General features: G+C 38.5%; 100 protein-coding genes, 2 tRNA genes and 2 pseudogenes (2 of these 104 running past the window's edge). 44 read left to right on the top strand and 60 right to left on the bottom strand.

All coding sequences use genetic code 11. The features are described 5' to 3' along the window. The 4 genes from BST86_RS01755 to BST86_RS01740 form a co-directional block, all read right to left on the bottom strand. Nucleotides 1-502, bottom strand: partial view of an RHS repeat-associated core domain-containing protein gene (locus BST86_RS01755; RefSeq protein WP_172443296.1) — the 5' portion only. It extends 4130 nt beyond the left edge of the window; the window shows 502 of its 4632 coding nt (coding positions 1-502); its start codon is at nucleotides 500-502; its stop codon lies off the left edge, out of view. A gap of 63 nt (nucleotides 503-565) precedes the next feature. Further along, the gene (locus tag BST86_RS01750) at nucleotides 566-5947 is read right to left on the bottom strand and encodes an RHS repeat domain-containing protein (RefSeq protein WP_146126688.1); all 5382 of its coding nucleotides are present in this window, start codon (nucleotides 5945-5947) and stop codon (nucleotides 566-568) included. Next, nucleotides 5944-6276 (bottom strand): hypothetical protein, encoded by a 333-nt coding sequence (locus BST86_RS15010; protein WP_242446438.1) that lies wholly within the window; start codon nucleotides 6274-6276, stop codon nucleotides 5944-5946. The genes BST86_RS01750 and BST86_RS15010 overlap by 4 nt, the downstream gene beginning before the upstream one ends. 287 nt (nucleotides 6277-6563) lie before the next feature. Continuing rightward, nucleotides 6564-7013: an OmpH/Skp family outer membrane protein gene (locus BST86_RS01740; RefSeq protein WP_242446437.1), complete on the bottom strand. Its 450-nt coding sequence runs from the start codon at nucleotides 7011-7013 to the stop codon at nucleotides 6564-6566. A 318-nt stretch (nucleotides 7014-7331) separates the two neighbouring features. Between BST86_RS01740 and BST86_RS01735 the strand changes: the two genes are divergently transcribed. From BST86_RS01735 to BST86_RS01710, 5 genes are all read left to right on the top strand, one after another. Beyond that, entirely contained in the window at nucleotides 7332-7757 is a 426-nt protein-coding gene (locus BST86_RS01735) for a general secretion pathway protein GspG (RefSeq protein ID WP_105981754.1), read from the top strand. Nucleotides 7758-8233: 476 nt separating this feature from the next. Then, nucleotides 8234-9643, top strand: a complete 1410-nt coding sequence (locus BST86_RS01725) for a GspE/PulE family protein (RefSeq protein ID WP_105981752.1) — start codon at nucleotides 8234-8236, stop codon at nucleotides 9641-9643. Between the two features lie 6 nt (nucleotides 9644-9649). Beyond that, entirely contained in the window at nucleotides 9650-11806 is a 2157-nt protein-coding gene (locus BST86_RS01720) for a type II secretion system protein GspD (protein ID WP_105981751.1), read from the top strand. Continuing rightward, nucleotides 11803-13017, top strand: a complete 1215-nt coding sequence (locus BST86_RS01715) for a hypothetical protein (protein WP_105981750.1) — start codon at nucleotides 11803-11805, stop codon at nucleotides 13015-13017. Before BST86_RS01720 ends, BST86_RS01715 begins: the two co-directional genes overlap by 4 nt. Beyond that, complete coding sequence (locus BST86_RS01710) at nucleotides 13004-13525, top strand: hypothetical protein (RefSeq protein WP_105981749.1); 522 nt, start codon at nucleotides 13004-13006, stop codon at nucleotides 13523-13525. Before BST86_RS01715 ends, BST86_RS01710 begins: the two co-directional genes overlap by 14 nt. A gap of 113 nt (nucleotides 13526-13638) precedes the next feature. On the opposite strand, the gene BST86_RS01705 is transcribed toward BST86_RS01710, so the two are convergent. From BST86_RS01705 to BST86_RS01625, 15 genes are all read right to left on the bottom strand, one after another. Continuing rightward, nucleotides 13639-14769, bottom strand: a complete 1131-nt coding sequence (locus tag BST86_RS01705; protein WP_105981748.1) for a type II secretion system F family protein — start codon at nucleotides 14767-14769, stop codon at nucleotides 13639-13641. Then, nucleotides 14769-15230, bottom strand: a complete 462-nt coding sequence (locus BST86_RS01700) for a hypothetical protein (protein WP_146126687.1) — start codon at nucleotides 15228-15230, stop codon at nucleotides 14769-14771. Before BST86_RS01700 ends, BST86_RS01705 begins: the two co-directional genes overlap by 1 nt. Continuing rightward, a complete protein-coding gene (locus tag BST86_RS01695) occupies nucleotides 15214-15516 on the bottom strand; it encodes a hypothetical protein (RefSeq protein WP_146126686.1) in 303 nt (100 codons plus the stop codon). Before BST86_RS01695 ends, BST86_RS01700 begins: the two co-directional genes overlap by 17 nt. A gap of 23 nt (nucleotides 15517-15539) precedes the next feature. Beyond that, the gene (locus tag BST86_RS01690) at nucleotides 15540-16814 is read right to left on the bottom strand and encodes a hypothetical protein (RefSeq protein WP_105981745.1); all 1275 of its coding nucleotides are present in this window, start codon (nucleotides 16812-16814) and stop codon (nucleotides 15540-15542) included. Beyond that, nucleotides 16798-17292: a hypothetical protein gene (locus BST86_RS01685; protein ID WP_105981744.1), complete on the bottom strand. Its 495-nt coding sequence runs from the start codon at nucleotides 17290-17292 to the stop codon at nucleotides 16798-16800. Before BST86_RS01685 ends, BST86_RS01690 begins: the two co-directional genes overlap by 17 nt. Then, nucleotides 17279-17632, bottom strand: coding sequence for a hypothetical protein (locus tag BST86_RS01680; RefSeq protein ID WP_105981743.1), 354 nt, complete (start codon nucleotides 17630-17632; stop codon nucleotides 17279-17281). The genes BST86_RS01685 and BST86_RS01680 overlap by 14 nt, the downstream gene beginning before the upstream one ends. A 2-nt stretch (nucleotides 17633-17634) precedes the next feature. After that, nucleotides 17635-18375, bottom strand: a complete 741-nt coding sequence (locus tag BST86_RS01675; protein ID WP_105981742.1) for a hypothetical protein — start codon at nucleotides 18373-18375, stop codon at nucleotides 17635-17637. A gap of 777 nt (nucleotides 18376-19152) precedes the next feature. Continuing rightward, nucleotides 19153-23808, bottom strand: coding sequence for an RHS repeat-associated core domain-containing protein (locus BST86_RS01665; RefSeq protein WP_172443295.1), 4656 nt, complete (start codon nucleotides 23806-23808; stop codon nucleotides 19153-19155). A gap of 99 nt (nucleotides 23809-23907) precedes the next feature. Beyond that, on the bottom strand, nucleotides 23908-28758 hold the full coding sequence (locus BST86_RS01660; RefSeq protein ID WP_146126685.1) for a hypothetical protein: 4851 nt from the start codon (nucleotides 28756-28758) through the stop codon (nucleotides 23908-23910). 587 nt (nucleotides 28759-29345) lie between these two features. Further along, a complete protein-coding gene (locus BST86_RS15005; protein ID WP_242446438.1) occupies nucleotides 29346-29678 on the bottom strand; it encodes a hypothetical protein in 333 nt (110 codons plus the stop codon). Between the two features lie 287 nt (nucleotides 29679-29965). Beyond that, the gene (locus BST86_RS01650) at nucleotides 29966-30415 is read right to left on the bottom strand and encodes an OmpH/Skp family outer membrane protein (protein ID WP_242446437.1); all 450 of its coding nucleotides are present in this window, start codon (nucleotides 30413-30415) and stop codon (nucleotides 29966-29968) included. Between the two features lie 1598 nt (nucleotides 30416-32013). After that, a complete protein-coding gene (locus BST86_RS01640; RefSeq protein ID WP_105981736.1) occupies nucleotides 32014-34206 on the bottom strand; it encodes a hypothetical protein in 2193 nt (730 codons plus the stop codon). After that, on the bottom strand, nucleotides 34188-36464 hold the full coding sequence (locus BST86_RS01635) for an ATP-binding protein (RefSeq protein WP_105981735.1): 2277 nt from the start codon (nucleotides 36462-36464) through the stop codon (nucleotides 34188-34190). The genes BST86_RS01640 and BST86_RS01635 overlap by 19 nt, the downstream gene beginning before the upstream one ends. An 87-nt stretch (nucleotides 36465-36551) precedes the next feature. Then, a complete protein-coding gene (locus tag BST86_RS01630) occupies nucleotides 36552-36767 on the bottom strand; it encodes a hypothetical protein (protein ID WP_105981734.1) in 216 nt (71 codons plus the stop codon). A 47-nt stretch (nucleotides 36768-36814) separates the two neighbouring features. Then, nucleotides 36815-37144, bottom strand: a complete 330-nt coding sequence (locus BST86_RS01625; protein ID WP_105981733.1) for a hypothetical protein — start codon at nucleotides 37142-37144, stop codon at nucleotides 36815-36817. 170 nt (nucleotides 37145-37314) lie between these two features. Here BST86_RS01625 and BST86_RS01620 point away from each other — a divergent pair, with 170 nt between their 5' ends. The 5 genes and pseudogenes from BST86_RS01620 to BST86_RS01595 all read left to right on the top strand — a co-directional run bounded on the left by BST86_RS01620 (nucleotide 37315) and on the right by BST86_RS01595 (nucleotide 44786). Beyond that, nucleotides 37315-38223: a helix-turn-helix transcriptional regulator gene (locus BST86_RS01620; protein WP_105981732.1), complete on the top strand. Its 909-nt coding sequence runs from the start codon at nucleotides 37315-37317 to the stop codon at nucleotides 38221-38223. Further along, nucleotides 38216-39678 (top strand): annotated as a pseudogene (locus tag BST86_RS15160) (DUF3375 domain-containing protein). The gene BST86_RS01620 and the pseudogene BST86_RS15160 overlap by 8 nt, the downstream one beginning before the upstream one ends. Then, the gene (locus BST86_RS01605) at nucleotides 39675-40256 is read left to right on the top strand and encodes a DUF4194 domain-containing protein (protein ID WP_105981729.1); all 582 of its coding nucleotides are present in this window, start codon (nucleotides 39675-39677) and stop codon (nucleotides 40254-40256) included. The pseudogene BST86_RS15160 and the gene BST86_RS01605 overlap by 4 nt, the downstream one beginning before the upstream one ends. 37 nt (nucleotides 40257-40293) lie before the next feature. After that, on the top strand, nucleotides 40294-43641 hold the full coding sequence (locus tag BST86_RS01600) for an ATP-binding protein (RefSeq protein ID WP_172443292.1): 3348 nt from the start codon (nucleotides 40294-40296) through the stop codon (nucleotides 43639-43641). Continuing rightward, the gene (locus BST86_RS01595) at nucleotides 43638-44786 is read left to right on the top strand and encodes a Wadjet anti-phage system protein JetD domain-containing protein (RefSeq protein WP_105981727.1); all 1149 of its coding nucleotides are present in this window, start codon (nucleotides 43638-43640) and stop codon (nucleotides 44784-44786) included. Before BST86_RS01600 ends, BST86_RS01595 begins: the two co-directional genes overlap by 4 nt. Here BST86_RS01595 and BST86_RS01590 read toward each other — a convergent pair. The 4 genes from BST86_RS01590 to BST86_RS01565 all read right to left on the bottom strand — a co-directional run bounded on the left by BST86_RS01590 (nucleotide 44756) and on the right by BST86_RS01565 (nucleotide 47218). Further along, nucleotides 44756-45271, bottom strand: coding sequence for a D-Ala-D-Ala carboxypeptidase family metallohydrolase (locus BST86_RS01590; RefSeq protein ID WP_242446436.1), 516 nt, complete (start codon nucleotides 45269-45271; stop codon nucleotides 44756-44758). The two genes, BST86_RS01595 and BST86_RS01590, sit on opposite strands and share 31 nt — an antisense overlap. A 417-nt stretch (nucleotides 45272-45688) precedes the next feature. Next, nucleotides 45689-45934, bottom strand: coding sequence for a hypothetical protein (locus BST86_RS01575; protein ID WP_197709215.1), 246 nt, complete (start codon nucleotides 45932-45934; stop codon nucleotides 45689-45691). A 102-nt stretch (nucleotides 45935-46036) separates the two neighbouring features. After that, nucleotides 46037-46984 carry a hypothetical protein gene (locus BST86_RS01570; RefSeq protein WP_105981725.1) on the bottom strand — a complete coding sequence of 316 codons (948 nt, stop codon included), beginning with the start codon at nucleotides 46982-46984 and terminating at the stop codon, nucleotides 46037-46039. 36 nt (nucleotides 46985-47020) lie between these two features. Beyond that, a complete protein-coding gene (locus BST86_RS01565; RefSeq protein ID WP_242446435.1) occupies nucleotides 47021-47218 on the bottom strand; it encodes a hypothetical protein in 198 nt (65 codons plus the stop codon). A 278-nt stretch (nucleotides 47219-47496) separates the two neighbouring features. On the opposite strand from BST86_RS01565, the gene BST86_RS01560 reads away from it, so the two are divergent. The 3 genes from BST86_RS01560 to BST86_RS01550 are packed head-to-tail and all read left to right on the top strand — an operon-like array spanning nucleotide 47497 to nucleotide 50245. Continuing rightward, entirely contained in the window at nucleotides 47497-48222 is a 726-nt protein-coding gene (locus tag BST86_RS01560) for a DUF6088 family protein (protein WP_105981724.1), read from the top strand. Further along, complete coding sequence (locus BST86_RS01555; RefSeq protein ID WP_105981723.1) at nucleotides 48222-49202, top strand: nucleotidyl transferase AbiEii/AbiGii toxin family protein; 981 nt, start codon at nucleotides 48222-48224, stop codon at nucleotides 49200-49202. The genes BST86_RS01560 and BST86_RS01555 overlap by 1 nt, the downstream gene beginning before the upstream one ends. A gap of 44 nt (nucleotides 49203-49246) precedes the next feature. Beyond that, on the top strand, nucleotides 49247-50245 hold the full coding sequence (locus tag BST86_RS01550) for a hypothetical protein (protein ID WP_105981722.1): 999 nt from the start codon (nucleotides 49247-49249) through the stop codon (nucleotides 50243-50245). 2 nt (nucleotides 50246-50247) lie between these two features. On the opposite strand, the pseudogene BST86_RS01545 reads toward BST86_RS01550, so the two are convergent. From BST86_RS01545 to BST86_RS14995, 4 genes and pseudogenes are all read right to left on the bottom strand, one after another. Then, a pseudogene (locus tag BST86_RS01545) lies at nucleotides 50248-50778 on the bottom strand (zonular occludens toxin domain-containing protein); the annotation flags it as partial. Beyond that, nucleotides 50723-50971, bottom strand: a complete 249-nt coding sequence (locus tag BST86_RS14845) for a hypothetical protein (RefSeq protein WP_172443278.1) — start codon at nucleotides 50969-50971, stop codon at nucleotides 50723-50725. The pseudogene BST86_RS01545 and the gene BST86_RS14845, both read right to left, overlap by 56 nt. A 111-nt stretch (nucleotides 50972-51082) precedes the next feature. Next, the gene (locus BST86_RS15000; protein ID WP_242446434.1) at nucleotides 51083-51289 is read right to left on the bottom strand and encodes a hypothetical protein; all 207 of its coding nucleotides are present in this window, start codon (nucleotides 51287-51289) and stop codon (nucleotides 51083-51085) included. An 84-nt stretch (nucleotides 51290-51373) separates the two neighbouring features. Then, entirely contained in the window at nucleotides 51374-51535 is a 162-nt protein-coding gene (locus BST86_RS14995; RefSeq protein ID WP_242446433.1) for a hypothetical protein, read from the bottom strand. A gap of 137 nt (nucleotides 51536-51672) precedes the next feature. On the opposite strand from BST86_RS14995, the gene BST86_RS01535 reads away from it, so the two are divergent. The 4 genes from BST86_RS01535 (at nucleotide 51673) to BST86_RS01520 (ending at nucleotide 56862) form a co-directional block, all read left to right on the top strand. Continuing rightward, entirely contained in the window at nucleotides 51673-53094 is a 1422-nt protein-coding gene (locus BST86_RS01535; RefSeq protein ID WP_105981721.1) for a hypothetical protein, read from the top strand. Between the two features lie 133 nt (nucleotides 53095-53227). Next, entirely contained in the window at nucleotides 53228-53443 is a 216-nt protein-coding gene (locus BST86_RS01530) for a hypothetical protein (RefSeq protein ID WP_105981720.1), read from the top strand. Nucleotides 53444-53687: 244 nt separating this feature from the next. After that, nucleotides 53688-54422 (top strand): hypothetical protein, encoded by a 735-nt coding sequence (locus tag BST86_RS01525; protein WP_105981719.1) that lies wholly within the window; start codon nucleotides 53688-53690, stop codon nucleotides 54420-54422. A 10-nt stretch (nucleotides 54423-54432) separates the two neighbouring features. After that, nucleotides 54433-56862, top strand: coding sequence for a S8 family peptidase (locus BST86_RS01520; protein ID WP_105981718.1), 2430 nt, complete (start codon nucleotides 54433-54435; stop codon nucleotides 56860-56862). Here the strand turns inward: BST86_RS01520 and BST86_RS01515 are convergent. The 7 genes from BST86_RS01515 to BST86_RS01485 form a co-directional block, all read right to left on the bottom strand. Next, a complete protein-coding gene (locus BST86_RS01515; RefSeq protein WP_105981717.1) occupies nucleotides 56859-57884 on the bottom strand; it encodes an AAA family ATPase in 1026 nt (341 codons plus the stop codon). The genes BST86_RS01520 and BST86_RS01515 overlap by 4 nt on opposite strands. Before the next feature lie 148 nt (nucleotides 57885-58032). Then, nucleotides 58033-58521: a hypothetical protein gene (locus tag BST86_RS01510; protein ID WP_105981716.1), complete on the bottom strand. Its 489-nt coding sequence runs from the start codon at nucleotides 58519-58521 to the stop codon at nucleotides 58033-58035. Nucleotides 58522-58523: 2 nt separating this feature from the next. Beyond that, on the bottom strand, nucleotides 58524-58769 hold the full coding sequence (locus tag BST86_RS01505; RefSeq protein ID WP_105981715.1) for a hypothetical protein: 246 nt from the start codon (nucleotides 58767-58769) through the stop codon (nucleotides 58524-58526). A 2-nt stretch (nucleotides 58770-58771) separates the two neighbouring features. Continuing rightward, nucleotides 58772-59332, bottom strand: a complete 561-nt coding sequence (locus BST86_RS01500; RefSeq protein WP_105981714.1) for a hypothetical protein — start codon at nucleotides 59330-59332, stop codon at nucleotides 58772-58774. A 9-nt stretch (nucleotides 59333-59341) separates the two neighbouring features. Further along, a complete protein-coding gene (locus tag BST86_RS14960) occupies nucleotides 59342-59878 on the bottom strand; it encodes a hypothetical protein (protein WP_197709258.1) in 537 nt (178 codons plus the stop codon). A gap of 2 nt (nucleotides 59879-59880) precedes the next feature. Next, on the bottom strand, nucleotides 59881-60207 hold the full coding sequence (locus BST86_RS01490) for a hypothetical protein (RefSeq protein WP_105981713.1): 327 nt from the start codon (nucleotides 60205-60207) through the stop codon (nucleotides 59881-59883). Further along, complete coding sequence (locus BST86_RS01485) at nucleotides 60207-61214, bottom strand: DUF7192 family protein (RefSeq protein ID WP_105981712.1); 1008 nt, start codon at nucleotides 61212-61214, stop codon at nucleotides 60207-60209. The genes BST86_RS01490 and BST86_RS01485 overlap by 1 nt, the downstream gene beginning before the upstream one ends. Before the next feature lie 123 nt (nucleotides 61215-61337). Between BST86_RS01485 and BST86_RS01480 the strand changes: the two genes are divergently transcribed. The 3 genes from BST86_RS01480 (at nucleotide 61338) to BST86_RS01470 (ending at nucleotide 63074) form a co-directional block, all read left to right on the top strand. Further along, on the top strand, nucleotides 61338-61748 hold the full coding sequence (locus tag BST86_RS01480; protein WP_105981711.1) for a protein NO VEIN domain-containing protein: 411 nt from the start codon (nucleotides 61338-61340) through the stop codon (nucleotides 61746-61748). A 6-nt stretch (nucleotides 61749-61754) separates the two neighbouring features. Further along, a complete protein-coding gene (locus tag BST86_RS01475) occupies nucleotides 61755-62384 on the top strand; it encodes a hypothetical protein (protein ID WP_105981710.1) in 630 nt (209 codons plus the stop codon). A 126-nt stretch (nucleotides 62385-62510) separates the two neighbouring features. Next, the gene (locus tag BST86_RS01470) at nucleotides 62511-63074 is read left to right on the top strand and encodes a hypothetical protein (RefSeq protein WP_105981709.1); all 564 of its coding nucleotides are present in this window, start codon (nucleotides 62511-62513) and stop codon (nucleotides 63072-63074) included. On the opposite strand, the gene BST86_RS14990 is transcribed toward BST86_RS01470, so the two are convergent. Next, the gene (locus BST86_RS14990) at nucleotides 63075-63332 is read right to left on the bottom strand and encodes a hypothetical protein (RefSeq protein WP_242446432.1); all 258 of its coding nucleotides are present in this window, start codon (nucleotides 63330-63332) and stop codon (nucleotides 63075-63077) included. Between the two features lie 21 nt (nucleotides 63333-63353). Further along, complete coding sequence (locus tag BST86_RS14985; protein ID WP_242446431.1) at nucleotides 63354-63566, bottom strand: hypothetical protein; 213 nt, start codon at nucleotides 63564-63566, stop codon at nucleotides 63354-63356. Nucleotides 63567-65603: 2037 nt separating this feature from the next. Between BST86_RS14985 and BST86_RS01460 the strand changes: the two genes are divergently transcribed. Beyond that, entirely contained in the window at nucleotides 65604-66218 is a 615-nt protein-coding gene (locus BST86_RS01460; protein WP_105981708.1) for a hypothetical protein, read from the top strand. Between the two features lie 1047 nt (nucleotides 66219-67265). Here the strand turns inward: BST86_RS01460 and BST86_RS01455 are convergent. The 6 genes from BST86_RS01455 to BST86_RS01430 form a co-directional block, all read right to left on the bottom strand. Next, nucleotides 67266-67754, bottom strand: a complete 489-nt coding sequence (locus BST86_RS01455; protein WP_105981707.1) for a hypothetical protein — start codon at nucleotides 67752-67754, stop codon at nucleotides 67266-67268. A gap of 3 nt (nucleotides 67755-67757) precedes the next feature. Further along, complete coding sequence (locus BST86_RS01450) at nucleotides 67758-70109, bottom strand: relaxase/mobilization nuclease domain-containing protein (RefSeq protein ID WP_105981706.1); 2352 nt, start codon at nucleotides 70107-70109, stop codon at nucleotides 67758-67760. Continuing rightward, a complete protein-coding gene (locus tag BST86_RS15155; protein ID WP_105981705.1) occupies nucleotides 70093-70440 on the bottom strand; it encodes a plasmid mobilization protein in 348 nt (115 codons plus the stop codon). The genes BST86_RS01450 and BST86_RS15155 overlap by 17 nt, the downstream gene beginning before the upstream one ends. A gap of 51 nt (nucleotides 70441-70491) precedes the next feature. After that, nucleotides 70492-70797 (bottom strand): helix-turn-helix domain-containing protein, encoded by a 306-nt coding sequence (locus BST86_RS01440; protein ID WP_105981704.1) that lies wholly within the window; start codon nucleotides 70795-70797, stop codon nucleotides 70492-70494. 102 nt (nucleotides 70798-70899) lie between these two features. Next, complete coding sequence (locus BST86_RS01435) at nucleotides 70900-71997, bottom strand: hypothetical protein (RefSeq protein ID WP_105981703.1); 1098 nt, start codon at nucleotides 71995-71997, stop codon at nucleotides 70900-70902. A gap of 2 nt (nucleotides 71998-71999) precedes the next feature. Beyond that, the gene (locus tag BST86_RS01430) at nucleotides 72000-73250 is read right to left on the bottom strand and encodes a tyrosine-type recombinase/integrase (protein WP_105981702.1); all 1251 of its coding nucleotides are present in this window, start codon (nucleotides 73248-73250) and stop codon (nucleotides 72000-72002) included. Between the two features lie 365 nt (nucleotides 73251-73615). Here BST86_RS01430 and BST86_RS14840 point away from each other — a divergent pair, with 365 nt between their 5' ends. After that, complete coding sequence (locus BST86_RS14840; protein ID WP_172443291.1) at nucleotides 73616-73756, top strand: hypothetical protein; 141 nt, start codon at nucleotides 73616-73618, stop codon at nucleotides 73754-73756. Between the two features lie 335 nt (nucleotides 73757-74091). Here BST86_RS14840 and BST86_RS01425 read toward each other — a convergent pair whose 3' ends face one another. Next, nucleotides 74092-74580 (bottom strand): nucleoside deaminase, encoded by a 489-nt coding sequence (locus BST86_RS01425; protein WP_105981701.1) that lies wholly within the window; start codon nucleotides 74578-74580, stop codon nucleotides 74092-74094. 387 nt (nucleotides 74581-74967) lie between these two features. On the opposite strand from BST86_RS01425, the gene BST86_RS01420 reads away from it, so the two are divergent. The 6 genes from BST86_RS01420 to BST86_RS01395 all read left to right on the top strand — a co-directional run bounded on the left by BST86_RS01420 (nucleotide 74968) and on the right by BST86_RS01395 (nucleotide 82470). After that, nucleotides 74968-76056, top strand: a complete 1089-nt coding sequence (locus BST86_RS01420; protein ID WP_105981700.1) for a PAS domain-containing sensor histidine kinase — start codon at nucleotides 74968-74970, stop codon at nucleotides 76054-76056. A 200-nt stretch (nucleotides 76057-76256) separates the two neighbouring features. Then, nucleotides 76257-77888 (top strand): ABC-F family ATP-binding cassette domain-containing protein, encoded by a 1632-nt coding sequence (locus BST86_RS01415; RefSeq protein WP_105981699.1) that lies wholly within the window; start codon nucleotides 76257-76259, stop codon nucleotides 77886-77888. A gap of 334 nt (nucleotides 77889-78222) precedes the next feature. Then, the gene (locus BST86_RS01410; protein WP_105981698.1) at nucleotides 78223-80610 is read left to right on the top strand and encodes a PAS domain-containing protein; all 2388 of its coding nucleotides are present in this window, start codon (nucleotides 78223-78225) and stop codon (nucleotides 80608-80610) included. A gap of 1 nt (nucleotide 80611) precedes the next feature. Further along, nucleotides 80612-81052: a response regulator gene (locus BST86_RS01405; RefSeq protein WP_105981697.1), complete on the top strand. Its 441-nt coding sequence runs from the start codon at nucleotides 80612-80614 to the stop codon at nucleotides 81050-81052. A 3-nt stretch (nucleotides 81053-81055) separates the two neighbouring features. Further along, nucleotides 81056-82078 (top strand): response regulator, encoded by a 1023-nt coding sequence (locus BST86_RS01400; protein ID WP_105981696.1) that lies wholly within the window; start codon nucleotides 81056-81058, stop codon nucleotides 82076-82078. Further along, complete coding sequence (locus BST86_RS01395; RefSeq protein ID WP_105981695.1) at nucleotides 82075-82470, top strand: response regulator; 396 nt, start codon at nucleotides 82075-82077, stop codon at nucleotides 82468-82470. Before BST86_RS01400 ends, BST86_RS01395 begins: the two co-directional genes overlap by 4 nt. Nucleotides 82471-82631: 161 nt before the next feature. Here BST86_RS01395 and BST86_RS01390 read toward each other — a convergent pair whose 3' ends face one another. Further along, nucleotides 82632-83219, bottom strand: a complete 588-nt coding sequence (locus tag BST86_RS01390) for a DUF6642 family protein (RefSeq protein WP_105981694.1) — start codon at nucleotides 83217-83219, stop codon at nucleotides 82632-82634. A 202-nt stretch (nucleotides 83220-83421) separates the two neighbouring features. Between BST86_RS01390 and BST86_RS01385 the strand changes: the two genes are divergently transcribed. Together BST86_RS01385 and BST86_RS01380 are read left to right on the top strand one after the other, a co-directional pair. After that, complete coding sequence (locus tag BST86_RS01385; RefSeq protein ID WP_105981693.1) at nucleotides 83422-84876, top strand: S41 family peptidase; 1455 nt, start codon at nucleotides 83422-83424, stop codon at nucleotides 84874-84876. Between the two features lie 41 nt (nucleotides 84877-84917). Then, complete coding sequence (locus tag BST86_RS01380; RefSeq protein WP_105981692.1) at nucleotides 84918-86366, top strand: S41 family peptidase; 1449 nt, start codon at nucleotides 84918-84920, stop codon at nucleotides 86364-86366. Here BST86_RS01380 and BST86_RS14835 read toward each other — a convergent pair. Then, nucleotides 86363-86521 carry a hypothetical protein gene (locus tag BST86_RS14835; protein WP_172443290.1) on the bottom strand — a complete coding sequence of 53 codons (159 nt, stop codon included), beginning with the start codon at nucleotides 86519-86521 and terminating at the stop codon, nucleotides 86363-86365. The two genes, BST86_RS01380 and BST86_RS14835, sit on opposite strands and share 4 nt — an antisense overlap. Before the next feature lie 6 nt (nucleotides 86522-86527). Between BST86_RS14835 and BST86_RS01375 the strand changes: the two genes are divergently transcribed. Both BST86_RS01375 and BST86_RS01370 read left to right on the top strand, forming a co-directional pair. Further along, nucleotides 86528-87991 carry a hypothetical protein gene (locus tag BST86_RS01375; RefSeq protein WP_105981691.1) on the top strand — a complete coding sequence of 488 codons (1464 nt, stop codon included), beginning with the start codon at nucleotides 86528-86530 and terminating at the stop codon, nucleotides 87989-87991. 213 nt (nucleotides 87992-88204) lie between these two features. Further along, complete coding sequence (locus BST86_RS01370; RefSeq protein ID WP_082438563.1) at nucleotides 88205-88618, top strand: BLUF domain-containing protein; 414 nt, start codon at nucleotides 88205-88207, stop codon at nucleotides 88616-88618. 16 nt (nucleotides 88619-88634) lie between these two features. Here BST86_RS01370 and BST86_RS01365 read toward each other — a convergent pair whose 3' ends face one another. The 3 genes from BST86_RS01365 to BST86_RS01355 are packed head-to-tail and all read right to left on the bottom strand — an operon-like array spanning nucleotide 88635 to nucleotide 91520. After that, nucleotides 88635-89537 (bottom strand): Brp/Blh family beta-carotene 15,15'-dioxygenase, encoded by a 903-nt coding sequence (locus BST86_RS01365; protein WP_146126684.1) that lies wholly within the window; start codon nucleotides 89535-89537, stop codon nucleotides 88635-88637. A gap of 11 nt (nucleotides 89538-89548) precedes the next feature. Beyond that, on the bottom strand, nucleotides 89549-90658 hold the full coding sequence (locus tag BST86_RS01360) for a DUF2254 domain-containing protein (RefSeq protein WP_262497930.1): 1110 nt from the start codon (nucleotides 90656-90658) through the stop codon (nucleotides 89549-89551). 43 nt (nucleotides 90659-90701) lie between these two features. Next, entirely contained in the window at nucleotides 90702-91520 is an 819-nt protein-coding gene (locus tag BST86_RS01355) for a bacteriorhodopsin (RefSeq protein WP_105981688.1), read from the bottom strand. Nucleotides 91521-91815: 295 nt separating this feature from the next. Here BST86_RS01355 and glgA point away from each other — a divergent pair, with 295 nt between their 5' ends. After that, a complete protein-coding gene (gene glgA, locus BST86_RS01350; RefSeq protein WP_105981687.1) occupies nucleotides 91816-93021 on the top strand; it encodes a glycogen synthase in 1206 nt (401 codons plus the stop codon). A 4-nt stretch (nucleotides 93022-93025) separates the two neighbouring features. After that, nucleotides 93026-94291 carry a glucose-1-phosphate adenylyltransferase gene (locus BST86_RS01345; protein ID WP_105981686.1) on the top strand — a complete coding sequence of 422 codons (1266 nt, stop codon included), beginning with the start codon at nucleotides 93026-93028 and terminating at the stop codon, nucleotides 94289-94291. 44 nt (nucleotides 94292-94335) lie between these two features. On the opposite strand, the gene BST86_RS01340 is transcribed toward BST86_RS01345, so the two are convergent. Continuing rightward, the gene (locus BST86_RS01340) at nucleotides 94336-94743 is read right to left on the bottom strand and encodes a BLUF domain-containing protein (protein ID WP_105981685.1); all 408 of its coding nucleotides are present in this window, start codon (nucleotides 94741-94743) and stop codon (nucleotides 94336-94338) included. Nucleotides 94744-95130: 387 nt separating this feature from the next. On the opposite strand from BST86_RS01340, the gene BST86_RS01335 reads away from it, so the two are divergent. Then, nucleotides 95131-95970, top strand: coding sequence for a bacteriorhodopsin (locus tag BST86_RS01335; RefSeq protein ID WP_105981684.1), 840 nt, complete (start codon nucleotides 95131-95133; stop codon nucleotides 95968-95970). Between the two features lie 125 nt (nucleotides 95971-96095). On the opposite strand, the gene BST86_RS01330 is transcribed toward BST86_RS01335, so the two are convergent. The 3 genes from BST86_RS01330 to BST86_RS01320 all read right to left on the bottom strand — a co-directional run bounded on the left by BST86_RS01330 (nucleotide 96096) and on the right by BST86_RS01320 (nucleotide 99336). Further along, the gene (locus BST86_RS01330) at nucleotides 96096-96773 is read right to left on the bottom strand and encodes a response regulator (RefSeq protein ID WP_105981683.1); all 678 of its coding nucleotides are present in this window, start codon (nucleotides 96771-96773) and stop codon (nucleotides 96096-96098) included. A gap of 2 nt (nucleotides 96774-96775) precedes the next feature. Continuing rightward, complete coding sequence (locus BST86_RS01325) at nucleotides 96776-98521, bottom strand: sensor histidine kinase (RefSeq protein ID WP_172443288.1); 1746 nt, start codon at nucleotides 98519-98521, stop codon at nucleotides 96776-96778. 341 nt (nucleotides 98522-98862) lie between these two features. Next, nucleotides 98863-99336, bottom strand: coding sequence for a ferritin-like domain-containing protein (locus BST86_RS01320; RefSeq protein ID WP_105981681.1), 474 nt, complete (start codon nucleotides 99334-99336; stop codon nucleotides 98863-98865). Nucleotides 99337-99490: 154 nt separating this feature from the next. Between BST86_RS01320 and BST86_RS01315 the strand changes: the two genes are divergently transcribed. Next, complete coding sequence (locus tag BST86_RS01315) at nucleotides 99491-100891, top strand: exonuclease domain-containing protein (protein WP_105981680.1); 1401 nt, start codon at nucleotides 99491-99493, stop codon at nucleotides 100889-100891. Here BST86_RS01315 and BST86_RS01310 read toward each other — a convergent pair. The 6 genes from BST86_RS01310 to tgt form a co-directional block, all read right to left on the bottom strand. Then, complete coding sequence (locus BST86_RS01310; protein WP_105981679.1) at nucleotides 100888-102126, bottom strand: asparagine synthetase B; 1239 nt, start codon at nucleotides 102124-102126, stop codon at nucleotides 100888-100890. The two genes, BST86_RS01315 and BST86_RS01310, sit on opposite strands and share 4 nt — an antisense overlap. Before the next feature lie 177 nt (nucleotides 102127-102303). Continuing rightward, nucleotides 102304-103848, bottom strand: a complete 1545-nt coding sequence (gene dnaB, locus BST86_RS01305; protein ID WP_105981678.1) for a replicative DNA helicase — start codon at nucleotides 103846-103848, stop codon at nucleotides 102304-102306. 257 nt (nucleotides 103849-104105) lie between these two features. Then, on the bottom strand, nucleotides 104106-105059 hold the full coding sequence (locus tag BST86_RS01300) for an acetyl-CoA carboxylase carboxyltransferase subunit alpha (RefSeq protein ID WP_105981677.1): 954 nt from the start codon (nucleotides 105057-105059) through the stop codon (nucleotides 104106-104108). A 139-nt stretch (nucleotides 105060-105198) separates the two neighbouring features. After that, a complete protein-coding gene (locus BST86_RS01295) occupies nucleotides 105199-106125 on the bottom strand; it encodes a DMT family transporter (RefSeq protein ID WP_105981676.1) in 927 nt (308 codons plus the stop codon). Then, nucleotides 106112-107182, bottom strand: coding sequence for an LptF/LptG family permease (locus BST86_RS01290; RefSeq protein ID WP_105981675.1), 1071 nt, complete (start codon nucleotides 107180-107182; stop codon nucleotides 106112-106114). Before BST86_RS01290 ends, BST86_RS01295 begins: the two co-directional genes overlap by 14 nt. Further along, nucleotides 107182-108312: a tRNA guanosine(34) transglycosylase Tgt gene (gene tgt / locus BST86_RS01285; protein ID WP_055413696.1), complete on the bottom strand. Its 1131-nt coding sequence runs from the start codon at nucleotides 108310-108312 to the stop codon at nucleotides 107182-107184. The genes BST86_RS01290 and tgt overlap by 1 nt, the downstream gene beginning before the upstream one ends. A gap of 377 nt (nucleotides 108313-108689) precedes the next feature. Between tgt and BST86_RS01280 the strand changes: the two genes are divergently transcribed. Then, the gene (locus tag BST86_RS01280; protein WP_105981674.1) at nucleotides 108690-109535 is read left to right on the top strand and encodes a transketolase; all 846 of its coding nucleotides are present in this window, start codon (nucleotides 108690-108692) and stop codon (nucleotides 109533-109535) included. A 33-nt stretch (nucleotides 109536-109568) separates the two neighbouring features. Further along, nucleotides 109569-110525: a transketolase family protein gene (locus BST86_RS01275; RefSeq protein ID WP_105981673.1), complete on the top strand. Its 957-nt coding sequence runs from the start codon at nucleotides 109569-109571 to the stop codon at nucleotides 110523-110525. Between the two features lie 101 nt (nucleotides 110526-110626). Here the strand turns inward: BST86_RS01275 and BST86_RS01270 are convergent, their stop codons facing one another. Next, entirely contained in the window at nucleotides 110627-111574 is a 948-nt protein-coding gene (locus tag BST86_RS01270) for an FKBP-type peptidyl-prolyl cis-trans isomerase (RefSeq protein ID WP_105981672.1), read from the bottom strand. A gap of 75 nt (nucleotides 111575-111649) precedes the next feature. On the opposite strand from BST86_RS01270, the gene BST86_RS01265 reads away from it, so the two are divergent. Together BST86_RS01265 and BST86_RS01260 are read left to right on the top strand one after the other, a co-directional pair. Next, nucleotides 111650-112030, top strand: a complete 381-nt coding sequence (locus BST86_RS01265) for an RNA-binding S4 domain-containing protein (RefSeq protein WP_055412133.1) — start codon at nucleotides 111650-111652, stop codon at nucleotides 112028-112030. 86 nt (nucleotides 112031-112116) lie between these two features. Next, nucleotides 112117-112605: a phosphoribosyltransferase domain-containing protein gene (locus BST86_RS01260; protein ID WP_105981671.1), complete on the top strand. Its 489-nt coding sequence runs from the start codon at nucleotides 112117-112119 to the stop codon at nucleotides 112603-112605. On the opposite strand, the gene BST86_RS01255 is transcribed toward BST86_RS01260, so the two are convergent. Then, entirely contained in the window at nucleotides 112597-113139 is a 543-nt protein-coding gene (locus BST86_RS01255; RefSeq protein ID WP_242446430.1) for a shikimate kinase, read from the bottom strand. The genes BST86_RS01260 and BST86_RS01255 overlap by 9 nt on opposite strands. 88 nt (nucleotides 113140-113227) lie before the next feature. On the opposite strand from BST86_RS01255, the gene BST86_RS01250 reads away from it, so the two are divergent. From BST86_RS01250 to BST86_RS01235, 4 genes are all read left to right on the top strand, one after another. Then, a tRNA-Lys gene (locus BST86_RS01250) sits at nucleotides 113228-113300 on the top strand. A gap of 50 nt (nucleotides 113301-113350) precedes the next feature. Then, nucleotides 113351-113432 (top strand) — tRNA-Leu (locus BST86_RS01245). Nucleotides 113433-113638: 206 nt separating this feature from the next. Then, a complete protein-coding gene (locus tag BST86_RS01240) occupies nucleotides 113639-114544 on the top strand; it encodes a MerR family transcriptional regulator (protein WP_105981670.1) in 906 nt (301 codons plus the stop codon). Further along, nucleotides 114541-115343, top strand: partial view of a phytoene desaturase family protein gene (locus tag BST86_RS01235; RefSeq protein WP_105981669.1) — the 5' portion only. The gene runs 664 nt beyond the window's last position; the window shows 803 of its 1467 coding nt (coding positions 1-803); the start codon lies at nucleotides 114541-114543; the stop codon falls past the right edge of the window. The genes BST86_RS01240 and BST86_RS01235 overlap by 4 nt, the downstream gene beginning before the upstream one ends.

Here is a 115343-nt window from a genome sequence, read left to right as displayed (position 1 = left end):
AATCCCCCTTGCCATCATCATCCGTATCGGCATACCAGATCCTTGGACCAGTGACGCTAGCAAGGTTGTCATTGCAGTCATTGTTGGTTAATGACCAATTGGGACCTGGTTGCATACAAGAGCGCTGGGAAAGCCCGCCAGAGCCCCCTACACCATCTTCATCATTGTCGTAGTACCACGTCTGTGCAATGCCTAATGTATTATTATTATCATCACAGTCTAGATTGTTGGTCACATAGCCACTATAGGTTTGGTTTGCACACAAGCGCAAAGGAATCATATCCTGACGATCTCCGTACCCATCACCATCGGCATCACGATAGTGATCAGCCATCTCCCAGCTCTCGCAGTCCCCCAGACCTCCTCCACCGCCAAATCCTGGATCTAAGATCGGTATTTGGGAGTATCCCAGCGTGCAGCTCAGTAGCAACACAAAAAAGAGGTAGTGGTTATTTTTGCTTTTCATGGTGTCGGTTTTTTGGTTGGCTCCGTATTGATTCATACGGGTCATTAATACTTATCGTTATTATGTTATGACATTTTATAAATCAGTTTATACTCATTTCTAATTAAACCTATCTACAGGGGATTCAAAACCAGGATTACTAGGATCGCCTCCATCAGGTATTAACACTGGACCGCCACCTCCTGGGTCTGTTGGGGGGCAGCCATCATTGTTGAAGTAGCTGCCCGACCACTCTTTGGTTACTCCTGTATCTACATTACGGATCGCTACCTTATAGAAGGTACTCTTGCAGGACTGGATGTTGAGCTGCAGGCACAAATCGGTCGTCCAGTTGCCGTAAACTAGATTAGAAGGATTACTGCTCTGAGCCCACTTGTACTGGTAGTTAGCAGTCTGTCCGCCACCGGTTAGAGGGGCTTCAACGCAGGCGTTGACTATACCTGACGGCTCTTTGACAGCCCTCAAAGGATTTCTCGGTGCTGGAGGACCCGTAAAGGTCATGCTGGCCTTGTAGCGGTAGTCCATCTCCTTGGCCAGCTTGAAGCCTCCAGCAACGGTACCATTGTCCGCCGTCTCCACATAGGTCCGCACCAGTCTTCCCGCATCATCATACTCATAGTGCGTCGCCATGTTATTCGCTCCCAAGATATAGCTCAGCTCTCCCCATTCGTTATACACATAGCTGCTCATGCTGGACCCCACCGGGTGCAGGCGGAAGTCGTCAAAATAGACCGTACCACTGGCCGATCTGACAAAAACCTCTGTCTGCCCTGAAAGATCAAAGTAGTGGTTCAGCTGTACCCAATCTCCTGCAAAGACCTTTTCTCCACTGAACTGGGTCAAGTTGCCACCCACGGATATACGTGCGTTCCCATGATTAGCCTTATGGGCCCAAACAGAGACACGGAAGCGCTTACTGGATTCAGTAGCCTTGAGTACCGGTCTCGGGTAACTCCGAAAGTTTTTGCTTCCCGTTCCCGCATTCTCCGAATACTTGCCCGTGTGCGCCTGGGCATCCTGGTGGTACCAGATATTCATATGACCGCCTACAAGGCCATTCGCCTCATCCTCGGCACCCGAGTAGTACTGCTCCGTATAGGCCGCATTGACCGTTGAGATCACCTTCTCGTAATTTTTATCGTACTTCGTCGAGGCATGGTTGCCATTAATGTCCCTGGCCTCCAATGGTGCCGAAAAATGGTTGTAAAGGGTCGTCTCCGAGGCCAGCTTCCAGTTGGAACCAGCCCCATGGGTGATCGCATGCACCGTATTGCCCTTACCATCGGTGGTATAGCCACCTAGTCCCCAGTTGAACCCGTCGTACTCTCCGGTAAAGTTCACGTAAGTTCCATAAGCATCATCTGTATCATCTGTGTTCAGTTGTCCGTCCCAGACATAACTCTTGTGCTTCCTCCAGATCTTCTGAGCAGGATCCGTAGGCTGCTCATAGCTCGCATTGGGGTTACTTACAGGATACCTCCAATTATTGTTCCAGGTCGTGATATCCGCAGAGGTCAGCTTCCACGTACCGCCCACATCCAGATACGTCTTGCTCATCGCCTGCTGGCTCAACATATTCTTGTTCGTGATATCATCCACCTTGCTACCCATACCATAACCGCCCACCGGGTTATACTCAGCTATCTTATACGCAGGTACAGACTCCGTCTTGAACCTATTGCCACGGCTGTCTACAGTCTCCGTCTCTAATACTAAACCAGTGTTAAAGTCATATTTTGTGTTATAGGATAAACTACTGTAATTATTTGTAGAACTTTCAATAGACTTTAGCTTGGAAGGAATCCGGGTTTTTGAGGTGATTCCCAAGTAAAAATTAGCAAACTTTGTACCTGAATTGGGGGATTGAACTTCAGATATATCAATACTGTAGGAATTAAAAGATTCCTTACTTAATCCAATTTCGTTAACATCAACCCCATAGTTATAAATAGATTTTTCTAGTATTTGATTTTCACTATTGATTGAAGATTGCTCCAGTAATGAACCTAACATATGAAAATTGTCGAAAATTTCCAATTTGGACGTATAAACCTGATTCGGACTAGTGTCATAATTTGGAATATTGGGAACAGAATAATTGTTATCATAATTTATTGTTAGAAAACCCTCAATTTCTTCTAAGGCATAGCCTGGAGTCGATCTGCTTGCGGGAACTGATTGACCTATTTTATAATCTAGAGGCTTGAATGTGTTGAACTTATAAGCCATTTTGTTTAAAAAATCATTGTTAGAAGCAATTTGACTAACCTCAACATTCTTATAGATAACACCTGGCCCTGGAACTAAACTAGCGAAACTTGGGAATCTTAAGTAAGGGGTATAAGTTGTAACACCAGAACTAACTTCAGTTCCTGGAAAATTGTAATCAAAAAGAGTACTTATTCTATCGGTTCCATTTATAATATTGATACTTTTCACGCGCAAGCCTCCACGAGAATCGTTGCACTTTCCAATTTGTTGATTCGTGTTACAATCGGGAATAATTAAATCAACTACATATCCTGAACTACCATTACGATATACATTATTGTAAAAGTTGGTGTTATAATGACTATCTAATGTGATTGGTAAATCCACAACAATTTTACTTTCAGATCTATTTATAGATTTTAAACTTCCTGTTACATTCAAATCTGGATAGTTTGATTTTTTTAAAACCAAAGTAATTGATTGATTGATTTTCATACAAGAATAAAACTCATCGATTTCAATACATGGATTTGTATTTCGTATATCTAGCTCAACTTTACTTCCTGAATTTAAAAACTTTAACGATGTAGGGACGGGAGTCAGATCATTTATTTTATTTTCCGCAAATAAAATATTGTGAAAATCATCTCGTTCATATTCAATATCAACAATATCACCTAAAGGTGATTCGATTGTTCTCAAACTATATACTTTTGGGTCAGTCTTGTAAAATCCCCATAAATCATAATCCTTGTGATCATAAAGTCGATTTTCCGAATAGTAGCTAAAATGATATGGAGGAACCACAGAGGTCGTATTCTTACTTAGAGTGGTAAGTTTTTCAAGTGTAAGTTTGGCTGTTGATTGATCCACTCTTCTAGCTAGAGAATAATCATAGTTAAATAAAAAGCCTTTTAACATATGATTGCTCTCGAAGTTGGCTGGCATATTTTTGCTTAAATAAACATTGTTTTCGATTGTTCCCGATTTCCAATTACGGTCATGGTTTATTTTATGGTAAGTTCCAAGATGTTGCCCCGCTGCATTAAATCTTTCACTATAAGTATTGATTTTAACGTAATTATCAACTGAATTAATCGGTTCCATAATGTGGTTCAACGCAACTAAGCTTGCATGCTCGTTTTTAATTAATAATATCTTATCTAATTTCAAGGTTGGTACTGCGGTCAACAAAGTTTCTATATTGTACTCAATATCTTCAAAATAAATTCCCGTTGCAATTGATGCATCGTCGTCAACTAAAGTTTTGTTTACGTCATCATATGTTTCATTTCGTGAATCCGAAGCGCCAATATTATCTAGCCTTTTACTCTTAATAAATAAAGCAGAGTGGTCTCTCGTTACTATGGAATTTAGATAATATAATTCCTTGATACCTTGTATTTTAACAGCGTTCTTCCTTTCCTCATCAAATCTTTTTACAGTAGTTCTAGTGTACCTTTCTTTTACTGAAATTAATTCCTCGTATAAAAAACTATTACACCATTTTCCGTAATTAAAATTGACCCAATATCCGAAATCACCCTTATCTAAAATACCATTTCCATTAGCATCTATATAATCAGGCCCAGTTATTGAAGTTAATAACCAATGTGTTGCATACGGCTTAAGATTTTTAACTTCGGCAAACTCCTCGAATTCCCCTTTGTTTAAGTCATAAGATTTTCGGAAATATTCATAATGGTAAACAGGAAGGGAGTAATGGTAAGTTTTACCATCAACCGACGTTATTTTAAAAGCTCCAATTCCTTCTGGAGGATATTTCGGTTTCTGACTGGAATTCACGAGAGCGGAGCGATTAAAATTTGTAGCTTCAATGATTAGGCTACCATTATTTATTATCTGATCATTTGTATAAGATTCGATAAACTCTCCAGACCTTCTTCTTCCTTGATCGGACTCTCCGTTATTGAAATTGCTTACCGTTTCAATATGAGATGCAGGCATTGTATCTAAAATATCATTTAGACTATTATGAACCAACCAATCATCAGAAGAAACTTTTAAATAAGATGAGGCAAATTCGGTATTGTAAAAAAATAAATTTTTATTGGTATCTGAAAAACTTTTGGTGAAAGGAAGAGTTTGATAAGCATTATCCTTTCCGTATTGGTAACTAGTTTCTTGAACTCCGTTTAAGGCTCCAAATTCATAATATCTCGGCTGAATCGACATCATATTTCCCTGACCCGAAACCCTGTAATTATCGTAACTTAAGCTCTGAGGGTTCCCATAAACTATTTCTTCTGAGCTACTTTTGGTTCCACCAACTTTTGCGCCAGAAACATCCATAAACCGATCCTTAGAAGCTAAGTTGATATTTTGATTACTCCCGTTACTCAGAATCATTGCATCCTTACTATATAGTGATCCATAGAACGATCTTTCTTGATTGTCAAATAATGAAACCCGTGTTTTGGCATAGGTTAACTTCAATGTTAGAAATTTGTAAGGAATAATAATACTAAAGCCTTTTGACCTTACTGAATAATCATTTTTTTGGATTGAATTTGTAATTGACATACTTACACCAACTCCCCCAATTGCGGTACTTGTTCCATTACTACCAGTACTCAAAGATGATTCTGTGGAACTATGAGAAATTGACAATCTCAAGTAAGGTTTGTTGTTTAAGATATCATAACCCAAATTGGCACTTGCACCCAAACCACTGTTACCTAAAGATCCGCTTAAGGACATTAAGTTAATCCCTAAGGAGTTTTGACCAGCATATTGCCCGTAACCCACAGAATATCTTCCAAATTGACTACTCATAGATACCATTCCACCCATACCTTTACCATCTACAAATGTGTAATCAATAGCTGCTGAACCAAGGCCTTTAATTCCTGCACCGAGTCCAACTGTTATATTTTCAGTTTCACCCAAATCTGCATAGACAATGTTAATTTCCTTTCCTCCCTTCCAATCATCAGGCTTCCCATTTACCGATCTATTAATAGCACCTGGATTTATATTCCACCCCAAGCCTACCCAGCTTGCTTCCTGATCCATAGCTATTCCCGCGTGATAAGACAAAGCAATAGGGTAGCCTCCTTCCGGAGAGGGAACGTTCAGAAGAGGCAACACATAGGAGAGGTCACCTGTAACTAAATTGACCATATCAGTAGCATCTACTGGCTCAAAACTTGCCGCTTCCGGTGCATTGGGGCCCTGTGCCATCGCGGTTGTGGTCATCGTTGCTATTAATAGAATTGTCGCTAATACCTTTTGTAATACTCCTCTCATCTAAATGATAGTTTTGGTTGGTTCTTGATTTTTACGGTCTCCATCTTGAAGCGTACCTCGCCTGTATACAGGTCCAGGTCCTCCACCGTGAAGTTGATCTCTTCGGTTTTTTCTATGGCCTCTCGTGGATACACAAACATGATATCGGTCGAGCGACTCATCCCGTACATCCGTGGATAGATAAAGTCGGTCATCTCTATGGTATCCCTTTCCTTGGTGAACAGGTGTACCTTGTCTCCCATCCCGAAGGCAAGCTGATTGACCATTTCTCCGAAGCGGCTGCGGTCTCCCGCCATGCTACTCAATAGCTCCTTGTCATTGGCTGACATGCTTAGATTGAAATATAGGTATGCCCCATATTTGCTTCTTAGGGAGTCTACTTTTTTGGGGTCTTTGTTTTCTCCTAGCTCCTGCTCCACCAACAGGTCCGTGGGTCGGTAGCGTAGGGAAAAATCGTAGCCCTTGACGTTCTTGCTCTGCAAATAGCCATTCTGCTCATCACTGATATATTCCGCCATTGCCTCTGGTGTATCAAAGGTGTTCGAGGTGCAGCCCACTAGGTAGGTACACAGGGTTATCGATAAAAGGCGAAAGGTAGTTGTATTCATGCGTGCGACTATTCCGTCTTGCTTCCCTCAAAGTCAGCATTAAGACCGACCAAAACTTCTTCGGTCAGGTCGGCAGCCTCATCTGCATACATGATATTACCACTGCCACTGGCTCCTAAAATGATGCGATAGCCATTGTCCTTGCCGTACTGCTTTACATAGTCATTGATATCGTTGATCACCGTCTGGGTGGCCTTCTGGTCCTCTTCCTGGATCTGCTTCTGGACGGCCTGTTGGTAGCTGTTGATCTGCTGCTGTTTATTGCCCAATAGCTCTTGTTTGAGCTCCAGTTCCTTGGCACTCATGGAAGAGCGTTCTTTCTCATAGACCTTGAGCTCCTTCTGCCAGTCGGCTACCAAGCTGTCTACATTAGCATTTAGAGTCTTGGCCTTGGCCTCAAAATCGGCACGAACCACCTTGGTGCGCTTATAGCCATCAAGCAGCTTATTAACATCCACAAAGACTTGCTCGGATGTGCTGAAAGGGTAAAAAAAGGAGACAATGGAAAGAATCAGCGCCAAAATGGCGAGCGGTAAGGTAATCTTGTTCATAAAATTGGTTAGTGGTATAAACTCTTAAAAGTTGCCAATATCACTCACAATAATCTTTAAACAAAATTTTAAGAGGGAATTAATGATTTGTTAACATTGGAAAATCTTTAATCTTTTAGTCGATTTGAAATAGAACTTCCATACCTCAGATTTGAATAAAAATTAAAAAATCGTTAACATTGTCATCGATCTAATTAACTTTATCGCGGCGGAAAAATTCAAAAAATGAAGAAAAAATCCTTTTTAAAACAAATAGCCAAAAAAGTACCTGCAAACAATCTTCAAGAAGTGCTAATTGTTCTAGTCATTATAGGTATCCTGCTTTTACTAGCGTTGCCAAACTTAATGCCTCTCATTGCTAAGGCTAAAAGTATTGAGGCACAAAGTCAATTGAAATACATTTACAACTCTCAAACAACCCATAAGTATATGTATTCAAAGTACTCTTTTGATTTGAATGAGATCAATTTTGAAGCGCCCAAAACCATAAAAGAAAATGGTACCTCAAATTATAATTATGAATTAATTGAATCAACTGCAAATCATTTTCTGGCTAGAGCAACTGCAGTGACAGATTTTGATGGAGACGGAATTATGAATGTTTGGGAAATCAATGAGGATGGTGTACCAAGACAAATCGTCCCAGACTAGATGCTTTTTATAAAAGCATTAATCTTAATTGCTCTATTTGCTATCTTCCTCCAAGATATTCGGGACAGAGAAGTTTATTGGATACTTTTCCCTTTTGTAGCCTTACTTGCAGGAACTATATTTTTTTACAATACTACTTTTGATCATTTTTTGATTTCTATTACACTTAATCTCTTGCTCATTACGTCAATTCTTTGCGTGATATTTTTATATATCAAATTAAAAATGAGAACGTCAATTGATCAATCGCTTGGCCTCGGCGACGTACTTTCTCTATACGCTTTATGTTTTACATTTTCAACGGTTTCATTTATAATAATATTCGTAATTGGCTTGTTCCTTAGCCTACTGATGCATCTAATTTTACAAAAATCATCTAAATATGAAACGGTTCCCCTTGCCGGCAACTTATCTCTTATTTTTGGTTTGAGCTACCTAGCCTATTTTGCAAATCTTACACCATATAATTTTTCAATATGACTGATAGCTCATGGCGTATTGAGACCAATCTCAAGCAGGTGATTTCCAGTGATCAGGCAAATCACTACCGTATCATCCCTGATCACATTGATCATGAAACAATTGTTTTTAAAACAGATCAAACCAATAAAGATCTAGAGAGAGAATTGTCCGTCGTTTTGAATCAACCCATTAGACTCATAGATGAAGATTCTACCACTGTAGATAAATTTCTTAGCGTCAATTACCGGCAGGCCAGTGATAATGCCATTAAACAATTTCATTTCAATGATGATTTTGTGGAAAAAATAATTCAATCTGCTAGAAGTCTCGAAAGCAGTGATATTCATCTCGAGCCTTATGAAAATAGATGCAGAATTAGATTTAGAATTGATGGTAAACTAAATGAACAATACATAGTAGACGTCAAAGAGTTTCCGATTATCATTAACAAACTTAAGATCAGAGCAGGACTGGATATTTCTGAAAAACGTCTTCCACAGGATGGAAGAATCACTATGAAACTTTATAGTAATGAGTTTGATATAAGAGTTTCTTCGTTACCAACACTTTATGGAGAAAAAATGGTTTTGAGGATTCTTAAAAAGGATGTGGATGATGTCTCTATTGATTCCTTGGGCTTCGGTGAAAATCAGTTGGTGCTTTACAAAGAGGCCATAAGAAAGCCCAATGGGATCGTACTGATTTCTGGACCTACAGGATCTGGAAAAACCACGACTTTGTACGCAACTCTAAAATTGTTAAACACGGGTCAGAATAATATTCTTACCATTGAGGACCCCATAGAATATACTCTAGCAGGTGTTAATCAGGTTCAACTAAAAGAAAATATAGGTTTAGATTTTAGCAGTACTATGAGAACATTTCTGAGACAAGATCCGGATATTATAATGGTTGGTGAAATTCGAGATCGTGAAACAGCAAATATGGCCATCAGGGCAGCATTAACTGGACACTTGGTACTTTCTACAATACACACAAATGACTCTTGGGCAACTATTTCCCGTTTAATTGATATGGGGGTTCCTGCTTTTTTAATTGCTAGCGTTCTCAACATAAGTGTGGCTCAAAGGCTCGTACGAAAATTATGTCCCTACTGCTGCAGAAAAATGCCTATTGAAGCCAATCTATTCCCAAAGAGTTTTGAAATACCTAAAGATCTGATCATTCATTACACAGCTCAGGGCTGTGACAGATGTCACCATACCGGATACACGGGAAGACAAGCTCTATATGAAGTTCTTGCTGTTTCAAAAGAGTTGACCGAAAAAATAAAATTGAATGAGCTTAACATACTTCAATATCTTGAGAAAAACTCTATTCCGACGTTAAAGGAAAATGCTGTTCGTTTGATTAAAAACGGAGTCACGTCGATTGAAGAAGCATATCCATTATTAATTGATTAGCGAGTCATGAAAGAAAGGTTTTTCTTAGTAATACTATTTATAAGTGCTTTTGGGTATTCTCAAGTTGAAAACATTGATAGAATAAATGCCATCGAGCAAAAATTAATCGCACTATCCTCGGAGGTTCCAGGACTTAATGAAAAAGTTAAAACCGATTTTGCAGTTAGGAATGTTTCGTTGGATAACTTTCTGCTGGCAGTAGCTGAAATAAACAATATCAACATCAATGTTTCCCAAGAACTAAGCAATTTATTTATAATCAACAATTTTAATGATGTAAATGCTTTGGACTTGATCGTATTTCTAAGTAAAGAGTACAGTCTAGATATTGATATTACCGGTAATATTTTATCAATATCTAAATATCAACCACCACAAGCGGTCATTGAAGAACGAATTATTCCTGTTAAATACGAACCTTTAGATAATACCATTTCTGTAGATGCTCAAAATGATGAATTATATAAAGTGTTTAAAACCATTACCGAAGTTAGCGGTAGAAACCTAGTTTTTGAACCAGCACTGCAAAACAAAAAGATAACAGTTTTTATCAATAATACTCCATTTGAGAACGCGATGAAACAGATTGCCATCGCAAATAATTTATTTGTAGAGAAGTCAGAAGATGGATTTTATTTATTTAGAAATATAACGAGTAATGGGAATCCTGAATCAAACAATATCGCTTATGAAGGTAGAAACTATAGCACTACCTCAAACAAAAGCTTTGAAGTCTTAGACCCTGTAAGGAAAATAATTAAGGTGGACTTAGTAGATGCTAATGTTGAGCGCGTCATACTACAACTTACTGAGGCATTAAATCTAGATACATTTATCGCAAGCCCGTTAAGCGAGGCTGGTACTGTTACTTTTTCTAGAAAGTCTATATCATTTGATGATTTTCTAGTTAAAATATTTGAGCAAAAAATAGTCTCAAGTCAAAACTCTGTCAATAATAGTAACAATCCACAAGCAGAAAATAGTGAACTCTTCTACACGTTTAAGAAAGAAAATAATGTTTACTACTTCGGTTTCAACAACCAACTTTCTACTAGAGAGGTTGCGGTGGTTCAAATGCAGCACAGGTCGATAGAATTGTTGTCAGACCCTTCTGGTGGTAATACAAATAGCTTCAATCGAAATAATAGTTTTAGTAATGCTTTTGGAAATAATCCATCCAACAATTTCTCTAACACGGCACAAAATAGAAATCAAAATAACAGAAGTGCCATAAACTCTAACATAGGAGAAACTTTCGGCGAATATGCAAATAAAGCGGAAGCTATAATAAGCATACTTCCAGATGAAGTAAAGAAAGGATTAGATATAAAGGTAGATTATGAGTTAAATAGCTTTTATGTCAATGGCACCAGTTCTAAAATTAATGTGTTTAAAGAGTTCATTTCAAAAATTGACAAACCTGTACCAGTTGTTTTAATCGAAGTGATGATTTTGGAGGTAAATCAATCCTCGATTGTGGAAACTGGTGTTAGTTGGGGAATAAACGATGCACCTACTACTACACAAGGAAGAATTTTTCCAGAAACTGATTTAAATATAGGAGCCAGTACATTGAATAGGGTTATCGGCGGTTTTGATGGATTTGGCTCTTTTAACCTCGGTAAGGTGATTCCCAACTTTTTTGTAACAATCAAAGCAATGGAAAGTAATGGCAATTTAAAGATTCGATCCACTCCAAAGCTTTCTACACTTAATGGACACAGAGCTACTTTTTCAAATGGAAATACTTCGTATTATACGATTACGGAACAAGCGATAATAGGAGCAGATAACCCAGTCACGCAAACTGTGGTAAATTTTGTGCCTATTGATGCCGAACTAGGGATAACTATTAAACCCTTGGTTTCGGGTGATGGCCAAGTGACTCTTGATATTTCTGTAATTCAATCTACCTTTGGAACTAGAATCTCTCAAAATGCCCCACCAGACATTAGTTCCAGAGAGTTCAGCTCAATTATAAGAGTAAAGGATCAAGACATTGTTATTTTGGGAGGTCTAGAAGAGCAAAGCTCTAATAATTCAGGTAGCGGTGTTCCCTTTTTAGCAAGAATACCCGTTATAAAATGGCTATTTAGTCAGCGCGTTAGAGAAGGTAGAAAAGCTAAGCTTACCGTCTTGATAAAACCTACCATCATTAAATGATAATCACCAAATTATTAAATTATCATTTTTACCACAATACCTATAATGGTATTGAAGTAAGCTCTATTAATGGAACTGATTATTATTATTTCACATCATTAAAAAAAAGTAAAGGAGAAATAAAGATAGTAGATCAATTTGAAGTTAGCTGCCTAAAGGAGCTAGAGGAGAAAATCGATAAAAACATACAGGCAAACTTAGTTCTAACAACCTCAAATATTCTTTATAAAGTTAGCACGGTACAAGAAAATGAAGAAAATCAAGTTTTAAGGAGGTCCTTTCCAGATATAGATGTAAGCCAATTCAACTATGAAATATCTACTGACCAGCATCAGTTTCATTTGAATATTATCAGAAAGGATCAAATTGATAACATTCTTAATAAATTGAGAGATCATAAGGTTACAATTATCAATCTTTCAATTGGATTTCGATTCCTACAGAATATCATTCCGTTCATGAAAGGTCAAACTTACCATACGTCGAGGGGTATACTAAGTATTGATGAGGAAAAACAACTCAATTTGACTCGTGGGTCCTCGACAAGTGACAATACCTCTCATGATATCAACGGTATAAATGTGAGTGATGCTTACCTAATGTCCTTCGCAGCTGCTTTACAAAGTATTATTCAAAATCCAAGCATCACGTGTAATTTAGATCAGTTGAACGACGAGCTGAAGAGTCAATTTCAACGATTTCGATTACGTAAAAGTTTATTTTTAGGGATGACAGTTACTACCTTTTTAATTCTTCTGATCAATTTTGTTCTGTACAGTACCTATTTTGATCAAACTGAAAAATTAAAACAAAAGTCAATAGACCATAATATTGAAGAAATGCAAATGTCAAAGTTGACCTCCAGTGTTCAAGCAAAAGAAGTGTTGATGTCTCTTGCGATGTCCAATGGAAGTTCTCAAACTTCAAAGCTACTGTACACAGCGCTATTAGAACTACCTAAATCTATTGAACTTAATGAACTAGTATACCAACCGTTAACAAAGATGGTTAAACCTACAGAGCGCATCCTTTATGAAAATAATACAATGACTATCAAAGGTTTCAGTGGGAACAATATGGATTTTACACGTTGGTACTCATTTTTAGAAAACTTGGAAGAGGTAAGTCAGGTAGAAGTTATTCAATACGGTTCGCAAAACTTGGAACAATCTGAATTCACCATAAAGATTAGTATCCATGAAAAAATATAAAAAGGAAGTTCTCCTAGTCTTATATTTTGTAATCTTAGTTTGGGCATGCTATAGCCTTGCCATTAAAAAAACAATGGATAAAAAAAACGAACTGAATGTTTTAAAATTAAACACTCAAAAATATGAGCAGATAAAGAACAGTCTACTCATGCTCCGTAAGAGGGAAAAGGATTATGATGCTATACTGCTGGAAAACAACATTGATGTAGCCACAACACGTAAAGGCTTATTAGAGATTTTAAATGGGATTCAAGATTCTGTTGGAGTACGTTTAGTGGCCTATGAAAAACCTCATACGTTTGAGGAAAATAATATTCGCACGAAAACGTATAGATTTATAGTAGAAGGGAATTTTAATGATATTAATAAGACGATTTATCTATTGGAGCAAAACGTACTCGTTGGTAGAGTAAGACATTTAAACTTTAAGGTTGAGAAAAATTATAAGGAGAACAATAAATACTTACAGGCAGAAATATTTATTAGTTATTCTGAACAAACCTTTTAAACATGCCTTTTTTCAGTATCTCGCTTTCGCGAAAGCGAAACCCCTAAAAATGGATGTTGACATAGTAATGTGACCCCTATCTCGATATCATATCCGTTCAATGCTTAATCAATTTAACCAAGTACACTGCTCAACTGAAACATAGGCAAGTACATAGAGATCAATATAACTCCTACGATCAAGCCAATAATTACTATAATTACTGGTTCTAGTACAGTCGATAATAGTTTTGACTTATGCTCCACCTCTACATTGAATTGCTCATTGAGCTTTTTAAATACATACTCATTCTGGTTGGTCTCTTCCGCAACGCCTACCATGGCTATCATCTTGCTACTAAAAATTTTGTGGGAGCTCATGCTCTTACTGATGGATGTTCCTCTCATCACTTCTTTCTCAATAGCATCTAGTGCCTCCTTTAAAGGGTGAAAATCAATCATTTTTTTCACCAAGTTGATGCTATTTACAAAAGGTACCTTAGCTATGGTTAGAAGTGAAAAGGCTTGGGTGAACTGTGATAAGTAGATCGTTTTGATGAGCGCACCTATATAGGGTATCCTGAGCAGAGCATTGTGCATAAATTTTTTATACCATACCTGTTTCAATAAAAACTTATTGAAAAAAAGGAGTCCAACCAGCAGCACTAATATCCAAAATCCATAAGCTCCTACAATTTCAGAAACTTCAATGATAAAATTGGTGATCCAGGGTAATTCAAGATCCTGCTGCTCAAAAATATCTTGAAACATGGGTACCACAAATTGCAGCATGAATAACACCACTAGCACGGCGGTCGATAATATGATACATGGGTATATCAATGCACCTATAAGCTGACGTCTTTGATTGTTTTTTCTGGTGTAGAAATCTGCCAACTGTTGTGCCACCTGATGTAAGGTACCCGTCTCCTCTCCTATTTGAATGGAGTAATATTCATATTCCGTAAAACTTTTGATTGGTTGTATCGCGTTGGAAAAACTCTTACCCAAAACTATAGAGGCAACTATGTCATGCACTATTCTTTTGTGGCTTTCTTTTTTGAATGATGTTCCAATCAAATCAAGTGCTTGTTTAAGTTGAATGCCAGCATTCAGCAATACTCCTAGCTCCGTATAGAATTCTTCCTTAACCTTATTATTAAAAACAGCTCCAAACAAGGCGATTTCTCGCTTCCAGATAGAGACCTTTTGAGTTTCTTTCTTGGTTGCAGTTGCTGTCTGAATGTTCTCAATCTTGAAACCCATTAATTGATTTTTCTTGTTGGATCATTCACTTTAAAAACAAAGAATTGAGCCTTATTCAGGCTATCCATAACCACTCTAATGGCATCTATCTCTCCTGCCTCTCGTTTCTCTCCATCGTAAAAAAATACTTTTTCAGAAATGGGTATATTTAAAGTCTGTTCTCCCATTATAATCTTGGATTCTGAAAATTGATAGTTAAGTGAATCAAGTGGATTTTTAAAAGTTAATACATCAGTGTTCTTATCGTAGGTAATGTTGTTAAACCGATTAAAATCAAGTTCTATAAGGGAATTGAATTGGCCTACCTCTCTTTTCTTATCGTAATTGGCCTGTATGGCAGTCATATGGGATTGTACTAAACGTAACGTAGAAAATGCCAATCCCACAACAATGGTAGTAAGAATCATTACCACGATAAGTTCAGCTAGCGTATATGCTGGAATTCTAGAGGTTAGTTTCATATCTCTTTTTCGTTGTTGATTGACCTGTATCTACATTACTGCCTTGAAACAGAACCACTTTCAATTCGTTCTCTTCCCTTGAAATTATCTCGATGTTCCAATCGTCCAGGGTTTCGGAATACGGTAAATTTATTTTTTTATGAAGATAGGAATATTCTAATTCCGTTAGTCGAGCATCGACAAGAACCGTATCCCTTTTAATGGAGTTACTGAATAGATTGTTCAAAATAAGACTGGCCAAAATAAAAATCACTACAATGAGCACCGTGGCTACCATAGTTTCCATAATCGTGGATGCCTTTATCTTTTTTAATACAACCATTTGGCAACTCCTTTTGTTTTGTTTTCTTCTACTACCATTCCTATAAACTCTTTCGGTAAACCCGACCGATCAATGGTAGCATTCAAAAGATGGTTTTGATAGGTAGATCCAAATTTCTCCAGTACAAACTTGTCTGCATATATGGTTCCATTAACTGTACCTTCTAACTGTAGGTTTTGAGAACAGTAGATTTCTCCTATTACGATGGCGTCTTCACGAATCAAAACTTGTGGTACTAAGTTGTTGTTTTGTTTGAAACCGTAATAGACAATGCTTCCCGCAACTTTAGTGTTCTTTCCTATATCTATGTAATTTTTGAAGGGCTCATCAGTCCTGGCCAAGGCCTGACGGTCGTAAACCACCAAGCTGGATGGGTAATTCAATTGTACTTGTTCACCTACAGCTATCTTTGAACTCGCAAAACATTGCACCGTGCCCTTAAAACCATCTTCAATTATTATCTCTGGGGCAATTAAAATTATATCCTCTACCTTAGATGCTTTAGATAGTACAATTTTGCTCTCAGAATATAGAATTACATTTCCTATCAACTCATTGGACTTGACATAAACATCTTCAGAACTAACGAGAGTCATTAAAGGATCGTGAAACGAATTTTTATAATCGATACCAGCCTCAAACACCGTCACTTGGTCTCCAGAAATTGGAAATTTAGAATCACAATAATCAACAATGAGCTGAATGAACTCTGGGCTTAAATCTGGAATACCTGACGTTGTTTGTTGTTTCCCCTGGATCAAAACCGTATTGTTATAATATTGATTATTAACTGTGGTTGATTTGACCCCTTGTTTGGGCAAATACACATCACCTACTATTCTTGTATTACCGGCTACTGATAGCGGCAACCCAGTATCATTCATATACAAAACAACGGATTTGTTTCCTATTTGCTTGGCTCCGATTAGCGCAATTTTACTAAAAGCCTTGTTTTTGATCTGCGCGCTAGAGGTAACTTTTTCTAGAAGACCCCAGTTTTCTGTAGATACACCCAATTGGCTACCTGAAATATTATAAAAAGATTCATTACTAGATCTAGTAGTCTTTTCAAAATCCAGCAAACTTCTCGTGATTCCTTTATCGGTAAGCCGTATGACCTCTCCCGATAAAACGTCCTGAAAGGCCAGCTTTTGATGAATATCAATAAATAACACAAAAGAAGCCAATAAAGTTGCTATAAGAACAATGACAACTAATGTAAATTGTAAGGCACCGGCATTTACTTTATTGAGGAGTCTCATTATAAGAAATGGTTTTTGTTCGGTTCTTATAACGCACAATAATAGTTTTATCGTTTGCCTTAGTCAGTCGTACACTATCCACCTCTTGGTTAAGTTTAAGTAGATGTTGCTTGCCATTGATCTTCACTACATAAATACTGTTGGTAGTGCCTGGACGTTTTAATATACCATCATAAGATACTCGCGGGAAGGAATCGTAAGGATTATCACCTGCAGGAACCGTGGTGATTGAAGTGAATTTAGCTTTTGGCTGCTCCTTTTTATAAACGATTCCCAAGAAAGGATCCTTCGGTAAATCTTTAATACTAAACGTATCTCGTTTCTTTAAGGTCACTTCATTAAAAGCGGTTGTTGCAACTGATTCGATTGGCGGCGGTAAGTCGCCTTTCATTCCTTGAACCACTTTATAGATAATAATGCCCCAGATAATGGCTACGGCAGCGAGTAGAATATAAGTCTTTGTTTTATTGGACTTCAAAACTTGTCGTCGTATAATTCGTTATGTACCCAAAATTTTCTGCTCTTATCCTCCATTCATAGGCTCCTACCATCAGCTCTTGACTAAAACTAGTAGTAGTCAATGTAGTATCTAAAACCACTTGGCGAGCACTATTAAAATTAGGCTCAGCTATTTGAAGATTGTAGGAGTCCGCACCTTCCAGTTCATCCCAAGAAAAGGTGATGGAACCTTCCATCAAAACCGCATTTTCACTAGGGGCTAGAATTTCAACCCGTTCATCCTCTATATCCTCTACCTCAATGATATCATCACAACTTGCAAAAACAAAAAAAACGAGTAACCATTTAAGTCTATTCATAATCAAAAATCATAAAGATCCACCTTTTTAATCGCTTTACGCGCTTTCGAATACGTGTTTTCTGGGCAAGGGTGTCTAGCATCTGACAGGTCCACTATTTTTAAATCGCTTTCTCTTTCTCCTTGCCAACAAAAAAATGAAGCGGAAAAGGCAAAAACAACCGCATTATTAAATAATACAGTACTCGTTAATTTGGAGTCGGTATAAAGGTGCAACCCGTAGGAATCAATACCCATTTTATATAAAAAAACCTCTTCAGCCTTTTGTATGGATCTAGTTTCTTCATCGCTAAAAACTACCGCGATTTCATCCACTACTTTAGATTTGTGATTCAGTTTCAAATACGCAACGACATTGCTGTTCTCTTCTCCATTAATAGCCTCGATAAGATCTAGTTTATCCTGAATTGACAAATAGATATAATTCGAGATTGATTGTACGCTGTCTTTCAATGTGGAATCTTGAGAAACGATAGATTGATTTGCTACCGCATTCTTATAATTCTTAAAAGCTTTTTTGTTAAACTCTATTGAGAAGGCGCTTAGTTTGATCCTGTTTTTATAATTAGGCACAGTCCTGACATTAATTAGGTTTTTAGAAACGGTGCTTTCAAAATCTATAATGCCTCCTAAAGAGATTGGTTCTTCAATTACGGTTAGGGCTTTGTTTCCAACCGCAATGGTTTTACAACCATTTAACAGGATACAAAGTATAATAGCAATGGCTGGAAAAATATTCTTCATTCATTTAATTTCTATCGCTTTCGCGAAAGCAAAATAATCAAATACTTTATACTTATAAAGAGCTAATATGATTAAATCTATTTTATAAAGGTCGAAATGGTTATTATATGGATTTCTTAATTATTAACTATTAAATCACTGATTTGAAAGATAATGTATATCCGTACTCATTATATTAAAATCAAAAATTTGCCTATCAATATTTCTAATTACTAACCAAGCTTAAAGTTTATTAATTTTACAGTAAAAATCTAACCATACGCTATAAGTTCCACTCAGGAAAATGAAGGTCCGTTGCTCACCTTCCTCCAATTAATTACTTTGATCTAATTCGAATTGGAAGTGCTCCAGAAAGAATGCGTTGCAAATGCGTGTAACTTTTAAAACTATACCAATTCATTCAAAATGAAAATTATAAGTAATGGTAAAATGATAGAAACTATTATGTATAAGAATGCAAAAGCTTTAAATGTAAAAGTTATTGAAAGACTTTTTCCAAATATTATAGACTGCCTCCCTTTAATTTGATATAAATAAAAATTAAAAAAGATCATTATGGCTATTAAAATTAATAAGAACTTCGGTAAATGAGTTAAAGGTTGATTAATAATAAAATAGATAATTATAAAAGCTAGAAATAAATTCCATGCTTGACTAACTGATATCAAAATTATAGGTAGATACTGTGGAGTATCGTCAGAACCCTTTTTCAAATTATAGAGAAACAGGAATAAACGATCATAAAAATTAATAATAAATTTCATAATATTTGGTTTATCATTTACTTAACAACATTTGTGTTACATTATGAGCTCTGCCAAAGCCATGCCTCATTCCACGATCATAGTATGTTTTTGAATGAACTCCGAAAAGAGCTCTATTGTACCACTCTTGCTTCACTAAATAATTTCCACCAAGATAGTAAGCTCCTTCAAATACTATCGGTCCTAATATAGGAATAGCATTTGAAGCTAATGACAATGAAGCTTTGGTTCCTTCAGCAGCAGCTTCTGCATAATTCCCTTTGGCAGCGTTGTCTGCTGTACTATAAAAATCTAATGCTGCAAATGCTACTCCCCCAACTTTTATACCTAGCTTTAAATTACTCCTTTTTAGAATGAGATCCTTATATCCACTTTTATATACGTTTCCCATTGCAGAGCTCGGAGTGCTATTGGAAAAGTTGATGTTGTATTTTGGATCGATTCTACCTATTAAAAAATCACTTTTGGTTAAATCCTTCATCGAGTTTTGTAAAATATCTGATCCAATCCCTCCAAAAAGAGATATTTCACCTGTATAGTTTTGGGATCTCGAATCACCTATAACTGTTATTCCATTATCATTGAAATAACTTTCACTCCACCATACTCCTTGATTGTTCATGGTAAAGGTGTAGCCATTTTCAGTATGTGTAGTACCTACTTCAACTCCTTCAGGGTTGGGACATTTTATGCACCTTCCATCAGGATCAATCATCGAAATTGGGTTATTACCCATCCCTAGATAAGGGCTAAAAAACTCGCCCGCAGGATCGGTTGTCAGCCACCTACCGATACGTGAGTCCCAAAGTCTAGCCTCAAATGCCTCCTTGCCGGTCTCTGGATCCCTTTCCTGTCCCTGGTAGGCGTAGCGGTAGTCACCAATGATATTGTCCGTGTTAGGCATGGCCATCCCAAAGGGATAGTAGTCCGTGGCGCTGGTAATGGCGGCATCCAGATCCTGCTTGAGGCTAAAGTTGTCGATGTATACCGTCGTGGGCTGTCCGTTGTCGATACTGCCACTCTTCTCAAAAGTAATGTGTACCCTGTTGTCACTGCCGGCCGTGGGCTGGTGGGTCACTTCAAAGCGTCCATCACGATCCAGTAGCGTATAGGTACGCTCCTGCCAGGGCTCTAGGCTACCATTCTTGTATTCCCAGATCATCATATAGGTAGCCTCTTGGTTGCCCCTATCAAAATCAAAAGAGACCGTAAAGGGCTTGGATGGATCAATATCAAAATCATGGGCACTGTAGTTCCACCGGTTGGTGATGGTGAGGTTGAGCCTGCCGCCATCGTTGGAAACACTGACTACCGGCGGGCCTTCTCCCCATCCTTCCGTGTCATACTCAAAGTCCTGGGTATCGTTTGCGGCTACACTGGTCGGCGAGCGGCGCACCACGGCTCTTACGTTGCCCAGGTGGTCAGTCAGCTGGTAGTGGGATGAGGCATCAGCCTTCCTATATATTCCCACGCGCCCACTGCCGTAGATAGGGTACTCCTTGGGTGTTCCATCCACGTAGATGGCCATCGGGCTGCCGCTGGCATCCCTGACGTACCACGTCCTTGTCTGTGCCACACCATTTTGAAAATGCTTGGTCTTCCATAGTCGGTGTCCACGGTCGTCATAGCCAAAGGTTACTGCTGGCAGGTTCGTAATTAGGTTGGTGATCTGCGTGACCAGCCCACTGGCGTTGTAGACATACCCTATCTTGTCCTGAAGGTTCTTGGTCAGCTGGCCTATGGAGTTGTAGTTGTAGTTGTTCACCGGTTGGCTGGCAAGATCGCCAACACCCCTATTACCCGCAGCATCCGCTACCCTATCCAGCTGGTTGGGCTTTCCAGTCTTATAGCTGTAGGTCAGGTTGTCCATGACATTGCTGCCGGATACCGTATTCTTGTTTCTCCTAAGACTCTGTATATTCCCATTGGCATCATAGGTAAGATTGTCCACCTTGTAGTCCGTCGCTGCTGCTCCAGCACTGTTGTATGTGGCCGACTCCAACCAGTTGTTGCGGTTGTAGCGGTAGCCGTATCTGGCCATGGGACGATTGCCCGTAGCGGTATTCCAGGCGATTCCCTTGATGTTCCCGTTGAACTGCTCCGCTCCGGAGCTGCCAAGTTGGGAGGAGAACGATCCCGATCTTAAATAATCGCTCGAGTTATAGTCGATACTCATCCCAAAGAAGTCGTTGGAATCGCCTCCAGGATCACTCGTACTGTTGAGTCCCGGGTGGTTGATCGACTTGAGCTGACCGTTCAGGTTATACACATAGTCGATCCCCTGCAGGCCGCCTCCGATCTCTGTGCGCTTCAGGGCGCCCGTCTCATAGTAGTCATAGAGCGCGTGCTCGGTAAAATTGACCCCATCCGTAGAGGTCTCCACCCGTGTCAGGCTGTAATCAATCGGGTGGTAGCTGTAACGGTGGATGAAGCGTTCGCTGGGTTGATGCTTCTGATAGTCCACCATGTTCACGCTTCCCGTAATGTCGTCGTAGGTATAGTCGATGGTCTTGAGCCCAAGACCCGGTATGTTCTGTAATATCCACTTCACGCGTCCATATACGTCGTAGCTGTAATAGGTGGTCGTATGGTCGTTGGAGCTCTTGGCCACATTACCGTCCAAAAAGGTGGGATTTCGGTAGTCTACATGAGCACCGATTCCCGCCAGCTCTCCAGCTGGAAGCTGGTCGTATACCGTGGCCTGCACTTCAATCTTGCTTCCAGAGGGAAGCGCGGTAGTATCTGGATCAGCTGTAGCAAAACGGCTGCTATTGATCACACCGCTCTCCACGGGCCTTCCCAACAGATCGTAATTCGTGTAGGAGAACTGGTTTACTGCCGCCTGCTTGCTGTTCTGCGAATAGCGTATCTGACCGTCTTCCCTATACTTGAAGTTCGAGGTGCCCTCGTCGGGACTGGTGGTCGATATAAGTTGGCCCATGGTGTCGTAGGTGTAGGTCGTCTCCAACCGGTCCAATGGCTGGGTGCTCTTGGTCAGCCTACCTATCTTGTCGTAGTAGTTCAGGCTGTAATCGTAATAGTTCTCCTTGTAGGTCACGCTTACCGTGCCCGTACCTACATTGGAGGCCTCGACCCGATAAAAACCATTGGGCAAGGAGGTCGTACTTATTGTCACCTGCTCTTCGGTAATCAGGTCAAAAACCCTGATCTGTACCCCTGGACCTTTGTTTACGGTAAATCCCGTGATGTTCTGTGGCACATGGATGTCCACAAAACCTTGTTCCCCAATTACTACCGTCGTGTTTCTAATAGTACCCAAACCACTTCTCGCAGCGGCCAAGGTCCTACCATCCGTGTCGGTAAAGACCACGCTCTCCTCACCGTGGACGTCTCGGCTCACCGTCTTGAGGATCTTCATGCCCTGCGAGGTGTTGTAGCTTGGATCACCAAAGGCTCCTTGCTGGGCTAGTTCTGCGCCCGCCTTCATCGTAAAGCTATATCCGTTCTTCCACTTACCACCCGTCTTGTTACCGCCCAGTACTCTTAGGGCTTTGCCCGGATTGAGTTTACTGTAAACCGTCCTACTAAAAGGGTAGTCCGTGATGTCCTGATAGGCCTCATTAGTGTTGTTTCCGCTATAATACCAGCCCAGTGAGAGCCCTTGCTCCCCAACGGGCTGCGGATTCTCGGGATCTGTCTCGAAGTCTGCCATATCATACTGCTCACCATTAGACTTTTTGATGAACCCTTCCTTGTACAAAAAGGTCTCCTCCCCATAGGCGGGTGCTCCCAGTGTCTGTAGTGCTGGACGTCCCTGACTGTCATATAAGGTCTGCGTTGCCCAAGTGGTATTGGTCTTGAAATCTAAAGTTAAGTTCTGTACAGGTTTCCCTAGATCGTCAAAATAGGACTTGGTCTTCCCAATGGGAAGCTCCGTGACATCATAGGTAGTCGTCTTGATCGTGTTCCAGGGCTCCTCGCCCACATCGCCTACGGGACAGCCCTGATTATCGGACTCTCCCGTATAGTTGGGACAGGAATCGTCGGCATTCAATACCCAATAGTTGTCATTGGGTGGGTTACAGGAGGTAACCGATATACTGGGATCACCCAGACCGTCCTGGTCGTAGTCTCTGTACCAAGTGTAGATAAAATTATCGCCGTCGCTGTCATTGCAATCATCAGCGTTATCTACATAACCTAGTGGAGGCGTACATGTAGGAGACGACGTTGGTGTCAAAAAATCCCCCTTGCCATCATCATCCGTATCGGCATACCAGATCCTTGGACCAGTGACGCTAGCAAGGTTGTCATTGCAGTCATTGTTGGTTAATGACCAATTGGGACCTGGTTGCATACAAGAGCGCTGGGAAAGCCCGCCAGAGCCCCCTACACCATCTTCATCATTGTCGTAGTACCACGTCTGTGCAATGCCTAATGTATTATTATTATCATCACAGTCTAGATTGTTGGTCACATAGCCACTATAGGTTTGGTTTGCACACAAGCGCAAAGGAATCATATCCTGACGATCTCCGTACCCATCACCATCGGCATCACGATAGTGATCAGCCATCTCCCAGCTCTCGCAGTCCCCCAGACCTCCTCCACCGCCAAATCCTGGATCTAAGATCGGTATTTGGGAGTATCCCAGCGTGCAGCTCAGTAGCAACACAAAAAAGAGGTAGTGGTTATTTTTGCTTTTCATGGTGTCGGTTTTTTGGTTGGCTCCGTATTGATTCATACGGGTCATTAATACTTATCGTTATTATGTTATGACATTTTATAAATCAGTTTATACTCATTTCTAATTAAACCTATCTACAGGGGATTCAAAACCAGGATTACTAGGATCGCCTCCATCAGGTATTAACACTGGACCGCCACCTCCTGGGTCTGTTGGGGGGCAGCCATCATTGTTGAAGTAGCTGCCCGACCACTCTTTGGTTACTCCTGTATCTACATTACGGATCGCTACCTTATAGAAGGTACTCTTGCAGGACTGGATGTTGAGCTGCAGGCACAAATCGGTCGTCCAGTTGCCGTAAACTAGATTAGAAGGATTACTGCTCTGAGCCCACTTGTACTGGTAGTTAGCAGTCTGTCCGCCACCGGTTAGAGGGGCTTCAACGCAGGCGTTGACTATACCTGACGGCTCTTTGACAGCCCTCAAAGGATTTCTCGGTGCTGGAGGACCCGTAAAGGTCATGCTGGCCTTGTAGCGGTAGTCCATCTCCTTGGCCAGCTTGAAGCCTCCAGCAACGGTACCATTGTCCGCCGTCTCCACATAGGTCCGCACCAGTCTTCCCGCATCATCATACTCATAGTGCGTCGCCATGTTATTCGCTCCCAAGATATAGCTCAGCTCTCCCCATTCGTTATACACATAGCTGCTCATGCTGGACCCCACCGGGTGCAGGCGGAAGTCGTCAAAATAGACCGTACCACTGGCCGATCTGACAAAAACCTCTGTCTGCCCTGAAAGATCAAAGTAGTGGTTCAGCTGTACCCAATCTCCTGCAAAGACCTTTTCTCCACTGAACTGGGTCAAGTTGCCACCCACGGATATACGTGCGTTCCCATGATTAGCCTTATGGGCCCAAACAGAGACACGGAAGCGCTTACTGGATTCAGTAGCCTTGAGTACCGGTCTCGGGTAACTCCGAAAGTTTTTGCTTCCCGTTCCCGCATTCTCCGAATACTTGCCCGTGTGCGCCTGGGCATCCTGGTGGTACCAGATATTCATATGACCGCCTACAAGGCCATTCGCCTCATCCTCGGCACCCGAGTAGTACTGCTCCGTATAGGCCGCATTGACCGTTGAGATCACCTTCTCGTAATTTTTATCGTACTTCGTCGAGGCATGGTTGCCATTAATGTCCCTGGCCTCCAATGGTGCCGAAAAATGGTTGTAAAGGGTCGTCTCCGAGGCCAGCTTCCAGTTGGAACCAGCCCCATGGGTGATCGCATGCACCGTATTGCCCTTACCATCGGTGGTATAGCCACCTAGTCCCCAGTTGAACCCGTCGTACTCTCCGGTAAAGTTCCGATTGGTGCCGTCATCGTTCAGCTGATAGGTACCATCAGCATTCAGCTGACCATCCCAGACGTAACTCTTGTGCTTTCTCCAGATCTTCTGCGCTGGATCGTTGGGTTGCTCATAGCTCGCATTGGGGTTACTTACAGGATACCTCCAATTATTGTTCCAGGTCGTGATATCCGCAGAGGTCAGCTTCCACGTACCGCCCACATCCAGATACGTCTTGCTCATCGCCTGCTGGCTCAACATATTCTTGTTCGTGATATCATCCACCTTGCTACCCATACCATAACCGCCCACTGGATTGTACTCAGCTATCTTATACGCAGATACAGACTCCGTCTTGAACCTATTACCACGGCTGTCTTCCGAAATAATAATGTCTGAAAGACCTGTCATTGGATTAAAGTGGTCAAACGTGGACTCAAAAGTATAACCACCAGAAATACTTTTGGTCGACTTCAATACATTGGGGTATTTGACCCTCGTAGAAGCATTGATGATCCATTTATCTTGTTGATTGCTATCCTCAAAATCCACTTCTTTATAAGTCTGGAATGACTCCTTAGTAGTTCCAAGGTTATCTGGCATTGAACCAGCTGCGTAGTATTCATTCAAGGTACTGTTCAGCAATTGCCCTTCTGTATTGTAGGAGCTTACCTCCAAAAGCTGCCCTATACTTGCCAAATTATCCCTGACCTCAAACTTGGATATCTCGATATCCTTATTACTTGAGTTATTATATGCCGCTGCAGAATAGGTCTCAAAAATCTCATAAAAATCACCAAATTTTACGGAAGTATTTGATTTTTCCTTCAAAATGTTAAACTTGTAACGAATAGTTCCCTGAGCGGATTCATTTATATCATAAGTAGTCATGGCAACATTATCGTACATGATTACGGGCGCCGGAAGTTCTGCGCTGTATGGAAGCTCTTTGGAAATACTAGGGGCATAAGGTAGATAACTTACGTAACCCACGCCATCCTCATTCCCGCCGTAAGAGTACTCAGTTTTATATACCTTATTACCCATTATAGTTGAGATGCTTTTAGCACGAACACCTGCACTGCTCAGACTTCTGTCCAACGTGTAACTGGCCTCAAGATGTAGCTCTTCTCCAATACCTTGATCAGGGACAAGTTTTCCCACACCGAACAAACTCTTAACCCGAAAACTATTATTTCCAAGAGATGAAATGACCTTTGCAATGCCGTCATACTTATGAGTCGTAATTTTTTCTCCGTATAAAAATCCTCCAATCGTAGCGGCTCTTTTCGTTCTACTGAACTTGGTATCTAAAACATCGTTGACCTGAACTCCGAAGTCAGTGTCAAACTTTACGGTGTAGTATAGATAGTCATCATAGCTCTCCAGCTCAATCTTATCAGCTTTTTTGTCATTTTGCGCTAAATTGAATTCAACTTCATGACCTACCACTGATATAAATTCGTGTGGCTCATAGTCAATATTTATACTACTGCCGGTTGGGGTAGTAATCGTGGCTAATGACCAGGCCTTGGGATTATTTCGATTATAACCCCAATCATTTTGATATATAGCTGTTCTATTGAATGGCCCATAGTTATAATTAAAGGTGTATGGTGGTATTACATTACTACCACCTTTACCATTGAAGGATACCTGACTTAGCATTGGTCGTACCCCGTTCTGAACATCCCCATAGCCAAACTGAATAACTTTTTCAGCCTTTTCAAGTAATTCAGTAGTGATATCTGAACTCATAACCACTTTATCATAATTGTTAATTGAAGGAATACCATATAAATGTTCATATCTCCAATAAATTGATGGCAAATCGGTTGAAGAAAGATTGTTCCTATTAATAGTAAAAATTTCCAAATCTTCATTTTTGAACAACACTATTTTATCAAGACCTAATTTATTTTGTCCCGGAATTCTAGTTTTCTGCGTGAAATCGTTACTATTTTGATCGCTACTCCAGTGATAAACGGAATTATAGGTCCATCCATCATTATTTACATTTCTTAATACTTTAGTGAATAGTGCAGTATGAGTCCTAGTCTTTATAGAGTTTAGGTAATAAAGCTCTTTAGTTCCCTCTACTCGTGTCTTGATTTCTGAATCCTCTTTACTAATAATATAGTCATCAACCGCAGGGGTTTTCCAAGCAAACGCTCCAGACCACTTGCCATATGTAAAAGAAACCCAAAAACCCAAGTCACCGTCGTTGGCTATTCCATCGTTATTGTTGTCATAATAATCTGGACCTGTAACTGCAGTCAAAAGCCAGTGTGTTGCAAAGGGTTCCCTTTGCTGCTTCTCAAAATAACTATCCATTTCTTGTTTAGGGCTTTCATCATTATTTTTAATGGCGCCAATGGTTCTCGTGAAAATCTCATTGTTGTAGACAGGTAAAGAATAATGGTAGGTCTTTCCGTCAACGCTTGTTATTTTGAAAGCTCCGATACCTTCTTTTACCATAAATGAACGGTCTAAATATCCATTATCCATTTCAGGTTTTAAAAAACCCTTATATTTCAAATTCTGATTAACAATTTCTTCGTTAGTGAAGTATTCAATATAATTAGCAGTTTTACGAGTAGGCTTAGATCCCATATCCACTCCACTAGAATTATCGTAGAAACTTTGTGCTGAATAAGTGTTTGGTGTTGATACACTAAAGGTGGCCTCGGTAACATCCGTATAACCTAAATGTGTGCTAATTTCATTATCCATGTAAAACTTAGGTTTTTGAGTAAACTTTAAATGATCAGGTAAGTTTGACGTACCTCCATCAACCAAATAAGTTATTTTGAACTTAGCATCTTCTGTTCCCTTAAAATCCTTGCTAGGTAATCCAAACAACGCGCCATTATCAAATAACCTAGACGACATATTTCCAGATAGTCCTTGTGCTTGAATGTTATATTTATCATAAGCAGGAAATAATAGGTTATTTAGTTTAATGTCAGTTGCATCAGAGAGAGTATTATTGGATATCACCACTTCCTGAACATCCATAGCGGCTTTTGTTGTAGATTCTGAATTTGTAGATATAGTACACTCACAATCCTCTTGTGATACAACTTCATACCTATAGTCTTGCGCATCTCCAATATTATTGAACTCCCTATCAGCACATTCATAATCACGACTTCCATATCGCGGTTCGCACGAAACATAATAAATTGTTATATCTGAAACTGGCTGAGATGCAAAAGATAATGGGCCGCTCATCAAGTCCACCTCATTTTTGCTCATGAAATACCTGACCTTCTGTTTCCCAAAAGAACCAGAGAACACACCTGCCGGTGTGGGTACTATTACTGGAATCATGTACCCACTAGTATTAACGGTATAATCACCCATACTTATGGAGTTTGCAAAAGAAATATTTATACCTACACCACCACCACCAACAGGTTTATTATTGTGATTTCTATTCATTATTCCACCAGAGATTCCTACCCCTGAGGATGACAAGCTAAAATCAAGTGAAACAAGGTTATTGCTTCCAGACTTAAAATCTACTCCTATAGAGTAGGTGCCACTTGATGAAGCCGATACATTAAACCCAGCACCATTATCATTGCTAATTCCTACATTCCCAGAAAAATCCCCACCAGATGACATACTCCCTCCCAGCGATAGCCCGCCTGAAGTTATACCGACACCAACCGACACACCGTTAGTTCCAGCTGAAACGGAACCACCAATCCTTCCCATACCTGCTATTTCAGCTCCATATCCAATGCTTACAGATCCAGAAAGACTCCTATTACTTCCCCAAGACAAATTAACGCCAGTGGAGACAGCTCCATTAGAATAACCTAGTGAAACTGAATAGAATTCTTCAGTATCACCCTCATCGTAGAAATATTCTTGTATTGCTGAGTGGTTATACTCATCAGGAAACCCGTTTACCGATCTATTGATGGCGCCTGGGTTTAAATTCCAGCCAAGCCCAACCCAGCTAGCCTCCTGATCCATAGCTATTCCCGCGTGATAAGACAAAGCAATAGGGTAGCCTCCTTCCGGAGAGGGAACGTTCAGAAGAGGCAACACATAGGAGAGGTCACCTGTAACTAAATTGACCATATCCGTAGCATCCACCGGTTCAAAACTTGCCGCTTCCGGTGCATTGGGGCCCTGTGCCATCGCGGTTGTGGTCATCGTTGCTATTAATAGAATTGTCGCTAATACCTTTTGTAATACTCCTCTCATCTAAATGATAGTTTTGGTTGGTTCTTGATTTTTACGGTCTCCATCTTGAAGCGTACCTCGCCTGTATACAGGTCCAGGTCCTCCACCGTGAAGTTGATCTCTTCGGTTTTTTCTATGGCCTCTCGTGGATACACAAACATGATATCGGTCGAGCGACTCATCCCGTACATCCGTGGATAGATAAAGTCGGTCATCTCTATGGTATCCCTTTCCTTGGTGAACAGGTGTACCTTGTCTCCCATCCCGAAGGCAAGCTGATTGACCATTTCTCCGAAGCGGCTGCGGTCTCCCGCCATGCTACTCAATAGCTCCTTGTCATTGGCTGACATGCTTAGATTGAAATATAGGTATGCCCCATATTTGCTTCTTAGGGAGTCTACTTTTTTGGGGTCTTTGTTTTCTCCTAGCTCCTGCTCCACCAACAGGTCCGTGGGTCGGTAGCGTAGGGAAAAATCGTAGCCCTTGACGTTCTTGCTCTGCAAATAGCCATTCTGCTCATCACTGATATATTCCGCCATTGCCTCTGGTGTATCAAAGGTGTTCGAGGTGCAGCCCACTAGGTAGGTACACAGGGTTATCGATAAAAGGCGAAAGGTAGTTGTATTCATGCGTGCGACTATTCCGTCTTGCTTCCCTCAAAGTCAGCATTAAGACCGACCAAAACTTCTTCGGTCAGGTCGGCAGCCTCATCTGCATACATGATATTACCACTGCCACTGGCTCCTAAAATGATGCGATAGCCATTGTCCTTGCCGTACTGCTTTACATAGTCATTGATATCGTTGATCACCGTCTGGGTGGCCTTCTGGTCCTCTTCCTGGATCTGCTTCTGGACGGCCTGTTGGTAGCTGTTGATCTGCTGCTGTTTATTGCCCAATAGCTCTTGTTTGAGCTCCAGTTCCTTGGCACTCATGGAAGAGCGTTCTTTCTCATAGACCTTGAGCTCCTTCTGCCAGTCGGCTACCAAGCTGTCTACATTAGCATTTAGAGTCTTAGCCTTGGCCTCAAAATCGGCACGAACCACCTTGGTGCGCTTATAGCCATCAAGCAGCTTATTAACATCCACAAAGACTTGCTCGGATGTGCTGAAAGGGTAAAAAAAGGAGACAATGGAAAGAATCAGCGCCAAAATGGCGAGCGGTAAGGTAGTCTTATTCATGAAGATTGATTAGCGTCCTGTAATTAAAAGCCTACAATATCATTCACAAACCCATATTATCAAAATTTTTACTTAATTTAAGTCAATGAAATTTATATTCCATCGATTAAATGCGTTTTATAGAGGTGATTATATCCTATCCATAAACCTTTCTTCATTCATTAGAACCTACTATATAGCGCTTAAAAGAAACTTTCGTCATTAAACTTATGATACCTGATATTCACTACTAAAACCCAAAATTACTGCTAGCAGCGACTCAACAATAAAGTAAACCATCCCAACCTCGGTCAGCAGGCCATCAGGCTGCTAAATAGTTTACTAAAACAGTAAAAAACAAACATTTATGAGGCAGGGTCTGCAACTGTGTTTTCAATTTATCAAGCATCGTTAAATGCTTCGCGATTAATGGTAAAAACCTTGGTGATTCAGTACAATTACAGTTTCATTAGAAATACCGCAACCCTACATATCTCGTACAGTCACGTCATAAGTTCCAGTATCCAATTCATCAAAAAGATTTGGTCGCTGAAAGCTCTATACATCAATTGAGTATTCAAAGCTACCTAGCGAATTCAAAAAAGACCTCTGTAGAATTACTATTTTGAAAAAAATCATATACATCGATCCGCTCAATCTCAGGAACTTTCAATTGTACCAAAATAAATCAACAAAGGTTTCACGAATAACCTTGGTATACTCATTTTCGACAATAACTGAATAACTTCTTGACAATATGATGCTCACTTGATTTGTCGTCACTCCGGTGGACGTTTCATTAAGATCATTATTACTCCCCAAGTCAATCTCTATACTTTTTTGGATAATTACATAGTAGCCATTCATATTCAAATACTAAAATTGGCTTAGAACTATCTCTTCCTGGAATGGAGTGGTATCTCATACTGGTTTTCTAGAGGAGAAGTTTTGAGTCCGTACAAAAATCTCTCTTGAATAATCAGTTACCATTAATCCAGAGACTACTTCATAGTTGCCTTCATTTGCATTTTTTATTTTAAGTAACAAAAGACTAGAATATTCACAATAATCAGCTCAGCGCTGTGTCGCTCCTTACACGGTAAGGACGCAGCCTGATGCTTTAGACCGTCAGTAAAGTTGATGGTTTTGCTTTGCTTGAGTGGCGCCATGAGGTCTTGCATACGGCAAGCTGACCGAGATAGCTGCTTGGATGGCTTCATCTCACGACTTATCGTCAATAAGCAAACTCCAAACGCAGTGATTTTGATCGGTTGTAAACCATCTTAAGAAAAGCCTCGATCAGTTATCTTTTGCGAAGGCAAATGCTGTATATTTTTTCACAACACAATTCAGTAATTGGTCGATCCTTTGGGATTAGCTCAAAGTGATTTATTATGTTCTGCGATAACTAGTTGAGCTTAGATGCTTCTACTTGACGTAATTTCACAAAAAAATTCTCAGCAACAAGTCTGAAATAATTGTCCTTACATTTTATTTTGATACGCTTTCGCGAAAAAGTACTTAGCCTAGTAAGTATCTACGTCTTCTAATATCCTATAGGCAGAAGAATCTCGATACTCTTCATTCTTAAGAATACCATCAAAGATATCTAGTGCCATATCCGCCATTGGGCTATCTTTTCTATATTCTCGAACAGCGTTGTAGGCATTAATGATAACTTTCAATGGTTCATTTCTTAAAGTACGCTGAGATACATCGATACCAAAATGATTTTCATACTTGCTTGCTAATTTTATACAATCATTGTAGTGGTCACTGGAACATTTTAGTAAGAAATCGTAAAAAGGATGGTCCCGCCATTTACCGACATTGGAGTCTACGTAAGCAAATAAGAAGGTTCTAATTGCTGAGAAATCCTTTGGTTTAATATGGAAAAACGAACGATTATATATCTCCCCAATTTCTTTTGAATCTGAATCCAGAAAGCGGGTAACTATCTCTAAAGCTTTTTCAATTTGATGACTATGCTCAATAAATTCAAGTGCGGTTTTGATAACACTATTGGGTTCATTAACTTTTAGAAAATCCTCTAACAAATCTGATGCACCATCATACGAATTACAATAACCCAACGTGATAAGTTTCCCAATTTCCTTATTAGCTTCTTTAACTTTCAGGGCTTCTTTAAAAAACGGAATAAGTCTATCAAATCTGTAGTGTACCAGATATTGTAATGGCATTATTGAAACCTTTAGTATTCCTGGCGAAAAATCGTTAGATAACCTAAGGAATAGACTAAGTATCCTTTCTTTATCGTGCCTTAGTAAATATTGCATTTTATGTATGGCAGCTGCACGTGTAGATGGTCGCGAATTGTCAACCAAAACAGTTAGGGTGTCACAGATAAAGTCAAAGCTCTTTTCATCAAAACTATAATCCACCAATGCACTGGCCGCTGCTCCACGAACCGAATTTGCACCTCTGTTGAGTGCATCGTTACCAAGCTCACGACCTTCATCGCCATTTTCTAAAGCCTCTTTCAGAAAATCCAATATTTCTGGATACACTTTCTTTTTTTCAATAAAATATCGGTTTAACCAAATAAGATAAAGCTTGTTTTCATAATCAAAGTTTCTTTCGTTAATGGCCTGAAGCATTAAATTCTTCAGCACATCTGGTTTTACTTTACCATCTTTTAGTCCTTCTAAACCTTTGACAACATAAGTGTTAGAAATCTCTTTATCCTCAATGATTTGTTTTAGATAAGGAACGAATTCATCAGCATCTAAAGTAACCACATCGGCAAATCTTCTCCCGTGTTCATATTCTGCTGGGTAATTCCAAGAGTCGTAGTTTTTATTGGTATGCTTGTATTTTTTAAAACTTGTCTTCCAGTTATCAAATGTAAACGCATCATATTTGCCTTCGATAGGGTCACGGTTAACATATGTTTTTATTCCTTCTGGCTCTTTATTTTCGGTCTTTCCAAATTTTCTAAATAGTTCTTGATAGTCTTTTTCCCAACTTTTAGGCAGATTTCCTTTTGATTTGATTGAAGAAAGTAACTCGTATTTTCCAATCCCATACCAACTTTTATTAAAGGTTTTTTTATAGTCTACACTTAGTTCACTCTTTTTTTGAAATTTGGAAATGACATTTTCATCTATAACTTTTTGCTGGTTCGTGGTTAGGTCATGATACATTTCTCCAAAAACCTCTAACAGCATATACTTGAGATATTGATTTAGTCCATAAACTTCGTCTAATCTTCCTTTTTTGATAAAAAACTCATAAGCTTCATCCTCAAATGTTTGTGGATATTTGTATATGACCGTAAATGCTATGATTATTTCTGTGATGTAGCTGGAAGCCAAAAATTGTTGCACTTCTGCTTTTACAAACTCTGGTCTTTTAGGATAATTCTTTTCAAGATATTCTTGTAATTTATCTAACTGCTCGTAGTGTTTGTAAAGATCGATATTCTTACGGTCATATAATAGGTATGCAGAATCTACTATAATAGAACCGCCTCTATCAAACTTACGTTTGCTTATGATTTCTTTAATAATTCTTTTAACCAAGTCATAAGCTACATCTGGATGTATTTCCCAAAGTTTTTCATAAGCTTGGCCACCTTGATGTGATGGATAAAAGTAATTTCGGTCATCTGCAATATCAACACCTTCTTTAATGTCAATATGCTCGAATAAAGCTTGCGCAACCCAATCTGGAAAATGCTTTACACTATGCTCCAACACTCTATAAAACCAATACTCTTTCCTAAAGTTGTTTTTTCTTTTAAAACCTGTTCGACCATATCTATAGCAAGCCTTTCTTTAACGTTTTGAACGTGCCACAAGTAATCAAGAATCAATTCATCTTTTGTGGTTGAGTCTTTAAGATTATTATAATACTGAAGTAGGTATAATTGGTTATCTTGAATAGCAAGTGGTTTAAAGCATTGCAATATTTGCCTTCTGTAGGTATTGTCGTCTTCTTCAATAGACTTCGTAAAAATGTTTCTGTCTATAAAAAAATATTGCCAACCGGAACCCATAATTAAAGATGCAAAGGCACTGCAAAGGTCTTGGTCAATAAAAATAAACTGCTCTACAATATCTTGTTCCTCTATCGTAGGCTCTTCTTGAAACGCCAGCTGTTGCATAACCAATAACTTTATGTGGAATCGAATATCCGAATGTTTCAATAAAGACTCTACATCATTGATATAGTCTTCAAAATCAACATTTCGCTTGTAATTAAGTACTTGCTTAACTTTTGAACGCACGTACAATCCTTGGTGTCTATTGAGTAGATTTTTCACCAAATCTTTTTCAGATTTGAGAAAGTTGCGCGCGTAGGCATAATCAAAAAACGACTGGTGGAAGAACTCAACCTTATTACCTTGGTTTATGATGCCAGTAGATTTGAGGTAAATTATTTCTTTGTCATATTCGTCTTCAAATAAGAGTGAATCAATACTAATAACTTGTTTTTCGTACATTTTTTCCGCGACAGCGAAAATAAAATCAGAAGGTTTTCTTGAAGTAATCATGTTGGATTTTCTCAATACTTTCTGGCGCCATAACTCAGAATACAAGTCTTGTAAATTCCTAATCTCATTCACATCTAATCCCTCTTTGTAAACTCCTAAAAACACTTCGAGATGAAGTGGTACGGTCAAAAGCTTTATAAAGCTATCAGAAAATTTCTTTTTGGGCTTAATATTGTGCAATACTAAAACCTCCTTCACTGTTGCTACATCAAGTGGCCCTATTTTGAAGGTTTTTTTGCCTTTATAGTTAGCAATAATTGGGTCATAATTAAGGTCGTAAATTCGTGTTGAAATTACAATTTTAACCTTGGGGTGGTTTTTAAAACGCTGTATTAGATTGTCGTAAAAGCGAAGCGGTTTTAAGTCTGAAGAAAGCGCCTGAGACAGTGCATCGATTTGATCAATCAAGATAACACCACGTTCCCTTGCACCAATGAACTCGTTGAACAAGTATTCAAAATCTACCTCTAAGCTATATTCCTCATTTAGCTCTTTAAAAGTACTAAATGTCATCCTATCTGCCTTAAACGATACTACAGGAATGTTTCCTTCTTTCAATTTATCATAAACGGCAGACATAATTACGGTCTTTCCCATTCCTGCATTACCAGCAACTACAGCAATATTAGATTCGTTTTCCTTTAGTTTGCTCAAAATCCAATTAAAAATATCTTGGACTTCCTCTCTCTCAATGGTAGAATCTTTAATCTTGCCAAAGTGTGATTTTACCCTTGTAATATCATTAGAAATTAGCTCGATTTTTTTATTCGCTTCTTTCAGATCAAAAGTCTGAGTTGGGTCTAGCTTAGTTACCTCTTGAGATTCTTTTGAAGGAGTAAGTTCGGCACGATAGAAATAGCGGTTAATTATAGCATTGTTCAATCGTACAATAGGGTCTAAATCCACTCCATTTAATGTGGCAACACTAATTTCATTAAGTAATAACAACAGTTCTTCATAAGCTCTTTTCTTATCAAGCTCTGCAAATGTTTTTTGCTTGACCAGCTTATTAAAAATCGGTTTTACACCAGGTTCTTTCCACTGGGTGTTAAAACCTGACAAGTAGGTTTTTGCACCTTGTGTGAAGTCCTTGGAAACAACAAAGTAATAAGTAAAGTCATCAATATCATAAATCAACTGGGAGTCATCATTATTAGATAACTGTCTCTCTAAGATGTGATATGAAAGTAGTTTTACAATCTCTGAAAGAACTGTTGTAACGCCAATATTTGTTGCAAGCTTTTTGCATTGAACGACGCCTTTGATTTTACCTTTTAAAAACAACATTACATCCGCACCCTTTTCTGCCACGCCTGATGACAACTCAGCATCATCGTAAATGCCTTCATAAAGACCATTTTTAATCTGGTCCTTAAAATAATGATATACTACCTCTTCAAACTCTCTTGGTTTAAGGGTGTTAAAATCTAAGGCTCTATTTGCGTAAACTTCTTGCTTCATTTTACTTCTAAATTATAATACAATTCCATCTTCCAGTAACCATTGATTTATATTTTCCTTTCTTATTCGAGTTTTGTTTATTGAGTACTATGTGCTTTTTTCGTAAAACAACTTTGCAATTGCCTTTTGTTGACCTGTTCCCATGAAACGATGCTCTACAAGTTGCTTGATATCATATTGCGGTAAACAACACATCGTTACTTTTTCTGCCAATCTAAATAGCTGAATATCGTCATAGCCAAAAGCCACCTTTGCCCTTTCCCATAAATCAATACACCACTTCGATTCTAATGCCATATCCATATTCCCAGTAGAGACATAATTTCGTGCCCTTTGGAAAACTTCTGTGATTAAGTAGCAGTTGCTCTCAGAAACAAAAACAATTTCTGCGTCTGGATAAGCCTCAAATTGTTGCTTAAGTGGGTAATGATATTTTGAGAAGATAAATCTCCAATGCCCCAATGCAGATTTTTGTTAGGTGAGCGAAACTTTACTTTAAAATACCTCGTCTGCTTACCATCAACAATTTTTATATCATCAATAATATTGATGATATCAATAAAGTTTTCTGTATAAATTATCCTGTTGGCTTCAAAATGACTTCTCGCTACTTCAAGCGCCAGGTACCAATTTTGATACCATACACTACCATTTATTGCACTGCCTCCAGAATAAGGCATCTAAGCATATTGTATTAAAAGTTGCACCATATATTCTTGTTAATCCGAAAAGATTAAAAACTAATTATTGCAAAATAACAATTTTACTTCGCCATATTGTGGCGTTTAATAATTAAATTTACTTCGACACCATTTGGCGATATGAGTATTTATCTTTGATTTTCAATATTATGGCAAACTACACTTTACTTAAAAGGTTATCCTGCATTGTGCATATCACAACGCACAAGGGTTGTGTTTCAAAACAGGAATTGATTAAAAGGTTGTTGTGTGACTATGATATAGACACGACGCCCAGAACCTTTGAGCGCGATTTGAAAAATCTTAAAGACAATTTTGGCATTGAGATAAGTTACAACAGAGCAGAGCGTGGTTATCTTCTGGTAGAAGAAGATAATAGCGTGCATCGGTTTTTAAAATTTGCCGAGTTTTCTTCTCTGGCAGAAATCTATGAAGAAGGAATGAGAGATTATTCAAGTTTCAATAAATATGTGATTCCTGATGACAGTTCGGCATTTACTGGGCTACATAATATGGCCAGAATACTAAAGGCAATTACGCTTTCGCGAAAGTTAACTTTTAGAAAAGAAAATTACTTAAACAAAACATCCAAAACATATACCGTTACACCGCTACGACTAAAGGAATATTTGAAAAGATGGTATCTCATAGCCGTTCCAGAAGATATTGAGGACATAAGAAGTTTTGGATTGGATAGAATAAACAATCTTCAGATTACTGATAAAAATGCCCAAACTAAAAAGGCGTATGAAAAGCAAATAGAAGCCTATGGTGATGTGGTAGGTCTCAACTTTGATGAAACCGATGAGGTACAAAAAGTAATGCTCTCTGTCGAAAGTAATCAATTAAAATACTTAAAAAGCCTGCCATTGCACAAGTCGCAAGTGTGCTTGGATTCTGGAGATGATTGGGGAACTGTAATTTACAAACTCAAGCCTAATTATGAGCTTGAGATGCAACTATTAAAAATGGGTGAAAAGGTGGTGGTTATGGAGCCAAAATGGTTGAGAAAAAAAATGAAAAACCGCATTAACGAAATGATGAGTAATTATGTCTGAAAAGGAAAACATAAAAAATATTTTAAAGGATTCGCCAAGTGTTAATCTACTTAAGTTGCGAAAGTTAGACATCGTAATCACGTTCTTTTATGATACGTTCAACCAAGATAGAAGCTCAATATTGTCTGATGATTTACATAGGCTATTAGAAGATTATCTTGAACATTATGAGGTTGATATAGAAGATGATATAGAGATTCATCAGACCTTTGATACGTATGAAGTAAAGTCCAAAAGGTCTATTAAAAAATGGACGGATAGCGGATTTTTAAGCAACTATTACAATGACAATGGTGATGTTGTCTACCAGTTATCGCCTTATACCATTAAGACAATAAACTGGTTACATACGTTAAAGAAAAAGGAGTTTGTAGGTGCCGATTCCAAGTTCAAGGATGTATTTAATCAATTGCAGGATTTAGTAGAAAACACCGATGCGAACGTCAATAAAAGGATTAAAAGTCTCGAAGAAAAAAAGCAAAACTGGAAGAGCAAATTCAGGACTTAAAAATGGGTAAAGAAGTTGAGACTTTGGATGATTTTCAAATTATACCAATGTTCGACAGGCTTAACAGTACTGCCAGAGAATTATTATCAGATTTTAAAGAAGTAGAGGATAACTTCAAGAAAATCACAAATGAAATCTACCAAAAGCACTTAGACCAGTCACTATCTAAAAGTGATGTATTAGACTTTACTTTTGATGCTCTCGATAGGTTAAAGGAAAGTCATCAAGGAAAAAGTTTTTATGCTTTCTGGGAGTTCTTAATGGACCGTTCTCTACAAGAACAATGGAAAAATCTTACCGAACAGCTGTATAATAAACTGGATGAAAAAGGAATAAAAAGTGATGACACCTTTCTTAAAGGTATAAAACGCTATTTATTCAAGTCTGGTAAAAAGGTGTATGAGGCGAACGATAAAATGGCTGAAAAATTAAGCCGAATAATTAGAGAAGGGAATGCCGTAGATAAGTTGATAGTCAAAAAATTAATTCAAGATATTAAAAAGCATCTTTCCGTCATAAGCGAAGATAGAGTACGACCAGATTTATCGATGGCGTTAGAAACAGGAATTGAATTCAATATTCCATTTGAGAGAAAACTCACTTTTGAGAAAAAGAAGATTCATACCTATAAAACAAGACCTACAAGAGCTGACAATAATATTACTCTAGCAGATGATTTTAAAGCTGTTGTTACCAGAAAAACGATTAACAAAACAAAGCTAAAATCAAACATTAAAAATGTTCTTAAGACCGCTAACCAGACTACACTGACCGAGGTAATAAATGTAAGTGGAGGAATTTCTGAAGGATTACCAGAGTTGTTTGGCTACTTCGAGGTTTTACAAGATTTCACTTACGAGTTTCAAGGTGATGAAACGCACACAGTAATGTTTGACAATGAAAAGAACAAGTCTATACAAATACCACAAATTTTAATAGTAAAATGAATTTATTAGAAAAAATACAGCCCTATTCCAAAGCAGTTGTAAGACTACTTAAAGGAACGGTAAATAAGAAAGATAACAACTGGAAAGATGTTGTTTTTTACAAAAAAGAAATTGCGGACTACCTCAGTATTATTGGGTTAGAGTTGGTTATCCGAGAAGAAGATGGTTACGCCTTTTTAAAACAATTTATCATCGATGAAGATAACAATACACTTGGATTAGTAAACAGAAGAGCCATAGGATTTGAGGTTTCAGTAGTGCTGGTTATTCTAAGGCAGATGTTAGAAGACTATGAGAATAATCCTGTAGAAATTCAGTCAAGAATAAAGTACATTCTCAAAGAAGACCTCAAAGCGGAAATCGAGCGTTTCCTACCTCAAAAGTATAACACTGTTCAATTCTTAAAGGACCTCGATACCTACATCAATAAGATTATTGATTTAAAGTATTTAAAGGAAGTAAACGAGAGTGATGAGCAACCAAAATATATTATTCATAAAATCATAAAAGACAAAGTCTCACTTGATGTATTAAATGATTTTAAAAATCAATTAGAAGATTATGTCGAGTCTATTTAGCACAATATCAAGTGAAGCAGGTTTCAGGCTTCAGTATATGGAAATTCTTAATTGGGGAACGTTTGATGAGAGTGTCTTCAGAATAGAACCTAAAGGGAATAATTCTTTACTTACGGGAGCAAATGGCTCTGGTAAAACTACGTTTATCGACGCGCTACTTACTTTAATAGTTCCTTTAAAGAATAACCGTTTTTATAACCAGTCTTCTGGTGCAGAAAAAAAAGGAGACCGCACCGAGCGCACCTATGTTCTGGGTCATTATGGAGATATTCAAAAAGACGGAGAATTAAGTACTACTACGCAAAGTTTGAGGGATACCAATTGTTATTCAATTTTACTGGCCAATTTTGAGAATACTGATGGCAAATCTATCACGCTTTTTCAGGTAAGATGGTTCGCAGGTAATGATATGAAAAGAAGCTTTGGAATTGCGTATCAATCTCTTGAAATTGAAAAAGATTTTACACTATTTGATGGCGGTGGAGTCTGGAAGAAGCTCTTGGAAGCAAAGTACAATCAAAACAGCACCAGACGAAAACTTGAATTTTTTGATGGCCCAACTAAATATGCCGAACGTATTACCAAACTCTTTGGGATGCGCTCGGTAAAAGCGTTAAACCTATTTAATCAACTTGTTGGGATAAAAGTCCTTGGAGATTTAGATGGCTTTATAAGAAATGAGATGCTTGAGTCTAAGGATGCAGAAGAGGAGTATAAAACGTTAGATGAAAGTTTTGCGACCCTTATGAGCGCAAAAAGAAACATTGAAAAGGCACAAGAACAAATCAAACAACTTAAGCCTATCGATGAGCTGGCAGAAAAGTTCGCTACTGAAAAAGAGACATTAACGCAATTAGAGAAGAAAAGAGACACATCACTTTACTGGTTTGCAGAAAAAGGCAAAGAACTGTCTGAAGTTGAACAACAGAGATTAACTGCTGATATTGAAGATAGTAATTCAAAAATAAAGGAATTAAAATCTCAGCATAGCGACCTTCAAACCAAATTCAATAAGGTAGAAGCCCAGATACAGAATGATGAAGTCGGACAGCAAATAGAGGGATTGAAAACAGAAAAAGCAAATGCTGATGCTGAGACAACAAACCGAAAAAAACAACTGGAATCGTACAACACTATTGCTTCATCTGTTAAATTCACAAAAAATCCCTCTGAGAAAATATTTCAGGAATCATTTAATAGTGCTGAAACAAGCATCAAAGAAATCAAAAAAGAACGCCCCATTCAAGAGAAGCGCTTTTATGATTTAAAGGCTGAAATTGAAGGAAAGGTTGAAGCGATAAATGGAGCTGTAAATACCGTAACGAGTCTTAGAAATTCAGGAAACAATATAACAGGTCGCGTTTCAGAGATAAGAAATGAAATAATTGATGCGATAGGCGTCACCAGAGAAGATATTCCATTTGTTGGAGAGTTGATTGCAATAAAAGAAACAGAAACCGCTTGGGAACTTGCCATTGAGAAAGCATTGCACAGTTTTGGTCTCAAACTATTAGTATCCGATGCCTACTACGAGGCGGTTAACAACTACGTCAATAAAACTAACCTAAATGGTAAGATATCCTATGAGCGTATTCGTTCCTCTTTCTCTATCAAAAACCTCTCCCAACAAGATTATGGGGACGACTACTTGCTCAATAAATTAGATTTTAAGACCACAAGTCCATATCAAGAATGGGTAGAACAAAATGTGACCACGCGTTTTAATTTTCTCTGTACCAATGATATGTCCGATTTCGCCAAATCGGAAAAAGCTATTACCACGAAGGGACTTACAAAATACGGCAGAGGAAGACACGAAAAAGACGACAGACCATTCTCACTTTCAAAAGAACGTTATGTTTTAGGTTGGGACAATACCACTAAAATAAGTTACTGGAGAACCCAAGTAAAACAATTGAGGGAAGACAAAACGCTTCTGGAATCTCAGTACAATACGGTTGAAAACGAGTTAACTGTTTTAGATACAAAACGGGATAACCTAAATGACCTCATAAAGTTGTTCCCATCGTTTGATATAATAGATTGGAGCACTTCAGCAAAGACTTCTGAAGGGTTGAAAAAACGTATTGAAAACTTAAAAAAATCCAATAACAAGATTAAAGCCTTAGAAGATGAACGAGATATTCTTAAAGGTAAATTAGATGGAAACTCAGAAGAACAAGGTAAAATACTCAAATATATCGGTAAGGTTGAAGCTAATATGGAAACTGCTGAGAAGCTATATAACGATAACAGCAAATTACTAGACTCATTGCCAGTTCATCAAATAGACATTTCAGATTTTGAGTTGAATGACGATAGTGTTAAGGCTATTTCGTACACCAATTTTGAGGCAACAAAAGCAAAATTTCAAGAAGAGAATAATGGTAAAATCTCAACACTGACCGATTCTATCGGCAAACTCGAAAAATCTCTGGGCGACAAGATGAGAGTGTTTAAGCATCCGCTAGAAACAATTAGAAACCGTTTTCCATCCTGGGAAGCTGATGTGAGTAATCTGAGCTTAAATGTTGATTTAGTTTCAGCGTTTCAAGAAAAGTACAATGAACTTATTGAAGAAGATTTACCCAAATATGAGAAAAAGTTCAGCAACTATCTTGAAGAGACTTTAACCAACAAGGTTGGAGAGTTCAATGAGTTTTTTGACTCCTGGTCTGAAGAAATAAAGGAAAACGTTTCGGCATTAAACGATTCATTAAAACAGATAGATTTTGAAACCGTACCACAAACAACGTATATCCAATTGGTTGCAAATCCTAAAAAGACTGATTTGATAATAGAGTTCAAGGAATACTTATTAAAGGCCATTCCTAATTTCAAAGAAATACATAGTACGGTAGATGGAAAGAAAGTGCACTTTGAAAATGCGATTGAGCCCTTTATCAATAAACTGCGAGATTTTGAATGGAGAAGCAAGGTTATGGATGTAAGAACTTGGTATGAATACAAAGCTGAAGAATTTTATCGAGAAGACGACACAAAAAAGAAAACCTATGCAGGAATGGGGCAACTCTCTGGTGGAGAAAAAGCACAATTGACCTATACGGTTTTAGGATCTGCAATTGCGTATCAGTTTGGATTGACGAAGACAGGAACCGAAAGTGACTCTTTCAGATTTATAGCCATTGATGAAGCTTTTAAAGCGCAAGACAGCAAAAAAGCAAACTATTTAATAAATCTTTGCAAGCAGTTACACTTGCAATTGTTAGTTGTCACACCTAGTGATAATATAGACATTGTAGAAGACCATATCTCGTTTGTACATTTTGCATCTCGTAAAAATGATAGAAACAGTTGGCTATATGATATGACTATAGAACAATTTCAAGAAGAGCGCGAAAAATATGTGGTAGACGAAGTATGATTACACCGGTAGAAATATTCAAAAAAGCATTAAGAAGGTACCCCTCTTATTTACAAAGTAAAATAGCTGGTACAGAATTTTTCCCGCTGGTAATACCTGGAAATAAAATCCCTAGTAAAAGCACTTCAAATTATAGTGAGGAAATAAAAAGGCTCTATTTGGATTCGAAAGAAAAAAGAGGCTTTGGTTATGAGATTACCTATACAGAAAAGCGAAAAAAAGGTTTGGGTCTACAGAGCCTACCAACACTTTTTTCTTTTCTAAATGAAATTGATTTTTTAAAATATTTAGGGAAAGAAAAGGAGGTTGAAATATTCATACAACTCAGTCAAAGTACATTTAAGATTTTTCCAGACTTAAGAGATCTTGTTTTAAATAAGCCGTCTATTTTACAGAAAAATATATATAAATGGGAGGATTACCTCAAGGTTCTAACCTACTTCAAAAACAACCCGCGTCCAAACCTATACAATAGGGAATTGCCTATAAATGTCCACACCAAATTCATTGAAAACAACAAAGGACTTTTACAGGAGCTTCTCAACATAGTTTTAGAGCCAGAATACCTTGATGAAGAGGCTAAGAATTTTGAAAAACGCTTTGGGCTCAAGAAAGCTGAGCCAATGATACGGTTTAAGGTTTTGGATGAGCAAATTTCTAAAAACCACTTTGCAGGATTTGATGATTTGGCTTTGCCACTTAGTGCATTTAAAAAATTAACAATCCCTTTAAAACGTGTACTTGTCGTAGAAAACAAGGTGTCTTTATATAACGCGCTGACTATCCCTAATAAAGAAAGTACAATCGTCATTTTCGGTAAAGGCTACAGCGTTGTAAACCTAAAAGCTGTTGAATGGCTAAAAGACGTTGAACTTATTTATTGGGGCGATTTTGATGCGCACGGATTTGATATTCTATCTCAGCTAAGAGGTTTTCACGATAATGTCAAAAGCATACTAATGGACAGAGGAACTTTCGAGAAATTTTACCAAGGTGATAAAGGAAAAACGACCTTTGCCGAAGTACTACCAAATCTTATGGACCGAGAACAAGAATTGTATCAATATTTAAGGACAAAGAATCTAAGATTAGAACAAGAAAAAATTCCGAGAGATTACTTCATTGAAGCCTTTGGCAGACTGTAGCAACTACACAAAAGGATTAATCTCCGCAGCAGCCCCACTAGGTAACCCCAAGCCACATATTGCGATTTTCCTTCATCTACATCCAGATGAACAAACGTATTGCCTACACCGATGCGTTTAAAGCCAACATCACGTGCTGCCATAGCCAGATTGTTGCGGATTGATTTGGAAGAAGCTCTGATATCCACAGCTTTACAAGTAGGTATTTTATGAGAAGAGTTGCGCAAGCCACCTAATTTACGATTATGAGCCTCACTTCGGGCTCCAGAGTTTATCCAACTGAATATAGGATAACCGGTTTTCAGAGATAGGTTGTGCAGCATCGCTATAAGTCGTCTCTCCATACAGTTTCCAGAGCCAGGCATATCTGGGCTGTCAAAGACCGAGAGATCCACAGCAATGCCATTTCGCTTATATGGCTTAGACTTAACGCTCGACTTGCTAAATTTATAAGCCAAAAAAGCGCCACCCATAAGTAGCGCCATTGTGCCTAATCCTATATAAATATGGTGGTTATCGTTTAATGCAGTTAAGCCTTGTCTTTACAATTGCAGGGCTTCTTTTTCTGCTGACTTTCCTTGTATCTCAAATATAGGTCAGAGCCTATTTTAATAGCACTTAGCAAGGTAAATGTAGCAAAAATGTAATTGAGCGTGTTACTTCCTTTATCTACGTTCTTAAGATTTTCTTTTTGTTGTAAATCTGAATTTCGGCTTCCAGCTGCTCGATGTATTTTTCAAGCTCTGTAATACGGTCACGCTGTTTAGTAATCGTGCGCGACATTGAGGTATTTTTATCCTCAAGCTACCTGATGCGTTTTTCCATTTTTTCAGACCATTGCACCCGGTTGGTCACAATGCTGTCATTGGCCTGTGCGTTAATATGCTGTATCTCTGCATTTTTCAATTTTCAACAGTATTTACCTGAAGAATTGCTGTCTTGTCCGGATGAATTTTCAGAAGAAGCTTAATGACCTTTCTGCCTTTGTTCTTTACAAGTTCTTTGACCGCTTGGGAAAGATGTTGCTGGTCGTCAATTTTTTCAAAACCATAATCAAACAAAATGTCATTTGCAGCATCGGTGTTATGGAAGACGATATAGTCTATCCTGTTCTGTGCGAGATTTTTGGGGTTATTGTTGCGTTTCATAGGGTATCGTTAAAAAAGTACAGCCAGAGCTAGGTTTGGGGGAAACCGTGACTCTGGCTGTCTCAATTAGGGAAAGAGTCAAGACTCAAGTCGGAGCTCCAACTATCGTCTCTTACGTCTTACAAGGCGTGACTTAGACCGTCTCGCCATCGGTTTTCTGACATATCGACGACGGCTTACAGGTCTCCTGCGAGAACGCCTCTCTCTACGTCTGGGTTGCCCTAATGGTCTGGGTTTTCTACGACTGCGTATCAGATCCAGTTGTGGGAGCCCTGTCGTACGTGGCGCACGAGAGAGTTCTGCAACGTTCTGACCTTTAAACAAGTTGCCTAGATTTGCTCTTGCTTTAATGGTAAATGTGAATACGGCCGTAACACCATCTTCCACCATTATCTGAAGGGAATCCTGTCCCGTCACGTCCATCTCGAAGTTGTCATCGTCAATGAGTGTTTGGGTAAAGTTTTGTGGCGAAGTCGCATTCCGCGGTTGATACACTCTGGTCGTTTTTGAACCTGAAGCTGTTCTACGCTCCACACGCAGTACATTATTAAACTGTAGCGGATTGCTCACAGAGTACTTCATTCCCGATATTTTAAAAGGGTTTGCCTTACTCTCTTCACGTACTTCCTTGTGACTGGATTCTTCTATCTCTACGGTCACACCATTAGGCTGTGCCACCTCACGGTTACCGCCAAAAACATTTGCCTCTGCTGCTGCTCCAGATTTGTTTGTGATCACTACCGTTAGGGTACGGTCGTTAGGATCAATCTTGCCTACTGTCGCTGCGGTGTAGTCGTCATAATCATCTTCGTACTCGACTTCATCTGCATATTCATCATAGTCGTCGTACTCGACTTCATCTGCATATTCATCATAGTCGTCGTACTCGTCTTCAAATTCATCATCATAACCATCTTCCAGGCCTTTAAAGCCTGTATCGAAGTCGTCCTCATCGTCATAGTCATCATAGTCCTCTTCGTGGTCGTAATCGTCGTATTGGTTTTCTGCGTCTTCTTCGTAGCGCATTAACTCGTCGTTATAATCTTTCATTAGTCTGGGATTTGTCCATTGCAACAATGGAGTTTTTCATCTCAAGAATATGTTGTTCCTTATTGGTTGGCGCATCTCTAAATGCTTTGCCTTTTTGGTGGGGACAGCCGCAGTCTTCTTGTTTTTTTCTGCGAGCTTTTTTGCCTTCATCTTTTGAACCATAGGTGCTACCAGTAAGGTTCCTATTGCGATGCCAGCGATTCCTGCTCCTTTCAATACATTATAGATTGCCAAGCGATGTCATTTTTCTGTGCCATTTTCGGTTGTTTTTGTAAAACTGTTTGTAATAATGGGCAGGTCTCTAAACCTTGTGAGCACAAAGATTAAGGGAAGTAGAGGGTTTACCGTAGTAAGGTATGGGACTTTGGGACGGAGATAGAGATGCTGGAGCTATAGAACAAGCTATAAATAAAGAAACTAATAAAGGAATAGATGTTGCTATATATGTCAAGTAAATATATGTAAAAACTTGACATTATTAAGAATTAAACTATCTTTGTAGTGCTTAAACTATGAATATAACAGCATACATAAAAGATAAGATAGCTAGTATAGATGCAGGAGATGCATTTACATACGATGATCTTGCTATATCTCAAGGTGAGTTTACAGCTGCATCTAAGTCTTTAAGTAGGCTAGTTACTGCTGGTACTATAAAGAGATATAGAAAAGGTGTTTATTATAAGCCTAAACAAACAGACTTTGGCGAATTAAGACCTAGTGATACAGAACTGCTCAACATTTATCTTTTTGAAGATAACAAACAGGTGGCCTACATTACTGGAGTGCGCTTGTACAATCAATTCAGGCTGACCACTCAGGTTCCTAACGTGGTAAGAATTGCTAGTTTTTCAAAACAAGTACGTGGTAAGGTAGGAAACACGATGGTACGACCTGCAAAGAGCTATGTAACCGTTTCTAAAAAGAACATTCCATTACTACAGGTGCTCGATGTTGCAAAAGACTTTAAAAATATTCCTGATGGCGATAGCTCTCAAATTCTTTCATTTCTCAAAAATAGAATAGCTCAATTTTCGGCAAAAGATCTTGAACGTTTTACCGCTTTCGCGAAAGCGTACCCACCTAAAGTTGCTGCCTTAATAGGTGCCATCTACGAGTTTATGGGATTAGAAAAACAGAGCAACGCATTGCGTGAAAACATAAATGCTTTAAGTACCTACACCTTTGGGATTTCCAAGGATCTATTACCCACAATAAACAACTGGAACATCGCTTAATGAAATTACACGAATATCAGGAACCCTTCAGAAATGCGATACGCGCCGCCGCTGATCATTACGGCATTGCCGAAATATTTATTGAAAAGGACTACTGGGTCACTTTTGCGCTCAAACAAATTTTCACAAATCCTACGTCTAAGGATATTACTGTTTTTAAAGGTGGAACGTCTCTATCAAAGTGTTATAAGATCATCGAGCGCTTTTCAGAAGATATAGATCTCGTCATCATCACTACTGAGGAGGAAGGAAGTAACGCCATCAAGAAGAAACTTAAATTAGTCACAGAAGCTGTGGCCGAACCTCTAACTTATGTACCTGATCATTTAATCGAGAACAAAAAGGGTAAGATCAGAAAACTGGTGTACAGTTATAATAAAAGCGGAATGGATGGCGCCTTTGGCCACGTCCGTGACGAGATTGTGGTTGAAGTCTCAAGCTATGGAAGCCCGCATCCCAGCAGTACGATCGAAATACACTCGATGATTACCGGTTTGATTGCCAGTACAGGAAATGTGGATCTGATAACTAAATACGAGCTCGAACCTTTTAAAGTAGTTGCGCTAGATATTGAGCGTACCTTTTGTGAGAAAGTGATAAGTCTGGTGCGATTTTCATATACCGAAAACCCTTTGAAAGACTTGGCAGATAAAGTAAGACACACCTATGATTTGCACCAATTATTAAAGTTAGAGCGGATACAAGATTTTCTAGCAAGTGAAGACTTTTCTGCAATGCTCAATCAAGTAGGGAAAGATGATGACAAAGCAATACCTAATGATAAGGAGTGGCTATCAAAACACCCAAGCAAAGCACTCATATTTGAAGATCTTGAAGGCGTTTGGAGCAAAATAAAACCAACTTACAACGGCTCTTTCAAAGAGTTGCTTACTGGCAAATTACCTGCTGATGAAGAGGTCTTGAAATCTCTTAAAACTATTAAGAATCGTGTGAGAGAAATTAAATGGGAGATGTCATAAATTAAACAAACTCAATATCTATTACCCATTAACTCAATATCAATATGAACCCATTAGATCAATTCAAAAATATAAATACAAGCCAAAAAGCTATAGAAGCAGCGATGGGTAGTATTGCAAATTTAGATTGGGTAAATGAAATGACTAAACGCATTCAGTATCCTACAAATATTGCGACATTTGGTGGTGCTTTAGATATCCTTAAATCAATGCACCAACATCCTGGAATTGAATCGATGAATTCTATTTCTAAAGTGGCATCTGGAATCGCACCGCTATTAGATTGGTATAAAGACAATCCACTTAAAAATCAGATGGATGGCATTATATCCAATCACGCCTTGCTCAATCAGCGCTTGTCATCTTTATCATCTTTGTCATCAATGTATGCTGAAAATTATGTGAAGCCATTGAATGCTATGGAAGTTGCACTGAGAGGAATTTCTACAGATTTTTTGAAGAATATTTCATTTGATGACCTTGATGTAGCTGAAGAGGAATATGATCTTGTTGAGGAAGTGACTGAAGTGATTGCATCGCAGGCAAAAGTCCTTCAAGTTACTCCAAGTAATTATGTATCTATTGAGGTATTTCAACAGTACCAAAATCAGGTTCTTGAGGAGCTAATAGCGATAAAAAACAAAACAAAATCAGAAAAAGTAATAAGTTTTGTAAATAATCTAATGGGTATCATTTCATTTATTGTAATGATATTCACTCTCTATGGCGACTCTCAAAAATTGAGTAATAAAGAATTACTGGAAAAATTCAGAAATGAAACTGTTGCTACCCAGAAAAAAACTGAAATCAAATTAGACAAAATTCTAAAGGAAATAACCAGACAAAGAAGAGCAACTACTAACGTCAATTTAAGAATTAGTAATAAAAAACGAGCAGCCAAAAAAGGTCTGGTTAAAAAGGGACAATCTGTAAGTGTTATCGAAACTTTGCATAAGTATCTGCTAATCTATTATATAGATAATGAAACAGGAGAGCCAAAAACTGGCTATGTTTATAAGAAATACTTTGAAAAGATTGATTAAAATTACATAGGCCCAACCATTCCATCCTCTTGATAACGCAACTTATCTGAAATCAATTTTACAATGGCATCGTTCTTTGTTTTGTAAATATTGTTGCCGTCAAAATCTTCTTCATTCGGTAGCATTTTTACTTTACGGCTTTCTTCCTGGTCGATAAATTTTTTACAGGCACGTATAAACGCTGCACGGCTCCAACCACGTATACGCTGCTCTCGCATATTGATATAAACAAAGAAACTTTTCTGGATTTTATATTCCTGTTCTATGATCTTGCCCATAGCAAAGGCATTAGAACATAACTCGTATTGTTCATCTACAATGAGCTGCCCAATACGTACCATTTGATATTTTGGGATACGTTCTCGATAGCGCGTCACATCATCCGCCTGATGGTGTAAGCGCAACCACGTACAGTTTTGCCATTCTGATGTAGTAATTTTTGCTACGGACTGATGCGTGAGCACAATGTCGATTCCTTTATGACGCACGGTACATAATGCACCGATCATCGATTGTCCTTTGGCGCCAGTCATCTAGTGGTTGCTCGCTTTTTTCTTGTGCAACATTTTCTTCTACCGTTTTGCGGAACTCTGGTTGCTCGCTGGATGGTGTCACAGGTTCTTCTGGCATCTGGTGCGGTCGGTCTGGTTTCCAAACGTTCCAGCTTTTTTGCTTTTTGGGATCATTTTCTATTGGTCGATCGCCACCGATATCTTTTTCTATCACAGGTTGGTTGAGCGGACTACTGTCTTCGCCCTGAATACTTTCAAACGTGATTTCTTCTGGTGCTGGTAAGGACGTCCTTAACTTCTTGAGCTATTTCTTCTTTCATAAATTCTAATTGAGTTTTGCGATAAAGTTGACCACATTGTTTTCCAGAACTTGAAGATTGGCTACAAAAGGTTTGTAGAAGCTTGGGATGGAAAAGATTCCATCGCACTTATGGTAGTTGTACATCACAGCTCGCTTAGACTGCTTAAAACTCTCGCCTATCTTAGCATAACTGGTATCAGTATATTTCTTCAGTAAGAAATAACACGCCATCCTGGCATCACGGTATTCTTGAATCGTGCAGGTGTAAAACTCCTGTTCTTGAAGATCAAAAATTTGGATGCTCTGCGAGATAATTTACAAAACGAGCAGTTTTACCTTTTGGGTATCGCTGGATTTAAGCTGGGCATTTCCAGAAAGATTATTGATGACTTCTATGGTCTTAACTAGTCCAAATTTTCTTATAAGCGTATCTACACTGTGCTGTAAATCGCTATAATCAGGCTGTTCTTTTTTCATCTGTCTGTGAATTGATTCTCACGAGCCAAACTACCAAAAGAGAGTTTTCAGGGATTTGTTAATTGTATCCTAGTAAATTATGGAAATTTTACTATAATGTTGCTGTTTGACAGACCTATTCAATTAAACCGCATAAAATGAAGTTAGAAACCATTGAAGAACTTAAACGAGAAATAAACTCATACGAAATGGTTGCTTTGTTAAAGGCTTGTTACAACTATTTTGATATTGAAATCGAAAAACCCAAAGCTTTATGGGTTCCACTCACGATAATGAAATGGACTTATTTGTACGGTACAAGAACCAAACCGGTAAAACCATTAACTGCCAAAGCTTTTCGAACACTTTTTGACGCTATTATGGAATTTGATCCCGATCATATTTCAAACTATATGAAATCTCAAGGAATTCATCGAGCCTTTGCGATACTACATTATCAGCAGTTTTATCTTCAAACCGCAGTACATAAGGAGCGTTTTAGCACACAATTAAAGTTATATAAAATTCTAAAATCGCGGTATGACATTTCAGCCTCTTTTAAAAAGAAAACTGGTCTGTCTATTACAGAATTTTTAAAAATATTACAATGTATGTGGTTGTACGCTCAAATGAAACAATCAGAATTTCCCAACACAAAAATTACGGGCTACGTAAGTCAACCTATACTTGATAGTATGTCTGAAATCTTTGGGAAGATACAAACCGAACGGTTCATTAACCTCTTAATGATAACGCCATTGACCGCAGCAAAAGAAGCTAAAAAATGGAAAGGAACTAATGCTACAAAATATGAGATGATGGAACACTCATTTCTCACATTATTTCCATTTCAATGGTTTGAAAATTCTGTGCGTATTGTGCATCCATCAGTTTTCAATTATACTGCAAACTATTACATCTACGATTATATGAAGATCAACGATCCAAAGTTTACAACAGAATTTGGAGCAAGATTTGAAAAATATATTCAGTTAGGATTGGACGAAATAAATATTAATTACAAAATTGAGAGTGAGTTAAAACGATCTCTTCCCGCGAAGCACAAAGTCATAGATTTTTTGATTGATGATAATATTTTACTTGAATGCAAAGCTATTGAGCCTAAACCATTAGCATCAATCAATCCAACAGACGATTACGTGTACTCATCATATAAAGACTCACTTTTGAAGGCTTATTATGCTCAAATGCTACCTGTATCAAAATTTTTAAATCCCGATCAAGAGAATTGGGGAATCGTAATAACGCATAAGCATATCTTCTGGTCAGATTACAGAGAACTTTATCAGTTTACAAAAGACAGGTACGCAAATAGCGTTGATAACATCCAGTTGCCACCAGAAAATGTAGTTATTATGGATATTCATACCTGGGACTTAGTCATAAATGTTATTGTGACTGGTCAAACAACATTGCCAGATCTACTGAAAAAAGCAAGAGATGCTAATGCAAACCATCTTACAAGAAAAGCCCAATTTGATATGCAACTGGACGATTTTGATCTTAGGCAATTCCAACTCTCATATTTGGCTGAAGAGACAGAGTTATTAAAATTATAGTACTTCAAATGAGCAATCTATTCAGTTTTATTCCGCTTTCGCGAAAGCGTACTGAAAACAAAATCAGAAATAAAGATGAATAGCTTGTAAACTTTGTTAGTTTTAGGAACTGAACAACCTTGTATAGCACTAAATGGCATTATTCCAGACATTTGTACTCAAAAAATATCTTGCACAACAGGACACAAACGCAGTGGATAAGGCATATCGCAAGTACACTAAATTCTTTCTCTACCTTGAGATACAGCAAAATATGCACAAGAGTAACGAGGAGCAAATACAGGCTACCTTTCTTACAGAACTCTTTGTAAACGTGCTCGATTATACCATTAATCCTAAGCCCAAATAGAACCTAACTACAGAGTATAAAAACGAGAAAAATAATCGCAAGGCAGACGGTGCCATTATTACTGAGAAACAAACAGTCACAGTAATTAACAAAACATATCAGCTTGAATGGCTAGACCTCTTCGGGCAAAACAAGAAAAAAGCACAAGACCTGCAATCACAAATCAACACCCTGGAGCAACAAATAGATGCAAAGGTTTATGAGCTGTATGGATTGAGTGACGAAGAGATAAGGATTGTAGAGAATGGGTGGAGATGAAGTCGATATAAGTAAGTTGAAGATTTATGATACAAGTATGTTTCCTAAGTTAAATAGAGAAGATGTCAAAAAAGATCATCATTTGTATTTACTCAACTTAACATTAGAACCTTATATAAGATATATTAAGTTTACCGAAGAGTATCTTGATAACAAAGCTGAAGAATATCAACAGAAGCACCTGAACTCATTAAACAACGAGAACGATAGCTGGATTGTGAGTGATGAGTATGCATCAAAAATGCACGAGATTGATCATGAATTTGCGCAACGATTTAGAGAATCGATTATTGTACAATTGTTTTCATTTATAGAAGGTTCACTTGTTGGTTCTTGTGAGATGTATTACTCAAATAAAGATTTAGAAGATCCTAGTGATTTTCATTTCCCAGAAAAAGGAGGTTTAGATTATGTTAAGTCATTTTTAAAGAACAATGCTGGGATTGAATTGAAATTCATTAATGATGAACTCGATTTTTTCTGCAAGCTAAGGACATTGCGTAATAGAATTGTACACCATCAGACCACATTTTTTACTGACGACAAGAAAAAAATAAATCAATTAAAAGCTCTTTCAAAAGGTAGATTTCAAATGCAAAGTAAAGATGATTTTATGACGATGTATTTTCTATATTTTGACAACCCAGATTTCTTATTTGAAATCATAGAAAATATAAAGTCTCTTTACTTAATGTTAGGGAAAAGAGGAGTTTATTATTAAAAGAAAATTTATGCCAAATAAAAATCATTTAAGAATTATCCCAGAAAGACAAATGCAGGAATCAGGTGCTGTTAAATTCAATTATGGATTTGCATCTACCGATGAAGAAAATACGCGTGAGCCCAATTATAATTATATGGCCCGTGTATTTAGAAGAGATTTGCGTAACTATGAAAGTGATGTAGTGGCAAAAATTGAGGCTAGAGATGTTTCCATAGACGTTCCCCATAATGTTGATTATGTTGAGATAGAGTTTATGGGGCAATTTCATCTTGAAGAGTATTATGAAAAGTGGTATAATACTTTTGGGCTTGAAGGTGTAAGATTTACTGAGTATAATAGAAAGGGTCTCTTTGCAATAGCTGATCGAGAAAAATTCGCCAATTTCATAGCAAGTGTACAAGCTGTTATTTTAAAAGGAACGCGCAATGCACAAGCACAAATACCTTCGCGATATGTTCTCTATGTAAAACATTTTGAATTGCTCACTTCTGCTGATATTATTCAATTAGACACCGAAAGACTAGGTAATGTTGTGATGCTTAAAACCATTGAGTTACCTGCAAATACCGATTTAGAAAATGAAATAATTAATGCACTAGAAGCTTATTTAATTGAACAAGAAATTAGTCACACGATTGACAGAGAAGTAAATAGAATAGAGCTATATGATGTGACTGCTGCACAATTATTTGTAATAGCTCAAAATTTTGATATTATTGAAAGTGCTACATCCTCGTTAACAGGAGTTGTTAGACCAGGTATTTACAATGTTGTTAAACGTGGTGCTGGTTTTGAAATAGCAAACTCGGATCAAGATTTACCCATTATAGGTATTTTAGATACCGGCATCAGTATGGAAACTCCATTAGCTTCTATTACAATTAATGATGACAGTTTTTCACTAGATGGAAGTCCACTTATAGATACATATGATAGAGATGGGCACGGCACTATGGTTGGCGCTTTGGCTTCGCTCGGAAAATATAATCATCAAAATGAATTTCAAGGAGAAGTAAATGCAGATGCAAAACTATTATCAATAAAGCTTTTAGCAGATGGACGTGGTTATCTGTCTGAAAATAAGGTTATCAAACTATTAAGAGATGCGAAAGACAAATACCCTGGAATGATGATTTTTGTCCTTACAATTTGCTATACTGACCCTAAACATAAAAACCAACCTTTTTCTAACTACACATTTGAACTTGACAAGTTTGCTCACGAAACAAATAGTCTAATTTTCATAAGCACGGGCAATAATGATATGTCCAAAAACGAGAATACTGATTATGATTTAGAATATTTTAATAATGACAGTACTAATCTGAGTACTCCAGCAGATTCAATGAATAATATGACCGTAGGAGCTGCGGCTGATGGACTTTACGACGGTGCGTTTAATGGAATAAGTATGGGCAAAGAGTATCCTACAATTTTCTCTCGCAAGGATGCTACAGATTTGGCAGCAATATATCCGCCAACAAAAAAGAACAAAAATCTGTTTAAGCCAGACGTAATTGAAAGTGGAGGAGATTATGGTTTCTACAGACCAAATACTATTGATTTTATGGATAATGCTGCTATTTCCGTTCTTTCAAATAATCCAGCGAGAGGTTATATGAAAGAAGTCGGCACTAGCCTTTCCGCTCCATTAATTGCAAATATAGCTGCAAAACTGAAAATTGTCTACCCTGAAATTAATGCTCAAACAATAAAAGCGTTAATTATAAATAGTGCTAGTTTAGAACGTACGATTTATCCAGAAAATGTAAATCTACTTTTAAATAGAACTGCTGGTTATGGCGTAACAGATATAGATAAGGCATTGTTTTCAAACGAGAATGGCGCAACATTAATTTTGGAAGATACCATAAACTCTGATGAACAAAAGATTTACCCAATCAACTTTCCCGAGTATCTAGTAACAGCCGATTTAGGTAAGAAAAGAGGAATATTAAAAGTGACTGGTACATTGTGTTTTAGTTTTTTACCGTTACAGCATAATCAACTTACATATTGCCCAATACATATGGCTTTCAGTGTGTTTAGAAATCATACTTCAGATCAAATAAATAGTAAAGACAAAGATCTTAATAGCAAACTACGAACTGGTCAAACCTGGTCTCAATCTGCAAGAGCAAAGAAAAACCCAGTTCCCTATAGTAATGTTCAAAAAATTGAGTTCAACATTAACTTTGAACATTTGAGAGATGAAGATCAAGTATTAAAGCTTGCAGTACAATCCAGATTATCCAATCAGATTATGCCTTCGCAAGTGGAAAACTATCCAACAGAATATAATTTTTCTTTGGTATTAAAAATTGAAGAAACTGTTAGAAATAGTACAGGTAGACTCTATGACGAACTGCGAGCTATTAATAACCTAGAGATCATAAATAATATTGAAAATGAGATAGACTTAGAAGGAGAAATTTAAACTTGTAATGACTTTTTTTCTGATGCGACAAGTTCTTTCCAGATGGTAGTGTCGATCTTTGTAATCGATTTGGTCGACTTGTCATTCTGTTTAAATAAACTTCTCTTAATTGCAGTCATTAAAGTTTTTTGGATGCTATAGTAAGATAACCCTTTACTTTGAGTCATTATCTTACTAGCCGCTGCTTTATTGCTGAAGGTAAATCCACTTTTATTCAAAGTCAGTTCAACAAGACTCTTGATTTGCTCTCTATTAGGTAAAGAAAACCCAATAATACTATCAAACCTTCTAGTCAAGGCTGTGTCGAGCATTTCTTTTTGATTTGTAGCTGCTATAACAATGCTGCTCTGAGGTAAATAATCGAATAATTGAAGGATAGTATTAACTACTCTTTTCATTTCGCCGTGATCCTGACTATAATCTCTTATTTTTCCAAGACTATCAAATTCATCTAAAAATATGATGCAATTCTCAAGTGATGCTTTTTTAAAAATCTTAGAAAGGTTTTTACTTGTCTCTCCTAATTTAGATGAAACTATTGCTCCCAAATTAACGACAACCATCATCTTTTTTAATTCGCCAGCAATCACATAGGAAGCTAATGTTTTACCACATCCAGAAGGACCGTGTAAAAGTAATTTATTAGAAACAGGAAGATTAAATCGCTGAAGTAAATCTATTTTATTATGCTCTTCTACAAAATGCTCTAATTCTTGCATAACAGAATCATCAGCAACAATATTCTCAAGAGTATAGTCAGAAGTTACTTTTTCAAGAATTAATTCTTGAATATCACGATCATCTATTCTTTGATGGTAGGAATCAGAACCAACTTTGGTCAAGTTATTTGCACTTTGTTGACGTATGGATTCCTTTACTATAGACTGTAATTGAATAGCAAAATTTACTTTTTTGGTCTTCTTTGAGTGTTCAACTAATTCATTAAGAGCAGACAATAATTGTTCACGGTCGTTTTCCAGACCGTATTTTGCTATCTCTTTTATGTGATCAAATTGACTCAAAGTATATCGTAATTTCAATACAAATATAACGGATTTTCTTATCAGATCAGTATTTCATCACTAAGAAAGTGCTTTTCATCTTCCTGAATTTCAGCTAAATGAATCAATATGAACACCTTATACACAAAGTTATCAAACATTTTGTCGATTATATCCTCTCAATCTCATACCGATACCTGAACACACTCGTCCTGGTCACTCGATACTTACCGATAATCGTCTCCCAACCTAGCGCTACTTTCACGCCTAAATCACGAAAGGTAGATCGACCGATGTTTTCTGTGCGACCCATTTTTACCAGTTCGTTGATTATGTCCTCATCGGTGGGTTTTTTCTTGGGTTTTGGGGCTGGTGCGTCTTCCATTACTTTTTCAAATGCAACTTGCTTTTCCTTGAGCTCTTCGGTAATCTCGTTGTGTTCTAGCTGATCTGCATATTCTTCATCGATGTCTTCTAAAATTTCTAGGTCTAGGGCTTCTAGCTCGTCGATAAGCGCATCTTTATCACAAACTGAAACTTTGTCAAGCAAGGCGTGCATACGGTCAAAGATTTCTATTTTCTCTTGAATGGGCTGTAGTAGTAGTTTCGTAGCAAGTCCGTTGCGTTTCAGGAAAATTTGGTGTTCTATCTTTTTCATAATTAGGCAGGTATTGGGATGAGTTCTTGTTTTTCGGTAAGCGCACCTTCAATAATGTAAGAAAGTGCTGCGGTGGCGAGCGATGTGGCGATAATGATGCCGGTAGTTTTAAGCAATTCTGCTCCTTTGGGAACCTGTAGCTTAAATTTCTCATTTTCAGAGTTCTTTCCCAGATTGTAATAGATGAGCGCTTCAGCAAAACCTATGGCAAGGCCCGCACTCGTAATGATCAATACTTTCTTGTTCATAGCTATTTTTTGGCTTTTTCCTCCATTTTGTCAAATTTTTCCCTGATGGCTACCACACCTTTTTCAGTGGTAACGGTGTTCATCCTATAGGCGTTCATTATCCCACGATGGGCGCGTAGCAATACCTTTTCGGCCTCTTTCTGTACGGTCACATTATCTTTCAATTTTGCAGGGATCAAGTTGGCAATCGAAATAAAATGACCTTTGATCATGGTGTGACGCATGGGCTTGGGTTTCTTAGGCTCGTTTTTGCGTTTCTCCTCATTAAACTTGCGGATTTTTGCCCGACATAGTTTAATGTCACTCGTCATTTTGTCCAGCTCCTTTTTGACTGTTTTAGACGGTGCTTTCTTTTTGGAAGGCTTTGGCTCTTTTACAATGGCATCTGGCGCAAGGCGCTCTACCATTGAGAATACTTTTTCTATATTCTCCTTAGCGATTTCTTCAAAGGCTTTTTTGTCTGAAGTCTCTTCATAATCGGCAAGCAATTCTTTGACTGCGGTTTGCAAGGCATCTGGTTGTATGGCGCTCAACTTGAGCTTTTGTAATTTTTCTATGGTCATATTGTGGTTTTAGGCGGCAATTAATAATTCAAGTTCCAGTAGTGATAAGGCTCTGGCACGTTCTTTTTCTTGTATGCGTATGGTTTCTTGAGAAGATGCAGGCTTTTTGTTGGCGGCATTTTTTGGCTTTCGTTTTACATCATTGTTTTTATGCCCCACACCAAATTCTTCAAAACGCCCTAAATCTTCTTTGCTCTCAATCAGCGCTTCGGTTTCTGTGTCTCGGTCTAGGCCGTACACTTCCTTATAGGCTTTGAAGCGTTTTTTAGCTTCAGCTTTTGATAATAATTTCCATTGAAAACCATCACTCATCGTGTAGATCTCTCCGGTGTTTGATTTTTCATCGGGATATAGCATTTCAAATAAAAGCTCGTCTGCTTCCTGCGCTTTCAGGTCACTTTTTGTAAAGTTATCTGACGCCTGTTTTATCACTTCCCAAGCTTTTACGGGATCTAGCTCGCTGCCCGTTAGTGCTACGATTTCATCCTGATTTTTTATGGCCAGCGCCTTCAGTTCGGCTTTGGAAATATCTTTGGTTTTATACATATCTATAATTTATGATCTATGGCATATAATTGATGGTACAGCGGTTCTAGCGACCAGACAAATTCATTTGCTTCCTCTTGATCTGCATAGTGTACAGAGCACATTTGCGGTGTCCCATCCGTTTGGAAACACTCATAGCGATACTGCTGTATAGGATTATCTTCATTAGAAATATCAATACTCGTCCATCGAAGTATTAGTGTGTTTTTACGCTTTCGCGAAAGCATAATTTCAAAATCTCTACATTGTTCAGCACAGGCTTTATTAATGGCAATCGCTCTGTCCATTATGGAGTCAATCACGCTCTGTTTGAGTACCTTTTTATCCATCAGACAGCGAGTTGGGTTTTATAGTTTTCTATGATTTGGGTCACTTCTTTGACGGCGGTTTCCATCGCGTAGCTTTGTTCAAAAACGAAGCCTTTTGAGTTGATCGCTTTCGCGAAAGCGGTACCCATTTGCGTAGTAATACTGCCAAGACCGGATGGAATGGTCAAGCCAAAATAGTTGCTCAACGCCACCAAGCTCTTGAACCCACGAAATCGAAAATAACGCGGATCACTACTAATCAATAATAGCTGATTCTTATCCAGTTTATCCTGAAATCGCTTCACGCGCACGCAAGCCATCGCCACCTGATTGCTAAATGAAGTGCCCAACATCACGTTAACCTCTACCGAAATGCCACGAAGCTCCAGAAACTCCACAAGCTCAGCACAGGCAAGACCAACGTAAAGCAGTTGATCGCCCTGAACGTTTGCATTTCCGCCAGCCATAATGAAGAGTTGCATCGCAGGATAGGACATCTGTTTGTCCCGAAAATAGGCATAGACCGTCTTTACAGATGTGTTGATACTGTGATTGTCGAGCTCAATATTCATCTGGCTCACGGCGGTATTTACAGGTGTTCTGGTGTCTATGGGAAAGTTTTTAAACATTGCCATCGCAGCACGCTCAAATGAAAACACGCCCAGACCGCGATCGTTGTAAGTCATTTTAGGCTTAGGCAATGCAGCATCTTCTAAATAGTCCAGATACTTCGCAAGCCTGTCCTTTATTTGTGGCTGAATCTTTCTCACGAGTTCCATTCCAGAAAAGGTACGGTGCTCATTAAGTTCTTCAATATCTTTGGGCGTAGGATTGCCATACCATTCGGTACCAGAATTTAAGTTTTGGGTAGTGCTTTGCACCACATTATTCCACCGTGAGGCGTTTGTCTTGCTAAGTTGCTGTATCTCGTGATCTACAAACGCATTAAAGGCAAACACACTATCAAATAAGAGATAGTTGTATTTGCCGAGGGAACTTTGGGCGGTATGTTTTTGCGGTCGACTCACGTAATTCTTTTAAAAATAGAATTAGTGGCGTGAGTAGTTTGGGGATGGGATTGTAGTTTGGGACGTGGATTTTTTTGACTACTTAAGAATTAAATTATCTTGTGATGGATTTTAATAGTAAATATGGGTAAACTGACGGAAAATAGAGCCATCGAACTTCTAATGACTCACTTAGAAAATCAAGGTTATTCAATAGAAAGCTACTGCTTAGGACAATCAAGAGGTTATGACATTGTTGCTATACGCAACAACGAAAAACTTTTAATCGAAGTAAAAGGAGCTAAAGCTCACAAAGATTCCCCAACTAAAAGACGAGATTTTTTTAACTCAGGACAAATTAAGACTCATTTAGGAAAAGCTATTATTAAATGTCTGGAGACCAAAGTTTCTTATCCTGATGCAATTATCGCAATCGCGCATCCAGAAGATGAACAGATTAGAAAAGCAATAGGTGGTATTATACCTGAATTAAATAAGATAGGAATTATTCATTATTGGGTCAGTGCAGAAGGATCTGTCGAATTAGAAGCATAAAAAGTGATGACAGACAATACATTCCGTAACTCAATCAATAGGTTATTTAATTTTCTGAAGGAGAATAGAGATCACAATCATCTAGTCCAATCCAAATCTTATAATTCTTTTTTAATACCATTTGAATCTACTGAAGGTAAGGTCTACTCTTTGTTACATCATATAGCAAACACTCAAAGCCAACCTAATATCAATAAGCTTTCAGACTTCTTTCAAAGAATTTATTCAGAAAAAAGCAGACTCAATACCTTTCATTCTTTTGTAGAATTAATAGTCGACGAAGAGCTTGAGTCGAGTAACTATGAAAGTTTGTATCGAGCAATGATTACTCAAAGTGGATGGGGCAAAAAAACATCTGCCTTATTTACTAAAACAATCTATCACATTCATAGTGGCAAATACGATAGTACCTTTAAAATATGGGCTGATGCGCCAACAAGAATTGATGTCAATGAAAAAATATACCTTCCCGTTGATGCAGTTATTGAAGCCATATTTCACAAATTGAATCCTGAAATTAAATGGAACTTTGACAAAATCAACAAGTATCTGCAAAATCATACTCTTCAGAACAAATGGAAATTTGGGACGACTTATGGTTTTGGGGTTTTATATCCCAAAGAGGATCTGGTTTAAATCGTGGTTTTGTTTGGAATGAACAGAAGTATTGGGCTTTGTTAGAGACAGAAAAGGATGAGGAATCTGTAAAACTAATCAGGAATAAGACTATGAAATTCTTACTTCTATTAAAATAACTCGATTATGGAATTAAGTGAAGAAGAAATTCAAAAATTCTGGGAAGAAAAACTAGCAAATGAAGCATATTTCAGACGATTGAGTGCTGACGAAGTTGAGTACAAAAAAAAGGATAAATCCTTTTTTACAAATCTTAATATTCAATGGTGTACTGAGGTTTCTGAAATCGATACGGCTTTTTTATTTGAAGATCGAAAGTTTACTTTACTAGATGCCGATATATTCTTTGATGCTTATACAATTGTCAATATTAATATTGATAGGGTTTTAAATTTCCTATTTGATGATGCTTCTTTTATAGAGCGTCGATACTCTAAAACCAAATTATGGGATCAAACGGATAGAGAAAATTACAAATACACTAAACTTCTGAATTACATCAACGACGGTCAGGCACTTTGCCCTCCAATACTAAGTTATCGTAAGAATGAATTCAGTGATGGTAAATTAGTATTCAGTATAATAGATGGCAATCATCGTACAGCCTTTTCAAGATATATAGGTCTTCAAGAAATCAATTTTTTAATTCACAAAAATGATTGGAAGAATTTAAAATTACATCTTGAATAATTACCCAATCCGCCTCTTAAACTCTTTAATATATTCAGCCTTCATAACGCTACCTTTATACGAATTGAGAAACCCTTCCAGATTGACTTCAGTTTTGATATGTTCTGCTTTCTCGCGGTTCATTGTGATAAAGTAGCTTTCTAAGGCATCTTTCAAGGTTTTGCCGTTTGGCATCTTACGATAAGTCTTGCCAAACTCATCTTTCATTCCTGTTTCCCGTTTCATTTCAAGTTCGTAGGTACGTTCTAAGTTGAGCATTGTACGCAAGGTTATATTGTCTTAAGTATCATCATCGCCGGATTCTTTTCCTTCATAGCGTAAGATCGCTTTACGTATATCGATGCACATATTTACGACTGGCGCATACAACAGCTGTCGCTTCAAAGTCTTGTTAAAACCTATGCGATAAATAGAAGCGCTAAAACGATCGAGATATATAGCATCCAGCTTTTCATTACCTGTACAATTACCGCTTCCGCTTTTTCCATTCACGTCTCCTATAGCAATATTACTTTCAATGTCATAGATTAGACATGGTAATGCGATGTAATGAAACTAATGCCTTTAGGAGTTATGATATGACAAAATTTATATCTTAGCCCGTAGCGCAGCCTTAGCAGTGTTTAGGCGATCACTACTTGTTTTTTAGATGTGAGACTTGTGATCCGGCGGTATAAGAAAACGTGGGAGCTTAAATGGGAATATATTAAAAGCTTAATTTCTTTAATTGATGAACTCCTAGTAAGAAAAACTATGGACGATATGTACGATTCAATTAATTTTGAAAATATTTTAATTATTTACTTCAATGATCTATTTAGGAGGAAAATCAGACGTGAAAACTGACTTTGCGGAGAAAGCTGAAAATTGGCTCACTATTAGACTTAAAAAGAATGAAAGAAAAGATTCTAAAATCAATCAGAAGTTCAAAGACCTCTTTGCAAAAAGCACCACAGAAGAATTAATATCATGAAAACCTGATACGCTTTGTGAACTTAAAAAGACACTAAACAAGAAATACAGGCCTCCAAATAAAAGGATAATGAATTCTTTTGATTTTCAGGCCACTGAATTGTTTGTGAAAAGTGGATATAAAAATTGGTTCGTCGGTAAAAAATATAATTATTGGCTGGCTTAGGCACTTGATACTCATACGTGCACGTATTGCAACAGAGAATACATTTTCGCAGTTAAAAACTCAAAAGGAGGTAAATGAATGGTACCTCAGTTTGACCATTGGTTTCCTAAAAATTAGTTTCCTCTGTTTGCTAAAACTTTTTACAATTTAATTCCTTGAGGTGCACGCTGTAACGGTATTAAATCAGAAATAGTAATGAATTTAAAGGATTATTTTCATCCTTATTTAGATCTTGAAATTAAAAATTCGTATTATGTTAGGATATGGTTAAAAAGCATATCAGAACCAGAAGTATTCTTAAAAGCTAATTCTAATTTTTCTCGCAAAGGTTACAATACAGTCGATGCACTTAATTTGTCGATGATTAATAAAGAACATTCGTCAAGAGAATTAAAAGACTTATACGATTTGAGGAATAAATATTCGGAAAATTAGATGAACGTATTACTTAACAATATGTTCGCTGACTTGAAAATCACAAAAAAGAAAAATATATACTCATATTAGGAATCGAAACAGAAACTGAAGATTATACAAACGTATTATGAGCAAGTTCAAAAATGATATAGTCTCTTTCCTTCTCAAAGTCAGTTTATTGACCTGCCCAGTTCGCTTCACTAGATCTACTATTCACTTGCCTTTGATTACAGGACCGGTCACATGAATTTAGAAACCATGATAAATCAAGGTTGATCTCATTACTCAAGTGAACAGATTCTTTGCTGTTAATAGTGACAAAATATGGCTTTAAAACATTTTTATAAATGGTTCAACTAGTCATTCTATGATAGATTTTACCAAACTCATTTAAAACTTTTATCTATACAAGCAATGAATTTTCGATTATACCTATAAAATTATTCATGAAGTAAAATATAGTACCAGATAATATTAATTAAGCGTTTAGCTTAGGTCCGAAACGAAAATCGCCAGTTTTTAAAGGACAGACCAAGTTAAGCAGGGTGCCATGGGCGCTTCTGTTTATACTGTCTTTGGGTGTCTGGCGATACCTCGTTTCGGTGTACTTCAGTTAGCGCCTTTATCATTCAACAGCATGACACCGTTATTTAAGAAAGAAGATATCAGCTATCATCCAAATCGAAACGATTACAATATTGAAGTATCCGACAACTATTGGTTACTGAAAAAAATGAAATACTTGGTCCTTTCAATTTACTACAGGGGAATTAATAGATAAATACAAACTTTCAAGACATCAATTGCCGGCTATTGTGATGGAAACATCTTACGTCAACAGAAATATTAATTCTCAAGTTTGTAATCAAGGGTCATTTTAGAAGGCTCACACAAGAGCTGAAGCGAGAAACAATAGAATTGGTTCAGACAGAATATGGGATAGGAATATTTGTCAAAACTGTCGAGATTGAGTAGTGCAATTAGAAACAAAACATGCTTCCCGTGTTCTTCAGAATCATATAAACTGTATTCACAACAATATTGATCCTGTAGAACTTGGCTTGCAATTTTCTTATGAATGTATCCTTCTAAATATATATGCTGGTAATTCCATCACCTCCATTCTACCAAACACAAAAGATCTGCTGGGTCTAGATAACGCATTTGAACAGATGATTGAACATTTGAATGGTTTAGGATTAATCGAAGTAGAAAAAACTAGTTATGGCAGAATAACAAATCTTACAATTAAAGATCAAGGAGAACCTCCAATTAAATATTATTGTGAGGAATCAAAAGAGTACCCTCAAGCTTTTAAATGCCTCAATGCTCCTAGTGAAAACACGTTAGCTCGTTTTAAACATATTTCTAGTTTGAAAACGGTAGAAAAAACATCTAAAATTATGAGAAGAGAGCCACAAATGTCATCCGAAATTTTAGAATATATTTTGAAAAGCGACACCAACTCTGGGTCTAAAAAAGTGAAATACATGAACGTCGTAAGCTTCCCAGATAAGGTAGTTATTAATCCAAAAGAAAGTTATGTAATTACTGTAATCATGAGAAAAACGTGTTACATATCAGGATGATTCTGCTTTCGGATTACGAAAAATGACAGCTTAGTCTCATTAACGGTCATTGATAATCTAAATATCTTTCAAATTTTGAGGATAACCTCAAAACAAGTAGATTTTTGCGACCACCGGGAGAAAAAATTTGGTGCGTGTGGCCACATGCACACTACTTGCATACTCACACTCTATAACCAATCAACCACCACCCCTAAAATCAAGAAACCCAGCTAAACCATTTAAAAGCCGACCTTAATTTCAAAAAAAACAACTGAAGCACGAGTAATAAGGAATATCATGATTATGGCTAGAATCATAAACAATAGATGAGGTTGATGTTTCTGTTTATTTGAAAGCACTCATACTCGTAGTACTATTATAGTTTTATAAAATTATAAGTTTATATTCTTACAAGAATATTTATAAATAAATTTATGTATAAATAGATTTATTAGTTTCTATGTTTATTTATAAATAAATAGATAAATTTATTTATTGATATATATGTATATAAATAGACATACTTATTTATTGATAAATAAGTACACACTGAAGAGTTTATAAGTGTTATTCGAACCACAATAAATACACTAATAGGTATCAGGAGCTAATTCACAATTTTGCTCATACGCTATAATATTGATAAACGAACTGTAAAAGACCTACGACAATATCTCTATTGTTATTCTCTTTGATTTTAGAATTCTATCCTGTTAAGATTTAAATCTTAAAAAATACGGTGGCTAATCTCATAGCTAATCAAGCCGAGGTATAGCCATAAGTGTGTGTGTAGAATTGTCAGAATCTAAATATAGATCAGCATTACCGTGGTTTCATGCGAATAATGGTTTCTACGAAGCAAATAAGTTAGGAATACGAAGCGTACGAAGGCAAGGTGTAAGCCGCTTTAAGTAAATGATTTAAAAATCCCGTGAAGTGTTTGTTTAATTCCGATTTAGGCTGATCTAGCCAACAACGGATTCCTAGCATCTTTATAAAAGGTTCAAATAAGCTGCCGTTTGATTAAAAGGGTTGAAGTACTATGTAACTAAAAATCTATAGTGCCTAGAACAAATTCCAAATTAATGATATGCATTTATCTATATAGTCACCCATGACAATAATTAAGGTCACACTTACGTAAAGAACTAAGGGAACAATACCTTTCTTTATGTGAGTATCAAAACTTTTTTGTATACTATTTGATTTTTTAATGTGAACTGATTGACGCTTTGTAACCTTTTGAATTTTATCATTTAGGTGATTTATATTTGTATTTACCTTACTGGCGTAAGCGTTGTGCTCAGATTTGCTAAGTAATTTATCTACCGTACTTTGATTCTTAATAATGGTATTAAGGAAATTTTGCATTTCTCCTAGCCTCTGTTCTAGATGGACTAATCTAATATCAACAGATTGTGAAGAAAGCATTTGCATTTCTTGTATCTCATTGAATTTTGATTCAAGATTATTCTTGGATATCAATTCTGCAACCTCGGTCAACTGATCTAAGATTACTTCTTGATTTAATTCTATATTAGACTGCTTTGACATAATTTATCGCTTATAACCTCTCTTTTTCTTTTTTTTCTTTTTTGGATTGTGGCTGTGATCAGGGTCTCCCGGATCCTCAATGTGATCACTGGCGACAAATCTTGATGTAGGATAGCTGGAGAAAGGATGCCCCATTTCATCATTTGGCGTCTCGTCTGTGCTAAGCGTAGGTGTATTTTCTGCCGCATCTGTTGACTCTGGATTGGGTTCGTCTACTGACACATCAGATGATAAGTTTTTAGAGTCGATATCAACATTCATCATTAAAGAATAGAACTCCTCATTCTGTTGAATATTTTCAACAGTCACTGTATTACCCTTAAAGGAAAAGGAAGCATTGACATCATTAAAAAACTTTCCTTTTTCAAAATCTACGATAACTCCATGCTTCGCAAATTCATCGACATATTCTTTTAGTCCTGTGATTTCGAGATTAGAAATTATTTGAAAATGTAATTTATTGATGTACTCCTTTGGTGATAATTTTTGTTGTTTCTCTTTATCACCTTTACTCTGGTGATGATTAGTGAAATTGTTTTCTGAATTATTTCTAGAAGACGCTGCATCCGCTTTTGATTTATGTCCATCACTCATTTTTGATCCTTCCTGATAGGTTTTATTGTTAGTTGAGTCTTTAATTTCAGTAGGAGTTATTATATTCTTTACAGTTCCTTCCTTTAAGTCCAAATCTATTGAGTTGAACAATACATTTAGTGATACTGGTCTATTGATCCTTAGCCTCTCAACAACCTTATTGATATTATTAGTAGCTGCCGTTGGATAGATGATCGCAAGGAGTTTGAAAAGGTCAACTTTTTCATTCACCTTTTCTGAAGTTATTCTCAAATAAGGCTGAACCATAGAAGTAGTAGCCATTTGCTCACTAAATCCAGAGACGCTTATCTTCACATCCTGACTTCTTAAAAGCACCACCAGTTGAGGCAAACTCTTAACATCATTGACCTTTAAAAAATCTTTTAAAAAGCCCTTTTCCTCGTTAATAGATGCCTTTTGTATATCCATTATTAGCGGTGATTTATCAATTATAGATGGTCGTTCTTGGCGATTCTTTATCCTCAAATCTTCAGCCTCTTGTTCATTAATCGCTGTTTGGCCCAGAATCTGTTGAAGTGCTCTATCAATTTCCTTGATTAACTGTAGTTGACTCTTTTCAATCGTTGAACTCTCAAGAATTGCCGGAAGCTCCTCATTTAATTGCTTTAAACTAAGTTGTGGATAAATCTTTCTGATCGTCTTATTGAAACTCATTTCCCTATGCCCTTCTCTGGCCTTGAAGCTATATTTTTGTGTATTGAATCTTAAAAAATTTACTTTACCGTTCTTCCCTATTACTATTTTAACGTCCACGTCTTTATGTTGGAAATAATGGATGTATTTCTCCAGAGTAGAGCAATTAGGATTCTCAATTATTGCGTGGTGATTCTGGTGAATTACTTTCCTAATGGTTTTGCTTTCCTTCTTGTTATTTTCAGATACTTCCTTAGCGCTGATCCAGCCAGGTTGGATCTGTTGAAGTGCTTTATCAATTTCCTTGATTAACTGTATTTGACTCTTTTCAGCTGTTGAATTCTTAAGAATTGTCGGAAGCTCTTCATATAATTGCTTTAAACTAAGTTGTGGATAAATCTTTCTGATCGTTTTATTGAAACCCATTTCCCTGTGCACTTCGCTAGCCTTGAAGCTAGATTTTTGAGTATTGAATCTTAAACCATTTACTTTACCGTTTTTCCCCATTACTATTTTAACGTCCACGTCTTTAAGTTGGAAATAATCGATGTATTTCTCCAGGGTAGAACAATTGGGATTCTCCGTTATAGTTTGGTGATTCTGGTATATTTCTTTTCTTATAGGTATACTTCCCTGCTTTTTATTTATAGATATTTCTTTTGCGCTGATCCAACCACGCTGCATGCTTAATTCATGAGCCACATCACCTGCGTTCTTACCTATTTTGAAATCATTATAAGCCTTACCGTCAAAATTTATTCTATTGTAATAAAGATGAACATGTCGATGTGATTTGTCTTTATGCAGAAAAGCGACGTGCTGATGTTGATCAAGTTTCATTGATGTACTGAAATCAGCTATCACCTGTTTCCAAACTTTATTAGTAACCTTTGCTTTATTATCAACCGACAAGGAAAGTATAACCGAGATTACATTCTTCTTACAATTTGAATTTAGCTTTTGGATCATTTCAAAATCCTGATGGAATTTGTTCACATCAGTACCTAGCAGCATGTGTTTAGAGACTATTTCTGCCTCTTTCTTTTGATCATTTGCATAATCAATGGCAACTTTGGCACTGCTTGTGGTACTAATTTTTGCGATCATTTTGGGAGTAGTTAAGGATCTTTAGACGAAACTCTTGGACTAATTCTCTTACTTCGTAGGATAGCCTTGGGTCTGATTTTTTATACATATTAGAAATACTCTGCCAGCGATTTGATTCAAGAAATAGTGATCGTATGAACTCATTTTCCTCACTTGTCTTTCTGATTGGAATCGGTCTGCTTTCCAGTAGCAAGCGTATATATTCGCTAAGATTGTATCCCATTTTCTCTGCCTTCAAGTTAAATCGCCTTTTCCCCAAGGGCTTAACTCTAACTTTGATTATTTCCGTCTTGTTTATAGATCTATACCTATTGGATTTTGCGCTTCTCATCGAATTCTTTTTTTGAATGAAGTTTGTTTATCAAATTGAAAACCAGATAAACTATCTTTTGTACTTCTTAGATTTCATTTCTGACATGGCTTTTTCAAAATCTTGATCTTTGACGAAAACTCTATCTCCTATTTTAAAGGCTTTTAATTTCCCTGACTTAATATAATTGCGCAAAGTTCCCACACATACCGGGTTGACCGCTGCGAGTTGTTGCAGAGATTTATGATCAGCTTGCCCCTTCTTATTTAGGGTAGCTCGGATTTTGGCATCAACAATTTCCTCTATTTTGGAAAACAATTGATCTGCAGAAAGATTTTCAATCCGCAGTTCTTTAATCTGAATGGTAGGTTTTGACATGGTATCGAATTTTTGATACCGCAATTTTACCACGCATTATTACTTGATTGAATTGTGAATGTCTTAGATATTTTTCTTAGAAGTCTTAGATATCGGTACTTTTTACGAAAAGTTTTCGACCTTTACGATTACCTCGCTTGCTATCTTTGACATACGACGAAACTTCTTCATGATCGTCTGATCTTCGTATTCATCCAGATGACTTATCGAATTCTTATTACCCAGCGCTGTACAAATTTTGTTATACTCTTGATACAAGCTTGTGTTTTCCTTTTTGTTATAATACTCTAAAAGTTTCTTTTGGAGATCCGTATAATTTTTGTAATCGGCCTTAATAGGATAGTTAAAATGTTGTACGTAAAAATACATTGCCAGCTCTGAAACAGTCAGGTGGTGTTGAGTAAGAACGCTGAATTCGGTCCACTGAGTTTTCTCTTTATCAGTGAGTTCCTTGAGAATTTTTTCATCTGCCAAGTCAGAATAGAGATGAGGATCTTTCTTGACATGTTGATTTACATAGTCTTTGGCTATCTCTCGTAAGCCATACTGATTTTTCAATACATACCCCCATGCGGCATAATTAAGTCCATGATAATATCCGTCTTTGGTGGCATATTTCGACGGGTCATCAATACTTCCAATTGGAAAATTGTTTTCTTGTAAACTTTGTGAAACGCTATTGTCAGAAAGTGGACCGCCCAGGTCTTCCCACCTATTGACAGTATAATCCCAAAGACTTTTAATTTTTTGATCATCAGTCAAAGCCATCGAAAAGATTTTTTCGATTTCGTATCCGACAAATTCCTCTATACCATGCTCAAAACCAACCCGGTATTTCTGATGATATTCTTCAAAGGCGTAAAAGTCATTATTTAATGCACCACATACATAATGGAAAAAGCTTGTTTTATAAGGAACACCTTTTATTACTATCCCATAAGATAAAACTTCGGTTTTTAAAAACTGCGGATTTCTATAAGTAAATATTTCAAACCTCATTTGTGCCGCTTGATAAACTCTAAATACGCAAGGATCTTTATGAATTTTAATTCGACCAAAATGATTTACTTTTTCATCACTACTATCCATTATGTTAATAGCAATTTGAAAATGATCTAACTCTTTTGGAACATCGTAATCTGATGGCTTTCCTGCATAAATATTCAGGATTTGATTTTGATAAATTATACTTAAATCCAATTCTAGGCTTTCTTTAATATGTTTAGTTCAATATTGAATACTTCATCTATTGCTTCCTTCTTTTCATCATTATCTACTTGATAATACGTATTTAAGGTTTTCATATCTAGGTGGCCAGTAATTTTACTTATAAGTTTATCACTTTTACCTTCCCTTTTCATCATCGTAATAAATGTACGGCGTGCAGTATGAGAACTAACCCTTTCCCAAAAACTCATTTCTTTCCTGGTGACGGTTTTACCGCTTACAGATACCTTTTCAACTTTTTGGGTAAACCCAGCATCGAGAAACACTGTTTTTATGTATTCATTATGGTTTTGATTTGCAACAAGTGGTAATTCGTAATCATATTTTTTAAGAATAAAACTCGCTATTTTTCCTAATGGAATTTCCCTCACCTTTTTTTCCGATCCTTTTTCTTCTTTTAAGTAAAGGGTATCTCCAGAGACACTACTTTTTGAAATGAATTTCAACTCTCCAAATCGACAACCTGTGACGCAAGAAAACACGAATACATCTCTTACACGTTCCAGAGATTTTGATTTACACTTAGCATTAAGTAAGTGTTCAATATCTTTTTTGGTAAGCGCTACCTGATTGGTTATTACTTGTTTTTTTCGCTTAAAGTTTTTAAACTCCTCGTTGTAAGTCAATCGATTTTTATACGCCCAAAGCATAAATGTTTTAAAGAGTCCTAAATTTCTAGAGAAGGTATTATTGATGTGACCTTTTTCTGTTAAGCAAAAATCAGTGAATTCTGATATAAAAGCAGAGTTGATACTTACGAAATTCAGCTTGAAATCTCGTTGCTCCTGGAAATTTAGCAGCAACGTTTTCATGTAACCATATCTTTTAATTGTAGATACCGACCAATCTTTATTTTTTGTTTTTTCTAAAACAAAACTGTCATAGGCATCCAGAAAATCATTATTACCTTTTACCGTTTTCTTGAACTTAAGATCTAGCGCATCCTTTAATACGCTAGAGATAAATTGAATTTGCATTAGCTTGGAAGCAGCTAACGATTCATGAAAACATTCTGAATAGCGACTAAGTTGAGTGCGAATAGATCGCACTCCTGCAGCTTTACTATTTATAATTGGAGACTTATTTTTCTGATCCCAGTCTTTAGGATTAATTACCTCACCAGTTGAGTAGACAAATTTCTTTTGCTCTTGCTTAAAGGAACAGGAAAATAAAATAAGTGTTTCTTTATCGGACCTCGGTTTTTTGAGATAAAAGGTATGTGTCATGGCGATTTTTGATTGGTTGACTAATTAGTTGACAAATATCGTTCTACTCCTTGACATTTCAAAGTGTCAAATTGTAGCAATTTTAGGGATTTTAGCCGTTTATCGACTGTTACAATTGAAAATTCGAAAAAATACTATCAAAAGATTCGATAACCTTCTTCTCCGCAAAAGAAACCCGCAACTATCGTTGCGGGTTTTTTGTTTTAGGTGATTTTAGTAACCAAGCTCAGCAGACTAATTTCACAATCATTGATCCATCATGACATTGATCTCATCACCAATCATAGAGGATTATTTGTGTTATCTTATCTATAAAAGCTATCTATTTGTAAGAATTCCAAAGTAATTTAGACAAAAAGAATGTTATGAGTAAAGAGAAACAACCCGGAATTATTAATCGTCCACCAGCTGATATGCACGATGACGGAGTGCATTTTAATCCTAAAAAACTAGCTGTAAAAAAGGACAAAAGAACCGAACTTCCTGAAAAAGAAAACGAATCCTAAACATTTCGCGCTCCGCCGAAATCTAGGTAAATATCAGATTAAGATTAAAAAAGGTCTTGAGCAAGATTTTTTGTAGGGTTGCTATAGGTACAATTCTAATCAAGATCACTGCCATTTAAAATTTAGAAGACATAATTCAAAGTGGCCAGTTTTGTTGATTTTTAGCACATTCCTTTTCTTGTCATATGCTATTGTTCAATACTAATGGAATACGACATGTATTGAATGTTTGGAAAATGCTCAGGAACGAGTTTGCTATTTAGAAAATTAGCTTCAAAAATTTGAATAACTTCTTCATCACTAGCCAGCGATACAAAAACAATTTGTTGGTAGCTTTAGGAATGTTGAGATTTTTTGAAGGAAAGCCAATGCATCTCTTTGATTTCCTTGAGCATTTCTGGAGTGGAGACTGTTTTTACTTCTACATGTTTTAAAATTTCTTGTACGGGTAAGAATGCTATGGGCGCAGGCTCATGTCCCATTTCTGTATACCATTGTTGTAATTGCTTTCCAGAAGCTAGATATACTAAAGTTCCTATTCCAGACCATCCATGAGCAGCGGCACACATGGGGCAATGTTCTCCAGTGGTATACATGGTTGATTCCTCGCGCTCTTGTTGAGACAAATTTTGTAGTGCCCATCTAGCCAATTCAATTTCTGGATGGAATAGCGCATTCACCTCATTGACCCTATTGCGCTCTGTAGCAATCACTTTCCCTTCAGCATTAACTAGGATGGAACCAAATGGTTCATCTCCAGCATCCAGCGATGCTCTGGCAAGTTCCAGGCACTGTTTCATATATCTTTCTTCTTTAGCTGTCATGGTGGCTGATTTTATCAGATTGGATTAGCACACGATTGGGTTATAGAAATATAGATGATGGCTCAAACATTCTTCCTTATCGATTTGCTAAAATTAAAGAGACGTACATCTCAACATAATACTATTCCAAAAACGAAACTGATACATAATTTAAAGTCTTATTTTATAGATGCTGCATTTCCATAAGTCAGTTCGATTAGAAAAACTGCAAACCAACCAATTTCCATTTTCTTTATAAACGCGATCATTCCACAGGTGTTAAAACGATACTACTGATTAAATCAACCATCAAATGGGATGTGATCTTAGGGATAAAATGAATATCTTCGAGTATCCCAATCCCCTATTTTATAAGAGCCACTACTTAATACGTAAATAGTATTTGCTATGCAAGAAATGACAGGGATCCACCCAACCGAAGAATTATTTTCTCATTTCTTCAATTTAACACAAGACTATTTGTGTATTGCGGGTTATGATGGCTATTTCAAAAAAGTAAATCCAGCATTTATTGAATTCATGGGCTATTCTGAAGAAGAATTAATGGCGTCTCCCATTCATACATTTATTTATGAAAAAGACCAGCACCGTACGGCCACAAGCAGAAAAGGCCTTACCAAAGGTTCTCCTCTTCTGCATTTTGATAATCGCTACACCACAAAATCTGGAGAAATCGTTTGGTTGACCTGGACTGCAATACCTAATGAAGACAATCAATTGGTATACGCCATTGCTAGAAACGTTAACCATATTAAAAAGAAGGAAGAAGAAAGAAATGCAGCCATTGCAAACTTGACCCAGCTTAATAAAGAGCTCAAGCGACTGTCCTTCACCGCGACCCACGATTTAAAATCACCCGTCAACAACTTGATCTCGCTATTTCACCTACTGGATACCAGCGAGATCAAAAATGAAGAAAATCTTTTATACATCAATCTTCTCAAAGAGTCGTCAGAAAACCTTCGGGACATTCTCAATAACTATGTAGATACCATCAAGAAAAAGAATACCTCACTACACCATAAGGAACAAGTGTGTATGAAACAGGTGTTACAAGCGACGCTAGACCCTATCAAATATCTCATCAAGAATACGGGTACCACGTTTCATATTGATTTGGATCAGGCTTCTACCATTAATTTCAACGCCTTCTGTTTGCATAGTATTTTCCTCAACTTGATTTCCAATTCCATCAAGTATGCGCGTCCTGGAGTACCGCCAGTCATTCAGATTACTTCTTCAAATAAAGAAGATTCCGTACAGGTGTCTGTAAGCGACAACGGTTCTGGTTTTGATATGGAAAAAGCCAGTGGTAAAATATTCCACCTCAACGAGACCTTTCACGACGCTACAGATAGCAAAGGCGTTGGGCTATACTTGGTTAATGACTACATGAAATCCTTTGACGGCGAGATCCAAGTGAACAGTACCGTAAACCAAGGTACCACATTCACACTCACCTTTCCTAACCAGTAGCTTTATTTGAAGCCATAAGACGCTTTGAATATCGCTTTCGCGAAAGCGAAATACATAAAACCTTGAGGCTGTGCTTCCCAGCTTAAGAAGGCTACACCATATTCCATCCTATTCGCAAGTCATAGCTTTTTGATAAATCAGCGATCCCTATACATCTGCTGGCCCATTTGTGATACTTTTGCCATCCCAAAAATTGGATTATGATTGCAGTAGATCAACTGGCGGTAGAATTTTCTGGAACCACACTTTTTAGTGGTGTGACCTTTAATGTCAATGAAAATGACAAAATCGCGCTCATGGGCAAGAATGGTGCGGGAAAATCAACGTTGATGAAGATCATCGCCGGCGTTTCAAAGCCTACTCGTGGCCACGTACGTGCGCCTAAAGATGCCGTGATCGCCTACCTACCGCAACACTTGTTGACTAATGATGACTGCACGGTGATGGAAGAGGCTTCTAAAGCCTTCAGCACCTTGCTGGACATGAAAAACAAGCTGGACCAGCTCAATAAAGAACTGGAAACCCGTACCGATTATGAAAGCGACGCCTACATGAATATTATCAATGAGGTATCAGATCTGGGAATGAAATACTATGCCATTGACGAGGTCAATATCGAGGCCGAAGTGGAAAAGGCCCTCAAGGGATTAGGCTTTACCGCTGCAGACTTTGATCGTCCCACCAGCGAGTTTAGCGGTGGCTGGCGCATGCGCATTGAACTGGCAAAAATCCTGTTGCAAAAACCCGACCTCATCCTACTCGATGAACCTACCAACCACGTCGATATAGAATCGGTATTATGGTTGGAAGATTTTTTAATCAATAAAGCCAAAGCCGTGATCGTGATCTCTCACGATCGTGCTTTTATCGATGCGATTACCAACCGTACCATAGAGGTAACCATGGGCCGCATCTATGATTATAAGGCCAATTACAGCCATTATTTGCAACTGCGGGAAGATCGCCGCGCCCACCAGATCAAGGCTTATGAGGAACAGCAAAAAATGATTGCAGACAACCGCCAGTTCATTGAGCGTTTTAAAGGTATGTACTCCAAAACCAACCAAGTGAGCTCTCGCGAGCGCATGCTGGAAAAGCTGGAGATCATTGAAATTGACGAGATCGACAACTCTTCACTGGCATTGCGATTCCCACCAGCACCACGATCTGGTGATTATCCCATTACCGTCAAGGATGTGAGCAAATCCTATGGTGACCATGTAGTTTTCAACAACGCCAGTTTTTCTATCGCTCGAGGCGAAAAAGTAGCACTTGTAGGCCGCAATGGAGAAGGAAAGTCCACGATGATCAAAGCCATTTTGGGAGACATTGATGTAGAAGGCACGTGCCAGTTGGGTCACAATGCACAAATCGGATATTTCGCTCAAAATCAAGCCGCACTACTCGATCCCAATCTAACGGTGTTTCAAACCGTCGACGAAGTTGCCAAAGGTGACATAAGAACACAAATCAAAAATATATTGGGACAATTCATGTTCTCTGGCGATGCCATCCAGAAAAAAGTAGGTTTGCTCTCTGGTGGTGAAAAAACCCGACTGGCTATGGTTAAACTATTGCTGGAACCGGTGAACGTCTTGATTCTGGATGAACCTACCAACCATCTGGACATCAAAAGCAAAGATGTTTTGAAGGAAGCACTTAAAAACTTTGACGGCACGCTCATTCTGGTTTCCCACGACCGTGATTTTCTACAAGGCCTGGCAAACAAGGTTTTTGAATTCAAGGAACAACGAGTTATTGAACATTTTGAGACGATTGATGCATTCTTGGAACGCAATAAGGTAGAAAGCATGCGCGAATTGGCCATGTAAGTTATCAGGTCTTTTGACAGCTAATTACTGCCTGACAACTTTTTTCCTTCAGCGATTGTTTGCATTGAATCCTGCTTTTTCACTCAAAAAAAGTCATTTGCTAGACGACTTGGAAAATATATTCATTTAGAACAATTACTAAGAATCGCCATCTAACTAGATATGGATGCCTTATTTACAAATACTTACAATTAAAAACAACGATTTTTATATTGTTGGACTCAATATTTAGCCGATTTAAAATGTAGGAAAATAGGCTTATTTGTTTAAACATTTGTTAACTAAATATAAGTTTTACTAACTTAGGAGCATTAGGTACGATAACTTGAATCAAATGCGGTACAGCTCCAGCCAAGAAATAAGCGTTTCAAAAAATTTAGATGATGCATTGCAAAAGCAATTAAGCAACATCATCAGTTTAGCGGTTTCCATTTGCAATGTACCAACCGTAATTCTATCCGTAAAAAGTAAAACTGGATTCATTTCTTTTTCTAGAGATGGTATGCTAGAAGTCAATGAGGCACTCTGCGTTTCTATTCACAAATTGCTATCCAAGACTTCAACTTCTGAGATCGTTCATGTTTCTGATATTTCAGAAAATGAATATTTACAAGATTGGTCGATATCTACCAATCGTCCAGCTTGGACATCTTTTTGGACCTGTCCAATCTTTTCCAATTCAAAGAAATTGATAGGCGCCTTATCCTTATTTGATGAACAACATAGAAGCTTTACTAGTGTCCAAAATGAGGCTATTCTCCATTTAAGCCATCAAGCAGCGATGGTGCTTGAAACTAATGATGCCTTGAGAAAATTGCAAAAGGAAAGCAAGTACAATGCAGAGGCGCTTGAGAATTTAGTGAAATGTACTGGTTCTGGCACCTGGCGCTACCACCTTCAAACTAAAAAGCTCACCATTAATGAAAAATGGTTTGAATTACTGGGGTATAATTCTACGGAATTAAAACCCATCAATTTTGATTCCTGGAAATCCATGATGCATCCTAAAGATGTGGAGCGTACGCTTAGTCAACTAGAGCATTTTAGTTCTGGTGATAACAAAGAATATGATGTAGAGTTTCGCATGCGCCACAAAAAGGGTACTTGGACGTGGATAAGGAGTACAGGACATGTTTCAAAATTTGATAAGGATGGAAAGCCGTTAATTATTTGGGGAACTCACAACGACATTGATGAGAAAAAGAGAGTGGAACTGGAGTTGCTTAAAGAAAAAGAGCGTTTTGAACTGGCTGCCAAGGCAACCTCAGACATCCTTTGGGATTGGGATGTGATTAATAACACCATCATTTTTGATGAGAGTTATGAAAAAGTATTTGGCTTTAAGCCATTGACTAAGGAGTCAGATCATTCCAAACAATGGCAGGAACGATTGCATCCTGCAGATAGGGAACATGTCATTCAAAGTCTGCAAAAGGCCTTGGAATCTGATGAAAGAAACTGGGAACACGCCTATCGTTTTAGAAAACAAGATGACACCTATGCTTATGTGGTAGATAAAGCCTACATAGAACGTAATAAAACGGGTATACCGCTCAGAGTCGTTGGGGCTTTTCAAGACATCACACTCAAGAAAGAATCTGAGCTACAGCTCAAGGTTTTTGAATCCATCATCAACAAAACTAAGGACTCCATTATCATCACAAGGGCAGAACCTATCGATGCACCACACGGCCCAGAAATCATTTACGTCAATGATGCCGTTGTTGAAAAAACGGGATATGCTAAGGAGGAATTGATAGGAAAAACACCTCGTATTTTTCAAGGCAGGAATACCGACCCAGCGACATTGAAATACATCTCAAAAAAGCTAAGGAAATGGGAAGTTATTGATGTAGATATCATTAATTACACAAAAGATAAAAAGGAATATTGGATCAACTTATCCATTGTACCTGTAGCTGGTGATGATGGACGTTATAAGTATTTGATTTCAGTACAAAAGGATATTACAGACCGTAAGATATATGAACGCTCCTTGAGAGAATTAAATGAAAAGCTTCAAAAAAATGCAGCGGAATTAGAGATTTCAAATTCAGAACTTGAACAATTTGCCTATGTGACTTCACACGATTTGCAAGAACCTTTGCGTATGGTGACCAGCTTTTTAACGCTGCTGGAACGTAAGTATGGAGATGGTATTGATGAAAAAGGCAAAACCTACATCCATTTTGCGGTCGACGGTGCAAAGCGTATGCGCCAGCTTATCCTGGATTTGTTGGAGTATTCCAGAGCTGGTAAAATCGATGAAGTTTATGAAGAGGTAGACCTCAACGTTCTCATAAAGGACGTCCTTAAATTGAGTGATCGCTTCATTAAGGAAAAGAATGCTGTGGTCACCTATGACACCTTGCCGGTGATACGTTCTTTCAACTCACCATTGCAACAAGTCTTTCTCAACCTTATTAACAACGCGCTTAAATACAGTTCTTTTGATAGAACACCTTCCATTCATATCAGCGCCCATGAGGACGATCGCAAAGTTTTGCTAACCATAGAAGATAATGGGATTGGGATCAAGGAGGAATATCTAGAAAAGATCTTTGTCATTTTCCAAAGACTGCATACAAAAGATGAATATACCGGTACCGGTATAGGACTCGCAATCACTAAAAAGTTAATGGAACACCTGGGCGGTAGAATATGGGCCGAGAGTAAGGAAGGAGCTGGAAGTAAATTCATGATTGAAATTATAAAGAAGTAACATGCAAAATGTAAACATCCTATTAGTAGAAGATAATGAAGGTGACATCCTGTTGACCACAGAGGCTCTGGAAGAAATCAAAGTGGCCAACAATCTTACGGTAGCTCGCACAGGAGAAGCCGCTATAGATTTATTGAAGGAACAGGCTGCAAGTCAAAACAAGCAGAAACCATTACCAGATCTTATCCTACTGGATGTCAACCTACCTAGGATCAATGGTCATGAAGTTCTCAAGTATATAAAAGAGCATGAAGATTTGAAACACATACCGGTCATCATGTTGACGACCTCATCATCTATGGATGATATTTCAAAATCCTATAGAAAACATGTAAACTGCTATATTGTCAAGCCTGTGGAATCTGAAGAATTTTTAAAAGCGGTGATCCAAATCGAAAACTTCTGGTTCAACATTGTTAAATTACCTTCAAAAACAGATTAGGGAATGCGTACCAAATTATCCAATTATAGAATTCTAATTGTTGAAGATAATAAGGGCGATTTACTCCTCATTCAAGAATATCTGGATGAATATTTTATAAGCTCCAATCTAGTTAGTGCCAAAACTTTTGCCGAAGCCAAAAATCTTTTACAGTCACCATCGAATGCTTTTGACATCATTCTATTGGATCTCTCGTTGCCAGATCTTGACGGCATGTCGTTGTTAGATCAAATGGTACCCTTATCAGGTGATGCGCCTATCGTTATTCTTACCGGGTATTCAAATGTCCCTTTTAGTTCGTTGACTTTAGGACAAGGAGCTTCTGATTATTTACTTAAAGATGAGTTGACACCATTTTCTCTTTATAAATCTGTAGTACATAATATTGAACGTAAAAAACATGTACAGGAAATTGAAAATTCTCGAGAAGAATACACTGATTTATTCGAATTGAGTCCGCAACCGTTGATTATTTATAATACCAACGACATGTCCATTATCAAAGTGAACGATGCCGCTTGCCACTTGTATGGATATACTATGGAAGAGTTTTCCCATTTAAATTTACTGGATATAAGACCAGCGTCTGAAGAGTCGTATCTAAGACAGGAATTCAAAAAGATCACGCAAACCGACATGAAGTCTCAAACCTATGTCGGAGTTTTCAAGCATCAAAAAAAGAACGGCGAGGTCTTCACGGTAGAAGCATATAGCAATCCTGCCTCACGGGTGAATGAAAATGTGCGTGTATCATTGATCAACGATGTGTCAGAAAAACTCAATTATATCAAAAAGATTGAAGATCAAAATGCCCGTTTAAAAGATATCGCCTGGATACAATCTCATATTGTTAGATCACCACTTTCCAGAATCATGGGATTAGTTAACTTACTATCTGATGAAGATTTGGAGCCAACAGAGCGCCGATTTATCTTGGAAAAGATTTCAGAATCCAGTCAGGAGCTGGATCACATCATTCATGACATTACAGAAAAAGCATCTCAATTAAAACGGGAAGAATCATGAAAGAGAGATTGCTTATCATAGACGACGATCCCATATTTTGCTACATACTGGACAAACTCATTAAAAAACAAGATGCGTATTCCACAGCAACATTCAATAGCGCTCTGGACGGGCTGGATCATCTTGGTAAAATGACTGGAGAACAAGAAGTTCTTATCTTTCTGGACATCAATATGCCAGAAATGAACGGATGGCAATTTCTAGAAGCATTAAAAAATGTATCGTACAATATCCCTATCCGTGTCGCGATTGTAACCTCATCCATAGATCCCGAAGATCAAAAAAGATCTTCTACCTATGACATGGTCAGCACCTTATTGACAAAACCAGTAGCAGCCAACGAGTTGCAAAACATCTTAAAATCAACAGAATTATCGAATTCTTCCAATTAATCTATAAAAGGGAATGTTTTATAAGATTTTACCTTAACAGCCATCGATCCATAAGGTAAATTGACTTACCCATGACTGCTAGATAGGTAAAATGATTTAAAAGAGTACGCTTCCCTGCCTGTCCGGCAGGCAGGCGCGAAAGCGAACACCGCAAAACACTTTTAGTAATACAATCTAAAATCCAACAATTTACAAAGCTGGTAATGTTTGTAGAACATACGCTCCACAACTTCTTTGAGATCGTCATTTTCATAGAACAGGCTAAAAAACACCCGATCTATCGTGAAGGCGCTGGTCATTTTTTCTGAAGGATGCCCATAGCCAGAAATCGCACGGGCACCGGTAACATCCAGAAAATACTGCGACTCTTCATCAGTCAGGTCCAGGATCTTTTTGTTTGCAAAATGAATCACCTTACCGTTCATCTTGCCTTCAAAAAGTTCGGCTATTTCTTCAATGCTATAGTAGTATCCATTGATCAAAAGGTTATTGGCCTCGCCAGGCAATACTAGATATATGATCTCATAACCCTTAAAGTTATGATCGTCATAAAGCAGATAACTCAAGCTTTCTTCCAGTCCTTCAATGGTATCGCAGGCCTTGTAGATACTGGTAATGTTTTGGTGTAGTGCGATGTCCTCTAGAATGGTAAGCACCTCAGTCGTCTCTTCATTCTCAATATCGGCCACAACTTCAAGACAATAAATAAAATTCTCGACGTCGGTGATAGGTACTTCCAGTTCGCTCATCAGGTTCCTGCTCTTACTAATTCACCTGCAATATTAAAGGCCAAATTTCAATCAGGCTGTTTATAGGAGGTATTTAACCTAAGTTTCTAATACCGTCCCGTGCCGCCAGCACTGCTTCTTTTGACTGTTGAAACTGTAACAAATGCGGGAATGAAACATCTTATAACCGTACCTCTGGTATTATAACATAACCAACCATCCCATGAAGCATTTTATTAAATCTTATTTTTTTTTAGCGCTACTCCTATTGCCTTTTTCACAAACCCAGGCACAAGACTGTGACTGTGCGGACTCCTTTCAAATTACCATGGATACCTACGAGAAAAATTATTCACTATTTCAATACAAAGTCACTGATGAGAATAGAGACCTATACACGGCCCACTCAGACATCATGTTGGATAGAGCAAAACAAGCTAAGGATTTAACGGAGTGTATCACTATACTTGAAAAATGGCTGGAGTTCTTTAGGGATGGTCATACCTATATCATTCGTTCAGAGGACAAATCTGTTGAGACCTACAACGAGAATATTCCAATCACGATGGAAGAATTCAAATCCAACTATGCTAAATCTGCTTCTAATGATAATCCCATACTAGGTATTTGGAAAAACGCAGGCTACGAGGTCGCTATTATTCCAAACCCAAAAAACAATTCTAGAGAACGGGATTATATAGGTGTCATACTAGAAAGTGCAAATCCCAACTGGAAGAAAGGCGATGTGAAATTTGAATTGATGAATATTTTTGGAACCAATTATGACATCAATTACTTGATGGGTGATCATACCATAAAGCAGATCACTGGAGAACAAACAGACCGTGGCGTCTTTGAAATAAAAACACTTAGCAATTGGACAAAACTTTGGCCAGAAGTAGAAAATGTAAAAAAGCCTAGTGAGACCGAACGTAAGTTCGATCAATTCCACCTCTCCTACGTGGATAACATACCGTATCTGAGACTCCCTGATTTCTATTCGGTAGATCCTGAATATGTAGACAGTATCATGCAAGCTAATCATGATAGGATCATTACTTCAGAAATGATGATTGTTGACGTTAGAGATAATTCTGGGGGCAGTGATGCGACCTATTTTCCCGTATTACCTTATGTACTGGACGGTCCTGTTGAAATGCCTTCCAATGGCTTTTGGCTCAGTGATGATAATACAGAATATCTTATCAATGCAATGGCCGCTAGCAAGGGCTATTCACTAGAAGAATACAAGCAAAAGGACAAGCAGGAATACGAGTCTTTTATAAACAATAAAGGGAAGGCTTACTTTAAAGGTGAAGGAACATGGACATTTGCAGCAGACACCATTTATAAAGGGCCCAGAAAGGTCATCATTCTTACCGATGAAGGTGTGGGCAGTTCTGGTGAGACTTTTGTTTACCGGGCTAATCAGAGTGATCGCGTAGTAGTTTATGGACAAAATACTGCCGGAGTGGTCGATGGGTTCAACGGCTTTCCCCTAGACCTGGGATGCTTTACTGCCGTCTTCCCTACCTCGTACAGAGCTCCAGATATCGCTACCAATCCTATCGATCCTTACGGTATCGCACCAGATGTTTATGTGGACAAAGAAGAGGATGTACTTTCCTATGCGATCGAGCACATGAAGCAACTTATTAAAAATGAAGGGAAAAAGTAATTGTCCTTAAATTGCTACTCAACAATCATCTTATCCTTTTTATGAAGCTATTTACGAAATGGAAATTCAGCATTGGGATCCTCTTGCTGCCAATTTTATCAGTGTATGCACAGGATTGCGATTGTGCGGAATCCTTGGAAAAAACAATCAACACCTACGAGGCAGACTATTCCCTCTTTCAATATAAAGTCACAGATCAAAACAGAGCTCTATACGTCGCCCATACAAATGTTATGCGAGAAAAGGCCCAGAAGACGGTAAGCTTGACAGACTGTAAGCTAATTTTAGAGCAGTGGCTAGACTTTTTTAGAGACGGCCACAACTACGTGAGTATTTCGGCTCCTGTCGAGCTTAACAACGAAGAATTTCCTATTTCGTTAACGCAATTCAAATCTGATTATGTTCAAAGCAAGTACGACTTAAATCCGCTACTGGGTATTTGGCAAAGTAGAGGCTATACAGTAGCCATCGTCCCGAGTCCTAATAGCATTGAAAAAGCCAAACAATTTGTGGGAGTCGTGTTAGAAAGTAATAAAGATTCTTGGAATAAAAATGATCTTAAGTTCAAACTAACTCATGATTTTGGGAGTACGTATAGTGCAGAACTTATGATGAGCGACCATTCGCCTAAATCCACCAAAGCCTTACAAATTAGCAAAGGACGATTGATGTTTGAGGGTGCAAAGGACGAATGGAATAAGGTTTGGCCAGAAAGTGACCTAGAGCAAACACCATCTGAAGTCACTCTTAAATTCAACGAGTTTCATTTTACCGAAGTGGATGGCATCCCTTATCTACGATTTCCTGATTTCTATTCTGTAGATGACAAACATGTCGATAGCATCATGCGTGCGAACCATAACAAGCTGGTAGCTGCAGATTTCATCATTGTGGATGTAAGAGATAATGGTGGCGGCAATGATTCTACCTACTATCCTATTCTACCCTACATTTTGAGTGGTCCCATTCAAATCCCTAATTCAGGACTATGGATGAGTGAAGGCAATATTCAGCAATTTTTTGATTCCAGCGATTTGAAAGGAAAGCCCATAGCAGACTTTACTGATGAAGAACGAGAACTGTACAACCATATCATGTCTTTGAAAGGTACCGCTTTCTTCCAAGAAAACGAATATGCCTATACCTACAAGCCAGACACCTTATACGCCAATCCTAAAAAAGTAATCCTATTAAGTGCGGGAGCAGGTAGCTCTGGAGAAACTTTTGTTTACAGGGCTAATCAAAGTGATAAAGTTGTCGTCTATGGTCAAAATACGGGTGGCGTTGTAGATGGATTCAACGGTTTGTCTACAGATATTGGTTGCTTTAAACTGACCTACCCATCTTCTTTTCGCTCTAGAGACGTGCAAGAAAACCCTATCGACCCTTATGGTATCGCACCAGACGTATATGTGGATCCAGAAATAGATGTACTGTCCTATGCGATAGAACACATGAGACAACTTATCAAAAATGAAAGGACAGATTAATTTTTTTGAGTTCGCTTTCGCGAAAGCGAACTAACTCCATCCTTCCTGCGTTCATCAACGATAGGAATTAGATCCATACATCTAGGGCACCTATGGAATCCTGGATCCAAATTGGGAGTCATTCCTCTTTTACCGTTATTTGTAGGCTTTAACATTTCCCCATGATTGCCATACGATACTGTTTCCTCTTAGTTTTCATCCTTTCAAGCGGCCTTACCCAGGCCCAAGAATTACTGGCCGAAAGTTATTTCAAACCTTCCCGATTGAATAGTGAGGTTGTCACGGTGATCGACAACGATTCCATGATCAATCTCTTTTCGTTCAATAACAAAAGGATTCACCGTTTAAAATATAACGCAGATTTCAGACTGATCTCCAGTACGGATTATGACGCACCTCGATCAAGATATGGTGAGTTGGCAGGCTATGCGGTACAGGAAGATGGCACCATCCAATTGTATTATAGCAATTCCCGCGGGAATAAGTTCAGTTTGAATGCCATCAAAGAAGGGCAAGGACAAATAACGGTAGATGAATTTGATTTTAAGTTTGATGAGGATATTCAATTGGAACCCTTTACCCACCAGAATCGGTTTTATATACTCGCCATCAATAGGGATTCCACACTCAAGTTATTTGAGTTTGATGGTGCCAGCTACACAGTTGAGCAGTATCCGCAGTCTTCCATGTCCTTTGATCTTACTTCAAACGGCAAAGCAGGAGAACTCTTTGATTTCTTCGTGACCGGCAACGCTTTCAAGAGAACTGAGGGCGACTTGCAATGGATGGATACGGAAAGTCCCAATTCCATTGAATCCGTATCTGTTCTCAACAAGCTGTACACTATTGGCGACCGACTTTACATCACCTTAGATAAGGCAGATGAAAATACCTATGTGATTGAAATTTCCCTATTAGATAAAACCATCAAGACAACAACCTTTCCACAACCAGCTGCCGAATTTGATCGTGCGACCGTCAAGTCCAACTCGTACCTGTACGATGGTAAACTCTTCCAGAATATAGTTTCCAGGGATAAATTGATCACCACGGTAACAGATTATGAAACAAAAAACCAGATCAAACGCCTGGACATTGCCCGCGATGATGAATTGACCATCGCAAACTCATCCATCATCCAGGAAGGTGGTACCTATGATGACTACCGCGAACTGGAAAAGACCAGCAAGCTGCTCAGGAAAATGACATCAGCCACACCTGGTATTTCGGTTTACAAAATGAATGGTGATTATGAGTTAACCATAGGTGGCTCTAAAGAAGTTAGCGCAGCGCCCATGGTGGGATTTGGTTTTGGTGGTGGTGCAACGATTCCCATAGGTGGTGGCAACAGCGGCATTGGACTGACATTTATTAGCCTAAGCCCTACTTGGCACGCCTATAATGCTTATACCAATACAAAATCGACATACTTCATAAGTATGTTTGACCAACAAATGAACCATCTGGATGGCGAGGTAAGAGAGAATGTTTTTGACAAGATCAACACCTATGTAGAAGATAAAAATCCAATGATTGAGACCGTTTTTAGGTATAAAGACCGCTTCATTTATGCCTACTTTGATAAACGACAAAAGAAACACATACTGGTAGGGTTTAGGGATTAAACCCCATCTAAAAGATCTTGAAGCAATGAGAACACCTCTTTTTGTTTAAGGATTGATTGTTGTATAAGGGTAATAAGTAAACATTTAGAAATCCTTAACAATCTTTCCATCAGACTAAGGAAATTTACAGTTTTGATTATCAGCAGGTTCCTTCTTGAATAGGCTTTTCACAGAATTCCTAATTTTAAAGAAGAACCAGCGCTACCGTCAGGAATGAAAATGTACTACTCCATTTGCTATTTGAGCAAGTCGTCAGAAGATCTGACTAAGGATGATATTAAAAACTTGTTTGCCTACTCTGCAGAACAGAATAATGAGTGTAACGTTTCAGGAATTCTTTTGCACGCTATAGGACGCTTTTTTCAAGTAATTGAAGGCAATGAGCGGTATCTCAAGGATCTCTATCTAAAAATCAAGAAAGATCATAGACATAGTGAGATCATAGAACTTTTTAATGGCCCAACCGCGCATCCTATTTTTTTGAGATATAACTCTAAATTCAACATCGTAAAGTCAAACGATGACCTCTCTAGAATTGATCAATACATAAATGAAAACCGCCTTCATCCTTCAAGCGATACCTTGAAGCGTATACTAGAACCCTTTGTGCTCATGGGAATGGAATAGCCGAGCAGTTAATTTTCTAATTCTTTGGCTGGACGGTCACTTTTAAATAAGCAAACAGGATCACATGCGGTATGGTGGTCATCGCTCCTAGCAAAACGATAGTGGTCAAAGATAGTAAGGCGATTCCTATAAAATAATAAAGGATAAACAGTCCCAATATACTGGTCAGGTAAAAAGGCATGGCGTGCTTACTATAGGCTATAAACCCTTTCCAACCAGAAAGTCCCAAAATCTTGATCTGGGAAAATATGGATGGTATGCTATGCCATAAAACAAAGTAAAAAGCAAAAGCACTGAACAAATCCAACTGCTGAAAAACGAAGTACAACAGCACTAAACTTAATTCCAGAAATAAGAACTGTAACAAGTTTACCTTTCCTAAAAATAGATGCGCCAGCCCCAACACCACTTGCACCACTACGATGGGAATCATAAAAAAAGTACTCCAAGTCAATACGCCAGGCGCATAATTACTGGCTTCCAGGAATTGCTCTAACGTAGATAAATGCGTCAAAAACAATAGAGAAAAAACGGATAACCCATAAAAGAAACACCAGAAGATAAAGGCAACATTTTTTTGCTCCTTCCACCAGGAGAAGTGCTCTTCTCCAAAATGAAATGCAGATAACAAGACAAACAAATTGATACCCAGCACTGGTTCCAGGTAAACGACCACACCTATCACACAGGCAAAAAGCACATAGAAAACGATGAACAATAGAGCAGAAACGTTCTGCTGCGTGGCGCGTCTATAAATCAACAAATCATTAGCGCCGTGCAAGATTCCTAAGGTAGCCATAGCAATAAAAGCCGCTCCTTGGGCTACTGGTGTGACGGTTTGCTGTGATGTCGTAAATAAAAGTAACAAGAACAGCAACGAGATTCCTGCGATGTACCTATAAACTTTGGAATAAGTCAAACGGATTAATTTTACTTCAATATACCATGATGTATGGAAACGCCGGCTTCATTTAAGGTAGAAATTGCCATTTTAATGGATTTAACCAGTATGGGATCGTGCTTCATGTAATTCCACATCTCCTCAAAACAAAAGGCAGCCAGAACTTCATTAGCCAGAAATGGGATATAAACAAAGTGTTCATTGTCTTTACTATAACAATTATATCCTTGGAGTTGCTCTCTTTTAATCAGTAATTGGGTAATGTAATTAATCGCACCCAACGAGGTTCCAGGGTCATTGATGGCTGGCGAGCTACCTTTAATCGCAACTTCTACTAAGTGTTTGATCTCTGTCTCATTAAGTTCCAATGGGACTCTGGAATCTACAGAAACTTGACGGCCAAAATTGTGGTTTTTGGCTTCAAAGGCCTTGGAGGTTCTGATCAATACCTCATCGTCGTAAATAAAGGTTCCAGGCAATCTAGTAATGTAAATATGGGCTTGGTTGTCCTTGGCAAAGTCGGCTAGATCTATAATGTCTGGCAATTGCACATAGCCACAATCCTTGGCCTTGACGCCTTCCCATGATTCCAGATTTTGCGGTGTGTCTTTATGATAGCCTAAGTGTTCCAAGTCCCGTAAATCCCTTTGATTGCGCAGGGATCGATCATAGCTTTTACGCAAGATATAATTGACATGTATGGATTGCGATACACTGTGTATAAAGTAAATGAACAGGAACACGCATAAAATGCTCATCATGACGCCTACAAAAGCTCCTAGTGGTGGGAATTCCTGAACGTTATCTCCACTGGCAGCAATAGACATGATCATGGAATAGATAATGGTTCCACTGGTAAAACCTAAGATCAATTGATGATGCCTTTCTGATAGAATCAGCGGTATCAAACGAGGTGAGTAATTACTGATACTGCGATTGAGTACATTCATCACCATGGTGTAACTAAAAATCGTAAGCGTGAAAATACCGCCTATGATAAAAGCAAAAATAAATTGCAGGTCACCCTTTTCAAGAATCACGATACCATCTAGAAAATCTGGTAAGTACTCATCATTAAATGGAAAACTGATTTGACCTATTGCCATTAGAGCAAAAAATAGCGCTATGCCGGTGGGCAATAGCGCTATACTATTATAGATCTTTCTAAAGATAGAAAGCAAACTAGGCGGCTTTGTGATCTACACCTATGCGACCTAGTGCTTGTTGAGCAGGTACATAACCAGCTGCTGCAGATTGGTTCACCGCAATGTAAGTGATCATGAGACCATAAATTACCTTACTGGAAATATCTGCTACGGTAAATAAGACTTGTCTTAATACGACACCATCAGCACTATTCATAAAGTAAGGTACTAGGTATGCGATAGGATATAAGGTCCATGCAAACATCATTAACCAGAACACTTTCATGATGGTAGAGTTGGTACCACCTAGCATACTTGCTTTTTGGGCACCAATCTTTTTACCAACAATAAAGTTCATGATAACGAAAAATACGGTACTCGCAGCACCCCAGTACATCAAAGCACTTAGATCACTTACCTCATACAATTGTCCTACATAACCAGTAATGATCATACCCCAAGCGGCAAGAATCAAATAAGTAGCTGTAGAGAAAAGTTCTTTTCCTTTAAGATTTAATACAATAAGTAATTGCACAAGAAGACATGGAATGGTGGCCATCCAGTTTACATAGCGATAACCGTTGGAGAATGTCAAATCCTGTAATTGGTAGGATCCATCCACATAAGCAAAAGAATCTGTCCACATGGCAGCCTGACTGTTAAGAATCAAACCAGCCGAAACCATAACAATACAAGATAATGCAGTTGCTATCCTATACTTGGGAGCCACAAATTGTGACACCACAAGAAAAAAGACTAGAGCGGCAAGGTGTGCACCTACACCCATGGTGAAGAGGTGGTCAATAAATTCAAATTGACCTACCGTGTAGTCAAAAAGGTTTTCAATATTGTTCATAAGAGTTGTTTAGATTGTGAAAGATAAAAGTAAACGAGTAGGAAAAAACCTAATGTGAATGAATTCGCAATTATGCTTTCATTAACTAAGGAAAATCAAATTCGTGAATCAGTTACTAAAACTACTAATCCAAAACGATCCAGAAAATCAAAATTTAAATGGAAAATGATATAGAGCGATATCAGACATACCCTTGTTATGACAAGGATTAAACGCCATAAGTTGATGTCACATAGCAATCTCTGTAGAACCTTTGAGAAATAATCCTATATTTAACAGGAAGAATGAAAAACCCATGAAAGTACTCTTTTTGACTCGGGAGTTTCCGCCGCATGTTTATGGCGGTGCTGGCGTCCATGTAGAATATCTTGCTCGAGAACTTGCCCAACTCATGCAGTTGGAAGTAAGGTGTTTTGGCGACCAGGACGTTGAGCAAAAGAATCTTAGTGTAGAAGGTTATGATTATGAGGATATCGCTTTCGCGAAAGCGGACTCACAATTAAAAGGACTGCTACAAACGCTCTCTACCGGTGTGCACATGAACATCAAACCAGTAGATGCAGATGTGACGCATTGCCATACCTGGTACAGCCATTTTGCTGGGATCATGGCCAAATTATCCTACGGCACGCCACTTGTCGTTACTACACATTCTTTAGAACCATTGAGACCTTGGAAAAGAGACCAATTGGGACGTGGCTATGATGCCTCGTCCTGGATAGAAAAGACGGCCATTGAAATGGCAGATGCCGTGATTGCGGTCTCCAAAGAAACCAAGGATGATGTCCTACGGTTTTTTGATGTTGACGAGCATAAAATTGAAGTCATCTACAACGGTATCGACCTACAGCAATATCAAAAAACCAGCAGTACCGGTGCTTTAGAAAAATACGGTGTCGATCCCAATAAGCCTTTTGTACTTTTTGTGGGACGCATCACTAAACAAAAAGGAATCATCCATCTGGTCAATGCGATACAATATATTGATCCAGATACTCAAGTAGTCCTGTGTGCAGGCGCACCAGACACTAAGGAAATCGCTGCAGAAATGGAGCAGGCCGTCGCCGCCGTTAAAAAGGATCGTGATAATGTGATCTGGATTGACGAGATGCTGGACAAACCGTCCATCATTCAGTTTTACTCTCATGCGACTGTGTTTTGCTGTCCTTCTATTTATGAGCCTTTTGGTATTATCAACATAGAAGCCATGGCTTGTCACACACCAGTGGTGGCCAGCGCTGTAGGTGGCATTAAAGAAGTGGTCATACATGAAAAAACAGGACTACTCATTCCTGTAAAGCAACAGCAAGAAGCACCATTTGAACCTTTGGATCCCGATCGGTTCGCTCAAGACTTGGCAGCAGGCATCAACAAAGTGGTCGCAGATCCAGAATTGCAAAAACAAATGGCCAGTGCAGGACGACAACGTGTGGAAGAACACTTTGACTGGAAAGCTATTGCACAACAAACAGCAGACTTATATTCATCACTTATAGCTTAGACACATGATCAATAACGAGGTAATTTCCATCATTTTGGGCGGCGGCCAGGGAACAAGATTATATCCATTAACTGCATCCAGATCAAAACCAGCGGTTCCTATTGCTGGAAAATACCGCCTTGTAGATATTCCTATCTCTAATTGTATCAATAGCGACATCAAAAGAATGTATGTGCTGACGCAGTTTAATAGTGCGTCACTTAATAGGCACATCAAGAATACCTTCCACTTCAGCTTCTTTAGCAGTGCCTTTGTGGATGTACTCGCCGCAGAACAGACTCCAGGGAACTCTGACTGGTTTCAGGGAACAGCAGATGCCGTGAGACAAAGCATGCACCACTTTACACGTCACGATTTCGATTACTTCCTCATCCTTTCAGGTGATCAATTGTACCAGATGGACTATAGCGAAATGATCCAAGCGCATAAAGACAGTAAGGCAGATATCACTCTTGCCACGATACCGGTAAACGTAAAGGACGCGCCTAGTTTTGGAATCCTTAAATCCAATGAAGAAAATCAGATCACTTCATTTATAGAAAAACCCAAAACTGAATTACTTAAGGATTGGTCCAGCGAGGTAAGTGAAGACATGCAAAAAGAAGGTCGTCATTATCTAGCGAGCATGGGAATCTACATTTTCAATAGGGACCTTCTCATCAAATTAATGGAAGAAGAAGGAACAGTAGATTTTGGTAAAGAGATCATACCGCAAAATATTGATAAGCTCAAAATACAGAGTTACCAATTTGAAGGCTACTGGACAGACATAGGTAATGTGGATTCATTCTTTGAGGCCAACCTTGAGCTTACGGATAATATTCCTGCATTCAACTTGTTTGACAAGAACTTTCCTATCTATACAAGACCTAGGATGCTACCTACTTCAAAAATCTCTGGCACTGCCATGGATCGCACGGTTATAGGAGATGGTTGTATCATCGCAGCCTCAAAAATCGAGCGATCTGTCATAGGAATTCGATCACGCATAGGTAAGGAAACCACCGTCATCAATACCTACATGATGGGTTCTGATTATTACGAATCCCTAGAAGAAATAGAGCGTAATAAGATTGCAATCCTACTGGGAATAGGCGAACGATGCTTTATTAAGAATGCCATTGTAGATAAAAACTGCCGTATAGGCGACGATGTAAGAATCAATGGTGGCCCGCATCTTGAAGATCAAGAAACTGAAATGTATGTGGTTAAATCTGGAATTGTTGTGCTTAAAAAAGGTGCCGTGATTCCTTCAGGATTTACGTTGTAGTACCGATAATTTAAGAAGTGGTTGATCCGTAAGGAAAATTCTTTCTAGGTTAACCAATTCATACCTAGAAAAGGCTCCAGTTCTTCAGCCGATGTATTAAAGGCACCGTAGCGTTTTTGGCGTTTGAAAAACATTTTTAATGATGCCAGTTCAAAGCTTGAGGTAATCAGATTGAACTTGGAATTATACTCCTTAAATATGGGTGATCTCAATTCAGTATGAAATATCTCATAAATATTGGAGTGCCTGGAATCTGCGCATATTTTATCATAGAGTTCTTGGATCTGTTTTTGCGTACCTTCCAGGACTTGCAGGAAATTACCATCCTTAAAAAGTAACATGCCTTTAATACCAAAAAGATTGTTCCTTCGTTCAGATGAGAGCATCATCTCATGAATCTCATAATCCGTAAGCGCCTCGCTGGCGCGGCTGATATAGGCAATACTATACATGAGTCATTTCTTTCACCAAAACATTCAATAAATTACGTTATTACCATAAATAAAACTGAAAACCTCTAGTTTTTCATTTGAGATACTCATCAAAGAAGCAGTTGATTTTTCAGCAAGCTGTGGAAGCATTAAATTATTTTTAAATTTTATCCAGGTAATTCATACTCTGGGTTCGCATGGAGTACAAGTTTCCAATTCATACAAACACCCAAAGATATTTTAAATATTAGGCATTGGTCTGATGATTTGTTAATAAAAGTTCCAAACAGTCTCAAGGTGTTAAAATATTAGGTAATATCTATAAATAAACTTTAAAGAATTTAAAAGACGGCATCATCATAGGCTCTTACCTATTAATTTTAAGATTCAACTTAAAAAACTTAACACATGCAACAATTAGGAGACGCTAATTTTGAGAATTACATAGGTGCTACAGAAGGCTTTTCTGAAATGGCTTACCAAATGACTTCTCACGTATTGACCTTAGGCTATGCTGTGATGCTCGCAGGCCTACTTTACTTCATTTTAACCATCAAAAACGTAGACAAAAAATTCAGAATGTCCAACATTCTATCTGCCGTGGTGATGGTTTCTGCTTTTTTGCTGTTATATGCACAAGCAGGTAACTGGACCAGCAGCTTTACTTTTGACATAGAACGAGGCAAGTATTTCCTAGATCCAGAAGGAGACTTATTCAACAATGGTTATAGATACCTTAACTGGTTAATCGATGTACCTATGCTATTGTTTCAGATCCTTTTTGTTGTAACTCTGACCAAATCCAAATTAAGTTCTGTTCGTAATCAATTCTGGTTCTCTGGAGCCATGATGATTATTACGGGATACATAGGTCAATTCTATGAAGTTTCTGATCTGCCACTATTCTTTATTTGGGGTGCAGTCTCTACCGCATTTTTCTTCCACATCTTATGGTTGATGCATAAAGTAATTAAAGAAGGAAAGTCTGGATTACCACAAAAAGCCCAAAATATCTTGAGCAACATCTGGGTATTATTCCTGATTTCTTGGTTCCTATATCCAGGCGCCTATTTGATGCCTTATCTGGGTGGTCTAGACGGTTTCTTGTATAATGAATCTGGAGTCGTAGGACGACAAATTACATATACCATTGCAGATGTAGCCTCAAAAGTTATTTATGGTGTGTTATTAGGTAATCTAGCCATGACTTTGAGCAAAAAGAACCAAAACGTCGAAAAGACAAACTAAATAATACAGTTAGTCACTCAAAAATCCAGCAACTCTAAAGTTGCTGGATTTTTTTTATGGATGATAGTTTCGCTTTCGCGCATGCCTGTCGGACAGGCAGGAAAGCGAACTCTTTAAAAAGCCTGTTATCTAAAATGTTCTAGGACCTCATCTACCAAAGTACGTGAGATACGAAAACAGGTATCCTGTAAATAAACGGTTGTCTTATCCACCTTGACCACGGCACGTCTACATACCGCGACACTGCGATTGATCCTGATGAGTTCATTGTCAGGAAATTGATCCTGAAATGCCTGCAGTGAGATGCGCAGCACGTCAGATCCTTGATCGTGAAAGACTTCTGTATAGACATGATCTGCCTGTGCGTAATAGATGGCATCCAGATGATATTGGTGAATACCGTTTCCTACCTGTACCGTCACTTCATCATTGTGGTGATCCAGTCTCGCGAACAATAGGTCGATGTTTGTCGTAAGCGTCGCCGCTTGAACTGGTTTTGAAATATAACCAGCCGGCTGGGTCGATTTAAGCTCTGCAATTGTTTTGGGATCTGTATATGAAGTGATGTACATAAAAGGAATCCCATATTCTTCATTGATGAGTTTTGCCACATCTACACCACTTTTCTTACCTGATAATGACACGTCCAATAAGGCCAGATCAAAAACGTGTGTTTTCAACTGTCGTTCTGCCTGCTCATAGTCTATAGCGATTGCTGAGACCTGATAACCACCTTTAGATAAAATGCGTTCCAGATTACCGGCAATCATGAGTTCATCTTCTACAATCAAAATACGCTTCATTCCTACCGTCTTTTAATGTTAATGCTGTAATTGGAATCGATACGATTCATGGTCCCGCGCAGCTGTAAAACCATAGTTTTGATAATATAAAGTCCTAAGGTTTCCTTTTCTGGATTTAGTTCAAAGGCTTTACCATTATCCCTATAATCTAATCTAAGCTCATTTCCCATTTCCTTCAATACGATTTCTATCACTAGTTTTGAACCGATGGGGTCAGAATGCTTGATGGAGTTTGTAATCAATTCATTGATCAAAATCCCAAGCGGAACGGCCGTTTCCAGATTGACCTTGATGTCCTCGATTTTTCTTATCAGGTCGACTTTTCCATGATGTGTCATAACCTGTGCACTAGCAATGGTCTCAATGTAAGATGCAATGGGTATTTCCTTCTTACCAGTACCACTATTGGCACTTACAAATTGATCATGAAGAACTGCTATGGCATGTATGCGATTATTAAGACTCTCTAGATTAACAGTGGTTTCCTTTTGGCTGGATTGATCCAATTGAAAGGCAATCAAACTTTGAATAAAGGCTAGGTTATTTTTTACACGGTGATTGACTTCTTTAAGCAGAAACTCTTTTTCGGCAATGTTAGCGGTTAGTTCGTGATTGGTTTCTTTAATTTCTGTATTCTGATCTCTGATCTTTTTATTGCGTGAGGCCAGTGTAATAATGAGCAGCCCAAGGCATAGCAGGAAAAATGCACCTAAACCAAGTAAGACGACAAAATAGTTTTCCTTACGCGATGCTTCGGCGAGCTGTGTTTCCAGTTTTATGTTTTCTAGAATCGCTTTTTCCCGTTTCAGCTCAAATTCAATCTCCTTTACTTTGATATTACGGGCTCTTTGCAGAGCCGATAATGCTTCTTGGGCATACAGCTTGTGGTAATAAAGCGCTGTGTCCAGCTGATTCATGGCTTCGGCCACTTTAGATCTATGTTTATAGATTCTTGGGCGGTCTTTTTTTGCTTTCTCTCGATCGATGATCTGCAGTGAAGAGTCATTATAAATCATAGCCAGTTCATGCTGGCCTTCTTCATAATGGGTTCGTGACAAAAGATTGTACATGTTGACCTTACCTGGCTCATTGCTCGCATGTTTCCATAACCGTAATCCATTTTTGAAGAATGTTCTTTTAGCCTCAAAATCATCGGGCTCGGCATTCAAACCTAAAAGTAAATAACCAGTTGCACCAACATTTAAAAATCCATTTTGTAACCCGAACTTAACGGCCTTATCTGCCCACTCTATAGATTCTTGACGCCTGTCATTCACACGGTACCAAGAACTAAGTCGGTACAAATACCTACCGTATAAATCGCCTTTTGATAACTGTTCTTGTTCAAAAAGACGTTCAATACGATTAAGGTCTTTTTTGCTTTCTGGCATATTGCCAAGCAGCTCATGGAGCAAAGTTCTTTCCAGCAATACTTTTACCTCCAATTCTGGATCCACATCTAGAGGCTTTAGCAATTCTTCAGAAAGTAGCAGCGCCTCATCATACAGCTCTGACTCCACAAGTGCTTGTAATTTATAAACCTTGAGAATGTTGAGCTGCTCCTGAGTAAAATCTGACTGAAGCAATTCATTGATGGCCAATAAGGATTCTGCTCTTTCAAAGGATAATATCTTGCTCTGGATGCGAGCATCTATTTCTTCAAATGGAAAGTCTTCCAAGTGTCTCGCTGGTGCTTCCTGAGCAACACTTGTGGCTACCGATAAAATCAGAACTACTACAAGCGCCAACAATGCAGATGTATAGCGGTCTGCTTTAGGTTTTGAAGATAAATTTCCACGGTTACAACAAAACATAGGAAGTGTGAGAGGTACAATGATACTATTTAATTTATCATATAAACTTAACGCAATTACCATTCAGAACAAAAACCTAGGCGTTCAGAACATTTCTCACTGGCTTGTCCTTACTTCTCTTATCTTTAGGTATTGAAAAGAATAAAATCTTAGATAAAAAATTCATAAGAATTTAGGGTAGTAATTGTACATAGGGACCTTTTTAAGGGTGCAATTACAAATAAAAAATCCAGCTGTTCAAACAGCTGGATTTTACTTTTTATGTCAAGTTTATTTTACTTGATGTCTTCTAATTTTTTGACCGTATTCAAGGTACTTTCAATCATTCCTAATTGTTTCTCCAAGATTGGTTTTACTTCGGCCAATAAATCATTTTTTTCCAAAGCTTCTTTGTAATCATTTACACTAGCTTTTTCACCTCTTATACATTCTTCCAGAATAGCTTCTTCATTCTCTGAAGTGAAAGCGCTTTTAATATCCATCCAAGCTCTGTGTACAGCTCCTGCTGCAGATCCTTGAGTGGTTGGCTCTTCATTAAGTCTGTGCAATTCGTTATGAATCTCTGTCGCAAACTGGCTTCTCATTGCCGCGCGCTCTTGAAAGAAAGTTTTTAGTCTTGTAGAATCAGTGTCTTCAATAGCTTTCTTATATCCTTTTTCTGCATCATAACTCTTTTCCAAAATTTGATTCAACTGCGTTACAGTAGTATCGTGTACTTTTTGGTGAGCTGCTTCTCTCGTAGTTTCCATGGTTTTTATTTTAAAGTTATATTATAACTCTAGAAATTAATTACAATTAAAAGTCAATTCACATGTTTTTAACCATATGACTAATATTATACCTATTGGAATATTTCCAATATATAAATAGGAATATTTCCATAATACATCTTATTTTTGGAGGATGGATTTCAACAATCAAGTGTATGCAGTAGTCGATGTAGAGACTACTGGAAAAGGTTTAGGCGGTAACAGGATCACTGAAATCTGTATCGTGAGAATGAAGGAAGGTGAAATACTGGATAAATTCACGAGCCTGGTAAATCCGCAGCAGCCTATTCCTGGATTTATTACCCAACTAACCGGTATTGATGATCACATGGTGGCAGATGCGCCTTTGTTTTCAGAAATCGCAGTTGATGTGCTTCGGTTTTTTGAAGATGCCATATTTGTTGCCCACAATGTTGGGTTTGACTACAACGTGATACGCAATGAATTCAGGAGGTTGGATGTTGATTTTAGCAGTAAAAGATTATGTACTGTTCGGCTTTCGCGAAAGCTGCTTCCCAACAAATCATCCTACAGTCTAGGAAGATTGTGTCACTCTTTAAGCATCCCGCTAGACAATCGTCACCGCGCAGAAGGCGATACAGATGCCACCGTCATCCTGTTCCAACGATTGTTGTCGCTGGATGATGATCATGAAGTTATCACTGAATTTCTCAAAGTAAAGAGCAAGGAAAGCACCTTGCCACCACATGTACCCAAAGCTCATTTTGATCAGCTGCCGTCCACTCCTGGTATTTATCTTTTTAAAGATCAATCCCATAAAGTCATTTATGTAGGCAAGGCCATCAATATCAAAAAACGCGTGCTATCGCATTTCTATACCAAGAAGAGCAAATCCTATCTCATGGGACAAGAAATGCATCACATTGATTTTGAAGAAACAGGAAATGAGGCCGTGGCCCTTTTGCGAGAAGCAGATTTGATACGCCATCATTACCCTAAATTCAATAGCGCACAGAAAAAACCACGCAACACTTATCAAATTATCTCATACAAAAATCAGCGAGGTGTGATCCAATTAGCCGTTGCGGTTTCAAAATCCTTTGACTATTCTGTCATTACTTTCTACAATCGTGCTCAAGCGGTAGAAAAATTAGAATGGATGTGTGAGGAGTTTCATCTTTGCCCGCGTTATTGCTCGCTGCAACTCACGACCGGTCGCTGTACACATTATAAATTACGCAATTGTGAAGGCATCTGTACCCATGAGGAAGAAGTGGATTATTATAATGAAAAAGTCCTAAAAGCCATTGACGCCTTGCAAAATGACAAGCCAACTTTTATCATCAAAGAAAAAGGACGCCATCCCGAAGAAAATTGTGTGGTGTTAATTAAAGACGGACGCTATCAAGGTTATGGATTTGTGGATCATGATATTCCAGTTTCTACTATTGATGAGTGCGAGTCCTACATTAAACGTAAAACGCCCAATTATCACACCCATCAAATTATCAATACGTATTTAAGAAAAAACGAAATGCGTAATGTGGTTGTGCTGGATCAAATGACGGCTTAAGTCTTCTGCTTCTTTTTACGAGCTGCTGGAAATAAGACATTGTTGAGAATCAATCGGTAACCAGGTGAATTGGGATGCAAACTCAATTCTGTTTTTGGGTCACCTACCCTATGCTGGTAATCTTCTGGATCGTGGCCGCCATAGAACGTGAAAAAACCTTTTCCCCTAATGCCATGAATGTATCGTGCCTCTTTATTGGTCTTGTTTTCTCCTAGCACCAATACATTTTTCTTGACCTCATCCCTATCATAACTGGTCGTTTGACCCATAAATCCTTTGACCAGACTAGTATGGTTTTGATTCAACATGGTAGGAATAGGATCCCATTTTGCGCTAAAATCCATCAAAGAAAAGTAATCGCGCTCTTTTTCAATCCTGCGTTTACTCGTCATATCAATGCTGCTAAACTCATAAACCATGGGCGAACGCTCTAATTCAAAATCAGTGAACGCAAAAGTTTTGGTGTAATCAATCTTACTTTGATAATTAGCATCAGATGGGTCACCATCAAACATAGTCTCTGCTATATCGACGCCTTCTGCGGCAAGGGCAATGTCAAAACTATCAGTAGCGCTACACATGGCAAACATAAAACCGCCGCCTATCACATAGTCCCTAATTTTGAGAGCCACATCACGCTTTTCCTCGCTCACTTTGGAATAGCCTAATTCTGCAGCTAGCTTTTCAGCGTCTTGTTTTTCCTCGATGTACCAAGGTGCTGTCCTGTAATTGCGATAAAATTTTCCATATTGACCAGTAAAATCCTCATGGTGAAGGTGCAACCAGTCGTACAAGAGCAGCTCATCGGCTAGCACTTCTTTGTCGTAGATTTTTTCATAAGGAATCTCTGCATAAGTGAGAACCATAGTCACCGCATCGTCCCAAGGCGCTTTTCCCGTAGGCGTGTACACGGCAATTTTAGGAGCTTTTTCAAGCAACACTTCCTGCATGTTTTGTGATGGGCTGGCGATAAGCTCCAGCATAGAGGTAACCTCACCATCGCTCATGGGTTCATAAGAAACGCCACGAATGATCAGTTCCTTTTTGAATTCTTCCGTTTCTGGGATGAGAAAAGAGCCGCCACGGTAATTGAGTAACCACTTTACTTTAGTCCCTTTGGCGAGCAGCCAGTAGGAAATTCCGTAAGCTTTTAGATGGTCCGTTTGTGTTTCGGCATCCATAGGAATCAGCAAGTATTGCGCGCTAACGTTGGATAGCGCCAATAAAAATGCCATCAAACAGAACACGGAACGTAAGGATTTATTTCTCACTGCAAGTTGTTTTGAAGATCCACAAATGTATTTAGTTAGAGACTAAGGTTGAAGAAGAGTTCGCTTTCGCGAAAGCGAATTCCATATCCAGCACAAAGTACATATCAAAAGCTAAAGTGCAATTTTCCTGCCGACTTTTCTCTAGAACGCCAGGCCGTCGTCGTCGTCACTTTGTGGACCACCAAAGGCATCACCAGGCGAAGGAAAGTTAGGCGTATCTGGCCTAAAAGTATCATCATTTGCCTGATTCATTTTGCTACCAAACTCTTGTGGGATCGCCCATTGCTCTTCAAGGTTATCAAACTTACCAAATTGACCCAAGAACTTGAGCCTGATAGAGTCTGTCGCACCATTACGGTGTTTTGCCACTATGAATTCTGCCTGGTTTTTACATGGTGTCTGGTCGTCATCGTCCCATTCTTCCAGACCATAATATTCTGGTCTGTAGATAAAGGAAACGATATCTGCATCCTGCTCGATCGCTCCAGATTCACGCAGGTCAGAAAGTAACGGTCGCTTGCTACCGCCACGTGTCTCTACCGCACGTGATAATTGGGATAGTGCAATGACGGGTACCTCAAGTTCTTTGGCAAGTGCCTTAAGGTTACGGGAAATCGTTGATATTTCCTGCTCACGATTACCACCTTTTGCATTTGTCTGTGCAGTCATTAACTGCAGGTAATCGACCATAATGAGTTTGATACCATGCTGTGAAGCGAGACGTCTACATTTAGCACGCAGGTCAAATATGGAAAGTGATGGCGTGTCATCAATAAATATAGGTGCCTGTTCCAGATCCTTCACTTTTACATTGAGTTGTTCCCATTCATGGGGCTCAAGGTTACCGGTACGTAATTTTTCTGAGGACAGACCTGTTTCTGAAGATATCAAACGAGTGATCAACTGGACGCTACTCATCTCAAGAGAGAAGAACGCTACTGGGATGTTGCTACCTACTGCAATGTTACGTGCCATGGACAAGGTAAAAGCCGTTTTTCCCATACCAGGACGTGCCGCGATAATGACAAGGTCACTGGGCTGCCAGCCACTGGTCAATTTATCCAAATCATTAAAGCCAGTAGGTACACCACTTAGTCCATCACGTTTGGCAATTTCTTCTATACGCTGTTTTGCCTGACGTACCAGATCCATCGCTGTTTCTGTACTCTTGCGTATGTTTCCTTGCGCGACTTCATACAGTTTGGATTCTGCTTTATCTAATAGGTCAAAAACATCAGTGGATTCTTCATAGGAATCATTGATGATTTCTGTAGAAATCTTAATCAAACTGCGCTGGATGAATTTTTGCAATATGATCCTCGCGTGGAACTCTATGTGTGCCGTAGAACTCACCAATTGAGATAATTGAACCAGATAATGGTCACCACCTACAGACTCCAACTTCTCATCTCGACGCAGTTGGGCGCTAACGGTTAATAAATCTACTGGACTACCGCTTTTGAACAATTTATCAATGGCGTCAAATATGGATTGGTGCGCTTTATGGTAGAAAGCATCTGGAGTTAGTAGATCGATTACCTCATCAACACCTTTACCATCAATCATTAACGCACCTAACACAACCTTCTCAAGATCAATAGCTTGCGGTGGTATTTTTCCTTTCTCTAACGATATCACGGGACTGTTTCCCGTCACGATCGATACTCTTTCCTGTACTTTTTCCATAGGATCAAAAATAGAGGAAAGCCAACGATTTTTAAGATTTCCTTGTCTTCAGTTGGTTAACATTTTTAATGAAAAACTAGTTTATAACCTGTTGATAAGGACAAATAATTTTAGCACGTAGGCTAATCATCAAGCCTTGAGACTGTAAGAAAATTACACAAGAGTCTTACCGTGATTTTATAACTATTGAAATTCCATTTAAAAACAAAAAACCAGCCCTGAGGCTGGTTTTTTAATTTTACAATTTGAGAAATTATTTATCCTTTAAATACGCCCATATTGGCATATTTATCCATGCGTTGTTTCACTAATTCTTTAGGAGAAAGATCCTTTAATTCCTGATAATAGCTATCGATACATTTTGCCACGGACACAAAAATTTCTTCTCTGTTTTTGTGGGCGCCGCCTTCTGGTTCTTCAAGAATTTCATCTACCAGTTTAAGCTTTTTCATGTCTTTACCGGTAAGCTTGAGAGCCTCGGCAGCTTGCTCTTTGTATTCCCAACTTCTCCATAAGATGGAACTACAAGATTCTGGAGAGATAACGCTGTACCAAGTGTTTTCCAACATAACCACACGGTCACCTACTCCTATTCCTAAGGCTCCACCACTAGCTCCTTCTCCTATGATCATTACGATGATAGGCACTTTCAAGCGCGTCATTTCAAGGATGTTTCTAGCAATGGCTTCTCCTTGACCACGTTCTTCAGCTTCCAGACCTGGAAATGCTCCTGGAGTGTCGATCAATGTCACTACGGGAATGCCAAATTTCTCGGCACTTTTCATCAATCGTAACGCCTTGCGATAACCTTCTGGATTTGACATCCCAAAGTTGCGGTATTGACGTGTTTTTGTATTGAATCCCTTTTGCTGCCCGATGAACATATAAGTCTGATCACCTATTTTGCCCAGTCCACCTATCATGGCTTTATCATCCTTTACATTGCGGTCACCGTGCAGTTCCAGCCAGGTATCACCACAAATGCTCTTGATGTAATCCAGTGTGTAAGGACGGTCTGGATGACGGGACATTTGCACACGTTGCCACGGCGTTAAGTTGCTGTAAATCTCTTTACGTGTAGCTTTAAGTTTCTTCTCGAGTTGTTTGATTGTCTTAGTGACATCAACATCGTTTTCTGATCCTATCGCAAGGGTTTGCTGGTATTGCTCTTCCAGCTCTTTGATAGGCATTTCAAATTCTAGATATTCCATAGTTGGGTATTCCAGTTGGGGAGACAAATATAGGAAATCAAGACAGTGTTAGGTAACACCGCTTGTTCAATTTATATTAAAGTTAGTGGATGGTTCGCTTTCGCGAAAGCGAATTCACTTTCAAACATTTTCACAACCCTCAAGCGTGAATCTTCAATTCTTTCTTTTTGCGGCGGTTACGTCGATTTTTTAGGATGCCATTCGTTAGGATTACTGCCAGAATTACACCAGCGCCCGCGTAGAACTCTGGCGTCATTTGCTCTGCATCGCCTAGAATGAGAAAGGCAAGAAAAATTCCATACACAGGTTCTAGGTTGATGGTGAGCATGACGGTATAAGCACTCAAAAACTTCATGACCTTAACGCTGGCTATAAATGCGTACGCCGTACAGAAACTAGCTAATATGCCTATCCACAACCAGTCATAACTTGTCAAAACCAATGGCCCTACAAAGTCTGATGGAAAAACAAGAAAGTAAAAACTTATGAATCCAACACCGCTGGCCAATTCATAAATACTGATCAATGATGGCGGATGCTCTTTGGCCCATTTTACATTGATGATGGAAAAAGTGGCACTCAATACCGCGCTTATCAGTCCCAATATCATCCCAGTGACATACTGGGTTTCTACTTTAAAAATGTAATAGAGCGCCGCGATAATAATCACACCAAAGATGACTTCATACCCTACGAACTTTTTTGAGGTGAACAAAGGTTCCAGTATAGCAGTAAAAAAGGCTCCTGTACTTAACATGGCCAGCGTGACACTTACATTGCTTTCCTTGATAGCTCCAAAAAAGGTCACCCAATGCAGCGCAATGACAATTCCTGCGCCTACAAAACCCAGAATGCGTTTGCGCGGTAAAGCGTTGACACCTTTGAACTGTAACGGTATGCGCATGATTTTCATGTAGATAAAAATCAAAATGACCGCCAGCAACATGCGCCACCATACCAACGGGATACTTTCAATAGAAATGAGCGCTCCTAGAACGGCCGTGAATCCCCAAATGAAAACTATGAAATGAAGATGTAGGTAATTAAGTAATTTATCGTCTCGCATTTCTCAATAGGAATAATGCTACGATAGCAAAAAATATATTCGGCGTCCATACGGCAATCCATGGATTGAAGGTGCTCTTTTCCGCAATGGTCCCAAAAACCTTATCTAGAAACATGTATACCATGGCAATCACGATACCTATCGCAAGATTGGTTCCCATACCACCACGTTTTTTCACAGATGATACGGCTACGGCTATAATTGTAAAAATAAAGGCACTTACTGGTATGGAGATACGCTTGTATTTCTCGACATAATAAATGTTCATATTGGCATTACCGCGTTTTTCTTCAAGAGCGATAAATTCATTGAGATCTGTGTAGGATTTGGTTTCTGCGATAAACTTAGTTGGAGTGAGCTCGTCAATATCAAAATCAAAGATGGTATCCAATCGATTTTTCTCATGGATGATCTCGCGATCTTCAAGGATAATCCTCTTTTTATACTGGCTCAACACATAGACACTGTCCTGAAATGCGATCCTGTTTGCGTAGATTTTGTATTTGAGTTCATCATCCTCAAAATGTTCCAGCGTAAAGTCAAAACCTGTCTGGCGTGAAGGCTGATAATTGCTCACATAAACAAAATCATTATCGTTGATTTGTCTAAAAACATTTGTCGTTTCTGAGGCATCACCTTTTCTAAAATATTGTTGTTGGAATTCATTAAATCCTGAGGCTGCCTGAGGCACAAAAATAGCGCTGAGTAATAGCGCCAAACCGCAGATCAAGGTAGCTCCTATAATATATGGACGTAAAAACCTATTGAAGGAAACACCAGAACTCAAAAATGCTATAACCTCTGTATTGTTAGCCAACTTTGAGGTAAAAAACATAGTGGATATAAATAGGAAAATGGGAAACAGGAAATTCGTAAAATACATGGTGAAATCTCCCAGATATAGAATCACCTCAAGAAAAGGAACTTCATTAGAAATAATCTTTCCAATTTTTTCGGCGACATGGACTGTTACCATGATAGGCAGGAATAGCAATAACAACAGGAAGAAACTCCCTAGATATCTTTTTAATATGTATCTATCCAGTATGCTAAACACTACAGTCTATTATCCATTTGTTTTACCATTTGATCTTTCCAGGCTCTAAAATCTCCCGCAAGTATATGTTTGCGAGCCTCACGCATCAACCACAAATAGAAAGCCAGGTTATGAATCGTACATATTTGCCTACCTAACATTTCATTTACGGTAAATAGATGTCTAACATAAGCTTTGGAGTATTCTGTATCCACCCAAGCGTAAGCGCCATCATCCAATGGACTGAAATCCATTTCCCATTTTTTGTTCTTGATATTGATGCTTCCATTAGCTGTAAAAATCATGCCGTTTCTACCATTTCTGGTAGGCATCACACAATCAAACATATCGATTCCAAGGGCGACATTCTCGAGTAGGTTGATGGGTGTTCCTACACCCATAAGATAACGCGGTTTGTCCTTAGGAAGTATAGCGGTGACTACATCAGTCATGGCATACATTTCCTCTGCTGGTTCACCAACGGACAATCCACCTATGGCATTGGCATCCATATCACAATTGGCTACAAACTCGGCGCTTTGCTGTCTTAATTCTGGGTAAGTACTTCCTTGAATGATGGGAAACAATGTCTGGGTAAACCCATATTTATCTGGTGTGTTATTGAAATGCTCAATACACCTTTTCAACCATCGATGCGTCATGTGCATACTGCGACGTGCATAATTGAACTCGCATGGATAAGGAGTACACTCGTCAAAAGCCATGATAATGTCTGCACCTATGGAGCGCTGAATATCCATGGCACGCTCTGGAGTAAAAGTGTGATAGGAACCATCAATGTGGGATTTGAATTTCACACCTTCTTCCTTGATTTTTCTATTGGCACTCAAGGAATAAACCTGGTATCCTCCAGAATCAGTCAAGATAGGACGATCCCAATTCATGAACTGGTGCAGTCCACCAGCTTTTTCAAGAACCTCAGTTCCTGGTCTTAAATAGAGGTGATAGGTGTTAGCCAGAATAATATCTGGATTCACTTCTTCCTTCAATTCCCTTTGATGTACGCCTTTTACGGTACCAACTGTACCTACAGGCATAAATATAGGTGTCTCTATCGCACCGTGATCTGTATGCACCACACCTGCTCTAGCCTGGCTGTTTGCATCAGTTTGTAGTAAGTCAAATTTCATTTTCATGCGGCACAAAGATAAGTTTCTAGCTTGAAGTGTGTAGTGGTATTTAGGAATTAGTAGGTGGTAGCTAATAGTTAGTAGTTAGTAGTTAGTAGTTAGTATTAAGACTAGCGATCCATTGTTTCAGTTCCAAAAGTTTTTATTAAAAAAGATGAATGTCCGTTTTAACTTAGTCTCAAGTTCAAGTTCAGTCTCAGGTTCAAGTTCAAGTTCAAGTTCAGTTTCAGGTTCGAGTTCGAGTTCAGGTTCAAGTTCAAGTTCAAGTTCACAAAGTTGTTCACAAAAGCATTCAAATCGTTAATAAATCAAATTCATGGTAAAAGCCTTTGCAATAGGAACGTCCTACCTTTGTGGAATACTCAAATTTTCAAAAAATGGCTGATATACAGCACTTAAAAGATTTAGTATCGCAGGTACGTCGCGACATCGTTCGTCAAGTCCACGCGGTAAATAGTGGACATCCAGGTGGATCACTAGGTTGCACGGAGTTTATCGTGGCACTTTACAATGAGATCATGGATCATGATCCATCCTTCCAGATGGACGGTAAGAACGAGGATCTTTTCTTCTTATCCAATGGTCACATCTCGCCCGTGTTCTATAGTGTTTTAGCCCATGCGGGCTATTTCCCTAAAGAGGAGTTAAGCACCTTCCGCAAGTTGGATTCCCGTTTACAGGGTCACCCAACGACCCATGAAGGCCTTCCAGGCGTTAGAATCGCAAGCGGTTCGCTAGGTCAAGGAATGAGTGTAGGAATAGGCGCTGCACACTCCAAAAAACTCAATGGTGATGACAAAACCGTTTTTACCCTTCACGGTGATGGTGAATTACAGGAAGGTCAAAACTGGGAAGCCATTATGTATGCTAGTGCAAATCATGTGGACAATCTCGTTGCTACCATTGATGTCAATGGACAGCAAATTGACGGTAGTACCGACAGTGTATTGGCTCTAGGAGATCTACGCATGAAGTTTGAGGCCTTCGGCTGGGAAGTTGTCACCGTTTCTAAAGGTAACGACCTTGAGGCTGTTATTGCAGGAATCAAGGAAGCTATCTCGCTTTCGCGAAAGCGTAAACCCGTATGCATCCTACTCCATACCGTTATGGGTCATGGCGTAGACTTTATGATGGGATCCCATGAGTGGCATGGTATCGCTCCCAACGACGAACAACTCGCCGATGCGCTGAGCCAGAACCCTGAAACACTGGGCGACTACTAATCACAAAAAATCTAGCGCGCGGCGCAAGAAATTATGAAGACATATACAAATACAGGAAGTAAGGATACGAGAAGTGGTTTTGGCGCCGGTCTGGCAGAACTGGGAAAATCGAACGAAAATGTCGTTGCCCTTTGTGCCGACTTGACCGGATCACTTAAAATGAACGCCTTTGCAGATGCTCATCCAGACCGATTTTTTCAGGTTGGAATTGCAGAAGCGAATATGATAGGGATTGCCGCTGGTATGACCATAGGCGGTAAAATTCCGTTTACGGGAACTTTTGCCAATTTCTCCACCGGTCGTGTCTATGACCAGATAAGACAAAGTGTGGCCTACTCTGACAAGAATGTCAAAATCTGTGCTTCTCACTCTGGTTTAACGTTAGGTGAAGATGGCGCTACGCACCAAATTCTAGAAGATATAGGCTTGATGAAAATGTTGCCTGGAATGACGGTGATCAATACCTGTGATTACAATCAAACCAAAGCTGCAACTCTTGCGATTGCAGATCATCATGGACCGGTTTATTTAAGATTCGGTCGCCCTAAAGTGGCTAACTTCACGCCAGAAGATGGTGAATTCCACATTGGGAAAGCAGTTCACCTTCAAGAAGGTACCGATGTTACTATTGTTGCTACTGGACACTTAGTTTGGGAAGCACTGGAAGCTGCCAAGGAACTTCATGAAAAAGGGATTAGTGCAGATGTTATCAATATTCACACGATCAAACCATTGGATGAAGAAGCTATTATCAATTCAGTTAAGAAAACAGGATGTATCGTCACTGCAGAGGAGCATAATTACATGGGCGGTTTAGGCGAGAGCGTAGCCAGAACACTTGCGCAGCACTTGCCGACACCTCAAGAATTTGTAGCTACTCAAGACACTTTTGGTGAGAGCGGCACGCCTGACCAATTGCTTGAAAAATATGGCTTGAATGCAGAGAATATTGCTGCTAAAGCTATGGCTGTTATCAAGCGCAAGAAGTAAGTATAAAGTTGACTTTCTGCATAGCGGACTCACCACTTATTTCAATAAAAAAGCCCTGACAGATATACTGTCAGGGCTTTTTTGATTATGAGTTATAATTATTAGACCTCTGTCCTATTATCTAAGTAATCAGGAATCCCGTCACCATCCGTATCTAATGCGTCATTAGGATTACCGTCGCCATTAGGGTCAGGATTTTCATCTTTGGTTAAGATACCATCTCCATCATCGTCTCTATCTATATAATTGTATAAAGGCAAACGATTTTGATTAAAGTCTCTATCTGTATTATCCAAGAATCCAGCAGATCTTAAATCTTTGTCTCCATTGAGGTCTTCGTAAATAGAAAGAATTCCATCGCCGTCGTGGTCAGTGAATTTTACCCGGCGCAATTGGAAGGTAAAAATCAACGGTGAATAAGGTGGTATCCCAACTGGACTAGAACTAAAGTAACCCAATCCTGAAGGAATGAACATGGCACCAATACCGCCATTTCTAAAACTAACGGTACCATCAGGATTTGCAATGGTGGTGGTCGCATCATTAAAACCTTCTATGCCAGCCGCAAATCCGTCCACGACCCCAAACGTGGTACTAGATCCAGGTAAATCCAACCAGACAGGATTTACACTAGTGTCAAATACAGAGCCATTTAACAGAGAACCTGTATAAGTCACCAATGTACTATCTGCAAATGTAGGTTGTCTATCGCCAGAGCCTTGTCTCACATTCAAAACAAAGACCTGATAATCAATATCGTCACGACGTAAAGTTCTTGAAGTGACCTGCTCGGACAAAGGAATGCGATCTGAATTATCACCAGCTATGGTATCAAAGACAATTTGAAAGTCCTCGCCATCTGGAGTGTTCTCAAACTCATCCTGATTGTAAAAGTGAGTTTGTAAAAATGTAGTGATTTCCGCAAGGTCTTCTTCATATACCTCTTGTGGATCTCTAATTTCGATGGTCACATCATCATCGTCGCTACCACAAGAAATCAATATTGCTGCAATGAAGGCTATACAACCTATTTTTTTCAAATAATTCATGTTTTCTTTTTCAGAGGCCAAAGATAGTATTTTCGGCTATTTTTGTAGGTGAAACGCTTCTATATAAGCTGTCATATGCGCATCGATAAATTTTTATGGTCAGTACGATACTACAAGACACGCAGTAAAGCTACAGACGCCGCAAAAAAGGGAAAGTTTAAAATCAACGGCGATATTGTCAAACCTGCAAGGGATGTCTATCCTGGTGATGTGATCACGCTGCGCAAGGACCAGATCGATTATGTGGTCGAGGTTCTGGACCTGCCATCCAGCCGTGTGGGCAACAAACTGGTAGATCTCTATAGAGTGGATCGTACGCCAACAGAAAATTTTGAGGCTCGCAAGATGATCGAGCTCAACCAGGACTACTATCGCCGCAAAGGTGAAGGCAGGCCTACCAAAAAAGACCGGCGCGATCTTGGAAATTTGTTGAACGGTGACCTTGAAGAAGAGTGATTCATTACATTTGAGAAAAGCTATAGATGAGTTCGCTTTCGCGAAAGCGAATTCCCTAAACACCGCCATTTACCTTTGAAACTATTATGGAGATTCTAAATCACGAGCAGGTCAATCATAAAATAAGACGCATCGCATATCAAATTGCGGAAGTCTATATGGAGCATGACGAGATCATTCTTGCTGGTATTGCAGATGGTGGCTACGTTCTGGCAAGACGGTTAAAAGACCAGCTGGAACATATTTGTGAGTTCCAGATCACGCTGTGCGAGGTGAAAATGGATAAGAAAAATCCGCTAGCCGAAATTCATACCAGCCTATCTCCTGATAAGTATAAAGAAAAGGGAATCGTGTTGTGCGATGATGTGTTGAACTCTGGAACGACTCTTATCTATGCAGTGAGGCACTTTCTTAATGTACCACTGAAAAAATTTAAGACGGCTGTACTCGTAAACCGAAATCACAAAAAGTTTCCTGTCAAAGCAGATTTTAAAGGGATCTCACTTTCCACCACTATGGAAGAGCATATTACCGTGATCCTGGACCATAAAGCCAGTAGTGTTTCTTTAAGCTAGATCAAGAATCTCTAGCGCGATTTCTTGTGGTGTTTTATTCTCGATTTCCACCACTTTATGGGCCTGATTATAAAACGCTGACCTTTCTAAAAGATGCTTACCTATAAATTCTGCGAGTTCGTCCCTAGTGTCAATTCCTGCAATTAATGGTCTGGTTTGTCTTTCTTCAAATAGTCGTTGGGCAAGAAAAGGAACGTTTGCTCTTAGGTAAATCGATCGACTTTCAGGTTTTTCATTAATCAGCTCCATATTATTATAGTAACATGGTGTACCACCACCAAGTGATAAAACGATGGACTCTCGTCGTTTTAAAACTGATTTTAAGTGCAATAATTCTTGTTTTCTGAAATAAATTATTCCCTTTTGGGCGATAATTTGGGAGATAGACATCGATTCCTGCGCTTCTATGTAATCATCGAGATCTATAAAGGGCAGTGAAGTCAAGGACGCAAGTACTTGTCCTACAGTACTTTTACCAGATCCCATGTAGCCCAGCAAAATATAACTGACGGGCTTTTTATTCTCTAATTGCAAAGGTTTAATTTTCTCTCAAATTTATGGGAAAAAGATTAGTAGGTTAAGGAATATACGTTTTATATTTGCACCCGCATTTAGAAATGACGACTTGGTAGCTCAGCTGGTAGAGCATCACACTTTTAATGTGAGGGTCCTGGGTTCGAACCCCAGCCAAGTCACGAAGGCCGTAAGGCGCTAAAGTCCTTATTTTTATAAGGACTTTTTTTATACCCAGGTGCTGAAATTGGTAGACAGGCACGGTTGAGGGCCGTGTGTATTTATACGTGTGGGTTCAAGTCCCATCCTGGGTACATATTTAAAGGTCTTGATGATATCATCAAGACCTTTTTTTATGAAGTTAGATTTTGATGAGCTTTCTAATATCTTTCAATATACCAGGTTAGAATTCCGTTCAATTACTATCCTCACAATAAGCACGTAGTTTCTACCTAAAATTCAAAGATTTCGGTCTCCTTCAAATTGTTTAACTTTATCGACTTATTCTTAAACAAACGTCTTGATCAAAAGTACCTTCTCCATAAAAGATCTAGAAAACCTAAGTGGTATCAAGGCACATACGATACGCATCTGGGAAAAGAGACATCATTTACTGGAACCTGATCGCAGTGAAACTAACATCAGAGTTTATAATCTTCATGCTCTTCAAAAAATTCTCAACGTGAGTTATCTGAAGAATACGGGAATGAAGATCAGTGCCATCGCTACCTTGAGTAATGAAGAGATAGAACACAGGGTTCGTACTCAAGCAGAATCAGCACATCAACATAACCTTAGGTTGCAAGAATTGAAGCTGGCCATGGTCAATTTTGATGAAAACCTATTTAATAACGTTTATGAAGCAGAATTATCTCAAAAAGGTTTTGACAAGGTCTTTTATGACTTACTCATACCTCTTTTAGAAGAATTGGGTAGTTTATGGCAAACCAATACCATCAACATTGCGCATGAGCATTTTATAAGTAATCTTATCAAGCAAAAGCTCTTGATACAGACTCAAGTATTAGATAGCCGTCAGGAATCGTTAGACTCACCAACGTATATTCTCTTCTTGCCAGAGAATGAAATGCATGATTTAGGACTTTTATTTTTGAACTATAGGTTGCGATCTGCAGGATTCCATACCATTTTCTTAGGTGCAAGTATGAAGTTGGACACGTTATCTTTTTTCCAGCGTAATGGTCAAAACCCAACTTTTGTTACCTTTATCACTGTGCAACCTACTTCTAAAAAACTACCTAAGTTTCTCAAGAAATTTAATTCTAAGGTCAATCAGGCTCCTTTAGTGTTATTAGGAACAAAAACTGCCGACTTAGATCAAGAAATATTGACGCCCAACCAAAAAGTCTTCAAGAGTATCGAGCATGCCATGAACTATTTTGAAGAGCAATTACAATCTATATGAGTAAAAAAACAGCCGTAATAGGTTCGGGTTTTTCTTCCCTTGCCGCGGCCTCTTATCTGGCGGCATCTGGCCACCAAGTCACCGTTTATGAAAAAAATGATACGGTAGGTGGTAGAGCACGCAGGCTAGAAAAAGATGGCTTTACCTTTGACATAGGTCCATCCTGGTACTGGATGCCAGATATATTTGAACGCTTCTTTGCAGATTTTGGTAAGACACCGTCTGATTATTATGAACTGGATAAACTCAATCCTGCTTATTCGGTTTACTTTGAAAATGATCGCATACAAATAGGCGACGATCTTGAAAAGATCAAAGCTACTTTTGAGTCCATAGAGTCTGGAAGCGCTGCAAAGCTTCAAGAGTTTATGGATACTTCCAGTGAGAATTATGACATTGCCATTAAAAATCTTGTTTATAGGCCAGGCGAATCTCCTTTAGAGCTAGTCACGCCGCAGACGATTAAAAAGATAGGAGCTTTTATTGGAAATGTCTCCAAGGACGTTCGCAAAAAATTCAAGGACCCTAGATTGGTTTCCATTCTGGAATTTCCCGTCTTGTTTCTGGGCGCTACACCTGGAAACACACCTAGTTTCTATAATTTCATGAATTATGCAGATTTTGGTTTAGGCACATGGCACCCTAAAGGCGGTATGTATGAGGTCATCCTGGGAATGAAAAAACTTGCCGAGGAACTAGGCGTTGTTATCAAAACTAACTCACCAGTCACAGAAATTTTAGTCAATGATCAGCAGCGTGCAGAAGGTATCTCCTTGAGTGGAGAAGTGCATCTTTACGA

Source organism: Nonlabens agnitus (assembly GCF_002994045.1).
In the GTDB taxonomy this organism is placed as follows: domain Bacteria; phylum Bacteroidota; class Bacteroidia; order Flavobacteriales; family Flavobacteriaceae; genus Nonlabens; species Nonlabens agnitus.
Note: the sequence above shows the minus strand (reverse complement) of the source record. Positions and strands in the feature narration are given on the sequence as shown.

What these genes read in the sequence shown, in the direction of transcription:
- BST86_RS01750 (WP_146126688.1), bottom strand. Translation starts at nt 5,947, where the DNA reads ATGAGAGGAGTATTACAAAAGGTATTAGCGACAATTCTATTAATAGCA.
- BST86_RS15010 (WP_242446438.1), bottom strand. Translation starts at nt 6,276, where the DNA reads ATGTCAGCCAATGACAAGGAGCTATTGAGTAGCATGGCGGGAGACCGC.
- BST86_RS01735 (WP_105981754.1), top strand. Translation starts at nt 7,332, where the DNA reads ATGAAGAAAAAATCCTTTTTAAAACAAATAGCCAAAAAAGTACCTGCA.
- BST86_RS01725 (WP_105981752.1), top strand. Translation starts at nt 8,234, where the DNA reads ATGACTGATAGCTCATGGCGTATTGAGACCAATCTCAAGCAGGTGATT.
- BST86_RS01720 (WP_105981751.1), top strand. Translation starts at nt 9,650, where the DNA reads ATGAAAGAAAGGTTTTTCTTAGTAATACTATTTATAAGTGCTTTTGGG.
- BST86_RS01715 (WP_105981750.1), top strand. Translation starts at nt 11,803, where the DNA reads ATGATAATCACCAAATTATTAAATTATCATTTTTACCACAATACCTAT.
- BST86_RS01710 (WP_105981749.1), top strand. Translation starts at nt 13,004, where the DNA reads ATGAAAAAATATAAAAAGGAAGTTCTCCTAGTCTTATATTTTGTAATC.
- BST86_RS01705 (WP_105981748.1), bottom strand. Translation starts at nt 14,769, where the DNA reads ATGGGTTTCAAGATTGAGAACATTCAGACAGCAACTGCAACCAAGAAA.
- BST86_RS01700 (WP_146126687.1), bottom strand. Translation starts at nt 15,230, where the DNA reads ATGAAACTAACCTCTAGAATTCCAGCATATACGCTAGCTGAACTTATC.
- BST86_RS01695 (WP_146126686.1), bottom strand. Translation starts at nt 15,516, where the DNA reads ATGGAAACTATGGTAGCCACGGTGCTCATTGTAGTGATTTTTATTTTG.
- BST86_RS01690 (WP_105981745.1), bottom strand. Translation starts at nt 16,814, where the DNA reads ATGAGACTCCTCAATAAAGTAAATGCCGGTGCCTTACAATTTACATTA.
- BST86_RS01680 (WP_105981743.1), bottom strand. Translation starts at nt 17,632, where the DNA reads ATGAATAGACTTAAATGGTTACTCGTTTTTTTTGTTTTTGCAAGTTGT.
- BST86_RS01675 (WP_105981742.1), bottom strand. Translation starts at nt 18,375, where the DNA reads ATGAAGAATATTTTTCCAGCCATTGCTATTATACTTTGTATCCTGTTA.
- BST86_RS01665 (WP_172443295.1), bottom strand. Translation starts at nt 23,808, where the DNA reads ATGAAAAGCAAAAATAACCACTACCTCTTTTTTGTGTTGCTACTGAGC.
- BST86_RS01660 (WP_146126685.1), bottom strand. Translation starts at nt 28,758, where the DNA reads ATGTCATCTGGTGGGGATTTTTCTGGGAATGTAGGAATTAGCAATGAT.
- BST86_RS15005 (WP_242446438.1), bottom strand. Translation starts at nt 29,678, where the DNA reads ATGTCAGCCAATGACAAGGAGCTATTGAGTAGCATGGCGGGAGACCGC.
- BST86_RS01635 (WP_105981735.1), bottom strand. Translation starts at nt 36,464, where the DNA reads ATGAAGCAAGAAGTTTACGCAAATAGAGCCTTAGATTTTAACACCCTT.
- BST86_RS01630 (WP_105981734.1), bottom strand. Translation starts at nt 36,767, where the DNA reads ATGGATATGGCATTAGAATCGAAGTGGTGTATTGATTTATGGGAAAGG.
- BST86_RS01625 (WP_105981733.1), bottom strand. Translation starts at nt 37,144, where the DNA reads ATGCCTTATTCTGGAGGCAGTGCAATAAATGGTAGTGTATGGTATCAA.
- BST86_RS01620 (WP_105981732.1), top strand. Translation starts at nt 37,315, where the DNA reads ATGGCAAACTACACTTTACTTAAAAGGTTATCCTGCATTGTGCATATC.
- BST86_RS01605 (WP_105981729.1), top strand. Translation starts at nt 39,675, where the DNA reads ATGAATTTATTAGAAAAAATACAGCCCTATTCCAAAGCAGTTGTAAGA.
- BST86_RS01600 (WP_172443292.1), top strand. Translation starts at nt 40,294, where the DNA reads ATGGAAATTCTTAATTGGGGAACGTTTGATGAGAGTGTCTTCAGAATA.
- BST86_RS01595 (WP_105981727.1), top strand. Translation starts at nt 43,638, where the DNA reads ATGATTACACCGGTAGAAATATTCAAAAAAGCATTAAGAAGGTACCCC.
- BST86_RS01590 (WP_242446436.1), bottom strand. Translation starts at nt 45,271, where the DNA reads ATGGCGCTACTTATGGGTGGCGCTTTTTTGGCTTATAAATTTAGCAAG.
- BST86_RS01575 (WP_197709215.1), bottom strand. Translation starts at nt 45,934, where the DNA reads ATGAAACGCAACAATAACCCCAAAAATCTCGCACAGAACAGGATAGAC.
- BST86_RS01570 (WP_105981725.1), bottom strand. Translation starts at nt 46,984, where the DNA reads ATGAAAGATTATAACGACGAGTTAATGCGCTACGAAGAAGACGCAGAA.
- BST86_RS01560 (WP_105981724.1), top strand. Translation starts at nt 47,497, where the DNA reads ATGAATATAACAGCATACATAAAAGATAAGATAGCTAGTATAGATGCA.
- BST86_RS01555 (WP_105981723.1), top strand. Translation starts at nt 48,222, where the DNA reads ATGAAATTACACGAATATCAGGAACCCTTCAGAAATGCGATACGCGCC.
- BST86_RS01550 (WP_105981722.1), top strand. Translation starts at nt 49,247, where the DNA reads ATGAACCCATTAGATCAATTCAAAAATATAAATACAAGCCAAAAAGCT.
- BST86_RS15000 (WP_242446434.1), bottom strand. Translation starts at nt 51,289, where the DNA reads ATGGCGTGTTATTTCTTACTGAAGAAATATACTGATACCAGTTATGCT.
- BST86_RS14995 (WP_242446433.1), bottom strand. Translation starts at nt 51,535, where the DNA reads ATGAAAAAAGAACAGCCTGATTATAGCGATTTACAGCACAGTGTAGAT.
- BST86_RS01535 (WP_105981721.1), top strand. Translation starts at nt 51,673, where the DNA reads ATGAAGTTAGAAACCATTGAAGAACTTAAACGAGAAATAAACTCATAC.
- BST86_RS01530 (WP_105981720.1), top strand. Translation starts at nt 53,228, where the DNA reads ATGGCATTATTCCAGACATTTGTACTCAAAAAATATCTTGCACAACAG.
- BST86_RS01525 (WP_105981719.1), top strand. Translation starts at nt 53,688, where the DNA reads ATGGGTGGAGATGAAGTCGATATAAGTAAGTTGAAGATTTATGATACA.
- BST86_RS01520 (WP_105981718.1), top strand. Translation starts at nt 54,433, where the DNA reads ATGCCAAATAAAAATCATTTAAGAATTATCCCAGAAAGACAAATGCAG.
- BST86_RS01510 (WP_105981716.1), bottom strand. Translation starts at nt 58,521, where the DNA reads ATGAAAAAGATAGAACACCAAATTTTCCTGAAACGCAACGGACTTGCT.
- BST86_RS01505 (WP_105981715.1), bottom strand. Translation starts at nt 58,769, where the DNA reads ATGAACAAGAAAGTATTGATCATTACGAGTGCGGGCCTTGCCATAGGT.
- BST86_RS01500 (WP_105981714.1), bottom strand. Translation starts at nt 59,332, where the DNA reads ATGACCATAGAAAAATTACAAAAGCTCAAGTTGAGCGCCATACAACCA.
- BST86_RS14960 (WP_197709258.1), bottom strand. Translation starts at nt 59,878, where the DNA reads ATGTATAAAACCAAAGATATTTCCAAAGCCGAACTGAAGGCGCTGGCC.
- BST86_RS01490 (WP_105981713.1), bottom strand. Translation starts at nt 60,207, where the DNA reads ATGGATAAAAAGGTACTCAAACAGAGCGTGATTGACTCCATAATGGAC.
- BST86_RS01480 (WP_105981711.1), top strand. Translation starts at nt 61,338, where the DNA reads ATGGGTAAACTGACGGAAAATAGAGCCATCGAACTTCTAATGACTCAC.
- BST86_RS01475 (WP_105981710.1), top strand. Translation starts at nt 61,755, where the DNA reads ATGACAGACAATACATTCCGTAACTCAATCAATAGGTTATTTAATTTT.
- BST86_RS01470 (WP_105981709.1), top strand. Translation starts at nt 62,511, where the DNA reads ATGGAATTAAGTGAAGAAGAAATTCAAAAATTCTGGGAAGAAAAACTA.
- BST86_RS14990 (WP_242446432.1), bottom strand. Translation starts at nt 63,332, where the DNA reads ATGCTCAACTTAGAACGTACCTACGAACTTGAAATGAAACGGGAAACA.
- BST86_RS01455 (WP_105981707.1), bottom strand. Translation starts at nt 67,754, where the DNA reads ATGTCAAAGCAGTCTAATATAGAATTAAATCAAGAAGTAATCTTAGAT.
- BST86_RS01450 (WP_105981706.1), bottom strand. Translation starts at nt 70,109, where the DNA reads ATGATCGCAAAAATTAGTACCACAAGCAGTGCCAAAGTTGCCATTGAT.
- BST86_RS15155 (WP_105981705.1), bottom strand. Translation starts at nt 70,440, where the DNA reads ATGAGAAGCGCAAAATCCAATAGGTATAGATCTATAAACAAGACGGAA.
- BST86_RS01440 (WP_105981704.1), bottom strand. Translation starts at nt 70,797, where the DNA reads ATGTCAAAACCTACCATTCAGATTAAAGAACTGCGGATTGAAAATCTT.
- BST86_RS01430 (WP_105981702.1), bottom strand. Translation starts at nt 73,250, where the DNA reads ATGACACATACCTTTTATCTCAAAAAACCGAGGTCCGATAAAGAAACA.
- BST86_RS14840 (WP_172443291.1), top strand. Translation starts at nt 73,616, where the DNA reads ATGAGTAAAGAGAAACAACCCGGAATTATTAATCGTCCACCAGCTGAT.
- BST86_RS01425 (WP_105981701.1), bottom strand. Translation starts at nt 74,580, where the DNA reads ATGACAGCTAAAGAAGAAAGATATATGAAACAGTGCCTGGAACTTGCC.
- BST86_RS01420 (WP_105981700.1), top strand. Translation starts at nt 74,968, where the DNA reads ATGCAAGAAATGACAGGGATCCACCCAACCGAAGAATTATTTTCTCAT.
- BST86_RS01415 (WP_105981699.1), top strand. Translation starts at nt 76,257, where the DNA reads ATGATTGCAGTAGATCAACTGGCGGTAGAATTTTCTGGAACCACACTT.
- BST86_RS01410 (WP_105981698.1), top strand. Translation starts at nt 78,223, where the DNA reads ATGCGGTACAGCTCCAGCCAAGAAATAAGCGTTTCAAAAAATTTAGAT.
- BST86_RS01405 (WP_105981697.1), top strand. Translation starts at nt 80,612, where the DNA reads ATGCAAAATGTAAACATCCTATTAGTAGAAGATAATGAAGGTGACATC.
- BST86_RS01400 (WP_105981696.1), top strand. Translation starts at nt 81,056, where the DNA reads ATGCGTACCAAATTATCCAATTATAGAATTCTAATTGTTGAAGATAAT.
- BST86_RS01395 (WP_105981695.1), top strand. Translation starts at nt 82,075, where the DNA reads ATGAAAGAGAGATTGCTTATCATAGACGACGATCCCATATTTTGCTAC.
- BST86_RS01390 (WP_105981694.1), bottom strand. Translation starts at nt 83,219, where the DNA reads ATGAGCGAACTGGAAGTACCTATCACCGACGTCGAGAATTTTATTTAT.
- BST86_RS01385 (WP_105981693.1), top strand. Translation starts at nt 83,422, where the DNA reads ATGAAGCATTTTATTAAATCTTATTTTTTTTTAGCGCTACTCCTATTG.
- BST86_RS01380 (WP_105981692.1), top strand. Translation starts at nt 84,918, where the DNA reads ATGAAGCTATTTACGAAATGGAAATTCAGCATTGGGATCCTCTTGCTG.
- BST86_RS14835 (WP_172443290.1), bottom strand. Translation starts at nt 86,521, where the DNA reads ATGTTAAAGCCTACAAATAACGGTAAAAGAGGAATGACTCCCAATTTG.
- BST86_RS01375 (WP_105981691.1), top strand. Translation starts at nt 86,528, where the DNA reads ATGATTGCCATACGATACTGTTTCCTCTTAGTTTTCATCCTTTCAAGC.
- BST86_RS01370 (WP_082438563.1), top strand. Translation starts at nt 88,205, where the DNA reads ATGAAAATGTACTACTCCATTTGCTATTTGAGCAAGTCGTCAGAAGAT.
- BST86_RS01355 (WP_105981688.1), bottom strand. Translation starts at nt 91,520, where the DNA reads ATGAACAATATTGAAAACCTTTTTGACTACACGGTAGGTCAATTTGAA.
- glgA (WP_105981687.1), top strand. Translation starts at nt 91,816, where the DNA reads ATGAAAGTACTCTTTTTGACTCGGGAGTTTCCGCCGCATGTTTATGGC.
- BST86_RS01345 (WP_105981686.1), top strand. Translation starts at nt 93,026, where the DNA reads ATGATCAATAACGAGGTAATTTCCATCATTTTGGGCGGCGGCCAGGGA.
- BST86_RS01340 (WP_105981685.1), bottom strand. Translation starts at nt 94,743, where the DNA reads ATGTATAGTATTGCCTATATCAGCCGCGCCAGCGAGGCGCTTACGGAT.
- BST86_RS01335 (WP_105981684.1), top strand. Translation starts at nt 95,131, where the DNA reads ATGCAACAATTAGGAGACGCTAATTTTGAGAATTACATAGGTGCTACA.
- BST86_RS01330 (WP_105981683.1), bottom strand. Translation starts at nt 96,773, where the DNA reads ATGAAGCGTATTTTGATTGTAGAAGATGAACTCATGATTGCCGGTAAT.
- BST86_RS01320 (WP_105981681.1), bottom strand. Translation starts at nt 99,336, where the DNA reads ATGGAAACTACGAGAGAAGCAGCTCACCAAAAAGTACACGATACTACT.
- BST86_RS01315 (WP_105981680.1), top strand. Translation starts at nt 99,491, where the DNA reads ATGGATTTCAACAATCAAGTGTATGCAGTAGTCGATGTAGAGACTACT.
- BST86_RS01310 (WP_105981679.1), bottom strand. Translation starts at nt 102,126, where the DNA reads ATGGCATTTTTATTGGCGCTATCCAACGTTAGCGCGCAATACTTGCTG.
- dnaB (WP_105981678.1), bottom strand. Translation starts at nt 103,848, where the DNA reads ATGGAAAAAGTACAGGAAAGAGTATCGATCGTGACGGGAAACAGTCCC.
- BST86_RS01300 (WP_105981677.1), bottom strand. Translation starts at nt 105,059, where the DNA reads ATGGAATATCTAGAATTTGAAATGCCTATCAAAGAGCTGGAAGAGCAA.
- BST86_RS01295 (WP_105981676.1), bottom strand. Translation starts at nt 106,125, where the DNA reads ATGCGAGACGATAAATTACTTAATTACCTACATCTTCATTTCATAGTT.
- tgt (WP_055413696.1), bottom strand. Translation starts at nt 108,312, where the DNA reads ATGAAATTTGACTTACTACAAACTGATGCAAACAGCCAGGCTAGAGCA.
- BST86_RS01280 (WP_105981674.1), top strand. Translation starts at nt 108,690, where the DNA reads ATGGCTGATATACAGCACTTAAAAGATTTAGTATCGCAGGTACGTCGC.
- BST86_RS01275 (WP_105981673.1), top strand. Translation starts at nt 109,569, where the DNA reads ATGAAGACATATACAAATACAGGAAGTAAGGATACGAGAAGTGGTTTT.
- BST86_RS01270 (WP_105981672.1), bottom strand. Translation starts at nt 111,574, where the DNA reads ATGAATTATTTGAAAAAAATAGGTTGTATAGCCTTCATTGCAGCAATA.
- BST86_RS01265 (WP_055412133.1), top strand. Translation starts at nt 111,650, where the DNA reads ATGCGCATCGATAAATTTTTATGGTCAGTACGATACTACAAGACACGC.
- BST86_RS01260 (WP_105981671.1), top strand. Translation starts at nt 112,117, where the DNA reads ATGGAGATTCTAAATCACGAGCAGGTCAATCATAAAATAAGACGCATC.